Origin of the sequence: Halorubrum tropicale, from assembly GCF_001280455.1 — an archaeon.
GTDB classification, from domain to species: domain Archaea; phylum Halobacteriota; class Halobacteria; order Halobacteriales; family Haloferacaceae; genus Halorubrum; species Halorubrum tropicale.
In genome coordinates this window covers 55,970-166,791 of the sequence record NZ_LIST01000004.1, presented here as the reverse complement: position 1 = coordinate 166,791, position 110,822 = coordinate 55,970, and the positions used below count along the sequence as shown (strand labels likewise).

Below are 110,822 nucleotides of genomic sequence, written 5' to 3'. Positions count from 1 at the left end.
GTCCGCGTGCGCGAGGAGTCGGCGGACCCGCGCGAGGAGTACGAGGAGGCGGTTCGGACCGCCAAGCGCCACGTCCTCGACGGCGACATCTACCAGGGCGTGATCTCGCGGAGCCGCGAGCTTCGAGGCGAGGTCGACTCGCTCGGGCTGTACGCGGCGCTCCGGGACGTGAACCCCTCGCCGTACATGTACGTGCTCCGGCACGACGACCGGACCGTCGTCGGCGCGAGCCCCGAGACGCTCGTGTCGGTCCAGGGCGATCGCGTCGTCTCGAACCCCATCGCCGGCACCTGTCCACGCGGGACCAGCCCGGTCGAGGACCGCCGGCTCGCGGGCGAGATGCTCGCGGACGGGAAGGAGCGCGCCGAGCACACGATGCTCGTCGACCTCGCGCGCAACGACGTGCGGCGCGTTTCCGAGCCGGGCTCCGTCCGCGTCGAGGAGTTCATGAACGTGCTGAAGTACAGCCACGTCCAGCACATCGAGTCGACCGTGACGGGGACGCTCGCGGCCGACGCCGACGCGTTCGACGCGACGCGCGCGACGTTCCCGGCCGGGACGCTCACCGGCGCGCCGAAGGTGCGCGCGATGGAGATCATCGACGACCTGGAGACGACCCCGCGGGAGGCGTACGGCGGCGGCGTCGGCTACTACTCGTGGACCGGCGACGCCGACTTCGCGATCGTGATCCGGACCGCGACGCTCGACGAGTCGGGCGACGAGTCGGTCGTCGGCGTGCGCGCCGGCGCTGGCCTCGTCGCCGACTCCGACCCCGCGGCCGAGTACGAGGAGACCGAACAGAAGATGGACGGCGTGTTGACCGCGATCGACCGCATTCGCGAGGGCGAAGCGCGGGACGGCGACGCCGACTCGGCGACGCCCGCCGAGGACGACGACGGGGCGCTCGCCACCGGCACGGAGGCGGAGCGATGAAGGTCGCCGTCGTCGACAACTTCGACTCGTTCACCTACAACCTCGTCGAGTACGTCTCCGACCAGACGGTCGGCGGGGAGCCGGTCGCGGTCGACGTGTTCAAGAACACGGCGTCGCTCGACGAGATCGAATCCGCCGAGCCCGACGCCGTGATCATCAGCCCGGGGCCCGGCCACCCGAAGAACGACCGCGACGTGGGCGTGACGATGTCCGTGCTCCGCGACCTGTCGCCGTCGGTGCCGACGCTCGGCGTCTGTCTCGGCTTAGAGGCCGCGGTCTACGAGTACGGCGGGACCGTCGGGCACGCCCCCGAGCCCGTCCACGGCAAGGCGTTCCCCGTCGACCACGACGGGGAGGGCGTGTTCCGCGGGCTCGACCAGGGGTTCCGCGCCGGCCGCTACCACTCGCTGGCGGCGACCGAGGTCCCCGAGGCGTTCGACGTCACGGCCACCACGGACCACGGCGGCGAGTCGATCGTGATGGGGATCCGCCACCGCGAGCACCCGATCGAGGCGGTCCAGTTCCACCCGGAGAGCGTGTTGACCGGGTCGGGCCACGACCTCATCCGGAACTTCCTCACCGCCGTCTGAGCCCCCCCTGGGTCAGGCGTCCCCGCCTTCTTCGCCGCCTTCGCTGCCGTCGCCGTCGTCGCCCGGCCCTCCCTCTCCGTTCTCGTCCTCGGCCGGTTCGCCGTCGTCGTCGAGCCCGCGGCCGGCGAGCCCGACGAGGTGGCCGACCTCGGGGAGGACGACCTCGTCGACGCCGAGCCGGACCGCGTTCTCCGAGCCCGGGAGACAGAACACCGGCGTGGCGGAGACGACGCCGGCGACGGCGCGCGAGCCGATGGTCCGCGTGCCGACCTCCTCGTAGGAGAGCCGGCGGAACAGCTCGCCGAACCCGGGGAGCCGCTTCGCGAACAGGCCGCGGACCGCCTCCGGCGTCACGTCGTCGGGCGTGACGCCCGTCCCGCCGGTCGTCACCACCACGTCGGTGTCCCTCCGGCGAGCGAGCCGGTCGACGGTGCCCTGGACGCTGTCGTAGTCGTCCGGGATCAGTTCGCGGACCGACACCTCGTGGCCCGCATCCTCGAACGCCGCCGCGACGTAGTCGCCGGCCGGGTCCTCGTCCGCGCCCCGCGACGAGGAGACCGTGACGACCGCGGCCGCGACGGAGTCCGCGTCGTGGTGGTGATGGTCGTGGTCACCATGGTCGTGATCGTGGTCATCGTGGCCGTGGTCGTGACCGTGGCCATCATAGCCGTCTCCAGAACGGTCGCCGTCGTGGCTATCGTCGCCGTGGTCGGTCATACGTCCGCCTTCGGCGCCCGCGTCAAAACACCTCCCGGTCTCCTCAGGGCCAGTCGTCGCGCGCCCGTTCCTCGGGCGCGTCGTCGTCCGGCTCGCCCGTCGCGAGCGTCCACCCCGCGGCCTCGGCGGCGTCCTCGACCTGGAGGAACTCCCAGCCGGTCGCCTCTGCGACGGCCTCGTCCTCGTCGTCGACGCCGACGAAGACGTGCCGGTCCGTATCGAACTGCCCGCCGATGTTCTCTAAGCTCTCCTCGACGCCGCGCGGGCCGGAGAAGAAGTCCTGTCGCACGCGGTGTTTCCGCGTGAAGTTCGTGACGACGTAGGTGGGCTTCTCGCTGACGACCCCGACGTACTCCGTCCACTGCCGGGCGTTGTTGAACACCGCGTTGGGGTCCGCGAGCGCTTTCAGCGCCTCCAACTCGAACGCCAGCGTCATGTCTGTAGATCCGCCGCTGTCCATGCGCCCCGCTTACCGCCCGCCGGCGAAAACAACTTCGCTTCCGCGTAGCCCGCCGGTCGCCCGGGGTGGGCGGCCGCCGTCACCGCGACCGGACCAGGTAGTAATCGGTGAACTTCACCACGTCGCCGTCGTCGAGGTCGCCTGTCTCGGGCGCCGTCCACGGCTCGCCCGCCAGCTCCCGCACGACGCCCTGCTCGTCGTCGTCCAGTTCGTCGTAGTGGCGGACGCGCGCGTCCGACGGGACGCGGCCGGTGCGGCGAAGCCGCAGCCGTCGCCCGGTGTCTCTGAGCGGCATGTGTTATCATATAACACGATTAATCATAAGCGTTTCGCGGCGGACGTGACGCCGGTCGCCACGAGGGCGACACCCGCGGCTCGATTGCCGAGAAGCGAACGGACGAAGGGTGGCCGCTGTCCGGAGCTACTGCTCGGTCGTCGCCGCGAGGTCGTCGACGGAGAACCCGGGCTCCATGAGGCGGTCCGTCTGTCCGCTCACGTCGCGGCCCTCGCGCATCAGCTCTTTGAACGCAGACTGCGGCGAGAGGTCGCCGATGAGCACGCCGCCGACGACCTTCCCGTCCTTCAGCGCGACGCGGCGCCACTCGTTTTCGCCCGTGGTCGCCTCGACCGAGTCGTCGCCGAGCGTCGGGTGCCCGAACGAGAGGAACGGGAAGTCGAAGTGGGTGATCGAGTACGAGGAGACCCACCGGAACTCGTCGCTGCCGTAGTCGACCATGTTGCGGGCAGCGATGGTGCCCTGCTCCTTCGCGGAGCCCCACGAGCCGTTCTTCGCGTGCTCGCCGAGGATGAGGTCGTTGAACGTGGTGATGTCGCCCGCGGCGAACACGTTGTCGACGTTGGTGCGCATGAACTCGTCGACGACGATGCCGTCGTCGAGTTCCAGCGGCGTGTCCTCGACGAGTTCGGTGTTGAAGTTCAGGCCGATGGCGACGCCGGCGAAGTCGCACTCGTAGCGCTCGCCGTTCGGGTCGACCGCGGCCTCGACGTGGCCCTCGTCGTCGACCTCGAAGCGGTCGACGCCGGAGTCGAAGACCGGCTCGACGCCGCGCTCGCGCATCGCCTCGTGCATGATCTCCGCGCCCTCCTCGGAGAGCGCGTAGCGCCACCAGCAGTCGCCGCGCATGAGGTACTTCGCCTCGACGCCCTGCGCGCCGCAGATGGCCGCGAAGTCGATGCCGAGCAGCCCGGCGCCGACGATGACGCCCTTCTCGGCGCCCTCCACGCTCTCTTTGATGTTGCGGGCGTCCTGGAACGTCCAGAAGTGGTGGATACCGTCGGCGTCGGCGTTCTCGACCGGGAGCTGCTGGGGCGTGCCGCCGATGGCGAGCAGGAGGGAGTCGTACTCGAACGTCTCGCCCTCGTGGGTGCGGACCGCGTCCTCGTCCACGTCGATGTCGACGACGACCGTGTTCAGCCGGAGGTCGACGTCGTGCTCGTCGTACCAGTCCTCCTGGTGGATCGAGATCGGGGCCTCGGGGAGCTTCCCCTTCGCGTACTCCTTGATCAGAATCCGGTTGTAGAGGGACTCACCCTCGTCCGTGAGAACCGTGATCTCGGCGTCGGGCGCTTCCTCGCGGAGCGTCTCGGCCGCGGACGCGCCCGCGATACCGTCACCGATGATCACGTACGAATCGCTCATGTCCGGCCGTTCGGATTCATGGTTAATGTGGGTTGTCATCCGCGTCCGGGGGCGTGCGACGGACACGCACGGCCGGAGAAAACGGCCGAAGTGACGCGTTTCCGTCGGAAACTCTCACGCCGGCCGGCGCTCGGGGTCGTCGTCCTGCGCCCCGCCGTGCCGATCGGCGGCTCCGACCGACGACCACCGGCCCTCGCCCCCGGTCAGTGGTCGGCTCCGGCCGGCTCCGCGGGGAAGTCCTTTTCGCCGGCCTCGACGGCGACGTCGAGCCAGTTCTCCGTCGGGACGAGCGGACACTCGTAGGCGTGGTTGTACGCGCACGTGGGGTTGTACGCGAGGTTGAAGTCCACGACCCACTCGCCGTCGACGCGGTCGCGGTCGGGATCCAAGTCGAGGTACCGGCCCGCGCCGTACGTCTCGTCGCCGCTCGTCGCGTCGCGGAACGGTACCCAGAACCGGTCCGCGCCGTCTGCCGGCCGATACGCCTGGAGCGTCGCCGCCTCGCCGTCGACCTCGAAGCGGAACTCCCCCCACCGGCTGTACGTCTGTTCGCCCTCGGCGGTCGTCTCGACGGTCACCGTCTCCTTCTCGTCGTGCTCGTGAAGCGGCAGGACGAACCGGTACGCCGGGTCCGGATCGTAGTACGCCAGTCCGGGGAAGCCGTCGCCCCGCATCGAGACCGGCAGCGGCGACCGCGCCGACTCGCGGAACCGCTCGATTTTCGCCTCCCGCTGCGCCTCCACCTGCGCCGCCCAGTCGTCCGCGGTCTCGGCGTCCATGATTACCTTAGTATTGCGCCGCGCGCACAATAACAATTCCGACCGCGGAACTCTCGACCGCGCCGACGACAGAAGGCACTTATAGCGTTCTCGGGGACGTTGAGCCGTGAACAGACGAACTGCCCTCTCCACCTTGGCGGTCGGTGGATTCGTCGGAGTCGCTGGTTGCCTCGGCAACGTACGTATCGGCGGGGACGACGAACAGGCGGCCCGAGACCGACCGGATCCCGAACTGAACCGGGAGGTCGAGACGGAGGGCGTTGAGGACGGGTCCCGCTCGCAGTTCCAGTGGGGACCGACGCACGCGGGATGCCGTGAGGAGGCGGGACCGACAGACGATGTCGACGTGTTCTGGCGGCGGACGCCGTACCGGTACGATCATTCACAGCCGGTCGTCGTGGGCGATCGGGTGTACGTCTCTTTCTCGGGGGCCTTGTTTCGTCTTGACCTCGCGACCGGCGAGGTACGGTGGTCGACGGAGGTCGGTCACGACGGGTCGTCGACGCCGGCGGTTCGCGACGGCATCGCATACGTGACGGTCTGGAACGGTGGGGACGAGACCGACCGCGGACTGGCGGCCGTCGACGCCGAGAGCGGCGAGGTGCGGTGGCGGCGGCTGACCGACACGGAGATCACGACGGCGCCGACCGTGACCGACGACGGCGTGTTCGTGGGAGGCGGCTACGAGACGCAGACCGTCGCGGCGTTCGACTACGACGGAGCCGAACGATGGCGCAACGACCTCGGCGAGTACGCCTCCGCGCCCGCCGTCGCCGACGGAACCGTCGTCTACGGCGCGGGCGGACCCCGTGTCGTCGCCTACGACGCCGCCTCGGGCGAGGAACTGTGGACGGCCGACGTCGACGGCGACGCGACCGCGACGCCGACCGTCGCCGACGGCCGCGTCCTGATCGGCACGCGGGCCAGCACCCTGTACGCGCTCGACCTCGCAGACGGAACCGTCGAATGGACTGAGGACCTCGCGGGACCCGTCCGACGGTCGGTCGCCGTCGCGGGCGACACGGCGGTGGTTCCGACCGAGCTCGGGCTCGTCGCCGTCGGCGACGGCGGAGAGCGGCTGTGGAGCGACGATGAGGTCACCGGCGCGACCGCGCCGATGGTCGCGGACGGGGTCGCGTACCTCGGCGATGGTCGGACCGTCCGCGCGATCGCGGTCGAAGACGGGACGGAGCGGTGGTCCTTTCGGACTCGCGAGCGCACTTACACCGACGTCTTGCTTCAGGGCGTCCGCGCCGCTCCGACGGTCGTCGACGGCGTCGTCCTCGCGGCGACCCATGCGGGTGACGTGTACGCGCTCGGCGAGACCTGAAACGGTTGCCGGACCGCGTTTCGAACCGGTTCGACGCCACACATTCAAGAGCGTCCCGACCCAACGACGCGTATGAAAATCCGGCAGAACATCCGCCACTGGGCCGCCAAGAAGGCGTTGACCACGCCGGTCGTCGGCGACGTCGCCAACGACAAGCTCGTCGACCTCCACACGAGCATCTTCCTCAACAAGGCCGACGAGGACCGCCGGGAGGAGCGCCGCGACCACCTCGACAGCTTCTTCGACGCGACGATGGACACCTACGTCGCCGCGTTGGAGGCCGACTTCCCGGAGGCCGAGGCTCGGGAGATCACTCACGTCCAGGCGAACTTCGACTTCTTCAACCACGGCTGGACGGAGATGATGGAGATCCCCGGCGACGAGCTGGAGGCCCACTACCGCCGGTACGAGTCCTTCTTCACCGACTACGGGATCACGATCGACGACCCGCTCGGCGACTTCCGCCCCCCGGATGGAATCGTCGACGCGCCGGAGACCCCGGAGAAGCTCGCCTCGCCGGAGTACGAGAACGCCCTGGCCGGCTTCGCGGACGACGTGTACGTCGAGACCGACGACGGCGAGACGGTCGTCGGCGGCGACACGGAGGAGCCGGACGAGGTCGACGCCGCGGCCGCGCCCGGGCTCGACGAGGACGAGGCCAGCGCCTGAGCGCCGTCGGGTCGACCGCCCCTCGGCTCCGCCGCCGCGGTCGTTCGATCCCTTTCGACTCGCCGACCACGTTTATAGTTCGCCGGGCAGAGGGAGGGGTATGAACCGCGGGCAATCGTTCCTGCTTCTCCTCATGGGGTCGGTCGCGCTGCTGACCCTCTTCGTCATTCTCCCGTTCGTCGAGTACGTCATCGCCGCGGCGATCCTCGCGTTCGTCCTCTACCCGTTCCACCGCCGGCTCTCGCGGTGGCTCCGGGCCCGCGTCTCGAAGCGCTTCGGACAGATGCTCTCGGCGCTGACGCTCATCTTCTCCGCCATCGTCGCGGTGATCCTCCCGCTCGCGTACATCTCGTGGGTGTTCGTGCGCGACCTCACGGCCATCGCCGCGGGCGACACCGCGATCAACGTCGCGGCGATCGAAGCGGAGATCGCGGCGCTCACCGGGCAGGACCCCGAGGTCGCCGACCTGCTCCAGACCGCCGGCGAACTGCTCGTCGAGGTCCTGTTCGGCGGGTTCAGCGGCGTCGTCACCACGGGGCTTCGGGCCTCGGTCGGGCTGTCGCTCGCGCTGTTCCTGCTCTACTACACGCTCATCGACGGGCCGGCGTTCGTGCGGTGGATCCGGGACACGAGCCCGCTGCCGCCCGACGTCACGGCGGACCTCGTCGACCGGATCGACGCGATGACGCGCGGGGTGGTGATCGGCCACATCTCCGTCTCGCTGCTTCAGGCCGTCATCGCCGGGCTCGGGCTCTGGGTCGCCGGGATCCCCAACGTGGTGTTCTGGACGTTCGTGATGGCGGTGCTGGCGCTTTTACCGCTCATCGGCGCCTTCTTCGTGTGGGGGCCCGCCGCGGCCTACCTCGTGATCATCGACCAGGTCACGGCCGGGATCTTCCTCGCGGTGTACGGCGTCGCGGTGATCGCGATGGTCGACAACTACGCCCGGCCGCTCGTCATCGACCAGCGGGCGCACCTCAACCCCGGGATCATCCTCCTCGGCGTGTTCGGCGGCATCTACTCCGTGGGCTTCACCGGGCTGTTCGTCGGGCCGATCGTGATCGGCGTGCTCGCGGCGACGCTGGAGACGTTCCGCGAGGACTACGACGCGATCTGACGGATTTAACCGCTCAGCCCGCGAAGGTCGCCCATGGCGACGACCGCGACCTCTCGGCTCCCGGACCGCCGCGACGCCCTCCTCATCGCCGCCGCGGCGGTCGCGGTCAACCTGATCGGCGCGCTCGGCGTCCCCTTCACGGCGACGCAGAGCGCGTGGTTCACGTCGCTGGAGCTCCCCGCCTTCTACCCGCCGGGCTGGGCGTTCGGCGTCGTCTGGCCGGTCCTGTACGCGCTGTGCGGCGCCGCCGCGGCCCTCGTCTACCTGGCCGGGCGCGACGGCGCGGCGCCGGCGGGGCGCGTCCGGACCGCGCTCGCGCTGTTCGGCGTCCAGTTCGCCGTCAACGTCGCGTGGTCGCCGACCTTCTGGGGGCTCGAACGCGCCGACCTCGGCCTCGCCGTCCTCGCCGTCCTCCTCCCGCTCGTCGCCGCCACGATCCGGCTGTTCGACCGCGTCGACCGCCGGGCCGCGGCGCTGCTCGTCCCCTACCTCGCGTGGGTCTGCTTCGCGACCGCGCTCAACTACGCCATCTGGTCGCTCAACTAGGGATCTCCCCCGGCGTTCGTCGCGTCCGTCACCGGCGGCGGCCCGCGCTCCAGTCGCTCCGCGACGAACCGGCGCTCGGCCCGGCTCAGTTCGCCGTCCGTCTCACGGAACGCCGACAGCCCCCCGCGGTACCGCTCGGGGTCGACGTCGGCGGGCGCCCCGGCCGGGCGCTCGAGTTCCAGCTCGGCGATCCCGGTCCGCTCGCCCGTGTAGGCGAAGCCGCACTTGTGGCACGCCTCGTAGGCGAACGGGTTGTTCACGGCGATCTTCACGCGGTCGAAGCCGGCGACGGCAAGGTCGGCGACGGTCTCGCCGATCAGCTCCGGACCGATCCCCTCTCCGCGGCGCGCGGCGTGGACCGTGACGTACCGCAGCCGGCAGCAGTCGGGGTCGGTCCGGTCGGCCGAGAAGGAGACGGCCGCGATCACCTCGTCGTCGAACGCCTCGGGGTCGACCGTGTCCGGCAGCGGTTCGTCCGGCTCCCACCCCGGCGCCGCCGGGGACCCGTCCGGCGTCCGGATCACCGCCTTTCCCGGCCCGCCGACGACGAACTTGCCGGCGTACGCGAACACTCGGTAGTCGAGCCGGAGGGCCTCCCCATCGCCGGGCGGACACACGAGCGCGTACTCCATGGGGACCGTACGGCGGCGGACGGGTAAATAGGGTCGGTGGCTCTTTGTCCGTCGCGGCGGTCGGATCGCCCATGTACGGCCTCGGCGACGTGGACTTCTTCGACCGGATTGCCCCGCTGTACGACCTCGCGATGCCGCCGGCGGACGGCGAGGCGCTCGCGGCCGGCCTCGACCACGCGACGCGGCCGATCGAGCGCCTGCTCGACGTCGGCGGGGGGTCGGGCCGCGCGGCGGCCGCGCTGGCGGGCCCGGACATCGCGGTCGTCGACGCCTCCGTCGAGATGCTCTCGCGGGCGCGCCGCGGCCGCGGGCTCGCCGGCCTCGCCGCCGACGCCGGGCGCCTGCCGTTCCGCGACGCGAGCGTCGACGCCGTCACGGTCGTCGACGCCCTCCACCACCTTCCCGACCACGACGCCGCGCTCGCGGAGGCGGCCCGCGCGCTCGCGCCCGGCGGCGCGCTCGTGATCCGCGAGTTCGACCCGAGCCACCCGCTCGGGCGACTGCTCGTCGCCGGCGAGCACGCGATCGGCATGAACTCGCGGTTCAGGACCCCGGCCGACCTCGCGGCCGCGATGGACGGCGTCGGTCTCGACCCCCGGATCGTCGACCGCGGCTTCGGCTACACGGTGGTCGGCGTGCGGCGGTGAGTCGTCGCGCCCGAATTCACTACGCGGGGACACAGGCCACGAGCTCGCCGTCAACGGGGTCCTCGTCCGGGTCGCTCGTCCGTCTCACGACCCGTTCGTCGAGGTAATACCGCGCGGACTCCACCGCATCTTTCACACCCTCGCCGTTCTCCGTCTCGACCGTGACCGACCACACGGTCTCGACGCCGACCACGATCCGGTCGTCGCCGGCGTCGACCACTCGGACGGTCGTGGACGGCTCCGCGCCGACCGACGCTCGTTCGCCGTCGGCGTCAACGAGCCGATCGGAGACGTACTTCGGCTCATAGCCCGCGACGAACGACCGCGCTTCGGTCACGGACACCCCGTCCGGGAGCGGCACGCCGTAGTCCCGCGAAACGGGGCACTCCCCGGGACGTGAGCCGGTAAACTGCCGGCCCGGTTCACCGGTCGCGTCCGAATTACCCAGACAGCCGGCGAGGGGGACCCCGGCTCCGAGCAGCGCGACGAGCGCCCGACGCTTCACGCCGAGAGTTTAGAATTCGCTTGATAAGTGCTTTCCCCGGCGGTTCCGACGAAGAGCGGTTCCGTCGCCGCGAGTCAGTCGTGCGAGGCGCCGTGGGCGGCGTGGTCGTGGTCGTGCGACCCGTCGCCGTCGCCGGACTCGTCGTGGGTGTGATCCTGGTCGCCGGAACTCGTCTCGCCGAGCACCTCGGCGCCCTCGCCGTCGATCATGTCCATGTTCTTCAGGTTGTCGCGCTCCTCGAAGTCCTGGACCGCCTCCATCACGTCCGCCTGCGTGATCGTCATCCGGTCCTCGGTGAGCGCGCCGAGGACGGCCTCGCGGAGCACCATCCGGAGGTCGGAGCCCGTGAGCCCGCTGGTCCGGTCGGCCACCTCCTCGGGGTCGAAGTCGGCGATCTGCATCTCCTTCGTCACCACCCGGAGGATGTCCGCGCGCATGTCGCGGTCCGGCTTGGGGAAGTTGACGATCTCGTCGAAGCGGCGCCAGGCGGCGGCGTCGAGCTGGTCCGGGTGGTTGGTCGCGCCGATCAGCAGCACCTCGTCGCGCACGAGCGACACCTCGTCGATCGACTTGAGGAGGGTGTTGACCGCGCGCTTCAGGGCGGCGTGCTCGTCCGAGCGGCGGGTCTTCGCCACCGAGTCGAACTCGTCGATGAAGAGGATACACGGCGAGAGCCGCTTGGCGACCTCGAAGCTCTTCTCGACGTTCTTCGAGGTCTCGCCGAGGTACTGGCTCGTGATCATCGAGAGCTTCACCTCGACGAACGGGAGCCCGAGCTCGTGGGCGAGCGCCCGCGAGACGGTCGTCTTCCCGGTTCCCGGCGGGCCGACGAACAGCAGCTTGCCGATCTCGCGGAGGCCGATCTCCGCGAGGTACTCGCGGTGTTCGATCGCCTTGACGATCTTCTGGATCTCGCCCTCCTGGTCGCCGGTCAACACGAGGTCGGCCAGCGTCGTCTCGATCTCCTCGGGCGCCCGGACGTTGACGAGGTCGAGCATCTCGCCGTCCTCGTCCTCGTCGAAGTACTCCGCGAGCAGCGCGTCGATCCAGACGCGGTCGGCCTGGACCGGCCGCACGTCCGCTCGAGCCTCCTCGCGGGTCACCGGCGGTTCGAGGTCCTCGGCGGCCGCCATCGCGGCGACGACCGTCGGGTTCCCGGCGATCCGGTCGTCGTCCGCGCGGTCGCGGTACCACTCCAGCCCCATCGCGGGCTGGGTCAGCGAAATCTCGCCGGAGAACTCCGTGCGCTGGGTGAAGAGGAGGTCGGAGACCGCCTCCCACGGCCGCTCGACCCCGGTCGCGGTGCGCGTGGTCTCGTCGGTCGCCTTCAGCGGTCGCTCCACGCCGCCGGGGGCGTCGTCGACGGCGTCGGCCGACCAGAACACCTGCCGGAAGCGCGGGGGCAGGTCGTTCTCGTCGAGGTCGCGGTCCTGCGTGTAGAAGTGCGTCGTCAACACGAACTCGACGACGTCGAGCGCCGGGTCACTCATCCGCGCGAAGTAGCGCCGGGACGCGGTTAAGAGCGTCGAAGCACCGCCGGTCGCGGGCGGCCCCGCGGCGGACGCGACCGGACGCCGGAGCAGAGAGCGGGTAGCGCGGGTGCGGGCGTCCGGGGGCGCCGACGGCCGGGAGAGAGGCGACACTGGGGCGCGCGAGCGGCCGCGGTATCGAACCCTTATTAGCCCTGGTCCGCGACGTACCGCGCATGAGATCCGAAGACGCGGCCGCATCGGGGGACCCCGCCGGCGACGGCGCGAGCGAGCCCGAGGACACGAGCGACGCAGACCACGAGAACGCGCTTCAGGACGTCATCGCCGTCGACCCCGACGACGTCGCGCAGGGGACGGTGAACCGGCTCGACGCGCACACCGGCGACGGGATCCGCCACCGCGCGTTCACCTGCCTCGTCTTCGACGGGGACGGACACGTCCTGTTGGCCCAGCGCGCGCCGACCAAGCGCCTGTGGGACGGCCACTGGGACGGCACGGTCGCCTCCCACCCCGTCGAGGGGCAGTCGCAGGAGGAGGCCACCGAACAGCGGCTCGGAGAGGAGCTCGGCATCTCGCCCGACCAGTACGACGACCTGCGAGTGACGGACAAGTTCGAGTACAAGCGCTACTACCCCAACGAGGGCGTCGAGTGGGAGGTCTGTGCGGTGCTGAAGGTCACCCTCGACGACACGACCCTCGACCCGGACGAGGAGGAGATCGGCGGCATGCTGTGGGCCGACTACGGCCACCTCCACGAGCACCCCGAGCTGTACCGTCAGCTCCGCCTCTGCCCGTGGTTCGAGATCGCGATGCGGCGCGACTTCTCCTGAGCGGGCCGACCGGCGGGCGCCGGTCCCGCGGTTCCGCGCCGCGGTCGAACTCCCGCCGGATCGAAGCGGCGAGTTGAAGGCGCTCCCGCGCCGCGTTCCGATATGACCGTCGTCGCCCTGCTGGCGAACCCGCCCCGCGAGGGGCTCGTCGGAACCGCGATCGCCGAGTCGACGCCGCTGTCGCCCGCCGAGGCGGCCGACCTCTACGAGGCGCAGTTCCGCGACGCCGTCCTCGCGGTCGAGCGCTCGGGCGGCGAACTCCTCGTCAACTACCCCGACGAGGACGACCTCCCCGCCGAGTACCGGACCGAGACGAGCCCCGAGGCGGAGCTCCGGACGCTCGTCGCGGACACCCTCGGCGGCACCGACGAGGTCCGCTTCGAGCGGCAGGTGGGCTCCTCGTTCGGCGCGCGCGCCGGCAACACCGTCACGCACCTGCTGCGCGAGGAGGGCGCCGACTCCGTCGCGGTCGTCACTCCGACGGCGCCGCTGCTCTCGCGGACCGTCGTCGACTCGGCGGCGATGAAGCTGCGGACGACCGAGGTCGTCCTCGGCCCCTCGTCGAACGGCCGCGCGTACTACGCGGGGTTCACCGAACCGATCGACTTCGACGGCGCGTTCGAGGCGCCGGCGCTGCCGACGCTCGCGGAGCGCGGCCGCGACGCAGACCGCTCGGTGGACTTCGTCGAGCCGTCGCCCTCGCTGGAGACCGGCGACGACCTGCTCGACGTGGTGCCGATGCTCCGCGCGCGGTTCGCCGCGGAGCGCGTGGTGCCCGACTACACGGCCGCGTTCGTCCACGAGAAGGGGCTCGACGTGGTCGCCGAGGACGGCGAGGGGCGGTTGGTGCGAGACTGAGCGGTCGGGGCGGCGCGTCGATCGGTCCCTCGGATCCGACACCACTTAGTCGCCCGACGCCGAGCGGTCACGTGTGGTGGGATGGCAGAGTGGCCCATTGCGCCTGCCTTGAAAGCAGGTAGCCTCACGGCTTCCTGGGTTCGAATCCCAGTCCCACCGTAAGCGCGCAGCGCACACCGCGCGGCGCGCGCCACGTGCTGGACTCGAATCGGAGAGCGGTCGTCTTCCGGTGCGAAACTGAATATGGTTACGTCACCGTCCGGTCGGTCGATCGAGACTCGATGTCCGCTCGCGCGGTCCTAACTCCCGGAACCGCAACGACATCGTTGCTGACCCGGACCTCCCGATAACACTCGCGTCCGGTGTCGCGTGGTAGCGCGTGGCGCATTATCTTTAACAGGTTTCCGGTACATGTTCGTGATAGGTGATACAAGCATGAGCTACGAACTCGATCCGCTCCCGTACGAGTACGACGCGCTTGAGCCCCACATCTCCGAGCAGGTGCTCGAATGGCACCACGACACCCACCATCAGGGGTACGTCAACGGCTGGAACGCCGCCGAAGAGACGCTCGAAGAGAACCGTGAGTCCCACGACTTCTCTTCGTCTAGCGGAGCCATCCGCGACGTGACTCACAACTCCTCGGGTCACATCCTCCACGACCTGTTCTGGCAGAACATGTCGCCGGAGGGCGGCGACGAGCCCGAGGGTGAGCTGGCCGACCGCATCGAGGAGGACTTCGGCTCGTACGAGGCCTGGAAGGGCGAGTTCGAGGCGGCGGCCTCCGCGGCCAGCGGCTGGGCGCTTCTGGTGTACGACACGTTCTCGAACCAGCTCCGCAACGTCGTGGTCGACAAGCACGACCAAGGCGCGATCTGGGGCGGTCACCCGATCCTCGCGCTGGACGTGTGGGAGCACTCCTACTACCACGACTACGGCCCGGCCCGCGGCGAGTTCGTCGACAACTTCTTCGAGGTCGTCGACTGGGAGGAGCCGTCGGACCGCTACGAGCAGGCCGTCGAGCTGTTCGAGTAAGCGCGCCCGAGAGGACGCGTTACGCGCGTCGAGATCCGCATTTTTTCGCAGTACGTCGCCCGATCAGTGACCTCTCTCCGTACAGTGGTTGGTAGGTAGACGACCGGGAGAAACACCTCCGAAGCCCCAGCCGCTCGGCGATACGCGATCAACGAGTGTGCGGTGAACGCTTCCAAAGCCCCAGCCGCGAGGGCTCGGTGCGCTCGTTGTCGTTCGAAAGGCGCGAAGCGCCTTTCGTGATGACGAGACGCCGCAGGCGTCTCGAACCACGGTCCTCAGTCGCTCGCGCTGCTCGCTCCTTGCGGTCCTTACGTCGCGCGCCGTCGCCCTCGCGGCTGCCCCTTGGAGTTCCACCCGACCGCGACCGCACAGCACCTCACACCTCCCCAGCCTCGTCAGTCGCCGTCGCTTCGCTCCGGCGACTGACTCCCTCGCGCGTGCTCCTCGCGGCCGCCTTCGGCGGCCACTCGGAGGCACGCGCCACCGCACCGTCGAAATCGTATCGGCAGCGTTTACGGACGCGGTCGCGTATCGCTGCGCATGCCCGAACCGAAGTCGGCGTTCGACGCCACCTACCCGTGCGACTTCTACGAACCCGCGGAGCTGTTCGAGCCGGACCAGATGTACACCGTCCCCGAGATCGGTCGCCTGCTTCAGGGGTTAGAGCCGGACGCCGAGGTCGACCCGGACACCGAGGCCGTGCTGGTCGACTGGGCGGTCCCGTGGGTGATGGTCCACGCGGAGGAGATGGTCGTCGCCGAGCCGCTGACCGAGGACGGCCCGGGGTACTACGGGCTCGCGACCGACGCGGACCCCGAGCCCGATCCGGACGCCGACGCTGAGGCCGACGACGGCGACGGGTCGGCGTGACCGGGGACCGCTCCGACCCGCCGACCTACCTCGTCGCCGGGGGCTCGCGCGTCGACGCCGGGAAGACCACCTTCTCGGCGGGGCTGGTCGCCCACCTCGCCGAGCGCGCGGGCGACGCGGTCGGCGTCAAGCCCCGCGCCGGCAACGACTACTGGTTCGACCACGACGACTACCGGGTCGCGACCGACGCGGGCCGCCTGTACGGGAAGGACGCCCGCACGCTCGCGGCCGCGAACACTCGCCCGCTGGCGGCGCCCGACGACGCGTCGCCGTCGGCGTCGGCCGTCACGCCAGAGTCGATCAACCCGGTCCATCGGCTCTGGAAGCCGACTCCGGGCCGGACCGGGATGCTCGGCGACGCCGACCGCACCTTCCTCTGCGACCGCGTGACGACCGACGCCGGGACGCGGTTCGTCGTCAACGGCGCGGCCGCGGAGGCGGGGCTGCTCCCCGACGGACTGACCGACCGCCTGCCGCTGGCGGAGGCGACCCGCGTGCGCGACGTGCCCGAGTTCAACGAGGTGATGGCCGCGGCGCACCTACCGGCGATCGAGCGCCTCGCCGACCGCGTCGCCCGCACACCGGTCCCAGTCGTCGTCGAATCGTACGCCGACGTGGCCGGGACGCTGCCTCGCGACGGCCCGGTCGCGACCGACGCGGTCGCGGTCGTCGACCCCGGCCGCGCCCGGATCTACGCGGGCGACCGCTACGCGAAGGCCCGCGCGGTCGCCGCCGGCAGCCCGCGCGAGGGGACCCGCGAGGAGCACGTCGACGCGGTGACCGAGATGATCGAACCGCTCGCGACCGAGCCGCTCCCGGCGCTGTCCGGCGAGGTCCGCGGCGAGCCCGACCGCGTGGCGGCGGCGTACGAGCCGGCGTACGCGACGCTGGTCGATGCGGTCGAGAACTGAGAACCCGCCTGCGCGGTCCGCGCTCAGGCGTTCCGCTTCGTGTAGTGTTCCAGCGCGGACTCGATCGAGGAGAGTTCGTTCGTCACGCGGCTGTCCGCGACGCGCATGAAGCCGGGCGTGTACGACGACGAGTAGTCGAAGATGCGGTTGACGGCGCGCTTGGGGGCGGAGACGGCGCCGAAGTCGGTGACCGTGTACACGCGGGTGGTGGGGAAGGCGGTCCAGAACGTCCCGCTCGCCCAGCGGTCCTCGTCCGCGAACGCCTCGCCGACGCGGCCGGTCGCGACGTACTCGTCGTCCGCGTAGAACAGCAGGAGGTCGCCCGACTCCATCTTCTCGAACGTCGACCCGTTGCCGCTGTCGTCGTCGACGGCCCACAGGCGGGTCTCGTCGAGGTCGGCGAGGGGTTCGGGGCGATCCGGGTAGTCGGTGAGATCGACCGGCGTCCGGACCGTTCGGTCGAAGTTCTCCGGGTCGATCGGGACCAGGAAGACGTTCTCGCTCATTATTCGACGTTTCGCCGGCAGAGGTTTAAAGCCGTTCGTTGATGCGTCGGGTCACTCCCCGTAGTCGGCGTACAGGCGGTCCATCCGCGCCGCCATCACGAAGTCGGCGCGCGTCAGGCCGCCGACCTCGTGGCTCCACATCTCGATGCCGACCTCGCCCCACGACAGCGAGATGTCGGGGTGGTGCCACTCCGCCTCGGCGAGCTCGCCCACGTCGTTCGTGAACGCCAGCGCCGTCTCGAAGTCGGGAAACTCGTAGCTCGCCTCCAAGTGATGTTCGTCGATTACCTCCCAGGCGTCGCCGAGTTCGTCGGCGTAGTCGGCGTACTCGTCTTCGGCGAGCGGCTCTCCGTCGTCGCCGGCCGGCTCGACCGGCTCGTCCGCGAGCGGTGAGGACATACCCCACGTTGGGCGACGGGGGGTTTGTACCTTCCGCGGGCGGAGGGCCGGCGCCCCCGACCGCCGAACGGGCGCGTGTCACTCACCGGAACCGCGAGAGCGCGTTCCGGAGCGCGCGCCGGGCCCGCGCGAGCCGACCGGCGCGCCCCTCCTCGGCGGCGTCCGGCGCCCCCGGTTCGGAGAGTTCCCAGCCGGCCTTCTCGGCGGCCTCGTCGACCCGGAGGAACTCGTAGCCCGTCTCGGTCGCGACGCGCTCGTCCGCGCGGGTGGTGCCGACGAACACGTACCGCGGGGCGGCGCTCTCGTCCCGGACGTCGGCGAGCGTGCCCCACTTGTCCCAGCTCCGGAGCGCGTAGTCGTTCTCGACGCCGTGTTCGCGGGCGAACGCCGCCACCCGGTCCGCCTCGTTCGCGACGACGCCGACGTGGCGGCTCCACCGGCGCGCGTCGGCGAACGCAGCGGCCGGGTCGGCGAGCGAGCGCGCGGCCCCGAGCGAGAAGACGAGCGTCACGTCGCCGTCGCCGGGCTCCGTCGCGTCGATTCCCATCTCGGTCGGACTCAGGCGGGCGCCGGCCTAAACGCTGTGGGGAGGCTTTTGTCGGGGCGCCGCGTCGCTCCCGACGATGGAGTTCGAATCCACCTTCGGCACGGCCGCGCCGCTCCTCGGCATGGTGCATCTCCCGCCCCTCCCCGGAGCCCCCCGGGCGCCGGACGACGGGCGCGCGGCGATGCGCGCGGCGATCGATCGGGCCGCGAGCGACGCGCGGGCGCTCGACCGCGGCGGCGTCGACGGCGTCGTGATCGAGAACTTCGGCGACGCGCCGTTCTACCCCGACGAGGTCCCGCCGCACGTCGTCGCGGGCGTGACCCGCGCCGCGACCGCGGTCGCGGCCGAGACCGACCTCCCGCTCGGGGTCAACGTCCTCCGGAACGACGCCGAGGCCGCCCTCTCCGTCGCCGCCGCGGTCGACGCCGACTTCGTCCGCGCGAACGTCCACACCGGCGCCCGCGTGACCGACCAGGGGATCCTCCAGGGGCGCGCCCACGAGACGCTCCGGCTCAGGGAGCGCCTCGGCGTCGACGTCGGCGTCTTCGCCGACACCGACGTGAAACACTCCGCGCCGCTGACGCCCGAGGGGTACACCGCCGAGTCGTTCGCCGACACCGCCGAGCGCGGCCTCGCCGACGCCGTCATCGCCTCCGGCTCGGGGACCGGCGAAGCGGTCGACGCCGGCGCGCTGGAGTCGGTCGTCGCGGAGCGCGAGCGCCACGGCCTCGACACGCCCGTCCTCGTCGGTAGCGGGGTCACCCCGGAGACCGTCGCGGACCTGCTCTCGGTCGCCGACGGCGCGATCGTCGGCACCGCGCTCAAGGCGGGCGGCGAGACGACCGCCCCGGTCGACGCCGACCGCGTCGCGGACCTCGTCGCGGCCGCCGACGAGGCGCGGTAGCTCCCGCCGGCCGCCCCGCGCGCCCGCCCGGCCGCTACGGGTTCCCGTCGGGCCCGAACCCGCGCTCGGCGAGGAACGCCTCGACCTCGTCGCGGGTCGGGAGCCCGGGCTGCGCGAACCGGCTCGTGCAGTTGATCGCGGCGACGGCGGCCGCGAACCGGACGCCGGAAGCGACGGCCTCGCGGTCGGCCGAGGGCTCCCCCGGCTCGGCCGCTCCCCGCGGTTCCCCCGCGAGCCACCGGTCGATCAGCCCCGCGGTGAAGGCGTCGCCGGCGCCGGTCGCGTCGACCGTCTCGACGTCGAACGCGTCGAACCGGGACGCCTCGCCGCCGGCGACGGCCGTCATCCCGTCCGCCCCGCGCGTGAGGACGGCGCGGGGCCACGTCGGGCCGCGGCGCGACAGGGTCCCGGGCCCGGCCTCGGGGTCGGCCGCCCGACGCTGCGCGGCCGCGACCCGCTCGACCGCGGCCGCCGCCGAGCCGAAGAACGCCCGGGCGGCGACGCCGTCCGCGACGAACAGGTCGGCGCGGTGGAGGAACCGGTGGACCGTCGTCGGCTCGGTGCCGCGCCCGACCAGCTCTTCGACGGCCCCGGAGAGGCCGAAGACGAGCGCGGGCGGGGCGTCGCCCGCGTCGGGCGAGGGCGCGCCGTCGGCCCCCGAGGCAGAGCGCTCCCGGAGCGACTCCACCCGGTCGAGGATCCGCCGCGCCGCGCGGTCGGGCGCGTAGGCGGTGAGGAAGACGACGTCGGCGTCCGCCATCGCCGCGAGCGCGTCCGCGCCCGGACGGAGCCCGCGGAAGCTCTCGCCCGCGGTGACGATGGCGCGCTCGCCGTCGGGGTCCCGGAGGATGAGCGAGCGCGTGTGGGCGGCGTCGCCGACGGCGACGTGGGTCCCGTCGACATCGGTCTCGTCGAGGTACGCCAGCGCGCGGCGCCCGTACTCGTCGTCGCCGACGCGGCTGACGAGGCCGGCGTCGCGGCCGAGGCGGTCCAGCGCGACCGCGACGTTGGCGCCGACGCCCCCGAACGCGGAGGTGACCTCGTCGGCGAACGCGCCGCCGTCCGGCTCCGGGAGGTTGCTGACCGCGTACCACTCGTCGATGGCCGCGGCGCCGACGGAGAGGACGGCGGGGGTCTCGTCGGCCGCGCGGTCGTCGGCATCGCCCCCGCCGCCCGCGTGCGGTCCCGTCGTCACGACTCGCGGAAGAAGTCGTCGTGGACCGCCATCGCGGACTCGACGGCGACCGGTCCCTCGACGGTCGTGTCGCCGTCGGCGCGCCGGATCACCTCCTCGAGGGGGATCGGCACCACGTCGCCGGAGAGCTCGCCGAGGGTCTCGCCGTCGACGCCGAAGACGACCCGCCCGACGCCCGCGTAGTGGATCGCCGTCGCGCACATCGGGCACGGCTCCGTGCTGGCGTACATCGTATAGGCCGCCAGCTCGTCGGCGTCGAGCTCGCGAGCCGCCCAGCGCGCGAGGGTCAACTCGGGGTGGGCCGCCACGTCGCCCTCGGTCCGCGTCTCGTTGTGCGCCTCGCCGACGACCTCGCCGTCGACGACGAGCAGCGCGCCGAACGGCGTGTTGCCGGCCTCGACCGCCTCCTCGGAGAGCCTGATCGCTCGCTCGACGTACTCCCGGTCGGTCGGATCCTCGGGGAGGTCGTCAGGGGACCGGAACTCGCCGTCGCCGGACGCGTCTGTCATACGCCCCTGTTCGCCCCCGGGTACCTAACGGTTGGTACCGCCCCCGTCGGACGGCTTCGTGCGGTCGTCGTCCGGCGCGCGCCCGCCGCCGTCCGCGTCGTCCGGAGTCCCCGCGTCCTGTGACCGCCGCACGTCGCGGAGGGCGTCGACCGCGTCGTCGGTGGCGCTCGCGGTGCGCGTCTCGGTCGCTCCGGCGGGGTCGAGCCCGTCCGGCTCGTCGCCGTCGCTCGCGTCTCCGTCGTCGCCGTCGCTCGCGTCTCCGTCGTCGCCGCTCGCTCCCGCCTCGTCGTCCGATTCGCCCGCGTCGGTCGCGTCGTCGTCCGCGCCGAAGAGCCACGCGCGGAGCGCGTCGATGAATCCCATGTGTGGTCCTCGTCAGTAGTTCCGGAACAGCAGCGCGCGCACGTCGTCTTTCGTGCGCGCCGTCTCGACGCTCCCGTCCGGGAGGTCGACCTCGTACCGCGCGTCGCCGTCGGCCTCGCGCCACTTGTCCGCGTGGGTGTCGAGGAGGCTCATCATCGCGTCCAGCTGGCCGGCGCCGCCGTCGTCGCTCCCGCCCGCCGGGTCCTCGCTCGCGTCGCCGTCGCCGTCGTCGTCAGCCTCAGTCTCGTCGCCGCCGTCGTCGTCCGCATCAGCTCCGTCGTCGTCTTCGGTCGCTCCGCTTCCGTCGACGGCGTCGTCCGCGCCGTCCGCGGCGTCGTCGATGTCGACGTCCACGCGCGAGAACGGGTCCGCGGCGAGGGCGGCCGCCGCGTCGAGGATAGCGTCGATCAGCTCGTCTTTCGTCATCTCGCTGCGGCCGGTGACCTCGAAGGCGGCGGCGATGTCGGACAGGTCCATCGGGTCGTCCGGGTCCGGGTCGCCGCGGCGGCGGTTCCGCGCCGCCAGCAGCTCCCGGGCGCGGGCGCGGTCGAATGGCGCGGCGTCGCCCGCGGCCGCCGACTGCTCGCTGCCGTCGTCGTCGGTCGCCGGCGCCGCGACGCGGTCCGGGTCGTCGACGGCGTCCGCGAGGTCGAGCAGGTACGCGAGCGCGTCCTCGCGGTCGACGGAGGCGTACGGGCCGGCGTGGGCCGCGGCCAGCTCCGCGCGGAGCGCTTCGATCCGGTCGGCGTGGTCCTCGGAGATGTCGAGCGTGGGCATGGTGTGGGTGGGGTCCTGTCGACCGCTACTGGTCCTCCTCGAAGCGCGCGAGCGCGTCCGCCCAGCTCTCGGCGAACCGCGGCTCGCCGGAGTGGTCGGCCTCGACGTCGGCGTAGCCGCACTCCTCGCAGGCGACGGCGGTGGCGGCACCAAGCGACAGCGACGACAGCGCGGCGCCGCAGCGGGGGCACTCGGGCGTCACGGATTCTCGCGTGGAACCTCGTCGCCCGCGGTGAAAAACGCACGGGTCGGCGGGGTCGACCGCCGACCGCTCCGGTCGAGCGCCGCCGCCCGGCCGGGACCGCCGGGGTAACAGTCATTACACTCGGCGGAAACGTTCGCGTATGAGCGAAGCGGACGCAGAGAACGTCCTCATCGAGTACTACCGCCGATACGTCGGCGACCCAGACCGGACGATCGACGTGTACGCGGGGTTCGGGCTGTTCTCCGCCGGAATCGCCCTCGGGGTGATCGGGGTCGTCGTGTTCCTCTACAGCGCGACGCTGGACCCGACCGCGCTCTCGACGTACGCGGTCCGCGAGGTCGCGGCCGTCGCCGCCGCGGCCGGGCTCCCCGCCCTGCTGTTCGGCATCGTCGTCCTCCTCCCGGTCGACCGCCGAATGCTGTACCTGGCGGGCGTCGGCGTCGCGATCACCCTCGTCGGCACCGCCGCGTTCACCTGGGCGTACCCGCGCAACTGGAACGTCGTCGCAAACCCCGACTACAGCGCGCAGATCGTCGCGGGCTACACTCTCGGGCTGGTCGCGGTCATCGGCGCGACGGGCGGTGCCTTGGTCGCTCACCGCGTCGAGCGCGCCGCGGGCGGCGCGGTCGAGGGCGGCACGTCCGAGGCTGGGAGCGGCGCCGCGGAGGCGGGCGGCGGGTCCGGCTCGGACGCCGGCGGCGACGGCGAGGCGGTCACCGAGGAGTCGGTCCGCGCCGACATCGAGCGCGAGCTGTCGGACGCGGAGCTGACGTGGGGCGGCGTCGAGCGCTCCGAGACGCGCCGGCTCGAACTGAACACGAGCGCGGTCGACGACGCGGACGTCGACGCCGAGAAGCTGGCGGGTTCCGCGACCGAGACGCGGACGACCTCCGGCGCGGTCAACGACGCGGTCTCGGAGCTGAAGGGGCTCCAGGGCGGCGACGTGAAGACCGACAGCGGGCAGGGGACCGACGACCAGGCCGCGAAGCTCCGCGAGCTGCGCGAACAGCAGCGGAAGGAGGCCGAGGAGGCCGACGAGGACGAATCGGTCGTCGACAGGATCAAGGGGCTGTTCGGGTGAGCGCGTCGGCCCGCCGTCGTTCGTCCATTTTTATACCCCCCGCCGCGTAGGACGGGCGTGTCCAGCGTCACCGTCAGCATCGACCCGCACGTCCACTCGGAGGGGAGCTACGACGGCCACGAGCCCGTCGAGCTAATCTTAGAACACGCGGCCGAGATCGGCCTCGACGCGGTCGTCGTCACCGACCACGACGTGATCCGGGAGTCGAAGCGCGCGGCCGAGATCGCCCCCGAGTACGGGCTGATCGGGATCCCCGGCGTGGAGGTGTCGACCGCGCACGGCCACCTGCTCGCGGTCGGCGTCGACCGGATGCCACCCCGCGGGCGCCCCTACGCCGAGACGGTCCGCTGGGTCCGCGACCGCGGCGGCGTCGCGATCGTCCCCCACCCGTTCCAGCGCTCGCGCCACGGCGTCCGCCAGCGCAACATCCCGACGCCCGGCCCGGCCGACGAGGCGGCGGCGACCCCCGACCCGGCCGGCGAGGCGCCGGGCGAGGCGGCCGGGTCGGAGGCTCCCCAACCGAGGCCGAACGGCGGGGCGACCTCCGAACCGGGGGCGGCCACCGAGGTCGACGCCATCGAGGTGTTCAACGCGTGGCTGTTCACCGGGTACCGGAACCGCCGCGCGCGGCGGTTCGCGGCGGAGCACGGCTACCCCGGCGTTGCCGCGAGCGACGCGCACCACCTCCAGTACGTCGGGCGGGCGTACACCGACCTGACGATCGAGGGCGCCGAGTCGGTCCGCGAGGTCACCGCCGACGACGTGCTGACGGCGATCCGCCGCGGCACGACGACGGTCGAGGGGCGACGCGCGCCGATCCGGATGGCGGCGAAACACTACGTCGGCGCGGCCGGGCGCCGGTCGGCCTACTACGCGCGGACCGGCGCCGCGCGGGGCGCGCGCGCCACCAAGCGGACCGCGGTCGACGGCGCCGTCGCCGCGAAGGTGGCCGCGCTCCAGTCGGCCCACCGCACCCGGCGCCTCCTCTCCTGGTTCGCCTGACGGACGGCGCGGAGCGACGGAGCGGCACAGCGTCGGAGCGGCGCGAAGCGGTCGGCGGCCGGAGACCACGGCGCCCCCGCCCGCGGAGAACGGGGTTTTTGCCCGCGGCCGCGAATGTGATCCCATGAGCCACGACAGACGCGAGTCCGGGTTCAAGCGGCGGACCCGGGTCGCGGACGCGAGGGCGACGCTGCTCGACGCCGTCACGCCCCACGACCGGACGGAGTCGGTCCCGGTCGGAGCGGCGGACGGCCGCGTCGTCGCCGAACCGATCGACGCGCCCGCGCCGGTGCCGGGGTACGACCGGGCCGCGATGGACGGGTACGCGGTCCGCGCGAGCGACACCTTCGGCGCCGGCGACCGCTCGCCCGCGGTCCTCGCGGCCAAGCCCGCCGAGGCCGACGCCGTCGCGCCCGGCGAAGCCGCGCGCGTCCACACCGGTAGCGCGGTCCCTGAGGGCGCGGACGCGGTGGTGATGGTCGAACAGGTCGAGTCGGTCGGCGACGAGGTCGAGGTGTTCGACGCGGTCGCGACCGGCGAGAACGTCGGCGAGGCCGGCGAGGACGTCGCGGACGGGCAGCGCCTCTACGAGCCCGGCCACGTCCTGCGCCCCTCCGACCTCGGCCTGTTGCGCTCGGTCGGCCTCGACGAGGTGACGGTCCGGGAACCGCCCGAAGTCGCCGTCATTCCGACCGGCGAGGAGCTCGTCGAGTCCGACCCCGGCCCCGGCGAGGTGATCGAGACGAACGGCCTCACCGTCTCCCGGCTCGTCGAGCGCTGGGGCGGCGAGGCCCGGTACCGCGACGTGGTCACCGACGACCCGGACGCGCTCCGCGAGGCGGTCGCGGCCGACCTCGACGCCGACGTGGTCGTCACCACCGGCGGCTCCTCGGTCGGCGAACGGGACCTGATCCCCGAGGTCGTCGACGGCCTCGGCGAGGTGCTCGTCCACGGCGTCGCCCTGAAGCCGGGCCACCCGGTCTGCCTCGGGGCGGCCGAGGGGACGCCGATCGTCTCGCTGCCCGGCTACCCGGTCGCGTGCATCGTCAACGCGGCGCAGTTCCTCCGGCCCGCGCTGAAGCGGGCGGGCGGGACCGACGCCGACCCGTTCCCGACGCGCCGCGCGACGCTCGACCGGAAGGTCGCGAGCGAGCCCGGCGTGCGGACGTTCGCGCGGGTGTCGCTCTCCGAGCCCGACGAGGCCGAGGCGACTGACGGCGACGACGCTCTCCCGACCGCGACGCCGACGCGCGCGAGCGGCTCGGGGATCCTCTCCAGCGTCGCGCTCGCCGAGGGGTGGGTCGTCGTCCCCGAGCCGCGGGAGGGGCTCGACGCCGGCGAGCCCGTCGACGTCGAGCTCTGGGAGGTGACCGAATGAGCGACCGCAAGGAGTTCCGCGACCTCGCGACCCCCGAGGCCGCCCGCGAGGCGATCGCGTCGCTCGACCTCTCGCCCGCGCCGGAGACGGTCCCGCTGCGGGAGGCGCGCGGGCGCGTCCTCGCCGAGCGCGTCGACGCCGCCGTCGACGTGCCGGGGTTCGACCGCGCCTCGATGGACGGGTACGCGGTGCGGGCGCGCGACACCTTCGGCGCCGACGAGGCCGACCCGGCAGAGCTCGACCTGGTCGGCGCGGTCCACGCGGGCGCGGAGCCGGACGTGACCGTCGAACCGGGGACCTGCGCCGAGATATCCACGGGCGCGGTGATGCCCGACGGCGCCGACGCGGTCGTGATGGTCGAGCGGACGGACGAGGTCGGCGGGGACGATGCCGGCGACGGGGACGGCTCCGCCCGGATCGCGGTCCGCACGTCTGTCGCGCCGGGCGACCACGTGATGCCCGCGGGGACCGACATCGCCGCCGGCGCTAGGGCGCTCGGCCCCGGGACGCGGCTGACGCCCCGCGAGATCGGGCTGCTGTCGGCGCTCGGCGTCGACGAGGTCCCGGTCGAGGGGCGCCCGCGCGTCGGCATCGTCTCGACCGGCGACGAGCTCGTCCGCCCGGGCGAGGAGCTCGACCCCGAGCGCGGCGAGATATACGACGTGAACTCGACGACGATCGCGGCGGGCGTCGAGGAGGCCGGCGGCGAGCCCGTCCTCTACCCGCACGCCGGCGACGACTACGCGGAGATGGAACGGCTGCTCCGCCGCGCGGCCGACGAGTGCGACCTGGTGCTCTCCTCGGGGTCGACCTCCGCGAGCGCGGTCGACGTCATCTACCGCGTGATCGAGGCGCGCGGCGAGCTCCTCCTCCACGGCGTCGCGGTCAAGCCCGGCAAGCCGATGCTCGTCGGGCGGCTCGACCGCACCGACGGGGCGGACGACTCACGGGGCGCCGAGTCGGCGTACATCGGGCTCCCGGGGTACCCGGTCTCGGCGCTCACCATCTTCCGGACGTTCGTCGCGCCCGCGATCCGCGAGGCGGCCGGGCGGGACGAGCCCGCGACCGCGACCGTCGAGGGCCGGATGGGCGTCGGGGAGCGGTACGGCGAGGGGCGCCTGCGGCTGATGCCCGTCGGCCTGCTCGACCTGGACGACGGCAATCGCCCGCTCGTCTACCCGGTCGACAAGGGGTCGGGGGCGACGACGAGCCTCGTCGAGGCGGACGGCGTCGTCGCGGTCGACCCCGACACGGAGTACCTCGACGCCGGCGAGACGGTCTCGGTCGACCTGTTCTCGCCCGACGTGCGCCCGCCGACGCTGCTCGGCGTCGGCGAGGACGACCCCGCGCTCAACCGCCTGCTCGACCGGCTCGCGAACCCGCGGTACCTCGCCGTCGGCTCTCGCGAGGGGCTCCGCCGGCTCCGGGACGGCGTCCCCGACGTGGCCGTGACCGCGGGCCCGACCGACCGCGACGTCGACGCCGCGGTCCTCGGCGGCTGGACCCGTGAGTGGGGGCTCGTCGTCCCCGAGGGCAACCCGGACGACGTGAGCGGGCTCGCGGACCTCGTCGACCGCGACCTCCGCCTCCGCAACCGCCCGACCGTCTCGGGGCTCCGGCGCAGCCTCGACGCGGCGCTCGACGACCTCGCGAACGACCGCGACGCCGACCGCCGCGACCTCGCCGAGCGGATCGACGGCTACGAGCGGACCGCGAAGGCGTTCGAGAGCCCGGTCCGCGCCGTCGTCGCCGGCGACGCGGACGCCGGGCTGGGCCTGCGCGAGACGGCGGAGCGGCTCGGCTGTGACTTCGTCTCGCTCGGCGAGCAGTCGGTCGCCGTGCGGGCCGCCCCCGACCGCGCGGACCGCGAGCCGGTCGCGGCGCTGGCGGCGGCGCTCGGCACGGGCGCCGGAGACGGCGCGGACGCCGACGACGACGCGGCCGTCGACGAGGCCGGGCCGGCCCTCGACGCGATCCTGGCCGACCGCCCGGGCTACTCGCGGAACAGCCGGAACGAGCCCTGACCGACGACGACCTCCGACCGGTCCCCGTCGTTCGCGTCGTCGTCCGCGGCCGCCTCGCCCCCGTTTCCGGCGGTGGTGACCGTCATCTCGCTGACGCCGATCGAGCCGCCCGCCCGCACCACCTCGGCCTCCGCGCGGAGGTCGCCGTTCGCGGGGCGGAGGTAGTTCGCGTTGAGGTTCACCGTCGCCACGCCGCCGTCGAGCGGGTCATCGAACGTCGTGCGCTGAGCCACGCCGCCGGCCGTGTCGATCAGCGTCGCCGCCACGCCGCCGTGGATCGTCCGCCCGTCCGCGTTGGTGAGCTTGTCGTCGAAGGGGACCGAGAGGACGACGCGGCCGCGTTCGATCGTCTCGACCGCCGTGTTCAGCCACGAGAGGTAGCCGTGCTCGTCCTCCAACTTCCGCTCGACGAACTCGATCGCCGCGTCGGGCAGCGGGTCCATCTCGGCGATGTCCGTGCGGTCCATGTTCCCGGGCAGACGCCGGGCCGGCTTGTACCCCCCGGAAACGCGAGACAACCGGCCGGCGATTCCCGCCGCCGCTCACCCGACGCCGAGGCGGATCGGGTCGCCGCTCGGGACGACCTCGACCGTCACCGGCTCGCCGACGGCGAACTCGCGGTCCGGACAGACCACCTTGACGCCGAACCGGTCGGTCCGCGACGCGAACAGTGACAGTCCGACGACGCGCTCGCCGTTCGCGAGGACGTCGACGGCGTCCCACTCGACGCGCGGCGCGCCGCCCGCCGCCTCGTGGTCGGCCGCGGTACCGATCCGCGTGCCGAGCAGCGACACCGCGTCGCCCGGTCCGAGCGAGCCGCCGCCCGCGCCGTCCGCCGGCCTCGGGGCGTGCGCGAACGTTCCGCCGCCCGCGTAGTGCGTCAGCCCGCCGTCGAGCGGGACGCCCTCGTCGCTCGCGAGCGCGGCGAACGCCGGCCCGGCCCCGGAGCGGCGCGGCCCGTCGAGGACGACGTGGGTCGGCCCGCGCTCGACGACGGCGCCCGTCCCGTCCCAGGCGACCGGCTCGACCGGGGCGTCGACGGCGACCGGGAGGGATCCGCTGGCCCGGAGGGGGTCCGCGCCCGGGGCCCGGAAGCCGAGGTGGACGTGGTCGTCGACCCACTGGCCGAAGAAGCCGGAGCGCGTCGTCGGGCCGAGCGCGTCCCCGACGGCGACCCGGTCTCCGGGTTCCACCTCGGGGATCACGTGGAGGATCCGCGCGACGGTTCCCGGGGGCACGCCCGCCCGCGCGCACCACCCCTCGTCGAGGTCGACGACGATCAGGTGGTCCTCCGCGGCCGCGTACGGGCGGTCCGGACAGCCGACGGTACGGACGTGACTCACGACCCCGGCGACCGGCGAGCGGCCGACGCCGTCGCCCGGATAGAGGTCGACGGCGCGGCCGCGGTCGTGGGCCGGGTACGGGGAGTTGAACCGCGAGAACTTCTCGTACCGGCGGACGACCTCGCCGGGGAGCGCGACGGTCGTCCCGGGCGGGTCGGCTCCTTCGGTCTGCGGTCCGGTCACGCGTCCGCCGCCTCCATCCCCTCGACGAGGAACTCCGCCCCGCCGGCGTCGGACTCGGCGACCGAGAGCGACCACCCGTGCGCCTCGACGATGTCGCCGACGATGGCCAGCCCCAGGCCGGTCCCGCCGCCGAGCGACACGCCGCGCTCGGTGACGCGCTCGCGCTCGGCCGCGGGGACCCCGGGACCGTCGTCGCCGACCGCCAGCGCGACCCGGTCGCCGTCGGCCTCGATCGAGACGGTGACGGCGACGTCCTCGCCCGCGTGGTCGACGGCGTTGCGGAACAGGTTCGAGACCAGCTGTTCGAGGCGGTCGCGGTCCGCCAGCACCGTCGCGTCGCCGCCCTCGACGGTCAGGGTCGCCTCGGCGGTCTCCAACCGCGACCAGACGCGCCGCACCGTCCCGTCGAGCGAGACGCGGTCGAGCTCGTCGACCGTCTCGCCGGCGGTCGCCAGCGCGAGCAGCCCCTCGATCATGTCGTCCATCCGCTCGTGGGCGTTCGCCGCCCGCTCCAAGGCGCCGTCGGGATCGTCGCCGCGCTGGCGGGCCAGTTCGACGCCCGCCGACGCGGCGGCGAGCGGGTTGCGCAGGTCGTGGGAGACGACGCCGGCGAACTCCTCTAAGCGCTCGTTCTGCCGTTCGAGCTCGGCCTCTCGGCGCTCCAGCTCGGCCTGGCGCTCCTCGCGGGCGGTCACGTCGCGGAGCAGGAAGACGTGGCCGCGGTCGGTCCCCCGGGGGTCGGTGATCGGGTTCTCCTGGATGTCGAACTGCCGGCCGTCGATGGCGATCGGGTGTTCGACGCCGACCTCCAGGCGCGGGAACACCTCCGACAGCGAGGACCCGACCGCGTCCGGCGGGAGGATCGCCTCGGCGGCGGGGTTCAGGTCGCGGATGCGCCCGTCGGAGCCGGAGACGATCACGGGGTCCTGCATCACCTCGACGGCGGTGTCGCGCGCGACGACCGCCGCGTCGAGGGTGCCGAGCCAGAAGACGGTCCCGTAGAGGAACACGCCGTGGATCACGAACGCCGTCGGCAGCCACGAGAGGTTCGCGTAGCTCCCCACGTCGACGAACGTCGCGATGCCGGCCAGGAACGGGAACAGCGTGCCGAGCAGGACGACGAACGTCTGGAGCCGGTACCGGTTCCCCGTCCGTTCGTAGAGGTCGACGACGAGGAACGCGCCGGCGACGCACAGCCCGTACGCGAGGAGGACGAACAGGCCCCCGGCGGGACCGAGCCCGTAGCCGAGCAGCGTGAACGGACCCTCCGTCACCGGCGCCACGGAGCGGCGGGCGAGGCCGTGGGTGGCGCTCGACCACGCGAGCAGAACCCAGACGAACGCGGGGGTCGCGAGCGCGACGATCCGGTTCTCCGTCCGCCAGCGGTCGTGGCCGGTGAACGCCAGGGCGAAGAGAGTCCAGAGCACGGGGAGCGCGCCCATGAGCGGCGTCGACAGGTTGAGCGCGACCCTCATCGCGACCTCGCCGGGCGCGGCGACCCGGAGGGCGTACAGGAGCGAGGCGCCGCCGCCGCACAGGAGGTAGAGCGCGACCTCGATCCCGCCGGGCTCGTCGCGCTCCCGCCACGCGACCCGGCCGAGCCAGAGCCCGATGCCCCCCGCCAGCAGGCAGGCGGTCAGGTACGCTTGGACCGGAAGCGCGCCCAGATCGCTCATCGATACCTGTACCACTTCCAGGGCCGACAAAACTGTTGTGTCACGCGGTCGCCCCCGCGCCGCCCGAGACTTCGCCGTCGTCGCGCGGTCCCGCCCGGCGCAAGGGGCTTGTGCGCCGCCCCCGTTCAGTCCGTTATGCGCGTCTTCAGAGGGGAGTTCGCGACGCCGGCCGCGAACCGGGAGCCGACGGCCGCCCTGCTCGCGTCGGCCGCGGACGGCGTCCCCGCGGTCCGCGTCACCGCGCCGCCGCGACAGGTCGCGTTCGGCCGGCGCGACGCCCGCGAGCCCGGGTTCGAGGCCGCGAAACGGGCGGCCGAGGCGGCGGGGTTCCCGCCGGTCGAGCGCGATGTCGGCGGCCGCGCGGTCGCGTACACGGGGGCGACGCTGTCGTTCGGCGTCGCGGTGCCGACCGGGGACGGCCGCGGGTCGATCGACGCGCGGTACGAGACGGCGACCGAGGCGCTCCGCGACGCGCTCCGCGAACTCGGCGCCGACGTGGTCCGCGGGGAGCCGCCGAACGCGTTCTGCCCCGGCGACCACTCCCTTCGGGTCGCCGACGGCACCGGCGCCGCCAACGGGGGGAAGATCGCGGGGCTCGCCCAGCGCGTGCGCGCCGACGCGGCGCTCGTCGCGGGCGTCCTCGTCGTCTCCGCGGCGGACCCCGACCCGATCGCGCGAGCCACCGACCGCGTCTACGGCGCGCTCGACGTGCCGTTCGACCCCGCATCGGTCGGGAGCGTCGCGGACGCGGGCGGCCCGGACGACCCCGACGCCGTCGCTCGCGCCGTCGAGGCCGCGTTCGTCGAGGGCGCGTGGGGAGACGGCGCACGCGAGATCGTCCGCGTCGACGGGGCAGACGCCTGAGCGCGCCGCGGCCCGCGGTTCCGACGTTTCGACGTGCTTTTTATGCGCGGGCATCTGGGTTCGCGCATGGCCGAATTCAAAGTCGTCGTCGCCGACCCCGAGACCGGCGAGACGTTCCAGCGAGAGGTCGACGGACAGGACGCCAACCGATTCCTCGGTCGCGAACTCGGCGACGAGATCGGCGGCGACGCGGTCGGACTCCCCGAACACACCATCGAACTCACCGGCGGCTCCGACGAGACCGGACGCCCGATGCGCGAGGACGTCTCCGGCACCCGCCTGAAGGAGCTCCTCTTGGAGGGCGGCGTCGGCTTCGAGCCGTCCCGCGAGGGCGAGCGCAAGCGGATCACCGTCCGCGGCCGCGAGGTCGACGACGACATCGCGCAGATCAACGCCAGCGTCGTCGACGGCGACGGCGACGTGGCCGCCGCGCTCGGCGAGGGCGACGACGCCGACGAGTAAGGCGCCCCGATGCCTCGCGTTCCCTCCGACGGCGAGGACGTTTCCTCGATTCGCGTCTCGCTCGCCCGCAGCGGCGGCACTCGCCGCCCCTGCGTCAGGCTCCCGGACGACGACGCCCTCGACGGGCGCGTCGAGTCCGGCGCTTGCGACGCGCTCGGCGTGGGCGCGGGGGACGTGATCCGCGTCGTGATCGACCGCGAGGAGCGCCACGCGCGGGTCGCGGCCGACTCGAACGGGCGGCTGCTGCGCGGCGCGTACGACAACCGACGGCTCGCGCGCGAGGCCGGCGAGGGGACGAACCGCCTGGTCGAGTGGCTCGACGCGAACGGTCGGGAGCCCGGGGACAGCGTCGTCCTCGACGTGGTGGTGCCCGGCGAGCTGTACGGGCTGCGGATCCCGGGCGAGCGGACCCTGTACGACGCGAACCGGGGGCCGCGGTCGTCGCTCGCGGACATCGCCCGCGACCTCGACGGGTAGGACCACGGCGGCGTCGCGGCGACGGGTCGAATCGCTTATTCTCGCTCGGGTCCGAGATCGGTCCATGCAGGAGGTCGACGCGGATCTGACGGCGCTCGACCGCGCGATCATCAACGCGTTCCAGGGCGGCTTCCCGGTCGCGGAGCGCCCCTTCGACGCGGCGGCGGCCGCGCTCAGGGAGCGCGGCGTCGAGGTCACGGGGCCGGCGCTCTGCGAGCGCGTCCGCGAACTCGACGAGGAGGGGATCTTATCGCGGTTCGGCGCGCTCGTCAACGCCGAGGAGATCGGCGGGGCGGCGTCGCTCGTCGCCATGCACGCGCCCGAGGACCGCTACGACGAGATCGCGGAGACGGTGAACGAGTTCACCGCGGTCGCGCACAACTACGAGCGGGAGCACCCGCACCTCAACATGTGGTTCGTGGTGAGCGTCGCGGACCACCCCGACCCGGACAAGGACGGCCACGACCGCGTCGAGGAGGTGCTCGCGGAGATCGAGTCCGCGACGGGCCAGGAGACGTACAACCTCCCGAAGCTCCGGGAGTTCCACGTCGGCGCGAAGTTCCTCGTCGACGGGCCGGTGCCCGACGGCGACGTGGACCTCTCGCACCTGGGCCCCGAGGTCACGCCCAGCGACCGCGGGACGCTCACGCCCGACGAGCGCGACCTCGTGGTCGAGATCCAGGGCGGCCTCCCGATCACGGAGACGCCGTACGCCGACGTGGCGGCGGCGATTGGGGCCGACGTCGACTGGGTGATCGAGACGATCAAGCGGTTCGAGCGGGAGGGGAAGGTGCGCCGCGTCGGCGTCATCCCGAACCACTACGCGCTCGGCTACACGGAGAACGGGATGACGGTCTGGGACGTGCCCGAGGAGGTCTTAGACGAGGTCGGGCCCGCCGTCGCGTCGCTGGACTTCGTCACGCACTGCTACGAGCGCCCGCGCCACGCCGGCGTCTGGGAGTACAACTTCTTCGCGATGACGCACGGCCGCACGGAGGCGGAGAGCGAGCGCCGGATCGCGGAGGTCAGGGAGCTCATGGACGAGCACTGGGACGTGGGCGCCGACGACTGGGACACGCTGTTCTCGACGCGCATCTTGAAGAAGACCGGCATCCGCATCGCGGACCGGGCGGACAGCAACACGGCGTGACCCCGCTTTACCACGACCTCGCGGGCGAGACGGTCGCCGTCTTCGGCGGCGGTGCCGTCGGCGCGCGCAAGGCACGGGGGTTCGACGAGGCGGCCCGAGTCGTCGTCGTCAGCCCCGAGTTCGACGAGCGGTTGCGATCGCTCGCGGACGGGCGCGACTCGGAGTCCGCGGACGGGCCGGCCGTCGAACTGATACGCGCCGCCCCGGACCCGGAGGCGGTGCCCGACTGGATCGACCGGCTCGCCCCGGCGCTCGCGGTCGCCGCGACCGACGACGCCGCGGTCAACGCCGCCGTCGAGTCGGCCGCGCTGGACCGGGGGCTCCTCGTCAACCGGACGGACGTGTCGGGCGGCCGCGACCCCGGGAGCGTCGTCGTCCCCGCGACGGTGGAGGACGACCCCGTGACCGTGGCGCTCTCGACGGGGGGCACGAGCCCCGCGCTCGCGAAGGCGCTGCGCGAGCGGATCGAGGCCGAGATCGAGGGGGCGGGCGCGATGGCGGCGCTCTCGGGCGAGATCCGTGAGGAGCTGAAAGCGGCGGGCGTACCGCCCGCGAAACGCCGGGAAGCGGTCCGGCGCGTTGTCAGATCCCGGGGGGTTTGGAAGGGTTTACAAAAGGGGAGATCCAACGGACGGCAAGAGGCCGACACCGTGATCGAGGAGGTACTCGACCGATGAGAGAGACGGGTGCGATCGCCGGCGTGAGCGTCGCCCACGCCGACGCGACCGTCGACGAGATCGAGGCCGCCGGCGGCGACGGCGTCCGCGCGACCGTCTCCGACCTGCTCGCGCGCGAGGGAGTCGAAGAGGCGTTCGCGGTACAGACGTGTAACCGCTCGGAGGCGTACGTCGTCACCGACCGGACCGTCGACGGGGCGACGGCGCTGTCGACGTTCGCCCCCGACGTGCGCGCCGGGGCGGTCCGCCGCCTCGACCACGAGGAGAGCCTGGAACACCTGATGCGCGTCGCCTCCGGACTGGAGTCGCTCGTGCTCGGCGAGGACCAGATCATCGGCCAGCTGCGCGAGGCCTACGAGGAGTCGAAGTCGGCGGGCGGCATCGGACCGGTGCTCAAAGACGCCGTGACGAAGGCGCTCCACGTCGGCGAGCGCGCGCGGACGGAGACCGAGATCAACGAGGGCGTCGTCTCGCTCGGCTCCGCGGCCGTCAGGCTGGCGGCGGGCGAGATCGACCTCACCGACGGGACGGCCGTCGTCGTCGGCGCCGGCGAGATGGGGACGCTCGCGGCCCGGACCCTCGACGACACCGCCGTCTCCGAGATCGTCGTCGCGAACCGCACCGTGCCCCACGCGGAGTTCGTCGTCGAGGAGGTCGACACCCGGGCGGAGGCGGTGTCGCTCGCCGACCTCCCCGCGATCATCCCCGAGGCCGACCTCGTCGTCACCGCGACCGGGAGCCCCGACCTCGTCGTCCACCCGTCGTACGTCGACGGCGCCGGTCGCGTCGTCTGTATCGACATCGCGCAGCCCCGCGACGTCGACCCCGCGGCCGGCGCCCGCGAGGGCGTCACCGTCTACGATATCGACGACCTCGAGGACGTCACCCAGCGGACTCGGGAGAGCCGCGCCGAGGAGGCCCGGAAGGTCGAGTCGATCATCGACGACGAGCTCGACCGCATCCTGGAGGCGTACAAGCGCAAGCGCGCCGACGACGCCATCTCGGCGATGTACGCCGGCGCGGACCGGGTGAAGGCGCGCGAGCTCGACCGCGCGATGTCGAAGCTGGAGGCGCAGGGCGACCTGAGCGACGAGCAGCGCGAGACGGTCGAGGACCTGGCGGACGCGCTCGTCGGGCAGCTGCTCGCCGCCCCCACCCGGTCGCTCCGGGACGCCGCCGGCGAGGACGACTGGGAGACGATCCGGACCGCCCTCCAGCTGTTCGACCCCGAGTTCACCGCGCAGGCGGAGGGGCCGGACGGGGCGGACCTCACCGAGGCGGGGGCCGGCGGCCCGGACACGATCCCGGAGTCCGTCGCCGAGGAGCTGGACGACTAATCCTCGCGTCCGCTGCGGCGCCCCGGACCGCTCGCGATTTCGCCCGGACCGGTCCCCGCGGACCGCCGCGCTTTATTTCCCGGCCGGTCCACGGGTCGGTATGAAGCTCTCCGAGTACGTCGACCGACTCGACGACCGACTCGACACGGCCGCGTACGCCGACGTCGACGCGAGCGCGAACGGGCTCCAGGTGGGGCCGGAGGAGGCCGAGATCGAGCGCGTCGCGTTCGCGGTCGACGCCGCGCGGGCGACGATCGAGACCGCCGCCGACGCGGACGCCGACGCCCTCGTCGTCCACCACGGGCTCTCGTGGGGCGGGATCGAGCGCGTCACCGGACGGGTCCACGACCGGATCGCGGCCTTAGTCGAGCACGACATCGCACTGTACGTCTCGCACCTCCCGCTCGACGGCCACCGAGAACTGGGCAACGCCGCCGGCGTCGCGGACGCGGTGGGGCTCGCGGACCGCGACCCGTTCGGCGAGATGGGGCCGGTGACGGTCGGGACGATCGGCGAAGCGGCGGAACCGCGGTCGGCGGCGGCGATCCGGGAGACGCTCGACGGCTTCGAGGGGCAGCCGGAGGGCGAGTCGTCGCCCACGCGGGTGCTCGACTTCGGCCCCGACGAGATCGAACGGGTCGCGGTCGTCACCGGCTCCGGGGTCGACTGGCTCGACGAGGCGGTCGCCGCCGGCGCCGACGCGCTGATCACCGGCGAGGGGAAACAGCAGGTCTACCACGACGCGCGGGAGGCGGGCGTCACGGTGTTCCTCGCCGGCCACTACGCCACGGAGACGTTCGGCGTCCGCGCGCTCCAGTCGCTGACCGACGACTGGGGCGTCGAGACGACGTACCTCTCGCACCCGACCGGGCTGTAACGGGGGCGCGACCGCGCTCCCGGCGGCGCGCTCGCCGCCGAACGCAACCCTTACCGCTCGCGTCCGCGCAGTCGGGGTATGCGCGATCACTTCGAGATCCGGGACCACGACGCGGCCGGCCGGATCGGCCGACTGGAGGTCCCGCGCGCCGACGTCACGGTCGAGACGCCGGCGCTCCTGCCCGTGGTCAACCCCAACGTGCTCACGATCGAGCCCGAGCGGCTCCGCGAGGAGTTCGGCGCGGAGATGCTTATCACGAACTCCTACATCATCCGCAGCACGGACCGCATCCGCGACCGCGTGGTCGACGAGGGGCTCCACGAGTTCCTCGGGTTCGACGGCGCGATCATGACCGACTCCGGCTCCTTCCAGCTGGCCGAGTACGGCGACATCGACGTGACGACCGCGGAGATAATCGAGTTCCAGCGGCGGATCGGCAGCGACGTGGCGACCCCCGTCGACGTCCCGACGCCGCCCGACGCGGACCGCGAGCGGGCGGAGCGGGAGTTAGAGACGACGAAGCGGGCGCTCGCGGACGCCGAGGACGCCGACACGGGCGAGATGCTGGTCAACGCGCCGGTCCAGGGCGCGACGTACGCCGACCTCCGCGAGGCGGCGGGTCGGCACGCGGCCGCGACCGACCTCGACGTGTTCCCGGTCGGCGCGATGGTCCCCCTCCTGAACTCGTACCGCTACGCCGAGGTCGTCAAGGCGGTCCGCGCGGCGAAGCGCGGGCTCGGCCCGGGCGTCCCGGTCCACCTGTTCGGCGCCGGCCACCCCATGATGTTGGCCCTCGCGGTCGCGGCCGGCTGCGACCTGTTCGACTCGGCCGCCTACGCGCTGATGGCCCGCGACGGCCGCTACCTCACGGTGTCGGGGACGGAACACCTGGAGGACCTCGACTACTTCCCCTGCTCGTGTCCCGTCTGCGCGCACCACGCCCCGGCCGACCTCCGCGGCTTCGGCGACGGCGAGACGGAGCGCCTGCTCGCCGAGCACAACCTCCACGTCACCTTCGAGGAGCTGCGCCGGGTGAAGGAGGCGATCCGGTCCGGGAACCTGCTCGACCTGGTCGACCGCCGCGCCCGCGGCCACCCGGCGATGCTCGACGGCTACCGCGCGCTGCTCGACCACGCCGAGGAGCTGGAGCGCACCGACCCCGGCTCGAAGGACGCGTTCTTCTACACCTCCCACGAGGCGGCGCGCCGGCCCGAGGTGCGACGGCACCGGGACCGCCTCGGCCGGCTGACGGCGCCGGACGACCTGTTGCTCACCGAGTCGAAGGCGCCCTCCGACCACGCCTACGACGCGGTGTGGCGCGTGACGCCGCCGTTCGGCCCCTACCCGCCCGCGCTCTCGGAGACGTACCCGCTCACCGCCGAGGTGCCCGAGCGGACCGACGACGCGGCGCAGGTCGCGGCCGCGGCGGGCGTGGCCGCGCTCGCGGACGCCAACCCCGAGACGGCGCTCACGCTCGGCCACGACGCGTGGTGCGACGCGGCGCTGGAACGGCTCCCGGACCGCGTCGAAACGGAGAACCTGCGGACGCTCGGCTGACGGACCGGCGGCTCGCGAGGGAGCGTCGTCGCGGCGAAAAGCGCAGCCGTGACCGCGTCGTCCGCCCGTTCCGGACGCCGACCGCCTCAGTCGCGTCGGTGTCCGAGCGGCTTCTTCTGGTCGACCTCGACCTCGACGTGGATCGAGTCCGGGAAGTCGCGGCCGACCACGTCGCGTGCGATGTCGTCGGCGCCGTGGATCTCCATCGAGCGGCGGTACACGTCGTAGCGCCACGGCGAGAACTCGTCGCCCGGCGCGAGGTCCTTGTACAGCGGGACGGTGACCGTCTCGGAGGGGCTCGCGTGCGGGCCCTTACACTCGGCGCCCTTGCGTTCGAGGGTCTCCTTGAGCTCTTGGACGGTCTCGACGAGCACGTCGCGGTCGCCGGACGCGAAGTCGAGTTTCGTGACGAAGGTCATGGCTGGGGGTCGTCCGCCAATGGCCGCCCGAGCGGTAAAAACGCATCTACCCGCGATTCCGGGCCCCGACTTCGCCCCGGACGTGACGGTCGCTGGAGCCGAGCGCACCCGCGGTATCTACACCGCCGCGCGCCGCGGCCGCGTTCGGGCTCGAACCCCGTGTTACGGGTTCGCGTTTAGCCGGCCCGCGGAGTCGTCGCGCTCGCCGGACGGTCGGCGCTGCGTCGGACCAGTTCCCTGAAGGCGACCGGCCGGACCGTCCCCTCGGTCGACCCTGCGCAACCGGGTGATCCGCCAGCCGTCGCCCCGACAGCGGACGGGTTCGAGGACGACTTCGACCGCGTCCCCGAGGCGTAGGTCCGCCAAGCGGTCGCGGGCGTCCTCGGTCGCGTCGATGGCGTGATACGTCCGGCCGTCGACGCCGTGGAGCGTCACGCCCCTGTCGCGGTGCGGTTCCGTCGCGAGTCGACACCGCCGCCGAACCTCGGCAGTCGCTCCCATTATTCCGGGCCACGTGCGACGCAATGATAAAACGAACTATGAGACCGACCGAGTGCTATTGACCGGTACCGAGAGCGGTGTGGCGCCGTTTCGACCGTCCGGCGATGCTCGGAACCCCGCCGTGTCGTCTTCCAGTCCGCACTGACGCGACCGTTCGGAAGTCCGACACGCTCTTTAGGGGTGATCGCTTACCTGCGGCCAATGACGGTCGAAGCGACCAGTGCCGGAGCCATCCTCTTCCGCGATACCCGCGGCGAACGGGAGTACCTGCTCCTGAAGAGCCGACCGGGGGACTGGGAGTTCCCCAAAGGCGGGGTCGAGGGGGACGAGGAGCTCCAGCAGACGGCGATACGAGAAGTCGGCGAGGAGGCCGGAATCGAGGACTTCCGGCTGATCGACGGGTTCCGCAGGGAGTACGACTACGTGTTCGAGGCGAACGGGGAGACCATCCACAAGACGGTCCACCTCTTCATCGCCCGCTCGTTCGAGGCGAGCGCGGAGCTCTCGAAGGAGCACCGCGACCTCCAGTGGCGCGACTACGACCAGGCGATCAACACGATCACGCAGGACGGCCCGCGCGACATCCTAGAGGAGGCCCACGAGTACCTCGACGAGCGGAAGGACGAGGAAGACGGCAAGTACGTCTGATCGGGACGGGGCCGCACGCGGTCGACGGCGGCCGCACCCCCCGAGCGGTTCGCTTTTGTCCGCCCCGCTCGACGGGTCGATCAGTGACGCCCGACGCCGAGTTCGGCTACGAGCTGTTGGTCTGCCGGTTCGCCGAGCTGGCCTGGCACCCGAGCGAGGGGCCGCGTCCGGCGATCGTCGCCCGCCAGCTCGGTACCAAGGAGCGCCGCTGGGACACGGTCGTGATCGAGGTCGACCCGGCGGCGTTCGCGCGGCGGCGCGCGTTCGGCGACCGGACCATCGACTCTGACCTCCTCCACGTGGTCCGCGGCGCGCCCGCCGACTGGGCGTTCTATCGCGACGCGCTCCCGCACCCCGGCTACCCGTGGCGCTACGTGCGGCAGGCGGTCCACCGCGCCGCGGGCCGGGACCTGATCGAGAAGCGCCGCGACGGCAACCGGATCGAGATCCGCCGGGTGCGGCCGTATCCGGACTGGGTCGAGCGGATCGTCGCGGTCGAGAACAAGCCGGACCTCGACCGCTCGGCGGCCGACCGGCTCGCCGACCAGCTCGACCACGACGTCGAGACCGGGCTCGCCGACGAGGCGTGGCTCGCGACGGAGACGACCGGCGAGCGCGTCGAGCCCGCCCTCCTCCGCGAGCTGCCCGTCGAGGCCGGCATCCTCGCGACCGACTTCTCCGCGGGCGTCGACGCCGACGCGGCCGACGTGGCGTGGCACCCGAGCGACCTCGCGCCGGGCGAAGGCGAACGCCGCGACCCCGAGACGGAGACGCTCCGGCTTGAGATCGCGGAGCGCGCCTACGGGAAGGGGTGGCGGTCGTTCCACGAGACGATGCGTCCCGACTGTCGGCACTTCGAACTCAGGCGCGAGGGGCGCGCGCTTCTCCCGCACTGCGCCGCGAAGGGGAAGGTCCCGACCGCGCGGGAGTGCTCGGGGTCCTGTCCGAAGTTCTCGCCGGAGCCGCCGCAGTGGCGCACGCGCGGGTGGCCCATCGAGGGCGGCCCGGGGAAGGGGTACAAGCGAGTGTTGGACCGACGGCGGGAACGCGAGCGGGACCGGCCCGAAAGCGTTGAGTGAGTGGGAGAGCCAGCCCGCCGTATGCGGTCCCCGAACCAATCGCTCGCAGAGTACGCCGCGCGAACGGTGGTCGTGGTGCTCACGCTGGCGGTCCTCCAGTACACCGGGCTTCTCCTCGACGGTCCCGCGGGGATCGATCCCGGACACCTCGCCGCGGTCGCCGTGCTGTTCCCGGCGTTCTCGTACCTGATCGCCCTCGTCGGGACGAACGTGCGGTCGGGCGCCGAGTGAGACTCGCCGCGAGCGACCTCCGGAGCGGCGGTCAGGAGTCTTCCCGGACACGCCGGACGGCCTCCCTGTCCGGGAGCGCCGTCATCGCCCCCTCGGAGCGGGTCGACGCCGCGGCGACGGCGTTCGCGAACCCGAGGACCTCCTCGGGCGCGGCCTCGTCGACCAGTCCCGCGACGACGCCCGCGGTGAACGCGTCGCCCGCGCCCGTCGTGTCGACGACGTCGTCGACGCGGTAGCCGCCGTGGCGCCACTCGCCGCACTCCCACGGGGAGTCCTCGCCGGCGACCAGGCGCGCCCCCGCCTCGCCCTCGGTCAGGAAGACGGCGTCCGGTCCGGCGTCGAGTAGCTCGTCGGGGGCCGCCGGGAGCGCGTCGCCGCCGAGGTCCTCCCGCGAGGCCTTGAGAACGTCCGTCGCCGAGAGCATCCGCCGCAGCGTCGGTTCGGGGTCGACCTCCCAGAGCTCCGGCCGGACGTTCGGGTCGAAACAGACCAGCGAGTCCGCCGCCCGCGCGCGCTCGACGAGGTCGAACGTCGCCGAGCGGGCCGGTTCGACGGTCAGCGTCACTCCGCCGACGACCACGACGTCGACCGACTGGAGGACCTCGTCCGGGACGCCGCTCGCGTCGAACCGCCTGTCGGCCGTCCCCTCTCGGTAAAAGGTGAACTCTCGGTCGGCGTCCTCGCCGTGCGAGACGAACGCCAGCGCGGTCCGCGCGTCCGGAACGCGGCGCACGAACCGGTCCGAGATCCCCTCGCGGTCGAGGACGGACGCGAGGTGCTCGCCGAAGGCGTCGGTCGCGAGCGCCGTACAGAACCACGGCGTCCGGTCGAGCCTGGCGAGCCCGACCGCGACGTTGGCCGGCGCGCCGCCAGCGCGTCGGGAGAAGGACTCGACCGCCGCGAGCGGGCCGTGCCTGTCGGGGATGAAGTCGATCAGCGCCTCGCCGGCGACGAGCGCCTCACGCGTCATGCCGCGCTCGGACGGGTCCGCTGTGCTGGCCGCGCCGTTGCTCCGCGGTCGCCTCGCCTCGGTGCCGACGGGACATCTCTCGACCCGCACCTCGCGCGTGCCGGTATTAAATTCACGGGACCCCGGCGGCGTCCGCAGACGGCGCCGGCCGGACCTCAGCCGGACTCGGCGTACAGCCGAGCCTCGTACGGGCGCAGGTCGAACGGCTCGCCGGGCGCCTCGGGCACCGACTCGTAGTTCCCGAGGAGCAGCGCGGCGGACGGCCCGACCGGGGTAACGTCGGCCGTCCGGGGTTCGCCCGAGAGGTTGAGCACGACCACGACCCGCTCGCCGTCGAGGCGCCGCTCGTAGACGTACAGCTGCTCGTCGTCGGGGTAGCGGAGCTCGTAGGAGCCGTACCGGAGCGGCTCCGAGTCGCCCCGCACGCCGATCAGCGTCCGGTAGTACGACAGCACGGACGGCGTCCGTTCACGCTCGCGGGCGGCGTTGACGGCCTCGTAGTCGTCGTTGACCGGGAGCCACGGGTCGCCGTCGGTGAAGCCCGCGTGTCGGCCGTCGGTCCACTGCATCGGCGTCCGAGCGTTGTCGCGCGACCGGGCCTCGACGACGCCCCTGACCTCCCCGTACCCGCCGTACACGCCATCCGCGATCAGCTCGCGGACGTTCCGGACGGTGTCGACGTCGGCGACGTCGTCGAGGCTCTCGAAGGTGGTGTTCGTCATGCCGAGCTCCTGGCCCTGGTAGACGAACGGCGTTCCACGCAGCGTTAGGAGGGCCGTCGCGAGCGCCGTCGCGGACTCGTAGCGGTACCGCTCGTCGTCGCCGAACCGGGAGACGCTGCGCGGCTGGTCGTGGTTCTCGAAGAAGAGGGTCGTCCACCACTCGTCGTCGAGGCCGCGCTGCCACGTATCGAGGACCGACTTGAGCTCCGGCAGCGTCCACTCGCCGACGTCCCACCGGCCGTTCGGCCCGAAGTCGACTTGGACGTGTTCGAAGGGGAAGACTAAGTCGAGCGGGCCGTCCTCGCCGGTGTACTCGCGGGCGGAATCCAGGGTTAGCTCCGGCATCTCGCCGACGGTGACGATGTCCCGCCCGGCGAACACCGCGTCGTGCATCTCGGCCAAGTACTCGTGGATCCGGGGGCCGTCGACGAAGTGTTCGCTCCCGACGAGGTCTCGACTGGGGTCGCCGTCGGGCAGCCCCTCGGGCTTCGAGATGAGGTTGAGCACGTCGAGCCGGAACCCGTCGATGCCCTTGTCGAGCCACCAGTTCATCACCTCGTGCATCTCTGCTCGGACGTCCGGGTTGCGCCAGTTGAGGTCGGGCTGCGTCGTGTCGAAGAGGCTGAGGTACCACGCCTCGCGCTCCTCGTCGTACGTCCAGGCGGAGCCGCCGAAGAACGACTTCCAGTTGTTCGGCGGCTCGTCGGCGTCCCCCTCGCGCCAGACGTAGTAGTCGCCGTACTCCCCGTCCGGGTCCGCGCGGGACTGCCGGAACCACTCGTGTTCGGACGAGGTGTGGTTCGCGACCATGTCCATCACCAGGCGGATATCGCGGTCGTGGAGGCCGGCCAGCAGCGACTCCCAGTCGTCCATCGTCCCGTACTTCGAGTGGATCGAGCGGTAGTCGCTGACGTCGTACCCGTTGTCGTGCTGGGGCGACTCGTACACCGGGCTCAGCCAGACCGCGTCGACGCCGAGCTCGTCGACGTAGTCGAGCTTCTCGACGATGCCCGGGATGTCGCCGACCCCGTCGCCGTCGGAGTCGTTGAAGCTCCGCGGGTAGATCTGATACACCACCGCCTCCTTCCACCATGCGCGCTCTGTCATTTTTGGTGCGATCCGGCCGACGCGGCGCGCGGTCCGCCGCGGCTCTCCGCCGGTCCGACCGGTACTGCGTCGATAGTAGTCCCTCGTCTGTTAGCACTATCGAAACGGCCCAGTCCGCCCGCAATCGCCCGGTTCGATCGGCGGGCGGCGACGGCAGACGACCGCCGTCCCGCGCCGCGAGATGGATCGCGTTTTTATCCCGGGAGGCGATGACCGACGCATGACAGCCGGACCGGTTCGCGTCGGGCTCCTCGTCGAGGGGGACCCGAGCGACCGACAGGCGGCGGCGCGCGAGTGGGCGGAGGCCAGGTACGACGTCGACCTCGTCGACCCGGCGCGGGTCACGCCGACGACGGCGCACGACGTCCTCTGGTGGCACCGCGCGGAGGCGCCGGCGGTCGAGGACCGGACCGCGTCGGCGCTCGCGGCGTTCGTCCGCGACGGCGGCGGACTCCTCCTGAGCCTCCGCGCCGTGGGGGCGGCGACGTCGCTCGGCTTCGAGTCCGTCGCGCCCGACGCCGTCGGGACGCGGACCGTCACGGCCCCGACCGGGCCCCTCTGGCGGTCGGTGTACGACGACCACCCCGCGGTCGACGCGTTCGAGGGGCTCCGGACGCCCGTCGCGGACCGCGGGACGGTTCCCTACGCCCGCTACGAGGACCGGCTCCCCGCCGATGGCGAAGTCCTCGCGTCGACCGTCGAGGGCGAGCACGACCGGCCGACCCAGACCAGCGTGGTCTCATGGCACCCGGGCGAGGGGGCGGTGCTGGGCGTCGGCGAACTGGCGCTCGCGCCGGCGGTCTCGGAGCCGTACGGCACGAACCGAGACCGGCTCGTCGAGGGGCTTGTCGAGTCGCTGGCGGCCGGCCCGAACCCGAGGTTCGACCGCCCGGTCGACGGGGAGGGGTTCCGACGCCTCAGAGCGCGGCTCGACGGCGACGAGCAACGGCCCCGGTACCACCTCACGCCGCCGGCGAACTGGCTCAACGACCCGAACGGGCTGATCGAGCGCGACGGGACGTATCACGTGTTCTACCAGTACAACCCGGGCGGCCCGTACCACAACTCGATCCACTGGGGCCACGCCACGAGCGAGGACCTCGTAACCTGGCGCGACGAGCCGGTCGCGCTGTCACCGTCGCCCGACGGCCCGGACAGCGACGGCTGCTGGTCGGGCTGCGCGGTCGAGTTCGACGGCGAGCCGACGATACTGTACACCGGCGGGCGCGGCCGCCGACAGCTCCCCTGCCTGGCGACCGCCGCGGACCCGATGCTGCAGTCGTGGACCAAAGAGCGGTCGAACCCGGTGATCGAGGCGCCGCCGGACGACGTCGACGTGCTGGAGACGGAGCACTGGCAGGCGGAGTTCCGGGACCACTGCGTCTGGCGGGAGGACGGCCGGTGGCACCAGCTCATCGGCTCCGGCCTCACCGACGTCGGCGGGACGGTCTTCCGGTACAGCTCCGAGAACCTCCGCGACTGGCGCTACGAGGGGCGGTTCCTCACCGCAGAGCGGCCGGACGCCGGGGCGGTCTGGGAGTGTCCCGAGCTGCTCCGCTTCGGGGAGTGGGACCTCCTCCACGTCTCGGACTACGAGAGCGTCCCGTACTTCGTCGGCACGCGTCGCGACGGGGCGTTCGAGGTCGCCTCCCGGGGCGTCCTCGACCGCGGCGACTTCTACGCGCCGCAGTCGATGGCCGTCGACGACGGCTACCTGACGTGGGGGTGGCTCCCCGAGGCCCGCGACGCCGAGGCACAGTGGGACGCGGGCTGGTCCGGCTCGCTGTCGGTGCCGCGGCGGATCGAGGTGGACGAGTCGGGCGAGCTGACCCAGCGGCCGGCGCCGCAGCTGACCGCGCTCAGGGAGGCGAAGCAGGTCGACGGGGCGTCGGTCTCACTCGACGACGAGCGGTGGACCGCTCCCGCCGGCGGCCGCGCGCTCGAACTGGCGGCGACGGTCGCGCTCGACGACGCCGACGCCGTGACGCTCTCCGTCTTCGAGTCGCCGGACCGGCGAGAGCGCACCGAGATCCGCTACAACGCGACGAACGAGCTCGTCGTCGACCGCTCGGCCGCGAGCGAGGACCCGCGCGCGCGGAGCGACGAACAGCGGATGCCGGTGACGCCGTACGACGAGCCCCTCACCCTCCGGGCCTTCCTCGACGGCTCCACGGTCGAGCTGTTCGCCAACGAGCGCCACTGCCTGACGAGCCGCGTCTACCCGACGCGGACGGACAGCACCGGAATCTCGTTCGCGGCGTCCGGCGGCCGCGCAGAGGTCGAGGACCTCTTCATCTGGGAACTCGACGGCGGGTTCCCGGACACGCCGTCGGGCCGGACGGACTGAGCCGGCGGCGCCGAGGCGACAGCCGGTCGTCGCCCGCGAGGCCGCTCGTTCTCTCGCCGCTCAGACGGATTGCAACCGATCCGCGGAGACGCGTCGATCGGCCGCTACGCCCGCCGAGCGCGCGATCCGCCCAATTTCATGAATATTAACTCAACTCCGAATTAATATTCCGAAGATATAAGTGTCGGCGTCCCCAATCAGTAATCGAGATGAGCATGAACACAGTCCTCCTCGCCGTCGGATCGAAAGACGAGAGCCGCCTCGAAGAACTCGCGGAGACCGCGGCGTCCGTCGTCGACCCGGACGGCCGCGTCGTCTTACTCCACGTGTTCGACCGCGAGCGATACGACACGATCGAGACGCAGCTGAACATCGACGAAGACTCCGAGGTCACGCCCGACGACGTCTCGGAGCGGTCGCGGATCGTCAGCGACGTCGCCGAGCGACTCGAACGCGCGGGCGTCGACTACGAGATTCGCGGCGCGCTCGGCGAAACGGCCGAGAGCATCCTCGACAAGAGCGAGAGCCTCGACGCCGACCTCGTCGTCGTGGGCGGGCGCTCCCGCTCGGCGACCGGGAAGGCGCTGTTCGGCTCGACCGCGCAGCGCGTGCTGCTCGAAGCGGACTGCCCGGTGACGTTCGTCAAGGACCGGTCCGAGGAGCAGACGGAAGCGACCGTCCCCGCGTAACTCGGCGTTTTTTCTCCCGTCCGGCGCACCGGTCGCGGAGTCGCCGGCCTCTCACCTCCCGCCCGCACCCACTGCGGACGGCACGAGAACGGTCGCGTAGGCTACGGGACCGGCTCGTCGTACTCCGACCCGAACGGGCGGTCGGCGCCGTAATCGCCGCCGACGGCGCCTTCGCGGGTCACCCCGTCGAAGTCGTCGTCGGGGACTTCGGACTCGTCGACCGGCGGGAGCGGCTCGTCCGGCGCGGGGATCCGCCAGGCGTCGAGCGCCCCGAGCAGCCGCGTCTCGTCGCCGTCGACCGCGAGCCGGAGCGTCGGCGCGAGCGTGCCGCCGAACCGCGCGCGCTGCTCGGCCTCCGGGAGCTCCGCGACCGCGTCCAGCGAGTCGCCCGCGAAGTCGTGGTAGTTGAGGAAGCTCTGGAGCAGCACCTCCTCGCCGTGGGCGAACGCCATCCACGAGTACGCCTGGAACCGCGCGCCTGACGGGTTCGTCGCCACGAGCCCGCTCCCGTTCAGGGGGCGGTACGGGCCCTCGAACCGGTCCGCGACGAAGCCGTACAGCCCGTCCGGGCCGGCCACCCCCGGCGCGAACGTGTGGACGTGGCTGCAGACGAACAGGTAGTAGCAGCCGTCCGCGACGACGACGTGCGGGCGTTCGAGCTCCTGGTTCACCTCGACGGCGTCGAGGAGCGGCGGGCGGAGCTCCCACGAGAGCGGGTCGCCCGTGGGGGAGGCGGCGACGCCGACGCAGCCGTTGAACTCGCGCCGCTCGCTCGTCGCGGCGTCGTCCCCGTCGCGCTCGGGCGCCGGGACGTTGGCCTCGAAGAGGAGGTGGGTCTCGCCGGACGCGGGGTCTTCGAAGAACCACGGGTCGCGGAAGGTGTACGTCATCCCGCGCGACTGCGCCTCCGTCTCGTACCGGTCGCCGTCGGGCTCCAACAGCGTCTCGTGGGTCCACGGGCCCGCGATCTCGACCCCGTCCGCGTCGGCGGTCACGGAGCCGCCGTGCGCGACCGCGATCCGCTGGGTGTACGTCAGTTCGTCGGCGTCCTCGCGGCCGGCCGCGGTGTAGAAGAGGTAGACGTCGCCGTCGTCGTACAGCGCCGAGCCGGCCCACTGGCGCTGACCGAGCGCGCCGCCGTCGAAGACCGGGCCGGCGTCGCGCCACTCGCTCCCGTCGCGCGAGCAGAAGCAGCGGATCTCGGCCACGTCGTGGCGCGTCCCGGGGAGGAGGTCCGCCGACGCGGTCAGCGAGAACGCCAGCCGCCAGCCGTCCACCTCCGCGATCCCCCCGTGGCGGTCCCGCAGCAGCCACGTGTCCCAGATGTGGAGGTCCGGGAACGGGTCGACGGTCGGCGGACCCGCGACCGGGGCGACGTTCCCCCCGCGCCGCCCGATCCCCGCGGCCTGCTCGCGCGTCCACCGTGACCGGGGCCGACCGTCGGCTCCGGGGAGCGAATCGTCCATACAATCTCTCCACAACGGACCGAATAAAGCCTTTTCAGTTGGGACGACTCGCGAGCGACGGAACCCGCCGAGACGGAAATAAAACGTTTTATTACAGCCGTGGTAGTTCAACGCATGGAACCACGACGTCCCGGACGAGATCGAGCGGTCCGCGCCCGCTTCGAACGCGCGCATTCCGCCGATCCGACAGTCGGCCGTGCGGTGGCTTCTGTCGGGACGGAGCGACCGATCGGGGACGGTGGATGAGAGTGGACCGCGCAGAACTCACGGAGACGCTGGAGGACGCCGGCCTCTCGCCGTACCAGGCCGACGCGTACGTCACGGTGCTTGAGCTGGGCGCCGCCCCGGTCACGCGGGTCGCCGACGTCAGCGGGGTGCCCGACCCGCGGATCTACGACGTGTTGCGCGACCTGGAGAGCGCCGGCTACATCGAGACGTACGAGCAGGAGTCGCTGTACGCCCGCGCGAACGACCTCGACGAGATCACCGACGACTTGGAGTCGCGGGCGAAGCGGCTCACGGCCGCGACCGAAGAGATCGAGCGCCGCTGGAACGAGCCCTCCGTCGAGCGGTCGACGGTGAGCATCGTCACTCGGTTCGAGACGGTGATCAAGAACGCCGACGAGTTCATCCGCGAGGCCGAGACGCAAGTGAACCTATCGCTCGGTGTCGACCACTTCGAGCGGCTGCGCCCGGCGCTCCGGGCGGCCACCGACCGCGGCGTCCGCGTCAACCTCTCGATACACACCCCGGACGGTGACGGCGAGGTGCTCCCGGATGCCGAGGACCTCGCCGGGATCTGCTCCGAGGCCCGCCACCGCCGCGTCCCGTCTCCATTCGTTGTGATCGTCGATCGGACGAAGACCTGCTTCGCGCCCCACGCGGGGTCGACCAACGAGTACGGCGTGCTCGTCGACGACCGCACGCACACGTACGTGTTCTACTGGTACTTTCTGACGACCCAGTGGGACGCGTGGAAGTCGATCTACACGACTCGCGACGACGAGCCGCCGATCGACTACATCGACATTCGGTACTGCGTCCGCGACGTCGCGCCGCTCCTCCGCGACGGGGCGACCGTCCGGCTCCGGATCGAGGGAACCGACACCGAGAGCGGCGACGACCGTGTCGTCGAGGGCGTCCTCTCGGACGTCGTGGTCGCTGGCGACGATGACGCGGTCGACGCCGACACCGTCGCCAGCTACGGCGGCCGGGTCGGGCTCGTCGTCGAGACCGACGGCGGGCCCGTCGAGGTCGGCGGTTGGGGCGCGATGGTCGAGGCTGTCGAGGCCCACCGGATCACGCTCGTCAGCGTGGCATAGCGGTCGCGAACGGTTCTCTGCGTCAGTCGGAAGCGGGCCTCGAACGCCGCGAGCTCGCGCCGGGGCGCCGGCGGCAGGACAGCGAGGAGAGGCCGCGGAGCGGACCGCGGGTCGCCGACTACAGCGAGTGGCTGATCGCGTCGCCGCTCGCCCGGTCGAATAGGTGGACGTTGTCGCGGTCCAACACGACCTGAACGTCGTCGCTCTCGGAGATCGTCGTGTCGGGTTCGAGGTTGATCAGCAACTGCCCCTCGCCGCGGCCCTCGGCGCTCGCCTCCACGTCGCGGTCGAACAGGAGGTACGCGTTCACCTCCTTCCCGACCGGTTCGATCACGTCGACGACGGCGTCGAACGCCTTGGTCGGCGCGCCCGCCTCCCCGGCGTTTCGTTCGAGGTGAACGTCCTCCGGCCGGACGCCGACGGTGACGTTCTGGCCCGGCGAAACACCCTGTGCGTCGGGGTCGAACTCGATGTCGGTGTAAGTCGACTCGAACCCGTCTGCGACCGCCTCGCCCTCGATGAAGTTCATCGACGGCGATCCGATGAAGCCGGCGACGAAGCGGTTTGCGGGCTCGTTGTAGCACTCCAACGGCGGCGCCACCTGCTGGAGCACGCCGCTGTTGATCACCGCGATCCGGTCGGACATCGTCATCGCCTGTGCCTGGTCGTGTGTGACGTATATGATGGTCGTGTCCAGCTCGCGGTGGAGCCGCTGGAGCTGTGTGCGCATGTGGACGCGTAGCTCCGCGTCGAGGTTCGCCAGCGGCTCGTCCATCAGGAATGCGCCCGGGTTGCGGACGATAGCGCGAGCGATGGCGACGCGCTGGCGCTGCCCGCCGGACATCTCGCTCGGCATCCGTTCCATCATCCCCTCCAACTGGACGATGTCGGCCGCCTCCTCGACGCGCCGCTCGACTTCCTCCTGGTCGTACTTCCGGAGGCGGAGCCCGAAGGAGATGTTGTCGTACACGTCCATGTGCGGGAACAGCGCGATGTTCTGGAACACCATGGAGATCCCCCGGTCCTTCGGCGGCAGGTCCGTGACGTCGCGCCCACCGATCTCGATGCTCCCCTCCGTGGGGAGCGTGAGTCCGGCGATCGTCTCCATCGTGGTCGACTTGCCGCACCCGGAGGGGCCGACGAAGGTGACGAACTCGCCGTCCTCGATCTCCAGGTTCATGTCGTCGACTGCCGTTACGTCCTCGTATCGTTTCGTGATACCCGATAGTTTGACTGATGCCATGGTTACTCCTTGACCGCCCCCGAGGTGAGTCCGCTCACGATCTTCTCCTGTGCGACGACGACGAGGATGGCCACCGGCAGGACCGCGACGATGCTGGCGGCCGCCATGAGGTTGTACAGCACCTCGAACTCGCCCTGGAACCGGAGGATGCCCTCCAGCATCGGCGCCCAGCTACCGGGGCGCCCGTCGGTCATCAGCGAGCTGAAGAAGTACTCGTTGTACACCGAGATGAACGTCAGCACGCCCGCGGTCGCGACGCCCGGCGCCGAGAGCGGCACGATCACGCGGAACAGCGCGCCGAGCCGCGTCGTCCCCTCGACCCGCGCGGCGTCCTCTAGCCCGTCCGGGATCTGCGAGTAGAACGTCATGAGGATGAATATCGACAGCGGCAAGAAGATCGCCGACAGCGGGATGAAGATCGCGTACGGCGTGTTGTACAGCGACCCGGCCGAGAGCAACGGCCGCAACACGTCGACGTTGGTGTTGAACAGCCGGTTCAGCGGGATGAAGAAGGCTGCCGGCGGGAAGAAGGACGTCACCAGCACCAGAAGCAGCATCGGCCGCCGGCCGCGGAACCGCAGGCGGCCGAACACGTAGCCGGCGAGGCTCCCGACGAGCAGCACCGCCACGGTCGCGATAGTGGCGATGAGGAAGCTGTTGAACACGTATCGGTGGAACGGGAGCGTGGTGAAGATTTCGATGAACGCCCCCGGGTTGAACCCCGCCGGGAGGAACACGCCGACCTCTGAGAGGTTGTTCCGCGGCGTCAGCGCGACGACCAGCAGCCAGTAGAACGGGAACAGCGTCGTGACGAGGAAAAAGAACGTCGCCACGTAGAACGCCATCCGGTACGCCCGCTGCGGGTTCGAGATCATCTTCGCGGCCCAGGCCTCGATCGGGCCGCGGTCGAGGTCGGGCTCCTCGCGGTCGGCCTGGTTCGCCATCTCGACGGTCGGGTCGTCGTCGCCCGTCGCGGGATCGGTCGCGCTCATGCGACACCCCCGCTGCTCCGACGGAGCGCGACCAGGTACGCGACCACGAACGCGCTGATGACGATCGCGGTCAGGAACGCGACCGCGGACGCGGTGGCCCAGCGGCGGCTCTCTTGGAGCGCAATGATCACGAGACAGGTCAGCGACGGCACCGTCTCACAGCCCGCGGTCGCGTCGATGAGCCCGTAGATCCGCATCGCGTCTAGCGTCCGGAACAGCATCGCGACTAGGAGTGCGGGCGCTACGAGCGGCAGCGTGATGTACTTGAACCGCTGCCACGGCGACGCGCCCGAGACCTTCGCGACGTCGTAGAGCCCGCGGTCGATGCTCTGAAGCCCCGCGAGGATGAGCAGCGCCATGAACGCGGTCGTCTTCCAGATGTCCGCGACGAGCACGATGAAGAACGAGTCCGTGCTGCTTGACAGCGGGTTGTCGCCGAACACGCCGAGCCACCTCATGAACTCGGTTCCCCAGCCGATGGTCGGGTTGAAAATGAGGAAGAAAATCATCCCCTGAATGACGATTGGGATGGCCCACGGAATGATGATCGCCACCCGGACCCACCGCCGCCCGTAGAAGTCTTGATCGATCACGAGCGCCTGTCCGAACCCGATCACCGTCTCGAAGACCACGCTCGCGATCGCGAACGCCAGCGTCGCCAAGAGCGCCTGTTGTAGGAACGGGGCGCCGAACTCCACGAACGGGAATCCGTCGGCGAGCGTCACCGAGATGAACTGCTGGGTGAACGGCGTCTCGCCCGTGAGCAGGTCCACGTAGTTACCGAGACCGATGAATTCCCCGAACGGCTCCGCGCCGGAGAGGGAGTTCGCGAGGAGCGAGAACCGGAACGTCGCGATGAGCGGGTAGAACGCGACGACCGCGAGCAGCAGAAACGCGGGAGCTAACAGCACGTACGCGTACACCTCCTCGGACTGCGTCTCCAGCCAGTTGAGCGGCCGGGCGAACACCGAACCGCCGTCGTCCGCCCGCGCGTCGGTTGCCATCTCGATCCCCCGTTACTCGGCCAGGTCTTCCTCGAGCGATTCGAGGGAACTTTCGAGGTCGGACATGGCCTGTTCGGGCGACTTCTCGCCCGCGTACGCGTCCGAGACCTGCGAAGCCACCTGGCTCTCCTGGTCGGGCCACGCGACGGTCACCGGCCGCGGAACCGTGTTCTGGCCGGAGACGGCCAGCGTGTCGAGGAAGTCGCCGAGCGCGCCGACCTCTTCGGGGTCGACGTTCTCGGTCACGGACGGGTCCGGGGGGAGGTACCCGCCCTCCGAGAAGTTGTTCACCATCACGTCCTCGTTGGCGAACGCCTCCAACACCTGGACCGCCTCGTCGAGCCGCTGGGTGTTCGGGTTGATGGTGAGGTGCCAGCCGCCGAGCGCGGCGGCGGGACCGCCCGTGCCCTCGTACATCCCCTCGCCGGACTCGACGCCGTACGGCAGCGGCATCACGTCGTAGTCCTCGGCGTCGAACTCCTCGGAGTCGAGGTTGAGCGGGATCGCGTACGGCCAGTTGCGGTGGAAGATCGCGTTCCCGGACGTGAACGGCTCGCGGGACGGCTCCTCGGTGAACGCCCGTAGGTCGCTGTTGGAGATCTGCGGGAAGTCCGGGTGCGCGTACTCGGCGTCCGGGCCCTCCATGAACGACCGCATCATGCGGATCGTGTTCAGGACCGGCTCGTCGGTCACGGTGATCGGGCGGTCGCCGATCGGTCCGAAGAGGTTCTCGTGGTCGCCGAAGTAGGCGCCGCCGAACGACGTTATCGTCTCGCTGAACGTACAGCAGGCCAGCCCCACGTAGTTGTCGGCCTGCGTGGTGTACCCGTAGTCGATCTCGTCCCCGTCGGGGCCGCCGTTCTGCTCCCACACGTCGGCGGCCACCTCGGCGAACTCCTCCCAGCTCAGGGGCTCGGTCGCCCAGTTGTCGCCCTCCGGGTCGTAGCCCGCCTCCTCGACGAGGTCCTTCCGGTAGTGCATCACCGGGTAGTCGGGGAACAGCGGCAGTCCGTACAGGTCGCCCGTCTCGGGGTCGCTGGCCGTGCTCACCGCGCTCTCGAGGTAGTTACCGTCGACATAATCGAGGGTGTCCGACGAGAGCTCCTCGCTCAGGTTCACCAGCTGGTCGCGCGCGATGAACGGGATCGTCCACCCCGAATCCATCATGAAGATGTCGGGGCTCGCGCGCCCGGCGTCGAGCGCCGACGTGAACTCGGAGCGCCGAGCGCCCGACTCGAAGTCGCCGGGGAGGATCTCGACTTCGATCGACTCGTCGAGCCCCGCCTCGTACAGGCTCTCGGTCACCGAGTCGGAGATTCCCTCCCACTCGCCGTCCATGGTGATCTGGATCGGCCCGTCGCCGCCACCGCCGCCGCCGCAGCCGGCGAGACCGACCGTCGCGCCCGTCGCGCCGGCCGCCTGTATGAACCGCCGCCGCGATACCCCCACACGCCCGCCGTCCTGACCGGAACTATTGTCTACCATTACAGCTGTTGTTATAAAATACACCCGTATATAACTATTGATGGCAATAGTAAGAGAAATGATGTTTCGACGGTCGGTGGCGAGCCGCCGGAACGGCTTTGGGCCCCGAGCGTCGACTAGCGCGACGATGGGAACCACCGGGACGGTCGTGGGTCGACTCCGGGAGAGCGTGGCAAAGTGGCTCGAACAGGTGTTCTACGGCGGCGCGGAGCTGGCGGTGCTGTCGACGCCGGCGTTCGTCGTCGCGCTCGTCACGCAGAACCGGTACCCCGACGCGATCCCGATCGCCGGGCTCTTCGCGCTCGCCGCGGGGAGCCTCGGCCTCGCCGGGTTCCGGGCGGGCGTCGTCGACACCGGCGCCTGGCCCCGCCGGGGAGAACTGGTGACGCTACCGCTCCGGACGCTGTACTTCAGTCTCGTCTTCTTCCTCGCGTCGATCGCGACGGGCGTGCTCGCAGTCGAGGCCGTCGGGTCGCTGTGGGTGGCGCCCCTCGGCGGGGTCGTCCAACTGTCCGGACTCGCCGCGTTCCCGACGGTCTACCGCGCGATCCACGGCGAGCCGGTCACCCGACCGGTGGTGAAGCGATGACCGACGCCGACGGCGACGAACGGGCCGCCGCTCGCCGCGTCCGGGAGGCGGTCGACGCCGTCTCGCGCCCCGAACACACCGGTGAGAATCGGTGTCTCCCCTGTGCGGCGGTCAACGCGCTCGGCGTGGCGGTCGTCGCGCTGCTCCTCGGACGGCGCCGGCGCGCGCTGGGGCTGCTCGCCGCGGTGGTCGGCGGCGCGGCGATCTGGCTTCGGGGGTACGCCGTCCCCGGTACGCCGCGGTTCGCGCCGCGGCTCGTCGAGCCGCTCCCCGTCGAGTTCGGCCCCGACCACGACGCGGTCGTCGACTCCGGTTCGGTCGCCGGGGTGACGAGCGGGCCGGCCGCGGCCGACGATGCGGACGGCGCCGGCGCTGACGAGGCGGCTGCGAACGACGAGCGCCCGGACGATCCGGCGGTCGACCCGGCGGATCCAGACGGGATCGACGACGGCGACGGTCCGAGCCCGGAGGCGACGATGGAGGCGCTACTCGACTCCGGAGCCCTCGTCGAAGAGGGCGAGACCCTCCGGCTGACGGACGACTTCCGAACCGCTCTCCGCGAGCGGATCGAGACGCTTCGGGCGTGTGGAGACGGGGAACTGGCCGAGCGCGCGGCCGCCGTCGCGGGCGAGGACGTCGAGGGATCGGTCCACGACGACCGGATCCTCCTCGACGGTCGGCGCGACGCGTGGCTCAGCCGGCCGATCGCGCTCGCGGAGACGGCCGTGGGGGAACTGCTCCGCGAGCGCGGTGTCGACCCGGCGGTCGCGCGGAGCGCCGCCCGACCGCTCCGCGCGTTCCTGGAAACCTGTCCCGACTGCGGCGGCCCGATCCGCGACACGACCCTCCGGAACTGCTGTGGCGGGCCCGGCGGCGTCAGCGGGAACCCGGAGCGATCGGTCCGGGCCTGCGCGGACTGCGACGCCGTGGTGTTCACGGAGCGATGACCGGCTGACCGGCGCTCGGCCCGTCGCGCGGCGACACTGATACGGTTCCTCCGTGCGAACCCTACACATGGACACTATGGGGGCGGCTGCGCTCGGGTGGCGCCTCGCTGTGGCGGTGGTCGCGATCGCGGGCCCGACGGTGCTTTACCTCGGTCTCTGGCGGTTCTTGGAGCGGCTCCGCGACGACGCGCTGATCGAGCGACTCGTCGCGCGCGGGGCGGTCGACCGGCCGCGGCCCGCGGCCGCGGACGTCCTCGCGGCCGCGATGTCGGGGGTCGACGGCCGGCGCTGCCCGGCGTGCGGCACCGTCGCGGTCGCCGGTGAGGCCGAGTGCCGGGGGTGCCGGCGGCCGATCGAGGGCGGTGAGTGAGCCGCGAACGGTCGAACGGTTCGGCCGCCCCGACCCTCGCTCGGGGTCGCGGCCGAGCGGCCCGTCCCGCGGTCGCCTGGGCCACCGCTTACGCCAGCGCGGCCGCCAGTTTCTCGATCGGGTGCGTCGGCTCCGGCACCTCGCCGGGGCCCTCCTCTAACTGCGTCCGACAGGAGGTGCCGGGCGCGACGAGGGCGTCGCCGCCGCTGGCGTCCACCTGTTCGAACAGCGCTTCGCCGATGGCCTTGCTCATCGAGTAGTGCTCGGCCTCGTAGCCGAACGAGCCCGCCATCCCGCAACACGACGAGTCGAGCGGGTCGACGCCGTAGCCGGCGCGCCGGAGGACGCCGACCGCGTGGTGGTCCTTCTTCGTCGCCTTCTGGTGGCAGTGACCGTGGTAGGTGAGCGACTCGGTGGGGGCGTCGAGGGCGAGTTCCTCGTCGAGCCGGTGGGCGTCGACGTACTCCATGACGCCGTAGGCGCTCTCGGAGACGGCGGCCACGTCGGCGTCGGGCACGTCGCTGGCGTCGCCGTCGAGCAGGTCGTGGTAGTCGGACTGGAGCATCACGGCGTCGGAGGGCTCGACGACGACCACGTCCCAGCCGTCGCGCACGTCCGGCGCGAGCGTCTCGACGGCGTCCCTCGCGGTCGCCCGCGACACGTCGAGCAGCCCCTTCGAGTGGGGCGGCCGCCCGCTGCCGTCCACGTCGGGAATCCGCACGTGGCAGTCGGCGGCCTCCAGCACGCGCACCGCGGCCTTCCCGGCGCCGGGATTCGTGTAGGTGGTGTACACGTCGGGGAAGAGGAGGACCTCACGGGCGGCCTCGTCGCGGGGGACGCCCGCGCCGCCGCGCGCCTCGAACCAGTCGACGAGCGTCTCCGAGCGGAAGGTGGGCAGGTCGCGCTCCCTGGCGATGCCGAGCGCCTTCTCCGCGAGGAGGCCGCTCCCGGGAATCTTGTTCGGGAGGTTCGAGAGGGGGGCGAACCGCGAGGCGAGCGGCGCGAGCGACTCGAAGCGGCCGAGGAGTCGCGTGCGGAGGTCGACTCCGTGTTCCTGGTGGTGGGCGTGCTCGACCTCGGCCTTCAGCTTCGCCATGTCGACGCCGCTCGGGCAGTCCACCTTACAGCCCTTACAGCCGACGCAGAGGTCCATCACCTCGGTGACGAACTCGTCGTCCGTCGGGTCGTCGGGGAGCTCGCCGGAGATGGCCCCCCGGAGCATGTTCGCCCGCCCGCGGGTCGACTGGATCTCCTCGTCGGCGGCGCGGTAGGTGGGACACATCACGCCGCCGGTGGTGTCTTGGGGCCCGCGGCAGCCGCCGCAGCCGTGACAGAGCTCGACCATCCCCTGCATCCCGTTGTCCACCGCCCACTCCATCGCGGGGTCGAAGCCGGCGTCGTACTCGTAGTCGGCGTCGAACCGCAGGTTCTCGCGCATGTCGACCTCTCCGCAGACGTTCCCCGGATTGAGCAGCCAGTCGGGGTCGAACGCGGTCTTCAGGTCGCGGAACGCCTCCCAGAGGTCGTCGCCGTACAGCTTCCGGTTCCACTGGGTCCTGGCGCGGCCGTCGCCGTGCTCGCCGGACACCGAGCCGCCGAGCCGGACCACGGCGTCGGTGACGCGGTCGGCGATGTCGAGCATCGCCTCCACGTCGTCGACCTCCTTCGTGTTTATGAGCGGGCGGACGTGGAGGACGCCCGGGCCGGCGTGCGCGTAGAACGTCGCGAAGGTGTCGTTGTCCGCGAGGATCTCCTGGAACTCGCGAGTGTACTCGGGGAGGTGCTCCGGCGGGATGGCGCAGTCCTCGATGAAGGAGATGTGCTTCTCGTCGGTGGTCCGCGAGAGGAGGATCGGGAGGCCGGCCTTGCGCATCTTCCAGAAGCGGTCGCGCTTCTCCGGGTCGTGCGCCTCCATCGCGTGGGCCGCGCGGCGGGGGTGGCTCGTCGTCTCCGCGGCGCCCGCGCCCGGCTCGACCGCGGTGTCGACGCCCCCGTCCCCGTCGGCGGCGCCCACGCGGTCAGCGATGAGGTCCGCGACCTTCCGCTTCCCCTCGGCGTCGCTGTCGGCGTAGAACTCGACGAGGAGCGCGGAGTCGGTGCCGTCCGGGAGCATCGCGACCACGTCCTCGAACTCGGGCGTGTCGGCCGCGAGGCCGAGCAGCACGTCGTCCATCACCTCGACGGCGGCGGGGTCGTGTTCGAGACACGCCGCCACGTCCTCCATCGCGTCCAGCAGGTCGTCGTAGGTGAGCAGCGCCACCGCCTTCGTCTCGGGGACCTCGACGAGCGAGACGGTCGCCTCGGTGACCGTCGCGAGCGTCCCCTCGCTGCCGGCCATGAGCCGGGCGAGGTTGACGACGCCTTCCTCGCCGTACTCGCCGCGGTACTCGGCGAGCAGGCGGTCGAGGTTGTAGCCCGAGACGTTCCGCTTCAGCTCCGGGTAGCGCTCGTCGATCCGGTCGGCCTCCTCGTCGAGGACGCGGACGACCTCGGCGTGGATCCGGGGGAGCAGCTCGTCGGCGTCGGCGTCGGCGGACGCGCGGAGCTCCTCGACCGCGACCTCGCCGAACGTCGCCACGGTCCCGTCGGCGAGGACGACCTCGACTTCCTCGACGTAGTGGTCCGTCTTGCCGTACTTCAGCGAGTGCGAGCCGGTGGAGTTGTTGCCGATGGCGCCGCCGACCGCCGACTTGTCGCGCCACGCCGGGTCCGGCGCGAACTTCAGGCCGTCGTCCGCGACCGCGGCGTTGAGGTCGCCCACGTACGCGCCGGCCTGGACGCGGGCCGTCTCCGCGTCGGCGTCGGTCTCGATCACCGCGTCCATCTCGCCCGTGAGGTCGAGGACGACCGCCTCGTTGACGGTCTGGCCGGCGAGGGAGGTGCCGCCGCCGCGCGGGAGGACGGGGACCCCCTCCGCGAAGCAGTACTCGTGGACCGCCGCGACGTCCGCGGTCGACTCCGGGATCACGACGCCGATCGGGGTGACCTCGTACGCCGAGGCGTCGGTCGCGTACAGCCGCTTCGAGTAGTCGTCGAACCGCACGTCGCCGTCGACGCGGGCGTCGAGCGCGTCGACGAGCCTCGGTCGCGCCACGGAGCCGCCGGTGTAGTCGAAGTCGCCGCCGTCCGTCGGATCCGGCTCCGGCGTGTTTGTCGCCATGCGAGACTCTCACGGTCGAACCATGAAAAACCTCCTGCCGCCCGCACGCGGCCGGATGATCGATGCGCCCACGCGGCCGCGCCTGCTCACGCGGACCGGTTCGCGTCTCCGAGAAGCGCCGCAACACCCTTATGTCGACCGGCGAAGTGACCACCATGTCGCTCGCAGACACGTCGACGTTCACGGGTCGACTCGACGACCTCGGCGTCGCGGTCTCGGCGGGGCCGTCCGCGGAGTGCGCGGCCATGGTCGAGGCGGCCGCGGGCGAGCCCGCGGTCGGGGTCCCGCTCGACCGGTCCGGGCCGGCCGCGTTCGCCGACTCGCCCGCGACCCTCCCGGAGCGGATCGAGACGGAGCCGACCACCGCCGACCTGCGCGGGGCGCACACCGGCGTCACGGCGGCGTCGCTGGGCGTCGCCGAGTACGGGAGCGTCGCGCTGGAGGCGGACGCGACCGGCACGGAGCCGGTGAGCCTGTTCGTCGACCGCCACGTCGTCGTCCTCCGCGAGGCGGACCTGGTCCCCGACATGCCCGACGCCTTCGAGTGGCTCGGGCCGCGGGCGCGCGACGAGTCGGTCGACGTGGTGTTCGCGACCGGTCCGAGCGCGACGGCTGACATGGGCGGGCTCGTCCACGGCGCGCACGGGCCGAAGGAGGTCCACGTGGTGCTGCTCCGCGAGGACGACCCCGGGGAGGGGAAGCGATGAGCAGCGACGCCGACGCCGCGGGGACGGACGACGCGCGTCCCGCCGAGGCGCCGGGCGACCTCGACCGGGAGGCGAAGGCCGACCGGATCCGCGAGCTGCTGGCGACCGAGGGCGACGCGGTCGCGGCGAACACCCGCGGCTTCAACGAGGGACGCTACGAGTCGACCGCCCGCCTCGACGGCTACGAGGCGCTGAAAGACGAGGCGCGGGCGATCAAGGAGGACGCGATCGAGCGCCTCCCGGCCCTCATCGACGAGGTGACGGAGACGGTGGAGGCCAACGGCGGGACGGTCTACCTCGCCGACGACGCGGCCGACGCGAACCGGTACGTCCGGGAGGTGGCGGCCGAGCGCGGCGCCGAGCGCGCGGTGAAGTCGAAGTCGATGACCTCCGAGGAGATCGAGGTGAACGACGCGCTCGCGGAGGACGGCGTCGAGGTCGTCGAGACGGACCTCGGCGAGTGGGTGCTCCAGCTGGCCGAGGAGGAGCCGTCGCACATCGTGGCGCCGGCGATCCACAAGTCCCGTGAGGCCATCGCCGAGCTGTTCGCGGAGCGGTTCGACCCCGACGACCCGCCCGAGACCGCCGAGGAGCTGACGATGTTCGCCCGCGAGCGGTTGGGCGAACTGATCGAGGACGCCGACCTCGGGATGACCGGTGCGAACTTCATCGCGGCCGACTCGGGCACCATGCTCCTCGTGACGAGCGAGGGCAACGCCCGGAAGACGGTGACCGCGACCGACACGCACGTCGCGGTCGCGGGCGTCGAGAAGCTCGTCCCGACCGTCGAGGACTTCTCGCCGTTCGTCGAGCTGATCGGGCGCTCGGGGACCGGCCAGGACGTGACCTCCTACATCTCGACGCTGACGCCGCCGGTGGACTCGCCCGTGCCGGACTTCGCGGCCGACGAGGAACCCCTTGCCGACGGCTCGGAGTCCGACCGCGAGTTCCACCTCGTACTCATCGACAACGGGCGCCTGGCGATGCGCGACGACGAGACGCTGAAGGAGACGCTGTACTGCATCCGCTGTTCGGCCTGCTCGAACGCCTGCGGCAACTTCCAGAGCGTCGGCGGCCACGCGTTCGGCGGCGAGACCTACTCCGGCGGCATCGCGACGGGCTGGGAGGCGGGCATCGAGGGGCTCGACACCGCCGCCGAGTTCAACGACCTCTGTACCGGCTGCTCGCGCTGCGTCCCGGCCTGTCCGGTCGGCATCGACATCCCGTGGATCAACACCGCGGTCCGCGACCGGATCAACCGCGGCGAGGCCGACCCGAGCCAGCTCGACTGGGCGTTCGAGGAGCTCGTCCCCGACGAGGAGCCCGGCGGCCTCGACCTCGGCACGCGGCTCGTCGGCAACTACGCGACGCTCGCGAAGTGGGGGCACAAGACGGCGCCGGTCGCCAACCGGCTCGCGAACGTCAGCCCGCTGCGCGCGGTCGCCGAGCGGGTCGCCGGCATCGACCGCCGCCGCGACCTCCCCGCGTTCGCGCGCGAGTCGCTCGTGGAGTGGTTCGAGACCCGCGGCGGCCCCGCGGTCCCGGCCGACGAGGCGACCCGCGAAGCGGTCGTCTACCCCGACACCGCGACGAACTACGTCGACGTCGCGCGCGGCAAGGCGACCGTCAGGGCGCTGGAGGCGCTCGGCGTCCGCGTGCTGGTGCCCGACCTGCCCGGCAGCGGTCGCCCGCCGCTCTCGCAGGGGATGGTCGCGACCGCCGAGTCGGCCGCCGAGGACCTGTACGCCGGGCTCGCGCCCCACCTCGACGCCGGCCGCGACGTGGTCGTGATCGAGCCGAGCGACCTCGCGACGTTCCGCCGCGAGTACGAGCGCTTCCTCCCGGCCGACTCCCACGAGCGCCTCGCGGCCGCGAGCTACGACGCCATGGAGTACGTGTTCGGGCTGCTGGAGCACGGCGCCGACCCGGCGGCGCTGCGCGCGCCGAGCGAGGGGACCGGCCCGGTCGCGTCCGGGAAGCGGCTCGCCTACCACCCGCACTGTCAGGCGCGCACGGTCGAGGTGGGCGAGTACGCGACCGCGACCTTCGAGCGGCTCGGCTACGACGTGCGCGTCTCCGACACCGAGTGTTGCGGGATGGCGGGCTCGTTCGGTTACAAGACGGACTACTACGAGCTGAGCGTGGACGTGGGCGAACCCCTCGTCGAGCAGTTCGGCGGCACCGACCGCACCGTCGTCGCGGCCGGCACCTCCTGTACCGAACAGCTCGACGACCTCCTCGAGGCGTCGCCGCTTCACCCGATCGAAGTGATCGCGCCGCGGGAGTGACCTCCGCCACGGCCGCGCGGCTCCTCCCTCGCGTCCGACGCGCGTCGTTCGACAACGAACGCTTAATAGGCGCGCTCGTGACCGTATCGAGTATGAACGCAGCCCCCGAAGAGATCACGTCGCTCGTCGGCCGCGAGGTGTACTCCAGCAACGGCGTCTTCGTCGGCGAAATCGAAGACATCCAGCTCGACTTGGACGCCCGCGCCGTGACCGGCCTCGCGCTCGCCGAACTCAACCACGAGCTGTTCGCCGGGCAGGTGAGCGGCTCGACGGGCGTCATCGTCCCGTACCGCTGGGTCCGCGCGGTCGGCGACGTCGTCCTGATCAACGACGTCATCGAGCGCTACGACGCCGGCGAGTCCGACGAGGAAGCGAGCGAGATCGCCGAGTCGCGGTAACCGGGTCGCGTCCGGGGAGCCCCGCCCGCCCGGCTCAGAACGGTAACGCGTCGCGGAGGCTGGCGATTACGCCGCGCTCCTCGCGGCGCGCCTCGTCGAACACCGGGTAGAGCGCGTCGAGGAACGCCGTCTCGTTTTCGAACCGCTGTTTCGGCACGCGGTCCAGCGCGTCCGCGATCGCGATCGAGCGCCCCTGCGCGTCGTAGGGCACCTCCTGATCGCCGAGCGCGTCGCGGAGCTCCGCGGCCGTCGCGGGGAACGACACGTCCGCCTCGTCGAGCCGGGCGTCGAGCGCGGCGATGCCGAACTCGATCGCCTCCGGTTCCTTCGTATCGCCGCCACCGGGTGGCCGTGCTGCCATTGCGACGGGATACTCCCTCCGACGGCTTGAAACCCCTGCTCTCGGCTCACTCCGGCACGGACTCCGTCGGCGGGACGGCGTCGACGACGGCGAGTTCGACCCCGTCCCCGGCCCGGTCGAAGGCGGCGACCGAGTCCGCGTCGTACGGCGGGACCGCGACGATCACCACGCCCGCGAGGTCGTCGGTGCGGGAGACGCCGAGGAACCCGTCCGGGTGCGAGAGGAACCGCGCGCCGCCCTCGCCCGCCGGCGTGCCGAGGTCGACGCCGAACACGGAGCTGACCGAGCTGCCCACGGACGGGAGCGTGAAGTGCGTCACCACCGGCGTCGCCGGGTCGAGCCCGAGGTCCGCCTCGAACTCCCCGGCGGGCGTCGCCGAGAGCCGGACGTTCACCCCCTCGGGGTCCTCGCTCGCGGCGCGCTCGCGCAGCACGGTCAACAGGTCGCGGGTGACGTAGATCACTGGTCGCCCGTCGCTACGGGACGCATTGGCAAAAGGTCACGCACCGCTCGGCCGACGCCGCAGGCCCGGGAAGCCGCCGCGCCGCCGCGGGGGCCCTGAAAACCGCACCGGCGCCGCGGCACCGCCGTCCCCGCTCAGAACGGTAGCGCCGACGCGAGCGTCTTCGCGTACAGGCCGGGCGCCTTCGACCGGGAGTCCGAGAGGGCGTCCTCGACGGCGACGGCCGCGCGCTCGTGGACGCCGACGCCGTGCCCGGTCAGGACGCGTTCGGGGTCGAGCCCCGAGAGGGCGGTCGTCGGCGGCGTGAGCCGCAGCATCGGGTGGACGCCGAGTCGCTCGCGGTCGCCCCGGAAGTACGACGCGGTGCCGAGCGACTCGGGGACGATGAGCGTCTCGCCGTCGAAGAGCCCGACCTCCTGCCACGGCGGCAGCGAGGAGTCGCGGATCCGGAACGCCTCGAAGCCCGTGTCGGCGAGCCGCGAGCCGAACCGCTCGACCTCGACGTCGGGGCCCAGCTCCTCGGCGACGCCCGTCATCCACTCGGGGACGTACACGGGAACGCCGTGGCGCGCGGCGACCTCGCCGCTGTCGCGCACGTGGCGGTCGAGCCCGACCACGACGCCGGCCACCTCGCCGAGGTCGTCGAGCAGCTCGTCGACGCCGGGCGCGTCGACCGGGTCGACCACCCACACGTCGGCCGCGCCCGTCTCCTCGTTGTCGACCGCGAACGCGTGGCTCGCGCGCTCCATCGTCTCGTCGGGGTACGCGATCCAGCCGACGCCGCCGTCGTAGCGATCGATCTCGTGGAGGTCCGGCTCGCCGCCTTTCATGCCCATACCGTGCGTTTGGGCCGAACGCTTGTTAATCGTTTGTAGTTCCTAAGCTCCCTTCCTCAAGGAATAAGCCAAAGGAATCTGTAGGGGAAGGGTTAGATCATCGCCATCTCTCTATTCATCAGACATGACCGGTCGGTAGAGTCAATTGATCGAAACACCTACCTATATAGATTGCATATAGATTGTTGTGGCTTCATTCACAATCGAGGGTGAGGAAGCTCTTGACCGAGAAGTGAAACCCTTCGGGAGTGGCGGTGCTCACATCACGATCCCGAAGCGGTGGCTTGGGGCAGACGTGAAAGTAGTCCGTACTTCTGACCCTACTGACCCTGAAGAGTAACGAATCATGAACTTCGCCTACAGGTTCCGGCTCAATCCAACGCCCAGCCAGCAGGAGCAACTAGCGTGGACGCTGGATACCTGTCGGCAAGTCCGTAATCACTTTCTCCACCGCATGAACCGTGTGGAGAACCCGACATACACGTCTGAACAGAATCGGCTTCCCGACCTCAAGGAGCGGTGGACCGAGTTTCAGGATATCAACTCGAAAGTCCTGCAGATGGTCGTCCGACGACTCTACACCGATCGCTCTAATCTCAGGAAAAAGAAAGAGAAGGGACACACGGTCGGGCAACTGAAATGGAAGGGCAAAGGGGATTACTACTCTTTTGAGTATAATCAATCTGGCTTCGAGCTCAAGAAAACGAGTGGCCAAGATCGGTTGTACCTCAACAAGATCGGCGACGTACCCGTTGTTGCCCACCGTGAGTTCCCGGACAACGCTCAGGTCAAAGGTGTTGTGGTCAAGCGCGAGCCGACCGGCAACTGGTACGCCTCACTCCAACTCGAAACTCCTGACGACCCACCTAAGAAACCTGATGAGTTGACAGAGACGGTCGGGATCGATGTCGGCATACTCAATTACGCAACCGACACCGACGGCACAGCTGTCGAGTCGCTTGACCTTTCAGATGAACGCGAACGGTTGGAACGTGCCCAGCGTGACCTCTCCCGAAAAGAACACGGGTCGAACAACTGGGAAGAGTAGCGCAAGACCGTCTCTCGGCGTCACGCCGACCTGAAACGGAAGCGCCGTGATTTTCTCCACAAGCTGTCGAACCACTACGCGAGTGAGTACGACCTCGTGGCTGTGGAAGACCTCGACACGAAGGTGTTGATCGAGCTCCCGGCGAACTCACGCAACCGTGCGGGTGCGGCATGGAGTATGTTCTTGCGTATGCTGGAATACAAATGCGAACGCGAAGGCACGTACTTCGTGGCTGTAGACCCGGCAGGAACGACCAAGGAGTGCGCTGCCTGCGGTGCCGAGACGGACAAGCCTTTGTGGGTCCGCGAACACTCCTGTCCCTCCTGTGGATTTACCGCCGATAGAGACTGGAACGCGGCATGGAACATTCTATCTCGCGGAATCAAGCAGTTAGGAGTGGGATGCTCCGAAACAACGCCTGCGGAGACTGCGCTCCCTACGGAGACCGATTCGGTCTCTGCAAAGTGCGTCGTGGAAACAGGAAGCCCCGAGCCACCGGAACGAGCCGTACCAGCGGCGAGTAAGTAGATTGGGGCAGTTCACGGCGTCTTCGTCGGCACGGCGTTCCGACGCCGGCTTGATCGTCGGTCGCTTACTTGTCGGACCGCTACTCCTCCGGCCACTTGATCGAACAGCCGCGCGAGGGCCGGTCCGGAACTTCGACCTCCTCGCCCGCGAGCACGGCGTCGACCGCGTCGCGGACGTAGAACTCGGTCGGCTCGTCGTCGGGGTTGAGCGCGTCGTCGAGGCGCCCGTGATACCGGAGCCGCCACGTCCCGTCCTCGCGGCCGAAGAGGAACGGGTCGGGCGTGCAGACCGCGTCGTAGGCGGCCGCGACGTCGCCGGTCTCGTCGCGGAGGTACGCGTCGTACGCGACCGTGCCGTCCGCGACCGCCTCGCGCATCGCCTCGAAGGAGTCCTCGGGGTACTCGTCGGCGTCGTTCGGGTTGATCCCGACGACGGCGAGGTCGTCGTACTCGGCCGCGAGCTCGTTCAAGAGATCGATCTTCGCCTTCGCGTACGGGCAGTGGTTGCAGGTAAAGATGACGAGCAGCGCGTCCGTCTCGAAGTCGTCGAGCGCGTAGGTTTCCCCGTCCGCGCCGGGCAGTTCGAAGTCGGGCGCGGCGTCGCCGCGATCGAGTTCCGAGTCGGATTCCATCTGGACCATATTTGGGCGTACGAGCGGGAGCCGAAAAGGCGTTGCGAGCCACTTCAGGTGTCGGGTCAGCGATCCACGACGAGCCGTACACTCGAGACCGGCGAATCAATGACTGATCTGATCTGTTAACCACCTAATTCAACGCTGATGTTTTACGTGACTGAACAAAAGTAATACTAAAGAATAGTATGAGCAAAATAGAGTCTGAAAAAGTGGTGTCCGTATCGTCGCGCGGGCAAGCCACAATCCCGAAGGAGTTCCGTGAGGAGTTAGATATTGACACGCCCGGCCGTGTGAAGTTCATTCGGACTGAAGCGGGCGACATCGTTGTTCGCCCCATCCACTCGGTTACAGACCTGCGTGGGGTTTTGGAAGGGAAAACCGACGAGCAGGGACGCTCAGCAACCGAGCGCCTCCAAGCGGAACGTACAGCGGACAAAGCCAGTGAAGAAGCGTTGCGGCAGCGCTACGCCGGTGACGATGAGGCTGACGCATGACCGACGGGGCTGGGATTCCCGAAACAATCGTCTTCGACGCCGAACCACTCCCTCGCGTTAAGTTTGACGTGAATTGTGGTAGACGGCGAAGGCTTCGAGCCAGTTTTGAGCTGTCTCTAACGCGACATTGCTGAAACTATTCGCAAACGATGATGCTTTTGCGCTCGGGACAGCAGCGCACGTCGACGGGGTGCTCTTGGTCGGTGCCAACGACGACTACGACGACGTCACCGATGTCCCGATCACTCGGTTCCGGACCGAACCGGCTTGACTTCCTCCCACGACCGTCGTGGACTCTCTCTTCTGTTCACTGTGGGGTTGGCCAGAACCGGGTCCACCGACAATGCCACGCATTTGGCGGTGGGTGGTGACGACGGACAGACTGTGACCTGCTTTCCCTTCTTAACCGCGACCGGACCCGCTGCTCAGTACTCGATAGTCGCGGAGTAGCGGTTCAGTACAGCCACGAGCCCAGCGCCGACGAGCGCCGCGAGCGCGAACCGCGGCGCGGCCGCCCGCCACGACTCGCCGCTCTCGGCTAACCGCGCGGACACCTCCACGAGCGGCGCGCGCAGCGCGCCCACGACCAAGCTCACGAGAAACACGATCGTGGCGGCCCGCGCCCGCGACAGCGCGTAGCGGACGGCGTGCGCGATGGTGAAGAGGCCGCCGACGCCGCCGAGGAGAAACGCCGCCACCGGCGGCAGCGTCTCGACGAGCGCGTCCGCGCCGTTCCCGAGCGCGGCCGTGCCGACGCCGTCGACGAACCGCGCGACGACGCCGGACATGTACTCGTACTGGCCGAGGACGATGAGCAGCAGCGAGCCCGAGATGCCCGGCAGCACCATCGCGCTGACGGCGACGCCCCCGGCGAGGAAGACGACCGGGAGCGGGCTGCCGAGCGCGGTCGCGGCGACGCCGGACGCGAGGAAAGCAAGCGCGAAGCCGGCGACCGCGGCGGCCTTCCGGCGCGCCGTCGAGAGGTCGACGTCGCCGAGCAGCACGGCCGCGCTCGCCGCGATCAGCCCGAAGAAGAACCCGTACGTCGCGACCGGCTGCGTCGCGAGCAGCCGGTTCACCGCGCTCAACACCGTCACCACCGCGGTCCCGATCCCGGCGCCCAACACGAGGAGGAAGCCGCCGTCGACTTCGCGGAACGCGGCGCGCGCGTCGGCGCGGCCGCCCGGTTGCACCCCGCCGAGCACGCGGCGCGCCCGGTCGGGGTCGACGGCGGTGACCGCCGCGATCAGCCGCTCGTAGATCCCGACGATGAGCGCGATGGTGCCACCGGAGACGCCCGGGACGGCGTCGGCGCTCCCCATCGCGACGCCCTTCAGGTACAGCGTCGCCCATTCGCGGAGGTCGGCCATCTGCTCGCCACAAGCGGGGCCGCGGTAAAGAAGCGTGTGATCGGACGGCCGCGTCGTCCGCGGGCGCCGAGGCCGCGGTCGGGTCCCGCGGTCAGTTCGGTGCGGTCGCCGCCGTCGCGGTCGTCGCCGCTACCGGTTCGACGCCGATCAGCGATCCGGCGTCGGTCGAGTTCGTCGAGTCGCCGCCGTCGCTCCCGCCGCCGCCGTCGACCGGACACTCGGGGTCGCCGCTGGGACAGTCGATGATCCGCTCTTCGAGCTCGACGGTCGCGGCCGCGTCGTCCGCGCCGACGACCTGCCCTTCGGTCACCTCGACCTGCCCGAACCGCTCGGTGGTGTACAGATCGTCGTCGGTCGTCTGTTCTGTGGTGATGTTGTACGGCCCGGTCGCGCGGACGCTCGTGTTCGTGTACCCGTTCTCGGGGCCGAACTCCGCGTACCCGGTCGTCGAGTACGGGAGCGTGAACGCGAAGTTCCCGTCGTCGTCCGCGGTCGCGTACTGCGTGTACTCGAACGTCTGCCCGTTCGGCTTCCGGAGTTCGACGGTCGCCTGGACCTCTTGGCCGGGCGCCGCGCCCGACCCCTCGACGGTCGCGCCCGGCACGCGCTCGAACGTCTTGACGAAGTCGTCGCGCAGCGCGCCGAGGAACGACTCGCCGAACGTCGCCCGGAGGTCGACGCCGAACTGCTGGGCGAGGATGCTCGCCTGCTGGGCGTACGGCGACCGCCCCGGCGCCTCCGTGGCGTGGACCAGCCGGTAGTGTTCCAGGGCGTCGAGCCGCTCGGAGGGCACGCCCATCACGCCGCCGACCTGCGCGGAGCCGTCCTCCTCGACGTACGACCGCGCGGCGGAGAGGTTGTCGAACCGACGGATCGCCTGCCCCTCGCTCGGGAGGACCTTGATGTCGACCTGCTCGCCCGAGGCGGTCTGTGCGGTCTGCGGCTCCCAGTCGACGACGACCGGCTGCGGCTCGACCGCGCTGCCGTAGTGCTGGTAGAGCCGGATCATCTGGCTCTCGTGGTAGCGCTGGGTGCGCGTCTGGAGCGCGGGGCGGAGGCCGCCCTGCTGGCCCTGCGGACCCTGAACGCGCTGGTAGAGCAGTTCGTTGAAGTCGCGCACCGTCTCGTTGCCGCTGTAGAAGGTGACCGGCGCGTTGAACTTGGAGTTCGGCGACGCCATCTGCCAGTCGACCATCACGTAGCGGGTCCGGTTCCCCTCGGTGCTCTGGCTCGCGAGGACGTCGGCCGCCTCTTCTTCGCTCGGCGCAAGGAGGTAGTCGGCCGCCTCGCCCGCGTTCTGCTGGAACGGGTTGGCGTTCGGGATGCGCTCGGCGCGCGTGGTGATCCAGTGGCCGTAGTCCCACCACGACTGGACGCCGTAAGCGCCCTCGGGGTACTCGAAGTCGCCGTCCGCGGGGCGCTCGTAGGTGCCGTACATCTCCATGGCGTTGTCCGCGCCTTCGAGTTCGCCCGGCGTCGGCGTCTCGTCGTTCATCCACTGGAGGCTCTCGTCCCACTGGACGACGCTGCCCGGCTGGCTGGAGTTGCCCGCCTGCCAGACCGGCGTGGCGACGCCGACCAGCGGGACGATGAGGATCGCGATGACGGCGGCGACGGTGAGCACCTGCCACCCCTCGATCTCGCGGACGGCATCGAGCGAGGTGAGATCGAGGGCGTCGAGCGCAACTTGGAGGAAGTACGCCGTGCCGACCGCGACGACGACGGCGAGGTAGTAGTTGAACCGAACCTGCGTGAACGCGGCGCTGCCGATGAACGCCGCCCACACGACGAAGTACAGTTCCTCGGCGTCGTACTCGACGAACAGCGTCGCGCCGACGAGGAACGCGGCGGCGATGAGCAGGCCGATCACCTGCCAGTCGATGCCGACGAGGCCGCCGATCGCCGAGTAGACCTGGGGGACGGCGTAGACCGATCCGACCACGGCGAGCGCGACCGGGATGTACAGCGTGTGGTTGGTGTTATCCGAGCGGTAGAGGGGACGGGCGGCGATGTAGAGGACGGCCGCCAGCGCGAGGAAGAAGGCGAGCCCGTACTGCGAGAGGACGAAGTTTGAGAACGAGGCGCCCTGAAGGGGCGGTTGCGCCTCGCCGATGGTGCGGGCGCCGGCGCTCGCGGAGAAAGCGACGGTGTTGAGCAGGTTGTTGATGATCGTCGACCACAGCGACGGAATCGCGAGCCAGACGAATCCTGCGGACGCGAGGATGAGCCCGCCGACGGCCGCAGGGTAGGTGTCCGTGCCGAGGTCACGCGCCTCCCACTGACGGGCGAGCCACGCGAGGAAGACGGCACCGAGCGCGACAACAAGTGGGGCGACGATCTGGAGCAGCGAGTACTCGGTCGGGTTGAAGCCAAACGTATCGAGCGGGATCACCTGCATCAAGCCCGCGACACTCAGTGCGACCGCGCCGGCGAACGCGACCGGCTCAGGGCTCTTCCCGTGGTAGGTGTCGCTCGTAAGTTTGACAGCGAGGAAGATTCCAGTGAAGCCGACCATCAGGATCCCCGGTTGCCACGTCCACATGTAGAGGCCGAGCGCGACGCCCGCGGCGGCGGCGTACGCGACGGGTCGGCGGAGTGCGTCCCAGTCCTGATCGACGACGAGCTCCCACACCGGCTTCTCGCGCTCCGCGACGCCAAGCGCGACGAGGAACGCGAGGATCGCGGTGCTCTGGAAGAGGACCTCCGCCGCGCTGTGGTCGGGGAAGCCGACGAGCGTGTACCGGAGGAACGTCCCGGAGAACAGCGCCAGTGTCGCCGCGCCGACAAGTGCCGGGATGCGGTCGACGAACCGACGTGCGATGAAGTACGTCGGGACCGCGACGAGCGCGCCGGTGATGGGAGCCATCACCAGCATGACTTCCTCGGTACTGCCCATAATCGGCCGGGCGATCCAGATGCCGACGGCCATGATGTGGTCCCAGAGGGTGCCGAACTGTCCGGCGTTCGTCCCGACCGGGAACCCGGTCCAGACGTCGTACGGAAGCGTGCTCGGATAGTTTTCGAGAAGGTAGTTCGTCGTGCGGAGGTGGTACCACGCGTCGTTGCCGCGGAAGTACACCTCACCGTTCTGGATGAAGTTCCCGTACGAGCGCAGCCGCGTCCACAGCATGAACGCGAATATCCCGAGGAGGACGGGAACATGGTACCACCGCGCGAGGAGATCGGACGGGGACGAATCCGATTTGTCCGGCGGATCGTTCGAATCGCTCATTACCGCAAGGGACTGTCAAAACGCGCATAAGGCTTGTCATATACCCGCGCCCGCTGCGCGGGGTCCGGAAGTATTCGATTGGTAATATGTCCCGATATCGGGCCCGAGGCGGACATCGGTGCCGAGGCAGATGTCGGTCCCGAGGCGGAAACCCTAAGCGCGCGTGCCGAGGTACGTGTCGGTGTGAGGGTCTCCGTCGTCGTCTGTACGTACACGCTCGACATGTACGAGCACTTCCGCGAGGCTGCCGACAGCGTCCTCGATCAGACGTACGACGACGTCGAGCTCGTCGTGGTCGTCGACGGGACCCCCGACGTGTACGACCGAGTCGTCGAGGACTATGACGACCGCGAGGACGCGATCGTCTCGTGTAACGACGAGAACTTGGGACTGCTGGCGAGTCGCAACCGCGGGGCTGAGCTGGCGACCGGCGACGTCGTCGCGTTCATCGACGACGACGCCGTCGCTGACGAGGTGTGGGCCGAGCGACTCGTGCGGGCTTACGATGAGGAGAACGCGATCGCGGCCGGCGGGAAGATGACGCCCGAGTGGATCGCCGGGAAACCGTCGTTTCTCCCCAAGGAGTTCTACTGGCTCGTCGGGGTGACGCACAAGGGGTTCGCGGACGGACCGGGCGAGGTGCGGAACACGTTCGGATCGAACATCTCGTTCCGCGCGGATGTGTTCGAGGAGGTAGGAGGGTTCGACGTCGATATCGGCGGGCGGAAGGGCGACAAGAACCTCCAGGGCGGCGAGACAGAACTGTGCGCGCGGATGCGCGAGAAATACGAGCGGGGTGTCTGGTACGATCCTGAAGCGGTGGTGGCACACAAGGTGTTCGACTACCGGACCGAGTTCTGGTGGTTGGTGGATCGCGCATTCTGGCAGGGGTACTCGAAGCGGGCGATGGAGACGTTAGTTCCGGAGAGTAGCGGGAAGGAGGGGGAGTTCCTGGGTGATCTGGTGACGGAGTTCGTTCCGGAACGGGTGAAAGGGTTGGTTCGGTCGCCGTCGATTGCGGCGGTGGTGCAGTTGGTGATATTGGTGGTGTTTACGGGATGTGTCGGTGGGGGATACCTCTACGGATTGGCTAAATACCGATGACTGACGAATTGAGAGTGCTCTGGCTGACACCGAGCAAAGCAGAGAATATTAGCGTCGGGCGATCCCGAATTGCCAAACACCTGCTAGAGCGCGGGATGAGTGTCGAGATACAGGAAGCAAGTCTGAGAAATCTCAAGCAGCTTCTGACCGAAAAAGTGAGCTACGATGTCGTTATCGGCACTACCCGGGCTGGTGCGATCTTTGGCTCTGCCTTGCGAGTGCTAAAGCGAATTCCGTTTATCGTGGATCACGTGGATCCGATCTCTCAGTTCGAGTCAACGAACTCAAAGCCCCTTGCCCTCCTCGTTCGACTGCTCGAGAATGTCTCTTTTGGCCTCTCCGAGCACACAATGTATGTGTATCCCGAGGAGGGCAGGCGCGTGAAGCGATATGCCTCCGATTTCACCGAGACCAATCTCGGCGTTGAGTACGAGGCGTTCTCTTGCCCCGGCGAGAAGACGCTTCAGGAAGTTCGAGAGCGGTTATCGGAGCTCTCGCTTGAAGACCGGACGGCGATATATGTCGGTGGTCTGGAACCCATGTATCACATTATGAAGATGATTGACGCGTTCGAACACCTCCCCGACTGGTCGCTCCTCGTCTTGGGTTCCGGCTCGCTGGAGTCAGTCGTCCGTTCACGCTCCTCCCGGATGGAGAACGTCCACTTCCTCGGGACCGTAGACCACGAACTCGTCCCGGGCTTCCTACACGAGGCTGATGTTGGTATCTCGCTCGTCAACGATCCTCGGACGCTGAAAGTGCTCGAATACGGTGCGAGTGAGCTACCGACGGTTCAGTTAGACGGAGCCGCGCGCGAGCGATTTGACGGACTCGTCGCCTTCACAGATTCTTCACCAGAGCGGATAGCTCAGACAATCACTCGCGCCGACGAAGAGCTGGATCCGGAACCCCTTCGGGAGTATGCATCGTCACTCAGTTGGGGGAGGATCGCTGAGGATTACGAGACAACGATCAGAGAAATCGTGTGACCTCCCAATGAACGGGCGACCCTCAGAATGGTAAGTTGTTTCTGACCGTTCCACGGAAGCGTGAAGACGTGGTAGCGAGTGTAAGGAAATACACTACTGCTCCTACTGCGACGAGCAGGATGGCGGTGAAGGTTTCTGACCTGAGCCCCGTGAACCAAGAGGTTTCGAGCCAAGCGACCACACCAGCCATAGTGATAGCCGAAATGAATTGTGTGGTCAGCTCCGTGGTTGGTAGAGCGAAGTCTACGACTTCGGATAGGGATTTATACGCGAGAACGAGCCCGATCATCGCGGCTACTGCCGTGCCGACTGCTGCACCTATCCATCCAAACTGGTTTACGAGAATTAGGTTGAGTGAAAGGATTGAAGCAACAAATATCGCGTTTATACGGAACGCAATTTCGGGCCTCCCAATCGCATTGAGAGCCGAGATAAGCTGAGACTCGTAGGCGTAGACGAGGCGAGCGAATATTAGTATAAGAAGCACGAGGCTCGCTTGCTCAAACTCGGGTCCATAGATTCCGAGGATCTGATCCCCGATCACTATCCCACCAGCCAAACCGGGGATAACGAATAGCCCGGAGAACGCCAAGCTCTGTGAAATTATCTCTCCCACCTGATCCTGTTTCCCTTCGCTTTCGAGCTTACTTAGGGTCGGGAAGACTGTAGTACTGATCGACGTACCGAACACTGCTAAAATCGATGCGACATTCCATGCCACTTCGTAGTAGCCGATGAGGTTCGAAGCCACGAACAACCCTAACACGACTGTATCCATGGATGAGATGGAGCGCTCTTCGATGCCGCTGAGCCAAGCATACTGGAGGTAGCTCCATAGACTACGGAAATCTTCACGGGATGGTACGGCTGGTCGTATCCGGATCCACACGAAGCCCAACAATGATGCCGTAGCTGCACCCGCAATATAGCCGTACGTTATCCCGAGAACACCCCCTCCGAAAGCTCCGAGAAAGACGACAGATAGCTGTACACCGGTTCGAACCACCCGGTCAAGCGGTCTGAGTAGTGAGGACAGGTGAACTCGGTCCTCGCCGTCAAGTACCGAACGAACGAAGGCAAATGCTATGAGCGCTACGAATGCTCCAATTAGGGTATCTGCTCCGTCAAATCGTAGGTAATGATTCACCTGAGAGTGAAATAGGAGGATTACGATACCGACGACGATCAACAGACCGACCTGAATAGCGAGCGCAGCACCGAGGATTCCTCGTCGTTCTCCCCGCTCGCTGAGCCGCTTTCGCACTCCCTCGTGAAGGCCCGATCCGAAAAACGTCTTCATCCAGATCACGACGGCAATAAAGAGGGCGTACTTTCCCAGTGCCGCACTACCCAGTTCTCGAGCGACGTATAGTGTAGCAACGAATCCGGAGAGAGAAGCGAGTATCTGTGATCCGAAGTTTATCGCTGAAACGTGCCCAAGACGCATATATTGAGTAAGGAGTGTTCGCTACAGGCGGTTAAGCAGCCTTCGGCCAATACTCCGAACTATCTCCCCGTAGTCGGTCGTTTCGAGGTACAGGCTACTCGCCTGTCGGTTCCCATCCAATCGCGGAATCCTGAAGCGGTTCGGGGATGCTGTAAGTAGACCTCGCCGGGAACAAACTGCTATAGAGTGATGCTGTGAAACGATATCGACGACCTCCTCAGTCATACTCCCGTAGGGGTAGCTAAACCGTTCGATTTCCGTATCGAAATCAGATTCGAGCTGTTGCTTACCTCCGACGATCTCCTGTATCAGTCTTTCGGCATCTACGTCTGCGAGGTCGGCGTGCGTTGCAGTATGGTTCCCAACGGTGAACAGTTCGGACTCAACAGTCTGCTGAACTTGCTCCTCGGTCATCATCACGTCTGTCGCACTCTCTCTCAAACCGTGGCGACTCCGTAGCAGTTCGCAGTTTTGATCTCCGATAAACTCGGGGCAGATGTACACAGTCGCGGGAACCTCGTAGGCACGCAATATTCGAAAAGCGCTCGTATAGACGCTTCTGAACCCATCGTCAAAAGTCACCGCGAATCGAGTGTCCTGACTTGGCACCAGCAGTTCCGGGAGATCAACAGCCTGATATCGTTCACTAAGCGTACCGACGATCTCGTCAAACTGCTCAACTGTAACGTTTGGCTTATAATTGGCGCCTCGGATCCCACCTATCGAGTGAAAAAGGAGAACGAAGTCTCTCCGACCAGCGAACCGGCGAGTCAGACCAGCCAACTCGGTAGTAGAGCCAAGCCAGCGCCAAGCATCTGACGGGTGCAGCCGATTCATATTGTACACCCAAAACGACTCCGACACCGGTCAAAAACCCTTCCCATTCCCGGCAACCGTTCCGAACGGTTAACAGGCGAGCAGCCGAACGGATTGACCATGAACGTCGTCATCGTTGTTGTAGACGCTCTAAGACAGTCTGACGTTGGCTGTTATGGGAGAGAGGAGGGAACGACCCCCAACATTGACCGCTTAGCACAGGATTCGATGGTCTTTGAAAATGCATACTCTCTCTCAAACTACACAGATATCTGTATGTCCTCGATCCTGTCCGGCTTAGCTCCCCGTGAACACGGAGTCACCCACCATGGAACAGCGCACACTGAAGCAAATCTCGAACGCATCCAAGAGCGCTCTCCGACGTTTCTCCCGGAGATCCTTTCTGAAAGTGGATACTCCACCCTCGGTGTCGACTGGATGGGACGGTGGCACGCTTGGGGATACGACGACTACGGTGTCGATCTCCGACAACACGACTCCGGAATTGTCCCTTCGAAGTTCTTGGAGCGGGTCAAGTGGACGCTTTCAGATCTCCCTGAGCCTATCGTCAGAAAGCTATTGAGTGGTTACTATCGACTGTTCGGTTACGACGATGTTAGAGTCAACTGCGAGGATCTAACTGATATCGCCATCAAACGCATCGACGAGGCGTCTTCTCCCTCTTTCACGCTTCTCCACTATTGGGACGTTCACCCACCGTATCTCCCTCCCGAAGAGTACGAACAGAAGTTCGATGCCGACTGGTCCGACGAGCCTCTATCGAACTACTTCGGAGGTGATCGAAAAGGGCCTATGGCGGCAGAGTTCCCGCCGTACGCCGCGGGTGAACGTGAGACTGTCGGTGGTAGCAAGCGAGCGTACGACGGGACAATATCTTGGGTCGACGAACAGATCGGGCGTCTCATCGACTACTTCGAAAGTGAAGGGATGATGGACGAAACCATGATCGTCGTCACAGCGGACCACGGTCACAACTTCGGCGAACACGGAATATTCTCCGATAACTGTGGTATGTTTGATACTTCAATCAAAGTTCCTCTCGTTGTGTACGATCCTCGAGAAGAGGGACAGCGGATTTCGGGACTCGTCCAGCACACGGACATCGTGCCAACTGTCCTTGACTACGCGGGTGTTTCCTCACCGGATCTGTACCGAGGGAACGTCTTGCCTGATACGAGGGAGTTCGCTTTCGCCGAGGCTGCGGAGCAGCATATGAGGATGATTCGTACGGATGACTGGAAGCTCGTCGTCCCCGAGGACGTAGCCTACCTCAAAGACCAGTACTGGTACGACGGGGACGGAACCCCGGAGTTATACGACATACACAACGATTCCACCGAAGAGAACGATGTCTCGGAAGAACACCCGGATATCGTCAGACGGCTACGACGCCGCATGGACAAGGAAGTCCGGAAGCAACAAGAATTTGAGGGGGGAGAGCGGTCCGTCGAGATTGAGGAAGAAGAACTCGATGACATTCGCTCACAGCTGGGAGCGCTCGGATATGCAGACGACGATAACGTCTAAACAACTGGCACTAACATCCAAGTCTGGGTTGAAATAAAAGTACACGAAAAAAAGACGGTCGCCTATTTGCCCCGAAAAATCGGGAATTCAGAGAGGCGAGCCTCGCGTTAAGTTTGACGTGAATTGTGGTAGACGGCGAAGGCTTCGAGCCAGTTTTGGCGGAACGACGACAACCGGCACGGATGAGTTGAACAGAACCGTCTGAAGACCGCTACCGAAAATCGCTTTCCCGGCAGGACTACGCTTCCGGCTGTACATATAGATCCGATCCGCGTCCTCCGCCTTGACAAGGTTCAACAGTTCCTCACCTTTCTCTTCCGCCGTCTCGATCCCTCGGACAGAGCATGACATCCCGCGTTCATCTAGCGTTTCTACCATCTCAGCCACACCAGACTTCCGCGCAGCCAACTCATCCACGTCCGCTGCCTGCCGATCGACGTCCAAGTGCTCGATCGTCGATTCCAAGTCATCTGTAAATTGGTACACGACTAACGCACGCGTATCGGACACATCCTCGAGTTCAGCCGCAATATTCGCAACTTGCCTATTCCATCGGTTGTGATGCGCCACGGGAACCACGATAGTGTCCATGATTATCTTGTTCGACCAATATCCAGATAATAGCCACGTCAAACATTTCCAATATTTATATCATACGAGATCAAGGACAATACCTGCGGCTAAAGCCGCAAGATAAAATCGACACCGTGGGATCACTCCACGTTCGACGGCCTAGTTCGAGGCTCTATTGAAATCCTCAACAAGTGATATTTTCTGACCTCGTTTCGATCAATACAGTTGACCCGACCGCTCAATCCTAATCGAGAAATGGCAGTCCAATATCCAAACTGATTGACGATAAACACATCCTCTGAAAGAGGGTGTTTCTCATCGAGTCGATGCAGAAACACAGCTGGTGGATCGGTACCATTCGATCCGAACAATGCGACATCAAGAATCATCTTTGTCTCGGAGTCTATTACAGCATACAGCCAAGAGCACTCACCACTAATCTTGACACCGGTCTTGTTAACCGCGACCCGCGTGGGCTACACCTCAGGCAGATCGCAGCTGCTGTTAGCCAACCGAGGCATCCAATCCAGACTGTGCCATACGAGCCCTGAAGGCCTGATTCGCTCAAGATCGTTATCGTCTCTCTCTGAGAGAACAGTCGGTCTGGTGGAGGCGGACCGCGAACGCGTTATGCCGTTCGCCGTCCGCTCGTTCTTCCGAGAGCCTCCTAAATCCGTGTTTTAGCTCTCGCTGAGCAGGTTTGCGAGAATCTTAGTCGATTAACTCGACGACATGCTCACTTCTTAAACTGACTCAACTAGACTACCGTCTTCAGTATAACTTTACTCGCTCGTCAGAAGTCGGTCCAAGGCATCGGTATACACGGCATTGCTTCGCTCACGGGTCAGTTCGTCACCCTTCACAGGGTCGTACCGATAATCCCCGTTCCGGATCCGCTCTATCGCGTCCCGAACGTCCTCCGGGCTCTCAGGAGGAACGACGATACCGATGTCCTGTTCCCGAATAAGATCAGCCACTCGGAAATCCAGATCGACGATAGCGATTATCGGCCGTCCAGCACCGATATAGTCGTAGAGTTTCGACGGCAGATTACGTCGGTTCTCTGGATCAGCACCGCCGATATACAGCAACGCATCGGCTCCCTTCATTACTTTCACAATCTCTTCGTGAGGTACGAATGGGTGATGGTGAATTGACTCCTCAACCCCGGCTTGTTCGACCGCAGTATCATACTCGGAATTCCAGTCCCCATAGAAGAACACATCTAAGTCCGCTTCCGGGTTCGAAGAGATGTACTCTCCGACGCCCTCAATGAACGTGTATGGCTCAATCCACCCCTCGTAGAAGGAGCCAGCGTATACAATACTGAACGACTCGTATTCAGCAGGGGATATCTGTGAGAATTTTTCTTTCTCGTATCCGATGGGGGGAAGCTGACAAACCTTTTCGTTTGTAGCATCAGGATACTGGTTCAGAAAGTAGTTCTCGGGGAGTTGAATACCGTCGTACCAAACTACAGAATTTGCTTCTCGAAGAATGTACGACTCCAAATACTTGCGTAATCTTTCACTAACGGAGCCCGTTTCAACGTCGGGGTTCGTCACGAGCGGATCGCGGAACTCTGCGAGCCACGGTTTACGGCCGAGTTTTGAAACCACTCCACCGACGATGTGGAGATGTGGTGGATTACAAACCGAGTTCACCACGTCGGCGCTCCGTACCAGCCAGAGCCCTCTGAGAACCCCTATCAAAACCCCCCAAACCGTGGGATTCACGTAACACAATTTAAGCTCCCACCCACGCTCCCGGAGTAACCGTTCTCTCGTAGAGAATTTTTCCGCACGCCCGTTTTCGTCGTTGAAATCGACGTTAGATATCAGTAAGACCGTCTGCGTTTCTTCTCCGCTCTGTCCAGACATCACTCATCTACCTCTTTCGGGGCAAACGTAGTTTAGCTGTTGGTTGAGATTTACGGGTTTTCATCCCACTCCACCGTCACACTCTTCGTCAAATTACGAGGCTTATCGATCGACCGGCCCTTCGAATCGGCCACGTAGTAGCTGAACAGCTAGAAGTAGACTTCGCTACCAGCGGCTCCATCTCCCGACTCCGGAACTTCGAACACCTCGTCAACGAACTTCTCGGCGTCCGCAACAGCCCCCGATACGACACCCAGCACGGGAGTCCCACGCGACTCGGCCTCCTTCACGTTGTTCAGCGTCTCCTCGGGGGTCGACCCCTCGTCAGCACCACCAACACGGGCGTCTCGGGTGTCACCAGTGCCAGCGGCCCGTGCTTCAGCTCGCCCGCCGGGAATCCCTCGGCGTGGTCGTAGCTGATCTCCTTCAGCTTCAGCGCGCCATCGGCGCGCCCAGCCGTCGACTGACGAAGAAGAACGCGTCGCCGTCGGCGTACGCCTCGGCAGCTTCACGAACGTCCGCCTCGGCGTCCAGCGCCTGCTGAACCGCACCGGGGAGCCCCCGCACGTCCTTCAGCAGACCCCGGACCTCCGACGACGAGATGGCGTCGCGCTGGCGGCCGATGTGGATCGCGACCAGTGCCATCGTCGCCACCTGCGAGCAGAACGTTTTGGTAGCGGCGACGCTGATCTCCGGCCCGGCGTGGATGAACACCGTGTCGTCGGCCTCGCGCGTAATCGTGTCCCCGAACGTGTTCGTGACCGTGAGCGTCCGCGCGCCGACCCGGTGGGCTGACGAAGCGCTGAGAGCGTTTGCCGGTCTCGCCACTCTGAGTCACCGCGACGACACGCTGCGCAACGGGGTACACCCAGCGCCGAACTTGTACTTGGAAGCAACTTCAGGCACGTCTCGGATATCGCAAGACCTTCCTCCAGATCTACGCCTCTCGCCGCAACAGCCGCCGAACTGCGCCGCCAACGGACTCCCTGGTATTCCACCCGAGCGTCTCGTGGGCAGCTGAGATATCCACCCCGAACTCCTCTACCATCGTCTCCGCACTCCGCGGATTCTCCACCAACTCCACGTCAACCTCGATCCCGCGCTCCTCGCGCGCGACCTCCCGAACGATCTCCGCCACTTCCATCACGCTCATGTCTTCCCCACTAGCAACTTCGAACGTCTCGGTCCCGGTCTCCCTACGCTCTAACTGCTCCAACAACCGCTCCGCACTCCGCACGTACACGCGCGCCACGTCTTTCACGTGGACGAAGTTCCGCGCCTGCGTGCCAGGCTCGTAGACGGTCAGCGTCTCGCCCGCGAGCGCCCGGTTCACGAAGAAGTTGATCACTGTCGGCTTCCCGACCGTCGTCCCGTCGACCTCGTGTTCGCCGTACAGGTTCGACTTCAGGAACAGATGCGCCGGAAACGCGCGGCCGGCGAACGTCTCGATAGCGCGCTCGCCGAGCAGCTTCGTCCGCCCGTACCAGTTCAACGGATCGCGCGGCTGGTCGGCCGTGATTGGGAACTCTTCGGGATCACCCAATACGGCCATACTGAATGGGAACGCAAGCGCAGCACCCGTCTTCCGACAGAACCACGCCACGTTGTTTGTTCCGGTGACGTTCACCTCATATGCGAGATCCTGATTCTCCTCGCAGTCGTCAACGCCGCTTATCGCCGCGAGGTGACACACCACGTTCGCGCCCGCGAGGGCGTCCTCAAGCCGGTCGCGGTTTCGGATGTCGACGTGCTCGATGTCGATGTCGCCGATCGAGTCCACCTGCCCGCGGTACTGGTTGTCGATCGCGATGATCTCCCAGTCAGGGTACGCCTCCTGAAACTCAACGACGACGCGACTGCCGATGTAGCCGGCCGCGCCCGTCACCGCGATCGTTGGCGTCTCAATCGTCCTGCCGCTGCTCTCTGCGTCCATCTCGGTGTCTGTCGTCTCGGTCATACTTGGGTCGCCTCCGTGCCGGTCAACTCGCTCGCGATATCGCGAATCCCCTCGCGCAGCGTCCACTCCGTCTCGAAGCCCGTCTCGGCCAAGCGGTCGAAGTTCACGTGATAGGAGGGACCGGGCTGTTCGTCCTCCAGATACGTCACGTCCAGATCCCGATCTAACTCCTCGCGGACGATCTCCGCGATCTCCGCGATCCGGTAGTTCCCGTTGTTCGAGCCGACGTTGTACACGCGCTGAGGCCACGCGTCGGGATCCAACGCGGCGTCGAGATACGCCCGCGCCGCGTCGCGCACGTGGATAAACGGCCGCCAGTTCGACCCGTCACCGTACACCGTCAGCGGGCGGTCCGTCAGCCCGCGGAAGACGAAGTGGTTCACCACGAGGTTGAATCGGACGCCGGGCGACCAGCCGTAGTTCGTGCTCATCCGGAGCGCGGTCGCGTCGAAGTCGTAGGCGTCGACCGCCTCGTCGAGCAGCCGCTCGCAGGCTACCTTCGACTCGGCGTACGGGTTCAGCGGGTTCTGCTCTGTCGTCTCGTCGATGTCGCGGCTCGCCGCGCGGCCGTAGTTGTTACACGAGGAGGCGACGACGACGCTGTCGACGTCGAACTTCCCCGCGGCCGTGAGCACGTTTTCGGTGCCGTCGCGGTTCACCGCGAACGTCTCCTCGCGCCGGTCGTGCGTCGACGCGGCGCCGGTGATCGCCGCGAGGTGGATCACGGCGTCGACGCCGCGGGTCGCGCTCTCGACGGCGCCGTAGTCGCGCACGTCGCCCCGGCGGAAGTCGAGCCGGTCGCCGACGCAGGCGGCTAGGTGCGCCGGCGAGCCCGACGCCAGCGAGTCGAGGACGACGACCTCACCCACCCGCTCGTCGGCGAGCAGCCGCGGGACGAGCGCGCTGCCGATGTAGCCGCAGCCGCCGGTGACGAGGACGCGCTGTCCACCGTCCGCGTCGTCGTCGCCGGCGTCACTCATCGGTCAGCACGCCGGGCAGGAACCGGTCCTCGTGGGCCGCGATCCGCTCGCGCTCCTCGACGAGCGTCCCGAGCACGTCGCGAATCCCCGACTCGAGCTCCTGGCGCTGGCCGCCGACCAGATCGAGGAACCGCTCGTTCTCCATCTCCATCTTGTGTTCCTCGTCCTCCTCGCGGGGGTTCTCGTAGTGTTTCACCTCGGCGTCGAGGTCGAACTCCGCGCCGACCTCGGCGATCGTCTCCGCGAGCTCGACGATGGCGATCGGCCGGGTGACCTGGTTGTACACGTCGATCCCGTCGTCGCCGGAGTGGCCCTGCTCGACCAAGCGCACGAGGCTCTCAACGGCGTCTTCGAGGCTCACCATCGGCTTGCGCTGTTCGCCTTTGCCGTACACCGTGATCGGGTACCCGGCGACGGCCTGCGCGCAGAACCTGTTGACGACGGTGCCGAAGTAGTAGTCGAAGTCGAACCGCGTCGGGCTCTCGTGGGCACGCGTCTCGTCGGTCTCGGTGCCGTAGACGATGGCGGTCCGCACCTCGCTCATCGGGAAGTCGAACTGCGACTCGGCGAGGCGCATGTTCGCCGCGTCGAACGACTTGGTCTGGTGGTACCAGCTACCGCCCATCGCGGGGAACGGCACCTCGTCTTTGCCGCCCTTCCGTTCGACTTCGAGGCCGCCCTCCGGGATGGGGAAGTGCGGCGCGCCGTAGATCCCGGTCGTCGTCGTCTCGATGAAGTGAGTGTCCGACAGGCCCGTCTCGTGGAGCCCGTGGAGCAGGTTCAGCGTCATCGAGACGTTGTTGCGCTGGGTGTACAGCGCGCGCTCGCCGTTGATCGACGAGTAGGGCGCGCTGGGCTGGGCGGCCGCGTGAAGCACGGTGTCCGGCTCGTGGGTCTCCAACAGTTGGAGCACGAAGTCGCGGTCGGCGAGGTCGCCTTCCACGAGGCTGAGGTTCTCGACGCGAGCGAATCGCTCCTCGGGATCTTCGATCCGCGTCGCGGAGACGCTGCCGGACTCGGCGACCCAGTCGCGACGCGAGAAGTCGTCGACGCAGACGATCCGCTCGTCGAGTCGGTCGGCCAGTCGCAGCGCGGTCGGCCATCCGAGGTAGCCGTCGGCACCGGTGAGTAGGACGCTCATCGTTACTCGGTAGTCGAGTAACTACGAGTAAAGGCTTTCCGGTTGATCCTGTCCGCTGATAACGCCCCGTCCGGAATCGGGGTGTCCGCCTTACTTCGCGGTGGTATCGTCGGCTAACGGGTCCGGGTCGGCGGAAACGCTCTCGTGGCGCCAGAGCAGGTCGAAGTACTGCCACATCCCCGCCACGAACGACGGGTTCTCCGTGACCGCGGCCTGTCGGTGGTGGTTCGGTACCTCCTCCTGTTCGACCATGAGCAGCCCCTGGCCGGACTCGTACGAGAGGCTCGGGTCGGCGAAGGTGCCGCGCCACGGCAGCACGCGGTCGCTGACGCGCACAGAGACGGACGGGAACTCCGCGGCGAGCGTCTCGCGGATCGCGGCCTGTCGCTCGCGGTTCTCCGCGGACAGCGAGTCGGGATGGAGGAGGAGTACGTCGACGTCGACGCCGCGGTCGACCGCGTCCCGCATCGCCGGGCGCACGGCGTCGACGTAGCCGAAGCTCTTCGAGAGGACGTACACCGCCTCCTCGGCCTCGCGGAACAGCCGCCGCGTCTCGCGCTCGCTCGGCTCGCCCACGTCGACAACGTGGAACAGGTCCTCCGTCGGGCTCAGCTCGTCGACGCCGCGGTCGCGCACCGGCGCGTACTCGTCGACGAACGCCTCCTCGACGGCCTCGACGTCCTCGCGGAACCGCTCGTAGGCGTGCCGGCGGTTCTCGACCGCCCGCTCGGCGATCGCCGCCGGCTCGTGGGGCTCGTACCGCTTCGGCCGGCCCGGGATCATCTTCACGTACCCCGCCTCCGAGAGCGCGTCGAGGACGCCGTAGATCCGGGCCTTCGGGATCCCGGTCGCCTCCGCGAGGTCGGGCGCCGTCGTCCGGCCTAACAGCAGCAGCTCCTCTAAGGCGTCGGCTTCGTACTCCGTCAGATCGAGCAGCGAGAAGAGGTCCGCTCCGGAATCCGTCATGCCCGTTCGTCCTCATTCGCCGCGTAAGTACGTACTGGTGCCGCCGGAACAGTTATTAGGTGGGCGCCAATACAGTTACTCAGAACATGAGTAACTCAGACGCTGCTGACGACGCCCACCTCGCTGACGTCCCCGACGGCGCGGGCTGTACGGAGATCTGGGAGCGGCTCTCCGAAGGCCGCGACGAGGAGACGGACGAGGCGTAACCCTTAGATTTTACCGGCCGTCCGGGCGAGCCGGCGAGAGCGCGACGCTGGGCGAGGTCCCCGATCCCGCGACCGCTGTCGAACGAGAACGCTCCTGACGAAGTCCGACGATCCAACACTTCTTGAGGTCACCCATCCAACGGAAACCTCACATGAACCTCTCTATCGTCGGGAGCGGCTACGTGGGAACGACGGTCGCCGCCTGCTTCGCCGATTTGGGCCACGACGTGGTGAACATCGACATCGACGAGTCGGTCGTCGAGGCGATCAACGACGGCGACGCCCCGATCCACGAGGAGGGCCTCTCAGAGCTCATCGCCGACCACGCCGGGCCGGACGGCACCGGTCGGCTCCGCGCGACGACCGACTACGCCGCGGTCTGCGACACCGACGTAACCTTCCTCTGTCTGCCGACGCCGCAGAACGACGACGGCAGCATCGACCTGTCGATCATGGAAGCGGGCGCGAGCCAACTCGGCGAGGCGCTCGGGGACAAAGCCGACTGGCACACCGTCGTTGTCAAGAGCACGGTCGTCCCCGGCTCGACGGCGGACGCGATCACCCCGATCTTGGAACGAGAGAGCGGGAAGACCGCCGGCGAAGGATTCGGCGTCGGCATGAACCCCGAGTTCCTCCGCGAGGGGACCGCGGTCTACGACTTCCGCAATCCGGACAAGGTCGTCCTCGGCGCGGACGACGACCACGCGCTCGAGGACATGCGCGCGGTGTTCGCCCCGCTCGTCGATGCGGCCGACGCTCCGATCGTCGAGACCGATACGCGCACCGCCGAGATGATAAAGTACGCCAACAACGGCTTCCTCGCGGCGAAGATCAGCCTCATCAACGACCTCGGGAACATCTGTAAGGAGCTCGGCGTCGACGCCTACGAAGTTGCCGACGCGATCGGCCTCGACGAACGGATCAGCGAGCAGTTTCTCCAAAGCGGCGTGGGGTGGGGGGGGGATCTTGTTTTCCGAAAGATACGCGCGCAATTATCTCGACTGCGGAGGATGCCGGGTACGAGCCCTCCCTCCTCAACGCCGCGGTCGAGGTTAACGACCGCCAGCCGGAGCGGTTGGTCGACCTCCTCGCTGAACACCTCACCGAGCGCCGCGATCGCGGGTTCGACGGCGCCGAGATCGGCGTCCTCGGCCTCGCGTTCAAGCCCGGCACCGACGACATGCGGAACTCCCGCGCGATTCGGGTGATCGACGACCTCCAAGCGCGCGGTGCGAGCGTGACCGCCTACGACCCGGTCGCGACCGACAACGCGCCGAACTACGTCGACGACGTAACGTACGCCGACTCGGCCGCGGCCGCGCTCGACGGCGCCGACGGCGCGGTCGTCGTAACCGACTGGGACGAGTTCGCAGCCCTCAATGAGGAGTTCGACGCGATGGCCTCGCCGATCGTCGTCGACGGGCGGCGGATCGTCGAGCGCCGCGACGGGATCATGTACGAGGGGCTCACCTGGTAGTCTCGCCGGGACTCGTCGAACCACTCCCGTTCGCTAGCCGGCCTGTCGACGGGCCACCGTAGGGACTACGAGCCGTTTCCACCAGTGATCGGAATTCACCCGCCAAAATTAGATCTCTCCCGCGAGATCGCCGCTCTCCAGAGAAATGTCCGGATTTACACTCCCTGATCCCGGCCGCAGTACTCCCCGTGAGAACGAGTGTAACAGACGCGTTCGGGACCGACCGAGCCGACACGCCACTGACAACGGCCACTGCTCGCACGCGATTACAGGGTAACGTATGCGAAACCGCCGGCAGACAGCGGGGTGTCACGTACTGCCACCGAAAACACGCCGTGGGGCTATTGTCAAAAAGGCGGCCGACCTCTCAGGCGCTTGATCTCACAGATCGGCCGGAACACTCCCGGTGATCCCGGGGTGTTTTACTGATACGCGTTCGGTATGTTTGGCTTCTGAGAATCTACGAGGCCCGACCGCGTGCGACGGGCGACGCCGTCGGAGAGAGTAACTCCGGCACTGCGACGCGATCCGTGGGCCGCCCCGGCGTTCACTCGCTTGGCCGCTGTTCAATTCCGGTCGCGATTGGGGCTTCCTGTCGGTGTTTCACCCGTTTACACGCGTGGTACTGCGGCGGGACGAACCAGTGTAGCTCGGTCCGAGAATCGCACTGAACTCCCAGTCGTCCGTGGCAGCAGCTGAACGCGCGGTGAGACTTCCCTGTAATCGCGGACTCGTTCGAGGATGTTCGCTCACGCGGCTCGCGGTTTCCAGCGGGGTCTGTTAACCAACACGGCCCGGTTGCTCACGCCGCCTTGTTGGTTAACCATTTCCCCACCGCATACGGAGCGGCCGCGGGCGCCACCGCGTCACTCGACGGTGACGCTTTTCGCGAGGTTCCGCGGCTTGTCGATGGACCGCCCCTTGTCGTTCGCCACGTGGTACGCGAACAGCTGGAGGTAGACGTTCGCGACCAGCGGCTCGACGACGCCAACGTCCGGCACCGGGAGCGACACGTCCAACGTCGCGTACTCGTCGCCGGCGGAGACACACCCGATCGCGGGCGCACCGCGCGTCTGCGCCTCGGTGACGTTGTTCATTGTCCCGTCGGCGCGCGCGCCGTCGGTCAGCACCGCCAGCACGGGCGTGTCCGGCGTCACTAACGCGAGCGGCCCGTGTTTGAGCTCGCCCGCGGCGAACCCCTCGGCGTGGTCGTAGGAGATCTCCTTGAGCTTCAGCGCCCCCTCCAGCGCGACCGGGACGCCCAGCTGCCGGCCGACGAAGAAGAACGCCCCGCTGTCGCCGTACTCGGTCGCGGCCTCGCGCACGCGGCCCTCGTTGTCGAGCACCTGCTGGACCGCGCCGGGGAGGTCGCGGAGCCCCTCCAGCACGGGCCGCGCGTCGGCGGCGGCCAGCGCGCCGCGCTCGCGGCCGATCGCCACCGCGAGCATCGTCAGCGTCGCCACCTGCGAGGCGAACGTCTTTGTCGCCGCCACGCCGATCTCGGGGCCGGCGCGGATGAACGCGGTGTCGTCCACCTCGCGCGTGACGGTGCTGCCGAGGGTGTTCGTCACGGCGAACGTCCGCGCGCCGGCCGCGTTCGCGCGCCGGACCGCGCCGAGCGTGTCGGCGGTCTCGCCGCTCTGCGTTACCGCGACGACGAGCGTCCGGTCCGGGCTGCGCCCGGCGCCGAACTCGTACTCGCTGGCGATCTCGACGGTCGCGCGCACCCCCGACAGCTCCTCGAACAGCCGCGCCGCGTACCGGCCCGCGTAGTTCGAGGTGCCGCAGGCGACGATCTGGATCTCCTCTAAGTCGGCGAGAAAGCCCGGCGGGAACGAGACGTCGAGGTCCGCGTCGCCCCCATCCACGTCGAGCCGGCCCGCGATGGTCTGTCGGAGCGACTCGGGCTGCTCGTGGATCTCCTTGCGCATGTAATGCTCGTAGCCGCCCTTCTCGGCGGCGTCGGCCTCCCACGTCACCGTCTCGACGCCGCGGTCGACGGGCTCGCCGTCGGCGTATATTTCGACGCCCGCGTCGGAGAGGGCGGCCACGTCGCCGTCTTCGAGGTAAGTCACGTCGCGGGTGTGCTCCAAGAAGGCCGTCACGTCGCTGGCGACGAACGTCGCGTCGGCGTCACGGCCCAACACCAGCGGGCTCCCGCGGCGCGCGACGACGATCCGGTCGTCGCCCTCGCGGACCGCGCAGATCGCGTAGCTCCCCTCCAAGCGGTCCTCGACGGCCCGGACCGCGTCGAGGAGGTCGTCCGCGCCGCTCTCGGCGGCGAGCTCCGCTTCGATCAGGTGCGGAATGACCTCGGTGTCGGTGTCGCTCGTGAACTCGTGGTCGGCGAGCTCCGCCTTCAGCGTCTCGTGGTTCTCGACGATCCCGTTGTGGACGACCGCGACGTCGCCGACGCAGTCGGTGTGCGGGTGGGCGTTCGCGTCCGTCGGCGGGCCGTGCGTGCTCCAGCGCGTGTGGCCGATCCCGAGGGCCGCGTCGGCCACGTCCGGAACCGTGAGGTTGTCGACCTCGCCCGACCGCTTCGCGACCGTGAGGCCGCTCGCGTCGCCGACGAGGGCGATCCCCGCCGAGTCGTAGCCGCGGTACTCCAGGTTGCGGAGCCCCTCGTGGACGACGTCACCCACGCCGGCGACGCCGCCGTCGCGAACGGTTCCGGCGTCGCTGCCGTCGTCGCCCCCGCCGAGCGCGATCCCGTCGCCGACGTATCCGGTAATTCCGCACATGGTTACCCCCTCCGCACGACCGCGCCCGACTCGACGCGTCCGTCGATCACGACCCCCGCGTCGGCCCGGACGTCGTCGCCGACCACCGCGCCGTCGGTGAGCGTCGCGCCGGCGCCGACGGCCGCGTTGTCGCCGACCACGCCGCCGAGCTCCACGTCGCGGTGGACCGCGTCGCCGACGACGACCGTCGCCGGCCCGCCCGCGATCGTCGCGTTCGGACCGACTCGGGCGTTGCCGGCGACGATCGCGTCACGAACCACCGCTCCGGCGCCGACCACGGCGTCGGGGAACACCACGGCGTTCTCGACGACCGCGCCCGCCTCGACGGTCGCGTTGCTCCCGATCGCGGTGCTGCCGCCGACGGTGACGTTCGGGCCGACGCGGACGTTGCCCGCCAGCGCCACGTCGTCGGCGACCGTCACCGATTCGCCGAGGCTCGCGCCCGCGGTCTCGGCCGCCGACGCCTCGTCGATCAGCCCCGCGTTGACCGCCAGCAGGTCCCAGAGGTTCGACACGTCGAGCCAGCGCCCGTCGTACCGGACCGCCGACAGCCGCTCGCGCCCGGCAAGGTCGTTGAGCGTCGCTGTGATCGCTAACTCGCCGGTCGCGTGCGTCTCGCGGATCGCGTCGAAGACGGCCGGCGAGAACGCGTAGACGCCGGCGTTGATCCGGTTGGTCGCGACCGGCCCCTCCGGCTTCTCGTCGATGTCGGTCACGCGGTCGCCGTCGAGGGTGACGACGCCGTACTGGCGGGGACTCACCGCGGTCGTGACCGCCATGGCGGGGAGGTCGCCGCCTCGCGCCCGGTCGCGCATCTCCGAGACGACCGAGGGGTCGACGATCCGGTCGCCGTTGAGCACGACGAAGGGCCCGTCGACGACCGGCTCGGCCTGAAGGACGGCGTGGCCGGTGCCGAGCTGGGTGGCCTGTTCGACGTACTCAATCGTCACGTCCCAGTCGTCGCCGTCGCCGAAGTGGTTCCGGATGCGCTCCTGCTCGTAGCCGACGACGAGGACGATGCGGTCGATCGCCGTCGCGGTGACGGCCTCGACGACGTGTTCCAACAGCGGCCGGTTCGCCACGGGGACCATCGGCTTCGGCCGCCGGTTCGTCAGCGGCGCCAGCCGTCGTCCTTCGCCCGCGGCGAGGATCACCGCGGTCACGGAGTCGGTGCTCATATGCGATCCCTCGCCCGCCCGGGTGTTAAATCGCTCGCGGTCGCCACCGGCGCCTCGGTGGGTGCCGATGGCTATTACTCCGAAAGACGGTCGCGCGTCAGCGCTTCTCCGGGACCCGTCGTCTCGCCGGCGCCCAACACGACGCCGGCGTTCAGCGCGGTGTTGATCCCCGTCTTCGCCCCGTCGCCGACGATAGCGCCCAACTTCCGGCGACCGGTGTCCACGCGGTCGCCTTTCACCGTCTGTCGGACGTTCTCGTCGTCGTGGCGGAGGTTGGCGACGTTCGTGCCCGCGCCGAAGTTCACGCCGCGGCCCAGCACCGAGTCGCCGACGTACGAGAGGTGACCGACCGACGCGTCCGCCATCAGCACCGAGTTCTTCACCTCGACCGAGTGGCCGACGTGCGCGTCCGGCCCCACGACGGTCGCCCCGCGGACGTACGCGTTCGGCCCCACGTCGGCCCCCTCGCGGATCAGCGCCGGCCCCTCGACGTAGGCGCCGGACCGGACCCGCGCGCCCTCCTCGACGACGACCGGCCCGTGGAGGTGGACGCCCTCCTCGACCGTGCCGGCGACCGCGCGCTCGTCGCCGAGGTCCGAGAGCGCCAGCTCGTTGGCTTCCAACAGCTCCCACGGGCGCCCCACGTCGAGCCACGTGCCGTCGTACGGGGCCACGTCGATCCGCCGACCGTCGCCGAGCAGGAGGTCGATCGTCGTCGTGATCTCGTACTCGCCGCGCTCGCTCTCGGGCGTGCGGTCGATGTACTCGAACACCTCCGGCTCGAACGCGTAGCAGCCGACGTTCGCGAGGCTCGTCGGCGGGTCGGCCGGCTTCTCGACGATGTCCGCGAGCGAGCCGTCCTCGGCGGTCGAGAGCACGCCGTACGCCCGCGGGTCCGGGACCTCGGTGGCCGCGATCGCGGGGGCACCGGCCTCGGCGAGCGCTCGGGGGAGGGACGCGTCCACGACCACGTCGCCGTTGAGCACGAGGAAGTCGTCGTCGACGACCGGCTCGGCCTGGGCCACGGCGTGCGCGGTCCCCAGCGCCTCGGCCTGTTCCACGTAGTGAACCGGGCGGCCGCGGTACGAGTCGCCGACGCCATCGCGGATCGCGTCGCCGCGGTACCCCGTCACGACGACGAACTCGTCGACCACGTCGCGGGCGGCGTCGAACACCTGCTCCAGCAGCGAGCGGTCTCCGACCGGGAGGAGGGGTTTGGGGCGGCGGTCCGTCAGCGGTCGCATCCGAGTCCCGCGGCCGGCCGCGAGCACGACTCCGTACATGTCCGGGGCGACGGCGGGAGAGGGCTTATCGGCTGCGGTCGTCGGAGGGGATGAGGTGGTCACCGTCGCGGTCGTCGGGAGCGCCACTCTCTCGGCCGTCGAACGCGTCGTAGTCCCGATCGGCGACCGACGTCGTCGCCGTCGGACGACGGTCGCGCGCCGGCGGTCACTCGACGACGACCGCTCCCCGCATCCCGATCGATTTGTGCGGGAGGCTGGCGTACCGGTACGTGCCGGGCTCGCGGAACGTGTGTTCGAACGCCGTCTCGCGTTCGAACGTCGGGTCGCCGGAGCTGACGTCGACATCCTCGAACACGACGTTCGCCGGGCCGCTCGGATCCGCCCACTCCCACCTGACCGTCGTGTCGGGCGACACCGCGAGAACCGGGGGTGCGAACGCGAAACGGTCGCCGTTGCCCGGAGCGCCGACCGTCACCGAGGCGGCGTCGCTGTCGGTCCTGTCGGCGACGGTCCCGTCGAAGTTGTCGCTGTGGACGACCCACTCGTCGACCGCCTCGTAGCCGGTTGACGGCGGCTCCTTCACCACGACCGCGCCCTTCATCCCGTCTGATCGCCCCGGCTCGGAGACGAACGGATATGTTCCCGGTTCCTCGAAGACGTAGTGGTAACTCGTTCCGGACTGCGCGTTCGAACGGCCGCTGTCGAACGTGCCGTCGAGTGCGACCACGTTGTGCGCCCCGCCGTGACCGGTCCAGTTCCACCGGACGTTCGTCATCGGCGGCACTTCGACGACGACCGGAGCGAAGCCGAGTCCGTCGTCGTACTCGTTGCCGACCTGGATCTCCGCGCGCCCGTCTATCCCGGTCCGCGTCCGCTCGCCGCGGTAGCCGTTCGCGTCGGCGAGCCACTCCTCGACGGAGTCCGGTGGCGACAGTTGGTCTGCCGGTTTGTACGCCGGCTCGTCGCAGTCGTCGTTCCGCTCGTCGTCCGACCCTTCAGCGCCCGTGTTGTCGTCTCCGGTGACGGACCCACAGCCGGCGAGTCCGGAGACACCGGCGACGGTCGCTGCGTGGAGGACCTCTCGTCGCGCGGGGGTGTATCCCATACGCGGAGTTCCGGCGACACGCAAATAACGACGGTGTCGATACCATTCTCGCAAAAACTGCCGGAATATTTATGATCCGGCGAAGTGAACATCGTCGGGTTCGCTCCAGTGACGAGGTACAGAGACGAAGTGCCGTGTCGACGCCCGCGGGGCCGTCAGGCTGCGTCGCGCGCCCGCTCGATCAGGTCCCGCGCCGTTTCGAACAGCGCGTCGGCGTCGGCCTCGTCGCGCGCCTCGGCCGTGATCCGCACCAGCGGCTCGGTGCCGCTCGCGCGCACGAGGAACCAGCCCGCGTCCGTCTCGACGCGAATGCCGTCGAGCGTCGAGGCGTCGTCGTACTCGGCGGCCGCGATCTCGCCGACGCGCTCGACGACCGCCCGCTTCGCGTCCGTCCGAACCGAGTCCCGACGGATCGGGTACTCGGGGAGGTCGTCGACGAGCGCGGCCAGCGACCCCTCCGCGCCGACGAGCGCGGTCAGGACGCAGGCGGCGAGCGGACCGTCGGGACAGGGCGTTCGGTCCGGCCAGATCCACGCGCCGCTGGGCTCACCGCCGAACGCGACGCCCGGCTTCGCGGCCTCCGCGGCGACGTACGCGTCGCCGACGGGGGTGTAGGTCACATCGGCCCCCACCTCGGCGAGCGCGTCCGCGACGAGCAGGCTCGTGTCCACCGGGACCGCCACCCGGTCGCCCGCGCCCGCCTCTCGGCGCGCGAACAGCGCGAGCAGCGCGTCGCCGGCGACGAACCGCCCGCGCTCGTCGATCGCCATCAGCCGGTCGGCGTCGCCGTCGTGGACGACCCCGAGGTCGGCGTCGGTCGCCGCGACCACCTCGCAGGCGGTCTCGCAGTTCGCCGCGGTCGGCTCGCTGGGCCGCCCCGGGAACCGGCCGTCGCGCTGGCCGTTGAGCGTCTCCACGTCGCAGCCGGCCGCGTGGAGCGCGTCGGCGGTGACGCGGCCGACGCCGTTGCCGAGGTCGACGACGACCGAGAGGTCGTCGGGCAGCGGGACGGTCTCGCGGAGGGCGCGCTCGTGAAGCCGTCGGGCGTCGCCGCCCGCGACCGCGCCGCGCTCTTCCACGGCGCCGATCGCGTCGTGGGCCGCGAACTCGAACGCCGCCGACTCCACGAGATCGGCGATCCGGTCGTTGCGCTCCTCGCCGAACGCGCGCCCGAATTCGGTCCAGAGCTTGATCCCGTTGTCGGGCGCCGGGTTGTGCGAGGCCGTGACGACGGCGCCGGCGTCAGCGACCTCGCGGACGACCGCGCGGGCCACCGTGGGCGTCGCCTCGACGCCGACGTCGATCACGTCGCTCCCGCACTCGGTGAGTCCCGCGACGAGCGCCCGCGAGAGCATCCGGCCGCTGTCGCGGGCGTCGCGCCCGACCACGACCGTCGCCGCGCCGTCCGTCGCGAGCGCGCGCCCCACGTCGAGCGCGAGGTCCGCGGTCACCGCCTCGCCGACCGGGCCGCGAACGCCGCTGGTTCCGAACATACCACGGTCATCACCGGGCTCCGCAAAGACGGTTCGGGATGGCGAGTCGGAGCGCCCGGACCCTCCGCCGCGGGGCGCGGATCGACACAGGTGGGGAGCGGTCGCCGTCAGTCGGTCACCGACCCCGCGAGCGCCACGAGGCCGACCAAGTGCGCCACCGTGACCCCGAACACCGTCGCGGCGTCGGAGAGCCCGAGGAGCGGCGTCACGCCGTACGCGATCACGTACGGGAGGACCGCGATACACGCGACGCCGACGGCCAACAGGAGCATCGTCCGGCTCCCGTTCCGGCGGCCGCCGTCGTACGCCAGGTACGCGACGTACGTGCCGAGGCAGGCGGTCGCGACCCCGCCGGCGGTCGCGACGACGGAGAGCGTCACCGGTGGACCACCCCCAAGACGAGGAGCAGGCCGCAGAGCTTGCTCGTGGTCACGATCACCGTGCGCTCGGTGGCGGTCACCCACGCGACGTTGCCGAAGGCGAGCCGGAGGAACATCGGGAGCGGAGCCAGGAGCAGGAGCCCGAGCGTGAGGAACAGCAGCGGCCGCCGCCGCGTGCGGAGGTAGCCGCGGGCGAAGCGGTAGGTGACGAACACCGCAAGCAGCACCGAGAGGAGGAACGCGGCGATCGTGATCGCGGCGAGCCCCGCGCCGCCGCCGACCACGTCGACCTGCGCCGGGATGCTCGCCCGGCCGACGAGCGGGGCGCTCCGCTGGCCGACCGCCGCGAGCGCCGTCGTCACAGCGCGCGTTCCGATCATCCCGAGAGCTCCTCGTAGAGCCGCGTCAGTCGGTCCGCGGCCGTCTCGTCGACGTAGTCCACGCTCACTTCGAATCCGCTGGCGGTCAGGTCCACCGAAACGCGGTTGAGCCGTGCGGCGTACACCTGCTGGGGGCCGCGGTCCGGGTCGACCTCCTGTACCGTCTCGACGAGGTCCTGTTCGCGGAGGCGTTCCAGGCGGCGGTAGACGGTCGCCTCGGAGGCGTCGCAGGCCTCGCGGAGCGCGCGCGCCGAGCGCGTCTCCTCGTAGGTCTCGATGAGGATCTGCCTGGCGTACTCGTCGTCGAGCAGCGAGTACACCTCCCGTTGGTCGACGGACGCCTCCGAGGCCATCCGGCTGAACGTCGCCGGCGGGAAACTTAATTTCCCCGGCGGCGTCACGCCCGCACCGAACCGATCCCCCGTTCGCGCTCCGCGGACGAACCGCTCGGGACGGTGACAGGACCGAAATTTAATACGACCGGTGGCAGACGGTCCAGACGGCAGATGGCCCTCTCAGACGCGCTCTCGGTTCCCTCCGCAGACAGCGGCGTCGTTCGCGCGGTGCTGTTAACGCCGTTCCGGCCGCGAACCTATGCCGCCGCCGCGTACCTGGCCCTCGCGTTCCCGCTCGGCATCGCCTACTTCGTCGGCACGGTGGTCGGGATCTCGCTCGGGCTCGGCCTCTCCGTCCTCGTGGTCGGCGTGCCGATACTCGCCGCGACGCTCGGCGGCGTGGTGGCGGTGTCGATCGGCGAGCGCGCGCTCGCTGAGGCCCTCCTCGGCGCCGACATCACTCCGCCGTCGTGGAAGGTCCGCGAGGCGTCCGGCGTGACCGACGGCGCCGTGGCGGTCGTGACCGACCTGGCGGTGTGGGGCGCCGTCGCGTTCGTCCTCTCGAAGCTGGTCGTCGGCGTCGCCGGCTTCACGCTCCTCACGGTCCTCCTCAGCGTCGGCGGGTCGCTGCTGGCGACGCCGCTGTACTACGACGCCCCGGGCGCGTCGGTCGGGCTCATTCTCCCGGAGCCGATCCGGCGGGAGCTGTCGCTCGTCGTCCCGTGGGAGCAGTTCGAGGTCGGCGTCTCGTTCATCGTGCGGCTCACGTCGTGGGAGGTGTCGACGCTGCCGGGCGCGCTGGCGATGTCGCTCCTGGGCGTCCTGGCGCTCCTCGTCGGGCTCAACGTGCTCCACGCCGCCGGTTGGCTGTGTGCCCGGTGGGCCGAGCTCACCCTGGGGCAGGGCGCGCCGTCGATCGGAACGGACTGAGTTCGGGGCCGGCGTTCAGGACGGTCGGCACGAAACTCATACTTATACTTTGGGTGGCGTTGCCGGATCAGCAGCGCTCGATTCTTTATATCTCGACGGGGCGGCAAGCCGTAAGCGCAGTATGAGCGACCACAGTTGGTCTCCGCGCTCGCCAGGCGAGGCGCTCGCGCGCTTCGTCGGTGTGCCCTTCGACGGACAGACGTATCGCAACCTCGCGTACCTCCTGTTGGCGTTCCCGCTCGGGATCGCCTACTTCACGGTCGTCACCACCGGCCTCTCGACCGGCCTCGGCCTGCTCGTCACGTTCGCGGGCGTTCCGGTCGTCCTCCTGACGCTGCTCGTGACGCTCGGAATCGGGTCGTTCGAGCGCCGGCTCGCGGACTGGCTCCTCGACGTCGACGTCGCGGCCGCGCCCGCCGACGTCGACCTCGAGTTCGGGTCGGTCGAGGAGGCGCTCGGGACGACGAAGCGGATCCTCACGGCCCCGACCACTTGGACCGGCCTCGTGCTCGTCGGCCTCAAGTTCGTCTACGGCGTCGTGGCGTTCACCGCGCTCGTCACCGCGGTCGCGCTCTCGGCCACGCTGATCAGCATGCCCGTCTTCTACGACGCCCCCGGGGTGACGTACACGCTCGGCCCCTACGTGGTCGACACGCTGCGCGAGGCGGCCGCGGGCGCCGGCCTCGGCGTCCTCCTCGCGCTGGTGTCGCTCCACGTGCTCAACGGGGTCGCCAGGTTCGGCGGATTCCTCACCGACGCGCTGCTCGGCGGCGCGGCGCGGACCGCGGAGGACGCCGATGCCTGACGGGTCGCCCGACGGCGCGTCGGCCACGCGCCGGGGCCTGCTCGGCGCCGTCGGGGTCGGCCTCGGAACCGCCCTGGCCGGCTGCGCCGGCGTCGTCGATGTCGATCGGCGGACGGAGACGGAGCGACGGACCGTCGACCCCGCGGCGGTCTCGACGCTGGCCGTGACCGACGTTGCCGGCGACGTCTCGTTCAGCGCCGAGCCCCGCGACGACATCGAGGTCGTCGCCCGCAAGCGCGCCGTCGGCGGCGTCTCGCTCGACGAGTTCGAGGTGACGGCCCGGGTGACCGGTGACCGACTTGAGGTGACCACCGACGAACCGCGCATCGTCGGGCTCGGCGGCGGGGGCGTCGACGTCGAGGTCACCGCGCCGCCGGACGTCGACGTCGATAGGCTCCGGTCCGCCGACGGCGACGTCCACGCGGCGTCCGTTCCCGACGGTGCGGCGCTGGTCGCGGTCGACGGCGACGTGTCGGTGACCGACGCCCGGGGCGCCGTGCGCCTCGAGTCCCGTGACGGCGACGTCCGCGTCGACGGGGCCGCCGGGGCCGTCACGGCGACGACCGCGGACGGCGCGGTCCGCGTCCGCGACCCCGAGCGCGTCGAGACCCTCCGGACCCGCGACGGCGACGTCGTCGCCGACGTCCCCGCGGTCGCGGCGGACGCGACGGTCGAATCGTCGGACGGCGACCTGCTGCTCCGGCTCGGTGACGACCTCGAGGCGGCGCTCACCGCTCGCACGTACGACGGTGACTTCGCACTCTCGGGAGGCGGCCCCGGGTTCCGCGTCCGCGAGCGCACCGAGACCCGACTGCGAGCGTCCGTCAACGGCGGCGACGGCGCGCTGACGGCGCGGACCAACGACGGCGACATCACGATCCGAGCGTGAGCGCCCCGGACCGTCCCCGCTGACGCCGCGTTTCCGCCCGGACCCGCCTCGCTTTTCGGCCCGCCTCGCTTTTCGGCCCGCCTCGCTTTTCGGCCCGCCTCGCTTTTCGGCCCGCCTCGCTTTTCGGCCCTCCTCGCTCGACCCGGACCGCTGAAACCACGCCCGTCACCGCCCCCAGGGGCCTCCGCGCCTCGTCCTCCCGTCGAGCGCCCATCGGCGCGAAACGAGGCGTCGATCGGCACAGGTTCGGAGACGGACCAGTCGAGTGCGCCGCCCCCGACCGGTCGGTATCGGTCGCGGGCCACTACGAGCCGGTGGCGCCGGTGCGCTGGCCCCGCGAGGCCCGCCTACAGCCGGTCGAGCGCCTCGTCGAGGTCGAACTGCTTCGTCGTCTCCTCGAACGACTCCCCGTCGCCGCGCGCCTCGGTCTCGTCGTCGGTCTCGCCTTCCGCGGGCGCGGGGCGGACGCTGACGAGGGCGTCGTCGACCGCGTCCGTCGTCACCGTCGCCGCGAACCGCTCGCGCTCGCTCGCGGGGCCCTCGAACGGTTCGATCCGATCGACGCCGTCGACAGCGCACTCGACCGCGAGGCAGACCGCCGCGCGGAGGCGGTCGACGGTTCCCCACCCGGCCGGCGGGACCCGCGGGAGGTCTCGCTCGCGGAGGCGCCACGTCTCGATCACCAGTTCCGCCTCGCGGGTCGACATCTCTGATCCTCCTTCCGGCGCCGCGAGCAAGTCGCTTTCGCCACGTGCGGAGCCGCGAGTCCGCCCGCCCGTCGCCTCGGTCATCCTCGCGAAACCGAAGCGCTGAACCGTCGGCTCTGAGGACACTCGTTCATGAAGGACAAACGAGTCCTCGTCACGGGCGGCGCGGGATTCATCGGCTCGAACCTCGCGAACCGCCTCGCCGCCGACAACGACGTGATCGCGGTCGACGACACCTACCTCGGCACGCCCGAGAACCTCGACGACGACGTCGAGTTCGTCGAGGCCTCCGTCGTCGACGGCGAGTTCCCGGTCGACGTCGACGCCGTCTTCCACCTCGCCGCGCTCTCCTCGCGGAACATGCACGAGAGCGACCCCCAGCGCGGCTGCCGCGTCAACGTCGAGGGGTTCGTCAACACGGTCGAACGCGCTCGAAAGGAGGGCTGTGACACCGTCGTCTACGCCTCGACCTCCTCGATCTACGGCAGCCGCACCGAGCCCTCGCCGGTCGACATGGACGTGGAGGCGCGCACCGCCTACGAGGCCTCGAAGCTCGCGCGCGAGCGCTACGCCGAGTACTACGCCAACCACCACGACATGGCGATGGCCGGCCTCCGGTTCTTCTCGGTGTATCAGGGGTTCGGCGGCAACGAGGAGCACAAAGGCGAGTACGCGAACACGGTCGCGCAGTTCGCGGACGCGATCGCCGCAGGCGAGTCCCCCGAGCTGTTCGGCGACGGCTCTCAGACCCGCGACTTCACGCACGTCTCGGACGTGGCCCGCGCGTGCGAGCTGGCGGCCGACAACGAGCTGACGGGCGTGTACAACGTCGGCACGCAGGAGGCGTACTCGTTCAACGAGATGGTCGCGATGATCAACGACGCGCTCGGCACCGACGTCGACCCCGAGTACATCGAGTGTCCGTTCGACGGCTACGTCCACGACACGATGGCGGACTACTCGCAGTTCCACGAAGCGACCGGCTGGGAGCCCGAAATTAGCTTCGAAGAGGGCGTCGAACTCGTCTGCGAACCGTACCAGTAAATTCGAACGGGGACGAAGACGGCGGCGGTCAGGACGCGTCGACCGCGCTGCCGGCGGCGACGAGGAAGCCGATGATGGCGGTGATCAGCCCCACCATCCCGATGGCGACGGCGCCGATCTGGAACGCGTCACCGGACAGTCGCTGCGCTGTGAGGAACAGGAAGACGGTCGTGACGAAGCCGACGAGCGCCAGGATCCGCCCGAAGCGGGCGGTGTCGATCCCGGGTTCGCTAGACACGGTTTAGGATCTCCTTGAGGACGCCTTGGTACTCGTCGTCGGTCGCGGCGTTGCCGAGCGAGTGGATCGACTGCGAGATCCACAGCCCCGCCGTGAAGTTGATGAACGCCGCCATCGAGACGGTACCGACCTGTCCCTCGACGAACAGCCCCGTGTACACCGCCCCGATGAACCCCAACACCATGAGGCTGTGCGTGACGAGCGAGCGGGTACCGAAGTCGGCGAGCTGTAGTGACAACCGAGTGCCAACGGCCATATCACTGTGTACGGCCCCGGCGTTAAAGAGGTAGCGCGTGTCGGGGCCTCGTGACGCCACGATCGCCGGCGGTCGCCACGCGGTACCGCACCAGTTTACCGACGCGGCCCCCTAGCCCCTCCCGAATGACTGACGCCGAGCCGACGCACGACGTCGTGGTGTGGGGCGCGACCGGGGTCGCCGGGCGGTTCACGGCCGAGTACCTCGCCGAGCGGTACGGTCCCGACGAACTCTCGCTGGCCGTCGGCGGCCGGGACCGAGCGAGGCTCGACGCGGTCGCCGACGACCTCGCCCGTCGCAGCGACGCGCGGGACGACGTGGCCGTCGTCGTGGGCGACGCCACCGACCCCGAGAGCCTGCGCGCGGTCGCCCGAGACGCGGAGGTGGTGTGTACGACGGTCGGCCCGTACACCCGGCTGGGGACGCCGTTGGTCGAGGCCTGCGTCGAGACCGGCACGGACTACTGCGACCTCACCGGCGAGGTGAACTGGGTGCGCGAGACCGTGGACCGCTTCCACGAGGCGGCGGTCGACGCCGACACCAGGATCGTCCACAGCTGCGGGTTCGACTCGGTCCCGGCGGACCTCGGTACCCTGCTCGCGCAGTCGTGCGCGCGAGAGGCGCACGGCGCGCCCTGCGAGACGGTCCGGATCTACCTCGACGGCGGCAGCGGGAGCGTCAGCGGCGGCACGCTCGCGAGCGCGGGCGAGCTGTTCGAGGCGGCCGCGACCGACCCGCTCGCGCGGGAGACGCTCCGGAACCCCTACTCGCTCGCGCCGCGCGGCGAGCGGAGCGGCGTCGACCCGGGCGCACAGCGGTGGCCGCGGCGGGACGCGCTTCGCGGCGAGTGGACGGCGCCGTCGCCGATGGCCGCGGTGAACGAGCGGGTGGTGCGCCGGAGCAACGCGCTCCTCGGGTACCCGTGGGGGCGCGAGTTCCGGTGTTCGGAGGTGGTCCCGACCGGCGAAGGGGTGCGGGGCGCGGCGACCGCGGGCGCCGTCGCCGGCGGGCTCGGCCTGTTCACGGCCGCGATGTCGGTCGGGCCGCTGCGCTCAGCGCTCCGGCGGTACGTCTTCCCAGACCCGGGCGAGGGGCCAACGCGGGAGGAGGCCGAGGCGGGCCACTTCCGGATCCGCGTCCTCGGACGCGGGACGGCGTCGGACGGTCCCTTCACTGTGGAGGCCGAGTTCGGCGCCGACCGCGACCCGGGGTACGGCGCCACAGCGCGGATGCTCGGCGAGTCGGCCGTCTGTCTGGCGCGCGGCGACGTCGACTCGCCCTTCGACGGCGGCGTGTTGACCCCGGCGTCGGGGATCGGTCGCCCGCTCGCGGACCGGCTGCGCGAGGGCGATTTCACGGTCTCGGTCGACCCGGCCGGACCGACCGTCGGCGAGTGAGCCGCTCAGGCCGACCGCGAGTCCCGCTTCTTGTAGTCGGTGGAGTCGGCGCCGCGGAGCTCTTCGAGTAAGTGGTGGCCGCGCGAGCGCCCTCGCCCACGGAGGTCGCGATCCGCCGGCGGCCGCCGGTGACGTCGCTCGCGGCGTACACCCGGTCGACCGGCGTGGACTGGTCGAGGTCGGTGACGAGGTCCTCGCCCTCGACGGGCACGCCGAGCGTCCCCGCGAGGTCGGTGTAGATGACCGCGGCGGGGTTGTCGCGGTGGCAGTAGGCGTAACACTACGCAGGTGCGTTGTGTATTTCGGACACGTGACGGCCCGAGAGACGAGGGCTCGCGGTCGGCTACTCCTCGTCGAGTGACAGCGCGTCCGTCGGGCACTCCTCGACGCAGGCGGCACACTGGAGGCAGTCGGCGTGGTCCACGACGCCGTCGACCTCGCGGGTCGACCCCTCGAGACCGCCCGGCGAGAACACGTTCCCGTGGTCCGTGACCTCGCCGTCGGCGTACTGCCCCGGACGGATCTCCTGTCGGCAGACCGTCCCGCAGCGGCCGCAGCTCACGCAGGCGTCCGCGTCGACCTCGACGCGCGGTGCCGGATCGCGACCGAGCCCCTCCGCGACGCGGTGGACGGCGTGCGAGAGCGTCCCGGCCGGGCAGATCTGACACCAGGCCCGCTGGTGGTACACGACGCCGAGAACCACCGCGACGAGCGTGCTGACGCCGAGCATCGTGAGGAAGGGCACGCCGAGCGACCCGTCCTGCCGCCACGCGGCGTACAGTCCCGTCCCCAAGAGTCCGGCCGCGGTCAGGCCCACGGCCGCGCGGGTCAGCGGATGCTTGAACCAGTCCGGCGTCCGCTTTCCACGGCTGAACAGGCGGACGTAGCCGTCGAGCAGGCCGCCGCGCGGACAGAGGTGATTACAGTAGAACCGGCCGCGAACGGCGCCGACTCCGACCGCCGCGGCGGCGCAGCCGACGACGCCGACCCCTGCGACGAGCGGGTACCAGAGCGCCGCCGCCAGCAGCCCGACGAAGGCGACGCCGAGGTAGCGCTGCGCGCGTCGCCGTCGTTCGATCGAGCCGTCGTCGACCGGCCGGCGACGGATCGCGTCCAGCCCCCGCTTGTCGAACCACGGGTCCCCGTCGCGTACCCGACGGAACGCCTCGACGAGTCGCTTCGTCCGGTCGCCGGTCGCCGCCGACCGCGCTCGATCCACGAGTTCGCTCGCTCGGGTTCGCAGGCTCATCTTCGACGCGGACGATCCTGTCCGGCGCGTCGAACTTAGTAATTTGGAAAGCACACAATACTACACAATCAATATCCCGTACCGCCCGTTCGTCGCGACTCCGGCCCGTCGCGAGGCTCGGCGGTCACCTCGTCCGAGGTGGGATCGAGCCCGGCCGGCGGACCGGCTGGTGGCGTTCGGCGAGGCGCCGGAAGTTCCCGAATATCTGCTTGCTCGTCCGCGCCGCCTCGACGGACTCGTCGGTGATCCCCTCCAGCACGGAACGCTTCCGTTCGTCCGGGAGGTCTTTCCCCTCAGTCACCCAGACCGCGGTCTCGCGGTCGTACTCCGGGTGGAACTGTACTCCGTAGGTGTTCCCAAGGCGGAAGGCCTGAACGCCGAAGCCGTTGCGTGCGAGCGTCGCCGCGCCCGGGGGAAGCTCGGCGACGCGGTCGGAGTGCGTCTCGAAGCTGGTGAACCGCTCCGGGAGCCCCCTGAACAGCGGGTCCTCGCCGAGCCGCACGACCCGCTCGTATCCGAGCTCGTACTCCCCCATGTCGACGACGCGGCCGCCCAGCGCCTGCGCGAGGAACTGGTGGCCCCAACAGATGCCGAGCGTCGGGACGTCCGCCAGGTGGACCCGACGGATCCACTCCGTCAGCTCGTGGATCCAGTCGCGATCGTCATACGCTGAGGTCTGCGACCCGCTGATGACGACGCCGTCGAACCGCCAGCCGGACGCCGACACCGAGGGCGGGAACTCCCCTTCGCTCGGCTTGTAGACGGCGACGTCCGCGTCGAGCTCTCGTCGGAGGTTCGACTCCGCAGGGGTGTCGCCGACCGACGCGTCGATCACTGCGAAGGTTGCGCTCATGCGTCTACCGAGGCGCGCTGCGGCCAAATCACTTTGCAGGTAATGTGCTATACACACACTACCGATATCCGCCTGACGAGAGCCGGCAGCGCCCGTTCGGTGCCGAACCGAGGCAGCGAGGCGTCCACCCGGTCAGACGATCTCCGAGATCGCTTCGCGGAGGGACAGCCCTTCGCCGACGACGTCGCGTCGGTAATGCATGTAGACCGCGCCGAGCGGCGGCTGGATGACGTACGCCAGCGCGATCGGTAGCACCGCCCCGGATGGCACCGCGTCCGCGGCGACGACGATCGCCAGCGCGATCGACAGGTTTCGCATGCTGGTCGCGTACACGAGCGCGACGCCGCGCCGCGGGTCGAGCAGCGTCCGTCCGACGGCCGCGGCGACGCCGAGGACCGCCGCGTAAAACACCACCAGCGGGACGACCGTCACTACTGACGCGGCCGGATCCGCGAGGATCTGACCGGACCGCATCGTCATCGCGACGAACACGATCAGCATCACGCCCAACGACGACAGTCCGCCGAACAACGGCTTCAGGCGCTTGAAAACCGCCTTTGAATACCGCCGAAGCAACAGCCACCGAGTGGCCGTCCCGGCGGCCATCGGGACGACCACCACCTGCGCGAGCTGTCGGTACAGCGCCGAGGGGTCGAACCCGACGTCAGCGGGCACGAGCACCGACAGGTACGCCGGGAGGATCACGATCGCCGCCAACAGGTTGACCGCCATCGCGACCAGGGCCGCCTCGAGGTCGCCGTCGGCGAGGCCCGTCCACGCGGCGGTCATTCCCGAGGTCGGTATGAGCGCGATGAAGTACAGTCCGACGGCGTACTCGACGCCGCCGCCGAAGAAGCCCCGCGAGAGGGCGACCGCGAACAGCGGCGCCGCGCCGAAGTTGATCAGCAGGCTTAATCCCACGGGACCGGCGTGGTCGCGGACGTTGAGCACCTCCCGGAGATCGATGTTGATCATCATCGGGTAGATCATCAGGAACAGGATCGGGACGACCGCTGCTCGGAGGACCGACGTCGTCTCCGAGCCCGCGACCTGGCCGACGGCCAGCCCGGCGACCAGCGAGGCGACGACGACGTAGATGAGGTTCTCCTTGAGTCCGGTGAGGAACGGGCGTATCATCTGCTGGACGTGGACGAGTTGTGATGCGCGCGCTTGCCGTGCCGATGCGTTCTCTTCCGTGGGGCGGGCGTTCGATCTGTCATCTCTCGACTGTCCGATCGGCCGGCCGTCGACGTCGCCGACCGGCTTCGGGACGCTATACGCGATATCGTGCGACGCAACCAAAAATGTATGGTCTATACAACCGTGTGACTCACCGTGAGGCCCTCGGTCGCGGTTCCGGCCGCACACTTCGCCGACGAGGGGCACTGAGACTTGTTCATGACGTGTTCGCGACGCCGATATCCGAGATTACGGACGGCGAGAGCAGTGCCTAGTGTACACAATCACACGTCGGTGACCGCTCGGCGGAACCGTATACGGGTCAGTCCGGCTTCAGGATGGGATCGACCCCGAAGTCGTGGCCGAGGAAGGAGTCGTGCGTCGGTCTCCCGCGCGTCGCCCGCTCGCCCTACATGTAACCGAGGTCGCGCAGGCGCTCCATCAGGTCCTCCTTGTCCTGGGCGCGGCCGGCGCGCTCGGTCGTGTCCTCGAGGTTCTGGAGCCACGCGGGCTCCTCGGTCGTCTTCTCGGTCGAGACTTCGCTGCCCAGCGAGCGGAACCCGGCGAAGTACTTCGGCGAGATCGGGATGTCCTCCTGGGTGACGCCCTCGGGGAGGTCGTCGTCGGCCTGCGGGATGTACCCCTCGTCGGGGAACGCCTCGACCGTGTCCGGCACGACGAAGTTCCAGAAGGCGTCCCACACGTCGGCCTCGGCGAACTGGAGGATGGGCTGGATGCGGTCGTGCGGCGGGAAGAGATCAGGATCGTGGCGCGGCGAGAAGAACGTCTCGTCGGCGCGGGCCTCCTGTTCGTCCCAGCGGACGCCGGAGATGACGCCGTCGATGTCGTGCTCCTCTAAGGCGTCGTTGAGCGCGACCGTCTTCAGGAGGTGGTTGCCGACGTAGGTGTCGAGCAGGAAGGGGAACGAGTCCTCCTCGAACTCCAGGATCTCCCGGATGTGGTGCTGGTTGTGATCCGAGAGCGCGTCGACGGGGATGTCGTCGCCCGGCTCCAACCCGTGCTCGTCGACGTAGGCGCCCACGTCCTCGTTGCGGGCGTACACGAGGTCGATATCCCACTGGTCGGCCCAGTGTTCGACGAAGTCGGTGATGTCGTCGAAGTGCTGGAAGTGGTCGATGAACACCGCGGTCGGCTTCTCGTAGCCGTACTCCTCGGCGACCTGGTTGATGAAGTACAGCGTCAGCGTGGAGTCCTTCCCGCCCGTCCACATCACCGCGGGGTTGTCGTACTGTTCGAGCCCGCGGCGGGTGACCTCGACCGCCTTCTCGATTTTGTGCTGGATCGACGGGTAGTCGTCCGGGCTCTCGCCCTCGCCGTCGGTGTAGTCGACGTCGACGCTCGCCGGGAAGTCGTCGCTCATACGCCGTAGCAGTCGCCGCCGAGACCAATATGCTTTCTGAATCGGGGTCGCCCGCGAGTCGGTCCCGCGGTCGGCGGCCGCCGCCGCGGTCCCGCGGAACACAAGGGATATGCCGGCCGCCCCGGAACCGTCGCCCATGGGTCTGTTCGACCGGCTCCGCGGCGACGACGACGAGCGCGTCGTCTTCCTCGGGATCGACGGCGTACCGCTCGACCTCGTCGAGGACCACCCCGACGTCTTCGAGAACCTGACCGACATCGCCGAGACCGGTTCCGGGGGGCGCTTGGAGAGCATCGTCCCGCCGGAGTCGAGCGCGTGCTGGCCGAGCCTCACGACCGGGAAGAACCCCGGCGCGACGGGGGTCTACGGCTTTCAGGACCGCGAGGTCGACTCCTACGAGACGTACGTCCCGCTCGGGCGCCACGTGAAGGCGACCCGGCTGTGGGACCGCGTCACGGACGCCGGGCGCGACGCGACCGTCCTCAACGTCCCGGTCACGTTCCCGCCGTCGACGCGGGTCCAGCGGATGGTCTCCGGGTTCCTCTCGCCCGACCTGGAGTCGGCCGCGAGCGACGACGAGGTGCGCGAGACGCTCGACGGGTTCGACTACCGGATCGACGTGAACGCCAAGCTCGGCCACGACGACGACAAGACCGAGTTCATCGAGAACGCGCACGCGACGCTCGACGCCCGCTACGACGCCTTCTCCCACTACCTCGACCGGGACGACTGGGACCTCTTCTTCGGCGTGTTCATGAGCACCGACCGCGTGAACCACTTCCTCTTCGGTGACTACGCGACCGACGGCGAGTACAAGGAGGAGTTCCTGGCGTTCTACCGCGAGCTCGACGGTTACATCGGCGAGATCCGCGACTCGCTCGACGACGACACCACCCTGATCGTCGCCTCCGACCACGGGTTCACCCGACTGGAGTGGGAGGTGAACTGTAACCAGTTCCTCGCCGACGAGGGGTGGCTCTCGTACGCCGCCGACGACCACGACGCGCTCACCGACATCGACGACGAGACGCGAGCGTACTCGCTCATCCCCGGGCGCTTCTACCTCAACCTGGAGGGCCGCGAGCCCAACGGCGTCGTCCCCGAGTCCGAGTACGAGGCGACCCGCGAGGAGCTCATCGACGACCTCGAATCGCTCACCGGCCCCGACGGCCGACAGGTGTGCCGCCGGATCGTGAAAGGCGAGACCGTCTTCGACGGCGACCACGACGGTATCGCGCCCGACCTCGTCGTCATCCCCGCGGACGGGTTCGACCTCAAGTCCGGCTTCTCCGGCAAGGAGGCCGTCTTCACCGAAGGCCCGCGCAACGGGATGCACAAGTTCGAGAACTCGCTGCTGTACTCGACCGACCCCGACCTCGACCTGTCCGACGCGAACCTCTTCGACGTGACGCCGACCGTCCTCGACCTGCTGGACGTCGAGGCCGACGACGAGTTCGACGGCGAGAGCCTGCTGAGCTGACGGCGCTCGCTGCCGCGCGTTACTTCTCCGCCGTCGGCCGCGAACAGCGCAGACAGAGGATCCCGGTCCCCGCCCAGTTCACGTGGGTCGACCCGCAGTGCGGGCACTGGTGAGTCTCGTTGTTGTACTCGGTCGTCCCCCGGGGCGCGGCGAGGTGACCGTCGTCGACCGCGCGCTCGACCAGTCCGGGAAACCGCTGCTTCTTGAACCGGGCGCGATGCGCGAGGAACTCGCCCGGTCGGCTCGGGTCGCTCCCGTGGAGGTCCTCCCACTTGATCGCTATCTCGCCGTCCGCCTGCCCCCGCGCGACCTGTTTGACCGTCGCGGCCGCGGCCTCGAAGAGCGGGGTCGTCGCGAGCGCCTGCGGGGAGTCGACCGCGTCGCCCGCGGCCGCGTACCGCTCGGCCGCGTCGTCGTAGGCCGCTTCGGCGCCGTCGAGGCCGCCCGCGACCCGGAAGTCGGCCACGAACTCCGCGAGGCAGGCCGTCTGTCCCGGCTCGTCGAGGACCGTCTCGAAGTCGCGGGCCGCGGCGAGCCCCTCGACCGCGCGCTGGGTCGCGCGCCCGTCGCGGCCCGCGGCGCGGTACGCGACCGTCGCCGCGAGCAGCTGCTGGAGCCCCTGCCCGATCCATCCCTTCTCGTCCGGTTCGAACGGGTCGCGATCGGGGCGCGGGTCCGCGAGCACGCGCCGTCCCCCTCGCGTGTAGCGGTTCCCGGCGCGCTCGTACTCGCGGCTCGCCAGCGCGTCGACCGCCGCGTCGTGGTGTCCGCCGTCGTTCGTGTTCACACGCGCGATACGGGCGGGGACGGGTTACGCCTGACGCCCCGGCGCGGGCGTCCGCTCCGCGAGGGCCCGGTAGAACGCCACGGAGTAGGTCGTCCACAGCGCGCCGAGGAGGCCGGTGACCGCGACCACGCCGACTCCGACGCCGACGGTCCCCAGCGTGCCGAGTTCGACGCTCGGCAGCCACGCCGGGGCCGTGTCTATCGCGGGCGGCGCGAGCGTCAGCGCCGCGGCGGCGACGAGGAGGCCGAACGGCGCGCCGACGGCGGCGAGGATGACCGTGTACGGGATCGCGGCCCCGAGGTTCGACCGCACGAGCCGGACGCTACGGCGGAACGCGGCGACGAGTTCGGCGTCCTCGACGACGACTGCGTGCGCGTAGAACTGGAGGAAGAACGTGACGAGCAGGTACGCGCCGAACAGGCCGACGACGATTATTCCGAGCACCGCGACGAGCGTGACGTCCTCGGCGGGGATCCGAACGAACCCGGCGGGCCCGCCCACGACGCTCCCTGCGACGCCGAGGACGATCCCGACGACGAATAGGAACCCGAACGCGAGGCTCACGCCCACCAGCGCGAGGTACGCGACGAGCAGCGGCAGGTAGTGGTCGCGGCCCGCGGCGACGAGCGTCGCGACGCCCGTCCGACCGTCGAGCGCCTCGTCCGCCATGGCGAGCAGGCCGCCCTGGAAGAAGGGGACGACGAGGATCAGCACGCCGAACGTCAGCGCGGAGACCGCGGCCGCGAGCCCGGGGCTCGCGGTCGGCCGCACGATGAGGTCGGGGAACTGCGCGAGCGCGAACAGCGCCGAGACGGCGACGAGGACGGGATTCCTCGCGACGCCGCCGACGGCCGGTCGGATCGCGCGGAGGGCTGGCATTGACGCTCTTTGTCGCGGAGGACGCTAAAAGCCTCTCGGCGCCCGCGAGGTCCCGACCATACTTACTCCCGGGCGCCGAACCCGTCGTATGGAGAGCCCGGACGGCGCTACCCGCTCGGCGTCGGACTCGATGTCGGGGACCGCCTCGCGACCGGAGCCAGAGTCATCGTCGCCGCAGACCAGCGGTCTGGTCGAGTGGCTCCTCGTCGCCGCGCTGCTCGCGGTCCCGATGGCGGTCGTCCCCGGCGACGGCGCGCCGACACTGGTGAGCCTCTGGGGGTTCGTCACGCTCGGCGGCGACGGCGGCGGGATCGGCGGCTACCCGGTGTGGGCGTACTTCCTCGACCAGCCGCGCCCGTTCGCGACGCTCCCCCCGTCGATCCGGGCGTGGCCGCTCGCGCTCGGCTTCCACCTGCTCGCGGCCGGGAGCGCCACGAGCGGGGTCGCGCTCGGCCGCGAGGACCGCCGGGTCACGGGGGGCCTCCTCGTGCTCGCGGCGGCCGCGACGCTGTGGGTCGCGGCGGGGCTGGGCGTGCGCTTCGGCGTCGGGACGACCGCCGGCTGGCTGGCCGTCCTCCCGATGGGAACGGTCGCGACGCTCGCGGTCGGCGCCGTGCGCTACGGAGGCGATCTCCGGCGGATCGTCGCTCGGTGACGACCCGGATCGACCGGACCCCGGCCGGCCCATCTATCGCTCTCCTTCCCGGACCCGGGACGCATGACTCCGTTCGTGACGGTGCTCGGCGCGACGAGCGCCGCGAGGCTCCCCAGTCCACTCGGCGCGGTCCCCGTGTTCTTCAGCGCGGGTGCCCCACCAGACGTACGACGCCGCCCTCAGGTTCGCGCCCGGGGCGATGACCGCGGCCAGCGTGTTCGGTCTCGCGGCCCCGGGACTGGAACGGGGGACGCTCCCGGGGGTGACGACGGGCGCGCCCGTCGGCGGCGTCGGCCCTCTCGACCGGGCCGTGCTCCGTCGCATCCGGGTTCGCACCGGGCGGGATGCGCGCGGTCGCGTTCCGGGAGCTGGTCCCCTCGCCGTCGTCGACGCGGTTATCGTCGTCTGAGCAGGGCCGATTTTCGCGA

General features: G+C 69.7%; 110 protein-coding genes, 1 tRNA gene and 5 pseudogenes (1 of these 116 cut by a window edge). 54 read left to right on the top strand and 62 right to left on the bottom strand.

Going from position 1 to position 110,822, the window contains the following annotated elements; genetic code table 11:
- Positions 1-933, top strand: partial view of an anthranilate synthase component I gene (gene trpE / locus AMR74_RS11060; RefSeq protein ID WP_053772119.1) — the 3' portion only. It extends 744 nt beyond the left edge of the window; 933 of the gene's 1,677 nt are visible here — the last part of the coding sequence; the start codon falls outside the window, past its left edge; the stop codon is at positions 931-933.
- Entirely contained in the window at positions 930-1,523 is a 594-nt protein-coding gene (gene trpG, locus AMR74_RS11055; protein WP_053772118.1) for an anthranilate synthase component II, read from the top strand. Before trpE ends, trpG begins: the two co-directional genes overlap by 4 nt.
- 12 nt (positions 1,524-1,535) lie before the next feature.
- Here trpG and AMR74_RS11050 read toward each other — a convergent pair whose 3' ends face one another.
- The 5 genes from AMR74_RS11050 to AMR74_RS11030 form a co-directional block, all read right to left on the bottom strand.
- A complete protein-coding gene (locus AMR74_RS11050; RefSeq protein ID WP_053772117.1) occupies positions 1,536-2,240 on the bottom strand; it encodes a MogA/MoaB family molybdenum cofactor biosynthesis protein in 705 nt (234 codons plus the stop codon).
- 43 nt (positions 2,241-2,283) lie between these two features.
- Positions 2,284-2,700, bottom strand: coding sequence for a DUF7124 domain-containing protein (locus AMR74_RS11045; protein WP_053772116.1), 417 nt, complete (start codon positions 2,698-2,700; stop codon positions 2,284-2,286).
- Between the two features lie 79 nt (positions 2,701-2,779).
- Complete coding sequence (locus AMR74_RS11040; protein WP_233561585.1) at positions 2,780-2,995, bottom strand: hypothetical protein; 216 nt, start codon at positions 2,993-2,995, stop codon at positions 2,780-2,782.
- 126 nt (positions 2,996-3,121) lie between these two features.
- Positions 3,122-4,360, bottom strand: coding sequence for an NAD(P)/FAD-dependent oxidoreductase (locus tag AMR74_RS11035; RefSeq protein WP_053772115.1), 1,239 nt, complete (start codon positions 4,358-4,360; stop codon positions 3,122-3,124).
- Between the two features lie 203 nt (positions 4,361-4,563).
- On the bottom strand, positions 4,564-5,139 hold the full coding sequence (locus AMR74_RS11030) for a DUF1684 domain-containing protein (RefSeq protein WP_053772114.1): 576 nt from the start codon (positions 5,137-5,139) through the stop codon (positions 4,564-4,566).
- Positions 5,140-5,245: 106 nt separating this feature from the next.
- Here AMR74_RS11030 and AMR74_RS11025 point away from each other — a divergent pair, with 106 nt between their 5' ends.
- The 4 genes from AMR74_RS11025 (at position 5,246) to AMR74_RS11010 (ending at position 8,801) form a co-directional block, all read left to right on the top strand.
- Complete coding sequence (locus tag AMR74_RS11025; RefSeq protein ID WP_077152305.1) at positions 5,246-6,469, top strand: outer membrane protein assembly factor BamB family protein; 1,224 nt, start codon at positions 5,246-5,248, stop codon at positions 6,467-6,469.
- Positions 6,470-6,541: 72 nt separating this feature from the next.
- Positions 6,542-7,138, top strand: a complete 597-nt coding sequence (locus AMR74_RS11020; RefSeq protein WP_053772112.1) for a DUF6149 family protein — start codon at positions 6,542-6,544, stop codon at positions 7,136-7,138.
- A 100-nt stretch (positions 7,139-7,238) separates the two neighbouring features.
- Complete coding sequence (locus AMR74_RS11015; protein WP_053772111.1) at positions 7,239-8,255, top strand: AI-2E family transporter; 1,017 nt, start codon at positions 7,239-7,241, stop codon at positions 8,253-8,255.
- Positions 8,256-8,288: 33 nt separating this feature from the next.
- Complete coding sequence (locus AMR74_RS11010) at positions 8,289-8,801, top strand: TspO/MBR family protein (RefSeq protein WP_053772110.1); 513 nt, start codon at positions 8,289-8,291, stop codon at positions 8,799-8,801.
- Here the strand turns inward: AMR74_RS11010 and AMR74_RS11005 are convergent.
- Entirely contained in the window at positions 8,798-9,433 is a 636-nt protein-coding gene (locus AMR74_RS11005) for a GNAT family N-acetyltransferase (RefSeq protein WP_053772109.1), read from the bottom strand. The genes AMR74_RS11010 and AMR74_RS11005 overlap by 4 nt on opposite strands.
- Positions 9,434-9,504: 71 nt before the next feature.
- On the opposite strand from AMR74_RS11005, the gene AMR74_RS11000 reads away from it, so the two are divergent.
- The gene (locus AMR74_RS11000) at positions 9,505-10,080 is read left to right on the top strand and encodes a class I SAM-dependent methyltransferase (protein WP_053772108.1); all 576 of its coding nucleotides are present in this window, start codon (positions 9,505-9,507) and stop codon (positions 10,078-10,080) included.
- 19 nt (positions 10,081-10,099) lie between these two features.
- Here AMR74_RS11000 and AMR74_RS10995 read toward each other — a convergent pair whose 3' ends face one another.
- Positions 10,100-10,585 carry a hypothetical protein gene (locus tag AMR74_RS10995; RefSeq protein WP_053772107.1) on the bottom strand — a complete coding sequence of 162 codons (486 nt, stop codon included), beginning with the start codon at positions 10,583-10,585 and terminating at the stop codon, positions 10,100-10,102.
- A 74-nt stretch (positions 10,586-10,659) separates the two neighbouring features.
- On the bottom strand, positions 10,660-12,075 hold the full coding sequence (locus tag AMR74_RS10990; protein WP_053772106.1) for an ATP-binding protein: 1,416 nt from the start codon (positions 12,073-12,075) through the stop codon (positions 10,660-10,662).
- Positions 12,076-12,290: 215 nt separating this feature from the next.
- Here AMR74_RS10990 and AMR74_RS10985 point away from each other — a divergent pair, with 215 nt between their 5' ends.
- The 6 genes from AMR74_RS10985 (at position 12,291) to AMR74_RS10960 (ending at position 16,579) form a co-directional block, all read left to right on the top strand.
- On the top strand, positions 12,291-12,905 hold the full coding sequence (locus AMR74_RS10985; RefSeq protein WP_053772105.1) for an NUDIX hydrolase: 615 nt from the start codon (positions 12,291-12,293) through the stop codon (positions 12,903-12,905).
- A gap of 102 nt (positions 12,906-13,007) precedes the next feature.
- A complete protein-coding gene (locus tag AMR74_RS10980; RefSeq protein WP_053772104.1) occupies positions 13,008-13,763 on the top strand; it encodes a DUF2064 domain-containing protein in 756 nt (251 codons plus the stop codon).
- 75 nt (positions 13,764-13,838) lie between these two features.
- Positions 13,839-13,922: transfer RNA gene (locus AMR74_RS10975), tRNA-Ser, on the top strand.
- A 276-nt stretch (positions 13,923-14,198) separates the two neighbouring features.
- Complete coding sequence (gene sod, locus AMR74_RS10970; protein WP_053772103.1) at positions 14,199-14,798, top strand: superoxide dismutase; 600 nt, start codon at positions 14,199-14,201, stop codon at positions 14,796-14,798.
- Between the two features lie 540 nt (positions 14,799-15,338).
- A complete protein-coding gene (locus tag AMR74_RS10965; RefSeq protein ID WP_053772102.1) occupies positions 15,339-15,668 on the top strand; it encodes a DUF5827 family protein in 330 nt (109 codons plus the stop codon).
- Positions 15,665-16,579, top strand: a complete 915-nt coding sequence (locus AMR74_RS10960) for an ATPase (RefSeq protein WP_053772101.1) — start codon at positions 15,665-15,667, stop codon at positions 16,577-16,579. The genes AMR74_RS10965 and AMR74_RS10960 overlap by 4 nt, the downstream gene beginning before the upstream one ends.
- Positions 16,580-16,602: 23 nt before the next feature.
- Here the strand turns inward: AMR74_RS10960 and AMR74_RS10955 are convergent, their stop codons facing one another.
- From AMR74_RS10955 to AMR74_RS10945, 3 genes are all read right to left on the bottom strand, one after another.
- Positions 16,603-17,085, bottom strand: a complete 483-nt coding sequence (locus AMR74_RS10955; protein WP_053772100.1) for a hypothetical protein — start codon at positions 17,083-17,085, stop codon at positions 16,603-16,605.
- 51 nt (positions 17,086-17,136) lie between these two features.
- Positions 17,137-17,484: a 4a-hydroxytetrahydrobiopterin dehydratase gene (locus tag AMR74_RS10950; RefSeq protein WP_053772099.1), complete on the bottom strand. Its 348-nt coding sequence runs from the start codon at positions 17,482-17,484 to the stop codon at positions 17,137-17,139.
- Positions 17,485-17,566: 82 nt separating this feature from the next.
- Positions 17,567-18,031, bottom strand: coding sequence for a DUF7124 domain-containing protein (locus AMR74_RS10945; protein WP_053772098.1), 465 nt, complete (start codon positions 18,029-18,031; stop codon positions 17,567-17,569).
- Between the two features lie 76 nt (positions 18,032-18,107).
- Between AMR74_RS10945 and AMR74_RS10940 the strand changes: the two genes are divergently transcribed.
- Positions 18,108-18,935 (top strand): BtpA/SgcQ family protein, encoded by an 828-nt coding sequence (locus tag AMR74_RS10940; protein WP_053772097.1) that lies wholly within the window; start codon positions 18,108-18,110, stop codon positions 18,933-18,935.
- A 34-nt stretch (positions 18,936-18,969) separates the two neighbouring features.
- On the opposite strand, the gene AMR74_RS10935 is transcribed toward AMR74_RS10940, so the two are convergent.
- Genes AMR74_RS10935 through AMR74_RS19125 form a run of 5 tightly spaced genes read right to left on the bottom strand, consistent with a single transcriptional unit; the run spans position 18,970 to position 21,981 of the window.
- Positions 18,970-20,130, bottom strand: a complete 1,161-nt coding sequence (locus AMR74_RS10935) for a carbohydrate kinase family protein (RefSeq protein WP_053772096.1) — start codon at positions 20,128-20,130, stop codon at positions 18,970-18,972.
- Positions 20,127-20,639: a nucleoside deaminase gene (locus tag AMR74_RS10930; RefSeq protein ID WP_053772095.1), complete on the bottom strand. Its 513-nt coding sequence runs from the start codon at positions 20,637-20,639 to the stop codon at positions 20,127-20,129. The genes AMR74_RS10935 and AMR74_RS10930 overlap by 4 nt, the downstream gene beginning before the upstream one ends.
- Before the next feature lie 24 nt (positions 20,640-20,663).
- Complete coding sequence (locus AMR74_RS10925) at positions 20,664-21,002, bottom strand: hypothetical protein (RefSeq protein WP_053772094.1); 339 nt, start codon at positions 21,000-21,002, stop codon at positions 20,664-20,666.
- Between the two features lie 12 nt (positions 21,003-21,014).
- Entirely contained in the window at positions 21,015-21,779 is a 765-nt protein-coding gene (locus AMR74_RS10920) for a Rho termination factor N-terminal domain-containing protein (RefSeq protein WP_053772093.1), read from the bottom strand.
- 25 nt (positions 21,780-21,804) lie between these two features.
- Complete coding sequence (locus tag AMR74_RS19125; protein ID WP_167551909.1) at positions 21,805-21,981, bottom strand: hypothetical protein; 177 nt, start codon at positions 21,979-21,981, stop codon at positions 21,805-21,807.
- 142 nt (positions 21,982-22,123) lie between these two features.
- Between AMR74_RS19125 and AMR74_RS10915 the strand changes: the two genes are divergently transcribed.
- From AMR74_RS10915 to AMR74_RS10900, 4 genes are all read left to right on the top strand, one after another.
- Positions 22,124-23,065, top strand: a complete 942-nt coding sequence (locus AMR74_RS10915) for a DUF7139 domain-containing protein (RefSeq protein ID WP_053772092.1) — start codon at positions 22,124-22,126, stop codon at positions 23,063-23,065.
- Positions 23,066-23,122: 57 nt separating this feature from the next.
- The gene (locus tag AMR74_RS10910) at positions 23,123-24,067 is read left to right on the top strand and encodes a CehA/McbA family metallohydrolase (protein WP_053772091.1); all 945 of its coding nucleotides are present in this window, start codon (positions 23,123-23,125) and stop codon (positions 24,065-24,067) included.
- 124 nt (positions 24,068-24,191) lie between these two features.
- Entirely contained in the window at positions 24,192-25,445 is a 1,254-nt protein-coding gene (locus tag AMR74_RS10905; RefSeq protein ID WP_053772090.1) for a molybdopterin molybdotransferase MoeA, read from the top strand.
- Complete coding sequence (locus AMR74_RS10900; RefSeq protein ID WP_053772089.1) at positions 25,442-27,469, top strand: molybdopterin biosynthesis protein; 2,028 nt, start codon at positions 25,442-25,444, stop codon at positions 27,467-27,469. The genes AMR74_RS10905 and AMR74_RS10900 overlap by 4 nt, the downstream gene beginning before the upstream one ends.
- Here AMR74_RS10900 and AMR74_RS10895 read toward each other — a convergent pair.
- The 3 genes from AMR74_RS10895 to AMR74_RS10885 all read right to left on the bottom strand — a co-directional run bounded on the left by AMR74_RS10895 (position 27,439) and on the right by AMR74_RS10885 (position 30,671).
- Positions 27,439-27,936 carry a PaaI family thioesterase gene (locus AMR74_RS10895; protein WP_053772088.1) on the bottom strand — a complete coding sequence of 166 codons (498 nt, stop codon included), beginning with the start codon at positions 27,934-27,936 and terminating at the stop codon, positions 27,439-27,441. The two genes, AMR74_RS10900 and AMR74_RS10895, sit on opposite strands and share 31 nt — an antisense overlap.
- A gap of 75 nt (positions 27,937-28,011) precedes the next feature.
- Positions 28,012-28,995 carry a hypothetical protein gene (locus tag AMR74_RS10890; protein WP_053772087.1) on the bottom strand — a complete coding sequence of 328 codons (984 nt, stop codon included), beginning with the start codon at positions 28,993-28,995 and terminating at the stop codon, positions 28,012-28,014.
- Positions 28,992-30,671, bottom strand: a complete 1,680-nt coding sequence (locus AMR74_RS10885; RefSeq protein ID WP_053772086.1) for a sensor histidine kinase — start codon at positions 30,669-30,671, stop codon at positions 28,992-28,994. Before AMR74_RS10885 ends, AMR74_RS10890 begins: the two co-directional genes overlap by 4 nt.
- A gap of 135 nt (positions 30,672-30,806) precedes the next feature.
- On the opposite strand from AMR74_RS10885, the gene AMR74_RS10880 reads away from it, so the two are divergent.
- The 8 genes from AMR74_RS10880 to tgtA all read left to right on the top strand — a co-directional run bounded on the left by AMR74_RS10880 (position 30,807) and on the right by tgtA (position 38,072).
- Positions 30,807-31,535, top strand: coding sequence for a lipoate--protein ligase family protein (locus AMR74_RS10880; RefSeq protein WP_053772085.1), 729 nt, complete (start codon positions 30,807-30,809; stop codon positions 31,533-31,535).
- Between the two features lie 66 nt (positions 31,536-31,601).
- A complete protein-coding gene (locus AMR74_RS10875) occupies positions 31,602-31,997 on the top strand; it encodes a 30S ribosomal protein S6e (RefSeq protein WP_053772084.1) in 396 nt (131 codons plus the stop codon).
- Between the two features lie 9 nt (positions 31,998-32,006).
- Positions 32,007-32,474 carry a DUF7112 family protein gene (locus tag AMR74_RS10870; RefSeq protein ID WP_053772083.1) on the top strand — a complete coding sequence of 156 codons (468 nt, stop codon included), beginning with the start codon at positions 32,007-32,009 and terminating at the stop codon, positions 32,472-32,474.
- A gap of 64 nt (positions 32,475-32,538) precedes the next feature.
- Positions 32,539-33,624 (top strand): siroheme decarboxylase subunit beta, encoded by a 1,086-nt coding sequence (gene ahbB, locus AMR74_RS10865; RefSeq protein ID WP_053772082.1) that lies wholly within the window; start codon positions 32,539-32,541, stop codon positions 33,622-33,624.
- Entirely contained in the window at positions 33,621-34,301 is a 681-nt protein-coding gene (locus tag AMR74_RS10860; RefSeq protein ID WP_053772081.1) for a precorrin-2 dehydrogenase/sirohydrochlorin ferrochelatase family protein, read from the top strand. The genes ahbB and AMR74_RS10860 overlap by 4 nt, the downstream gene beginning before the upstream one ends.
- Positions 34,298-35,638, top strand: a complete 1,341-nt coding sequence (gene hemA, locus AMR74_RS10855; protein ID WP_053772080.1) for a glutamyl-tRNA reductase — start codon at positions 34,298-34,300, stop codon at positions 35,636-35,638. The genes AMR74_RS10860 and hemA overlap by 4 nt, the downstream gene beginning before the upstream one ends.
- Positions 35,639-35,738: 100 nt before the next feature.
- Complete coding sequence (locus tag AMR74_RS10850) at positions 35,739-36,515, top strand: Nif3-like dinuclear metal center hexameric protein (RefSeq protein WP_053772079.1); 777 nt, start codon at positions 35,739-35,741, stop codon at positions 36,513-36,515.
- 78 nt (positions 36,516-36,593) lie between these two features.
- Positions 36,594-38,072, top strand: coding sequence for a tRNA guanosine(15) transglycosylase TgtA (gene tgtA, locus AMR74_RS10845; RefSeq protein ID WP_053772078.1), 1,479 nt, complete (start codon positions 36,594-36,596; stop codon positions 38,070-38,072).
- An 86-nt stretch (positions 38,073-38,158) separates the two neighbouring features.
- On the opposite strand, the gene AMR74_RS10840 is transcribed toward tgtA, so the two are convergent.
- Together AMR74_RS10840 and AMR74_RS10835 are read right to left on the bottom strand one after the other, a co-directional pair.
- Positions 38,159-38,491, bottom strand: a complete 333-nt coding sequence (locus tag AMR74_RS10840) for an uS10/mL48 family ribosomal protein (RefSeq protein WP_053772077.1) — start codon at positions 38,489-38,491, stop codon at positions 38,159-38,161.
- A gap of 162 nt (positions 38,492-38,653) precedes the next feature.
- The gene (locus tag AMR74_RS10835; protein WP_053772076.1) at positions 38,654-38,992 is read right to left on the bottom strand and encodes a hypothetical protein; all 339 of its coding nucleotides are present in this window, start codon (positions 38,990-38,992) and stop codon (positions 38,654-38,656) included.
- Positions 38,993-39,193: 201 nt separating this feature from the next.
- Between AMR74_RS10835 and AMR74_RS10830 the strand changes: the two genes are divergently transcribed.
- The 3 genes from AMR74_RS10830 (at position 39,194) to AMR74_RS10820 (ending at position 40,950) form a co-directional block, all read left to right on the top strand.
- On the top strand, positions 39,194-39,640 hold the full coding sequence (locus tag AMR74_RS10830) for a bis(5'-nucleosyl)-tetraphosphatase (RefSeq protein ID WP_053772075.1): 447 nt from the start codon (positions 39,194-39,196) through the stop codon (positions 39,638-39,640).
- A gap of 83 nt (positions 39,641-39,723) precedes the next feature.
- Entirely contained in the window at positions 39,724-40,719 is a 996-nt protein-coding gene (locus AMR74_RS10825; RefSeq protein WP_053772074.1) for a DUF5787 family protein, read from the top strand.
- A 21-nt stretch (positions 40,720-40,740) separates the two neighbouring features.
- Positions 40,741-40,950 (top strand): hypothetical protein, encoded by a 210-nt coding sequence (locus AMR74_RS10820; RefSeq protein WP_053772073.1) that lies wholly within the window; start codon positions 40,741-40,743, stop codon positions 40,948-40,950.
- A 31-nt stretch (positions 40,951-40,981) separates the two neighbouring features.
- On the opposite strand, the gene AMR74_RS10815 is transcribed toward AMR74_RS10820, so the two are convergent.
- Together AMR74_RS10815 and AMR74_RS10810 are read right to left on the bottom strand one after the other, a co-directional pair.
- Entirely contained in the window at positions 40,982-41,920 is a 939-nt protein-coding gene (locus tag AMR74_RS10815) for a carbohydrate kinase family protein (RefSeq protein WP_053772367.1), read from the bottom strand.
- A 155-nt stretch (positions 41,921-42,075) separates the two neighbouring features.
- The gene (locus tag AMR74_RS10810; RefSeq protein ID WP_053772072.1) at positions 42,076-43,749 is read right to left on the bottom strand and encodes a glycoside hydrolase family 13 protein; all 1,674 of its coding nucleotides are present in this window, start codon (positions 43,747-43,749) and stop codon (positions 42,076-42,078) included.
- Positions 43,750-43,969: 220 nt separating this feature from the next.
- Here AMR74_RS10810 and AMR74_RS10805 point away from each other — a divergent pair, with 220 nt between their 5' ends.
- Positions 43,970-46,096, top strand: coding sequence for a glycoside hydrolase family 32 protein (locus AMR74_RS10805; RefSeq protein WP_053772071.1), 2,127 nt, complete (start codon positions 43,970-43,972; stop codon positions 46,094-46,096).
- A 209-nt stretch (positions 46,097-46,305) separates the two neighbouring features.
- Positions 46,306-46,785: a universal stress protein gene (locus AMR74_RS10800; protein ID WP_053772070.1), complete on the top strand. Its 480-nt coding sequence runs from the start codon at positions 46,306-46,308 to the stop codon at positions 46,783-46,785.
- Positions 46,786-46,886: 101 nt separating this feature from the next.
- Here AMR74_RS10800 and AMR74_RS10795 read toward each other — a convergent pair whose 3' ends face one another.
- Entirely contained in the window at positions 46,887-48,251 is a 1,365-nt protein-coding gene (locus tag AMR74_RS10795) for a glycoside hydrolase family 68 protein (RefSeq protein ID WP_053772069.1), read from the bottom strand.
- Positions 48,252-48,493: 242 nt separating this feature from the next.
- Here AMR74_RS10795 and AMR74_RS10790 point away from each other — a divergent pair, with 242 nt between their 5' ends.
- A complete protein-coding gene (locus AMR74_RS10790; protein ID WP_082356872.1) occupies positions 48,494-49,573 on the top strand; it encodes a TrmB family transcriptional regulator in 1,080 nt (359 codons plus the stop codon).
- A gap of 118 nt (positions 49,574-49,691) precedes the next feature.
- On the opposite strand, the gene AMR74_RS10785 is transcribed toward AMR74_RS10790, so the two are convergent.
- From AMR74_RS10785 to AMR74_RS10770, 4 genes are read right to left on the bottom strand one after another with little or no spacing between them, the layout of a single operon-like run.
- On the bottom strand, positions 49,692-50,816 hold the full coding sequence (locus tag AMR74_RS10785) for an ABC transporter ATP-binding protein (RefSeq protein ID WP_053772067.1): 1,125 nt from the start codon (positions 50,814-50,816) through the stop codon (positions 49,692-49,694).
- A gap of 2 nt (positions 50,817-50,818) precedes the next feature.
- The gene (locus AMR74_RS10780) at positions 50,819-51,760 is read right to left on the bottom strand and encodes a carbohydrate ABC transporter permease (protein WP_053772366.1); all 942 of its coding nucleotides are present in this window, start codon (positions 51,758-51,760) and stop codon (positions 50,819-50,821) included.
- A 44-nt stretch (positions 51,761-51,804) separates the two neighbouring features.
- Complete coding sequence (locus AMR74_RS10775; protein WP_053772066.1) at positions 51,805-52,812, bottom strand: carbohydrate ABC transporter permease; 1,008 nt, start codon at positions 52,810-52,812, stop codon at positions 51,805-51,807.
- Positions 52,813-52,824: 12 nt separating this feature from the next.
- Positions 52,825-54,297 carry an extracellular solute-binding protein gene (locus AMR74_RS10770; protein WP_082356871.1) on the bottom strand — a complete coding sequence of 491 codons (1,473 nt, stop codon included), beginning with the start codon at positions 54,295-54,297 and terminating at the stop codon, positions 52,825-52,827.
- 127 nt (positions 54,298-54,424) lie between these two features.
- Between AMR74_RS10770 and AMR74_RS10765 the strand changes: the two genes are divergently transcribed.
- From AMR74_RS10765 to AMR74_RS10755, 3 genes are all read left to right on the top strand, one after another.
- On the top strand, positions 54,425-54,886 hold the full coding sequence (locus tag AMR74_RS10765) for a hypothetical protein (RefSeq protein WP_053772065.1): 462 nt from the start codon (positions 54,425-54,427) through the stop codon (positions 54,884-54,886).
- Positions 54,883-55,833, top strand: a complete 951-nt coding sequence (locus AMR74_RS10760) for a hypothetical protein (protein WP_053772064.1) — start codon at positions 54,883-54,885, stop codon at positions 55,831-55,833. The genes AMR74_RS10765 and AMR74_RS10760 overlap by 4 nt, the downstream gene beginning before the upstream one ends.
- Positions 55,834-55,900: 67 nt before the next feature.
- Complete coding sequence (locus AMR74_RS10755; RefSeq protein WP_053772063.1) at positions 55,901-56,203, top strand: hypothetical protein; 303 nt, start codon at positions 55,901-55,903, stop codon at positions 56,201-56,203.
- Between the two features lie 88 nt (positions 56,204-56,291).
- Here AMR74_RS10755 and AMR74_RS10750 read toward each other — a convergent pair whose 3' ends face one another.
- Entirely contained in the window at positions 56,292-59,363 is a 3,072-nt protein-coding gene (locus AMR74_RS10750; RefSeq protein ID WP_053772062.1) for an FAD-binding and (Fe-S)-binding domain-containing protein, read from the bottom strand.
- A 155-nt stretch (positions 59,364-59,518) separates the two neighbouring features.
- Here AMR74_RS10750 and AMR74_RS10745 point away from each other — a divergent pair, with 155 nt between their 5' ends.
- The 3 genes from AMR74_RS10745 (at position 59,519) to AMR74_RS10735 (ending at position 62,756) form a co-directional block, all read left to right on the top strand.
- Positions 59,519-60,070, top strand: a complete 552-nt coding sequence (locus AMR74_RS10745) for an LUD domain-containing protein (protein WP_053772061.1) — start codon at positions 59,519-59,521, stop codon at positions 60,068-60,070.
- A complete protein-coding gene (locus AMR74_RS10740) occupies positions 60,067-62,358 on the top strand; it encodes an LUD domain-containing protein (protein ID WP_053772060.1) in 2,292 nt (763 codons plus the stop codon). The genes AMR74_RS10745 and AMR74_RS10740 overlap by 4 nt, the downstream gene beginning before the upstream one ends.
- Positions 62,359-62,450: 92 nt before the next feature.
- Positions 62,451-62,756 carry a PRC-barrel domain-containing protein gene (locus AMR74_RS10735; protein ID WP_053772364.1) on the top strand — a complete coding sequence of 102 codons (306 nt, stop codon included), beginning with the start codon at positions 62,451-62,453 and terminating at the stop codon, positions 62,754-62,756.
- Positions 62,757-62,790: 34 nt separating this feature from the next.
- On the opposite strand, the gene AMR74_RS10730 is transcribed toward AMR74_RS10735, so the two are convergent.
- The 3 genes from AMR74_RS10730 to AMR74_RS10720 all read right to left on the bottom strand — a co-directional run bounded on the left by AMR74_RS10730 (position 62,791) and on the right by AMR74_RS10720 (position 64,410).
- Positions 62,791-63,117, bottom strand: coding sequence for a DUF5789 family protein (locus AMR74_RS10730; protein ID WP_053772059.1), 327 nt, complete (start codon positions 63,115-63,117; stop codon positions 62,791-62,793).
- Positions 63,118-63,163: 46 nt separating this feature from the next.
- On the bottom strand, positions 63,164-63,580 hold the full coding sequence (locus AMR74_RS10725) for a hypothetical protein (RefSeq protein ID WP_053772058.1): 417 nt from the start codon (positions 63,578-63,580) through the stop codon (positions 63,164-63,166).
- A 134-nt stretch (positions 63,581-63,714) separates the two neighbouring features.
- Positions 63,715-64,410, bottom strand: coding sequence for a hypothetical protein (locus AMR74_RS10720; RefSeq protein ID WP_053772363.1), 696 nt, complete (start codon positions 64,408-64,410; stop codon positions 63,715-63,717).
- A 193-nt stretch (positions 64,411-64,603) separates the two neighbouring features.
- Between AMR74_RS10720 and AMR74_RS18535 the strand changes: the two genes are divergently transcribed.
- Positions 64,604-64,756, top strand: a complete 153-nt coding sequence (locus tag AMR74_RS18535; RefSeq protein ID WP_137711146.1) for a DUF2080 family transposase-associated protein — start codon at positions 64,604-64,606, stop codon at positions 64,754-64,756.
- Positions 64,757-64,762: 6 nt separating this feature from the next.
- A pseudogene (locus tag AMR74_RS10715) lies at positions 64,763-65,992 on the top strand (RNA-guided endonuclease InsQ/TnpB family protein).
- Between the two features lie 79 nt (positions 65,993-66,071).
- Here the strand turns inward: AMR74_RS10715 and AMR74_RS10710 are convergent.
- Positions 66,072-66,632: a thioredoxin family protein gene (locus tag AMR74_RS10710; RefSeq protein ID WP_053772057.1), complete on the bottom strand. Its 561-nt coding sequence runs from the start codon at positions 66,630-66,632 to the stop codon at positions 66,072-66,074.
- Positions 66,633-66,811: 179 nt separating this feature from the next.
- Here AMR74_RS10710 and AMR74_RS10705 point away from each other — a divergent pair, with 179 nt between their 5' ends.
- Positions 66,812-67,120, top strand: a complete 309-nt coding sequence (locus AMR74_RS10705) for an AbrB/MazE/SpoVT family DNA-binding domain-containing protein (RefSeq protein WP_053772056.1) — start codon at positions 66,812-66,814, stop codon at positions 67,118-67,120.
- 57 nt (positions 67,121-67,177) lie between these two features.
- Here the strand turns inward: AMR74_RS10705 and AMR74_RS19880 are convergent.
- Positions 67,178-67,279, bottom strand: a pseudogene (locus AMR74_RS19880) (IS6 family transposase); the annotation flags it as partial.
- Here AMR74_RS19880 and AMR74_RS19940 point away from each other — a divergent pair.
- Positions 67,272-67,391: pseudogene (locus AMR74_RS19940) on the top strand (PIN domain-containing protein); the annotation flags it as partial. The pseudogenes AMR74_RS19880 and AMR74_RS19940 sit on opposite strands and share 8 nt — an antisense overlap.
- Before the next feature lie 154 nt (positions 67,392-67,545).
- On the opposite strand, the gene AMR74_RS10700 reads toward AMR74_RS19940, so the two are convergent.
- A complete protein-coding gene (locus AMR74_RS10700; protein WP_053772055.1) occupies positions 67,546-68,490 on the bottom strand; it encodes a DUF368 domain-containing protein in 945 nt (314 codons plus the stop codon).
- Between the two features lie 91 nt (positions 68,491-68,581).
- A complete protein-coding gene (locus AMR74_RS10695; protein WP_053772054.1) occupies positions 68,582-71,722 on the bottom strand; it encodes an oligosaccharyl transferase, archaeosortase A system-associated in 3,141 nt (1,046 codons plus the stop codon).
- Between the two features lie 183 nt (positions 71,723-71,905).
- On the opposite strand from AMR74_RS10695, the gene aglG reads away from it, so the two are divergent.
- Both aglG and AMR74_RS10685 read left to right on the top strand, forming a co-directional pair.
- Positions 71,906-72,826: a glucosyl-dolichyl phosphate glucuronosyltransferase gene (gene aglG / locus AMR74_RS10690; protein ID WP_053772053.1), complete on the top strand. Its 921-nt coding sequence runs from the start codon at positions 71,906-71,908 to the stop codon at positions 72,824-72,826.
- On the top strand, positions 72,823-73,815 hold the full coding sequence (locus AMR74_RS10685; protein ID WP_077152304.1) for a glycosyltransferase: 993 nt from the start codon (positions 72,823-72,825) through the stop codon (positions 73,813-73,815). Before aglG ends, AMR74_RS10685 begins: the two co-directional genes overlap by 4 nt.
- Before the next feature lie 22 nt (positions 73,816-73,837).
- Here AMR74_RS10685 and AMR74_RS10680 read toward each other — a convergent pair whose 3' ends face one another.
- Both AMR74_RS10680 and AMR74_RS10675 read right to left on the bottom strand, forming a co-directional pair.
- Positions 73,838-75,262: an oligosaccharide flippase family protein gene (locus tag AMR74_RS10680; protein ID WP_053772051.1), complete on the bottom strand. Its 1,425-nt coding sequence runs from the start codon at positions 75,260-75,262 to the stop codon at positions 73,838-73,840.
- Between the two features lie 21 nt (positions 75,263-75,283).
- Positions 75,284-76,099 carry a polysaccharide deacetylase family protein gene (locus AMR74_RS10675; protein ID WP_139042998.1) on the bottom strand — a complete coding sequence of 272 codons (816 nt, stop codon included), beginning with the start codon at positions 76,097-76,099 and terminating at the stop codon, positions 75,284-75,286.
- A 99-nt stretch (positions 76,100-76,198) separates the two neighbouring features.
- On the opposite strand from AMR74_RS10675, the gene AMR74_RS17290 reads away from it, so the two are divergent.
- Positions 76,199-77,626, top strand: coding sequence for a sulfatase family protein (locus AMR74_RS17290; RefSeq protein WP_077152302.1), 1,428 nt, complete (start codon positions 76,199-76,201; stop codon positions 77,624-77,626).
- Between the two features lie 87 nt (positions 77,627-77,713).
- Here AMR74_RS17290 and AMR74_RS17285 read toward each other — a convergent pair whose 3' ends face one another.
- The 7 genes and pseudogenes from AMR74_RS17285 to AMR74_RS10640 form a co-directional block, all read right to left on the bottom strand.
- Positions 77,714-78,217, bottom strand: a complete 504-nt coding sequence (locus AMR74_RS17285; protein WP_077152301.1) for a universal stress protein — start codon at positions 78,215-78,217, stop codon at positions 77,714-77,716.
- Positions 78,218-78,981: 764 nt separating this feature from the next.
- The gene (locus AMR74_RS17275) at positions 78,982-80,079 is read right to left on the bottom strand and encodes a glycosyltransferase (protein WP_082356868.1); all 1,098 of its coding nucleotides are present in this window, start codon (positions 80,077-80,079) and stop codon (positions 78,982-78,984) included.
- Positions 80,080-80,129: 50 nt separating this feature from the next.
- Positions 80,130-80,994, bottom strand: a pseudogene (locus AMR74_RS19935) (SIS domain-containing protein); the annotation flags it as partial.
- 22 nt (positions 80,995-81,016) lie between these two features.
- Positions 81,017-82,036 (bottom strand): NAD-dependent epimerase/dehydratase family protein, encoded by a 1,020-nt coding sequence (locus tag AMR74_RS10655; protein WP_053772046.1) that lies wholly within the window; start codon positions 82,034-82,036, stop codon positions 81,017-81,019.
- Complete coding sequence (locus tag AMR74_RS10650; protein WP_053772045.1) at positions 82,033-83,016, bottom strand: NAD-dependent epimerase/dehydratase family protein; 984 nt, start codon at positions 83,014-83,016, stop codon at positions 82,033-82,035. Before AMR74_RS10650 ends, AMR74_RS10655 begins: the two co-directional genes overlap by 4 nt.
- A complete protein-coding gene (locus AMR74_RS10645; RefSeq protein ID WP_053772044.1) occupies positions 83,009-84,157 on the bottom strand; it encodes an NAD-dependent epimerase/dehydratase family protein in 1,149 nt (382 codons plus the stop codon). Before AMR74_RS10645 ends, AMR74_RS10650 begins: the two co-directional genes overlap by 8 nt.
- Before the next feature lie 90 nt (positions 84,158-84,247).
- Positions 84,248-85,123, bottom strand: coding sequence for a TrmB family transcriptional regulator (locus AMR74_RS10640; RefSeq protein ID WP_053772043.1), 876 nt, complete (start codon positions 85,121-85,123; stop codon positions 84,248-84,250).
- A 358-nt stretch (positions 85,124-85,481) separates the two neighbouring features.
- Between AMR74_RS10640 and aglM the strand changes: the two are divergent.
- Positions 85,482-86,806: pseudogene (aglM, locus tag AMR74_RS10635) on the top strand (UDP-glucose 6-dehydrogenase AglM).
- A gap of 866 nt (positions 86,807-87,672) precedes the next feature.
- Here the strand turns inward: aglM and glmS are convergent.
- From glmS to AMR74_RS10595, 8 genes are all read right to left on the bottom strand, one after another.
- Positions 87,673-89,550: a glutamine--fructose-6-phosphate transaminase (isomerizing) gene (gene glmS, locus AMR74_RS10630; protein WP_053772042.1), complete on the bottom strand. Its 1,878-nt coding sequence runs from the start codon at positions 89,548-89,550 to the stop codon at positions 87,673-87,675.
- A 2-nt stretch (positions 89,551-89,552) separates the two neighbouring features.
- Positions 89,553-90,728 (bottom strand): sugar phosphate nucleotidyltransferase, encoded by a 1,176-nt coding sequence (locus tag AMR74_RS10625; RefSeq protein WP_077152299.1) that lies wholly within the window; start codon positions 90,726-90,728, stop codon positions 89,553-89,555.
- A gap of 74 nt (positions 90,729-90,802) precedes the next feature.
- Positions 90,803-92,011, bottom strand: a complete 1,209-nt coding sequence (gene glmU, locus AMR74_RS10620; RefSeq protein ID WP_053772041.1) for a bifunctional sugar-1-phosphate nucleotidylyltransferase/acetyltransferase — start codon at positions 92,009-92,011, stop codon at positions 90,803-90,805.
- 166 nt (positions 92,012-92,177) lie between these two features.
- A complete protein-coding gene (locus tag AMR74_RS10615) occupies positions 92,178-93,077 on the bottom strand; it encodes a halocyanin domain-containing protein (protein WP_053772040.1) in 900 nt (299 codons plus the stop codon).
- A gap of 155 nt (positions 93,078-93,232) precedes the next feature.
- Entirely contained in the window at positions 93,233-94,570 is a 1,338-nt protein-coding gene (glmM, locus tag AMR74_RS10610; RefSeq protein ID WP_053772039.1) for a phosphoglucosamine mutase, read from the bottom strand.
- 107 nt (positions 94,571-94,677) lie between these two features.
- A complete protein-coding gene (locus AMR74_RS10605; protein WP_053772038.1) occupies positions 94,678-94,950 on the bottom strand; it encodes a DUF7521 family protein in 273 nt (90 codons plus the stop codon).
- Entirely contained in the window at positions 94,947-95,330 is a 384-nt protein-coding gene (locus AMR74_RS10600; protein WP_053772037.1) for a hypothetical protein, read from the bottom strand. Before AMR74_RS10600 ends, AMR74_RS10605 begins: the two co-directional genes overlap by 4 nt.
- Positions 95,327-95,683: an ArsR/SmtB family transcription factor gene (locus AMR74_RS10595; RefSeq protein ID WP_053772036.1), complete on the bottom strand. Its 357-nt coding sequence runs from the start codon at positions 95,681-95,683 to the stop codon at positions 95,327-95,329. Before AMR74_RS10595 ends, AMR74_RS10600 begins: the two co-directional genes overlap by 4 nt.
- A gap of 153 nt (positions 95,684-95,836) precedes the next feature.
- On the opposite strand from AMR74_RS10595, the gene AMR74_RS10590 reads away from it, so the two are divergent.
- The 3 genes from AMR74_RS10590 (at position 95,837) to AMR74_RS10580 (ending at position 98,289) form a co-directional block, all read left to right on the top strand.
- Positions 95,837-96,595: a sensor domain-containing protein gene (locus AMR74_RS10590; RefSeq protein ID WP_053772035.1), complete on the top strand. Its 759-nt coding sequence runs from the start codon at positions 95,837-95,839 to the stop codon at positions 96,593-96,595.
- A 121-nt stretch (positions 96,596-96,716) separates the two neighbouring features.
- Complete coding sequence (locus AMR74_RS10585) at positions 96,717-97,400, top strand: sensor domain-containing protein (protein WP_077152298.1); 684 nt, start codon at positions 96,717-96,719, stop codon at positions 97,398-97,400.
- A complete protein-coding gene (locus AMR74_RS10580) occupies positions 97,393-98,289 on the top strand; it encodes a DUF4097 family beta strand repeat-containing protein (protein ID WP_053772034.1) in 897 nt (298 codons plus the stop codon). The genes AMR74_RS10585 and AMR74_RS10580 overlap by 8 nt, the downstream gene beginning before the upstream one ends.
- Positions 98,290-98,636: 347 nt before the next feature.
- Here AMR74_RS10580 and AMR74_RS10575 read toward each other — a convergent pair whose 3' ends face one another.
- A complete protein-coding gene (locus AMR74_RS10575) occupies positions 98,637-98,996 on the bottom strand; it encodes a hypothetical protein (RefSeq protein WP_053772033.1) in 360 nt (119 codons plus the stop codon).
- Positions 98,997-99,128: 132 nt separating this feature from the next.
- Between AMR74_RS10575 and AMR74_RS10570 the strand changes: the two genes are divergently transcribed.
- Positions 99,129-100,040, top strand: a complete 912-nt coding sequence (locus tag AMR74_RS10570; RefSeq protein WP_053772032.1) for an NAD-dependent epimerase/dehydratase family protein — start codon at positions 99,129-99,131, stop codon at positions 100,038-100,040.
- A 28-nt stretch (positions 100,041-100,068) separates the two neighbouring features.
- Here AMR74_RS10570 and AMR74_RS10565 read toward each other — a convergent pair whose 3' ends face one another.
- Positions 100,069-100,278, bottom strand: coding sequence for a hypothetical protein (locus tag AMR74_RS10565; RefSeq protein ID WP_053772031.1), 210 nt, complete (start codon positions 100,276-100,278; stop codon positions 100,069-100,071).
- Positions 100,271-100,534 (bottom strand): hypothetical protein, encoded by a 264-nt coding sequence (locus AMR74_RS10560; protein ID WP_053772030.1) that lies wholly within the window; start codon positions 100,532-100,534, stop codon positions 100,271-100,273. Before AMR74_RS10560 ends, AMR74_RS10565 begins: the two co-directional genes overlap by 8 nt.
- 125 nt (positions 100,535-100,659) lie before the next feature.
- On the opposite strand from AMR74_RS10560, the gene AMR74_RS10555 reads away from it, so the two are divergent.
- Positions 100,660-101,931, top strand: coding sequence for a saccharopine dehydrogenase family protein (locus AMR74_RS10555; protein WP_053772029.1), 1,272 nt, complete (start codon positions 100,660-100,662; stop codon positions 101,929-101,931).
- A gap of 343 nt (positions 101,932-102,274) precedes the next feature.
- Here the strand turns inward: AMR74_RS10555 and AMR74_RS10550 are convergent, their stop codons facing one another.
- The 4 genes from AMR74_RS10550 to AMR74_RS10535 all read right to left on the bottom strand — a co-directional run bounded on the left by AMR74_RS10550 (position 102,275) and on the right by AMR74_RS10535 (position 106,593).
- The gene (locus AMR74_RS10550; protein WP_053772028.1) at positions 102,275-103,180 is read right to left on the bottom strand and encodes a 4Fe-4S binding protein; all 906 of its coding nucleotides are present in this window, start codon (positions 103,178-103,180) and stop codon (positions 102,275-102,277) included.
- Positions 103,181-103,304: 124 nt separating this feature from the next.
- The gene (locus AMR74_RS10545) at positions 103,305-104,033 is read right to left on the bottom strand and encodes a type 1 glutamine amidotransferase (RefSeq protein WP_053772027.1); all 729 of its coding nucleotides are present in this window, start codon (positions 104,031-104,033) and stop codon (positions 103,305-103,307) included.
- Positions 104,034-104,165: 132 nt separating this feature from the next.
- On the bottom strand, positions 104,166-105,170 hold the full coding sequence (locus AMR74_RS10540; RefSeq protein ID WP_053772026.1) for an arsenic resistance protein: 1,005 nt from the start codon (positions 105,168-105,170) through the stop codon (positions 104,166-104,168).
- A 451-nt stretch (positions 105,171-105,621) separates the two neighbouring features.
- A complete protein-coding gene (locus AMR74_RS10535; RefSeq protein WP_053772025.1) occupies positions 105,622-106,593 on the bottom strand; it encodes a phosphoadenosine phosphosulfate reductase family protein in 972 nt (323 codons plus the stop codon).
- A gap of 136 nt (positions 106,594-106,729) precedes the next feature.
- Here AMR74_RS10535 and AMR74_RS10530 point away from each other — a divergent pair, with 136 nt between their 5' ends.
- Positions 106,730-108,073, top strand: a complete 1,344-nt coding sequence (locus AMR74_RS10530) for an alkaline phosphatase family protein (RefSeq protein ID WP_053772024.1) — start codon at positions 106,730-106,732, stop codon at positions 108,071-108,073.
- Between the two features lie 19 nt (positions 108,074-108,092).
- Here the strand turns inward: AMR74_RS10530 and AMR74_RS10525 are convergent, their stop codons facing one another.
- A complete protein-coding gene (locus tag AMR74_RS10525) occupies positions 108,093-108,860 on the bottom strand; it encodes a hypothetical protein (protein ID WP_053772023.1) in 768 nt (255 codons plus the stop codon).
- 24 nt (positions 108,861-108,884) lie between these two features.
- On the bottom strand, positions 108,885-109,739 hold the full coding sequence (locus AMR74_RS10520; RefSeq protein WP_053772022.1) for a DUF7847 domain-containing protein: 855 nt from the start codon (positions 109,737-109,739) through the stop codon (positions 108,885-108,887).
- 88 nt (positions 109,740-109,827) lie between these two features.
- Between AMR74_RS10520 and AMR74_RS10515 the strand changes: the two genes are divergently transcribed.
- Together AMR74_RS10515 and AMR74_RS10510 are read left to right on the top strand one after the other, a co-directional pair.
- Complete coding sequence (locus AMR74_RS10515; RefSeq protein ID WP_053772021.1) at positions 109,828-110,394, top strand: TIGR04206 family protein; 567 nt, start codon at positions 109,828-109,830, stop codon at positions 110,392-110,394.
- A gap of 151 nt (positions 110,395-110,545) precedes the next feature.
- Positions 110,546-110,803, top strand: a complete 258-nt coding sequence (locus tag AMR74_RS10510; RefSeq protein WP_053772020.1) for a hypothetical protein — start codon at positions 110,546-110,548, stop codon at positions 110,801-110,803.
- Positions 110,804-110,822: the final 19 nt, after the last annotated feature.

Excerpts from the sequence above, each read along its gene's own strand:
- AMR74_RS10750 (WP_053772062.1), bottom strand. The coding sequence starts at position 59,363 with ATGGCGACAAACACGCCGGAGCCGGATCCGACGGACGGCGGCGACTTC.
- AMR74_RS10730 (WP_053772059.1), bottom strand. The coding sequence starts at position 63,117 with ATGGCAGCACGGCCACCCGGTGGCGGCGATACGAAGGAACCGGAGGCG.
- AMR74_RS10785 (WP_053772067.1), bottom strand. The coding sequence starts at position 50,816 with ATGGCATCAGTCAAACTATCGGGTATCACGAAACGATACGAGGACGTA.
- AMR74_RS10800 (WP_053772070.1), top strand. The coding sequence starts at position 46,306 with ATGAGCATGAACACAGTCCTCCTCGCCGTCGGATCGAAAGACGAGAGC.
- AMR74_RS10540 (WP_053772026.1), bottom strand. The coding sequence starts at position 105,170 with ATGATACGCCCGTTCCTCACCGGACTCAAGGAGAACCTCATCTACGTC.
- AMR74_RS10550 (WP_053772028.1), bottom strand. The coding sequence starts at position 103,180 with ATGAGCCTGCGAACCCGAGCGAGCGAACTCGTGGATCGAGCGCGGTCG.
- AMR74_RS10760 (WP_053772064.1), top strand. The coding sequence starts at position 54,883 with ATGACCGACGCCGACGGCGACGAACGGGCCGCCGCTCGCCGCGTCCGG.
- AMR74_RS10880 (WP_053772085.1), top strand. The coding sequence starts at position 30,807 with ATGCGCGTCTTCAGAGGGGAGTTCGCGACGCCGGCCGCGAACCGGGAG.
- AMR74_RS10575 (WP_053772033.1), bottom strand. The coding sequence starts at position 98,996 with ATGTCGACCCGCGAGGCGGAACTGGTGATCGAGACGTGGCGCCTCCGC.
- hemA (WP_053772080.1), top strand. The coding sequence starts at position 34,298 with ATGAGAGAGACGGGTGCGATCGCCGGCGTGAGCGTCGCCCACGCCGAC.
- glmS (WP_053772042.1), bottom strand. The coding sequence starts at position 89,550 with ATGTGCGGAATTACCGGATACGTCGGCGACGGGATCGCGCTCGGCGGG.
- AMR74_RS17275 (WP_082356868.1), bottom strand. The coding sequence starts at position 80,079 with ATGTCTGGACAGAGCGGAGAAGAAACGCAGACGGTCTTACTGATATCT.
- AMR74_RS10585 (WP_077152298.1), top strand. The coding sequence starts at position 96,717 with ATGAGCGACCACAGTTGGTCTCCGCGCTCGCCAGGCGAGGCGCTCGCG.
- AMR74_RS10515 (WP_053772021.1), top strand. The coding sequence starts at position 109,828 with ATGGAGAGCCCGGACGGCGCTACCCGCTCGGCGTCGGACTCGATGTCG.
- AMR74_RS10710 (WP_053772057.1), bottom strand. The coding sequence starts at position 66,632 with ATGGTCCAGATGGAATCCGACTCGGAACTCGATCGCGGCGACGCCGCG.
- AMR74_RS10955 (WP_053772100.1), bottom strand. The coding sequence starts at position 17,085 with ATGAGCGAGAACGTCTTCCTGGTCCCGATCGACCCGGAGAACTTCGAC.
- AMR74_RS10560 (WP_053772030.1), bottom strand. The coding sequence starts at position 100,534 with ATGGCCGTTGGCACTCGGTTGTCACTACAGCTCGCCGACTTCGGTACC.
- AMR74_RS11005 (WP_053772109.1), bottom strand. The coding sequence starts at position 9,433 with ATGGAGTACGCGCTCGTGTGTCCGCCCGGCGATGGGGAGGCCCTCCGG.
- AMR74_RS10980 (WP_053772104.1), top strand. The coding sequence starts at position 13,008 with ATGACCGTCGTCGCCCTGCTGGCGAACCCGCCCCGCGAGGGGCTCGTC.
- AMR74_RS11030 (WP_053772114.1), bottom strand. The coding sequence starts at position 5,139 with ATGGACGCCGAGACCGCGGACGACTGGGCGGCGCAGGTGGAGGCGCAG.
- AMR74_RS10885 (WP_053772086.1), bottom strand. The coding sequence starts at position 30,671 with ATGAGCGATCTGGGCGCGCTTCCGGTCCAAGCGTACCTGACCGCCTGC.
- AMR74_RS11050 (WP_053772117.1), bottom strand. The coding sequence starts at position 2,240 with ATGACCGACCACGGCGACGATAGCCACGACGGCGACCGTTCTGGAGAC.
- AMR74_RS10985 (WP_053772105.1), top strand. The coding sequence starts at position 12,291 with ATGAGATCCGAAGACGCGGCCGCATCGGGGGACCCCGCCGGCGACGGC.
- AMR74_RS10965 (WP_053772102.1), top strand. The coding sequence starts at position 15,339 with ATGCCCGAACCGAAGTCGGCGTTCGACGCCACCTACCCGTGCGACTTC.
- AMR74_RS10555 (WP_053772029.1), top strand. The coding sequence starts at position 100,660 with ATGACTGACGCCGAGCCGACGCACGACGTCGTGGTGTGGGGCGCGACC.
- AMR74_RS10545 (WP_053772027.1), bottom strand. The coding sequence starts at position 104,033 with ATGAGCGCAACCTTCGCAGTGATCGACGCGTCGGTCGGCGACACCCCT.
- AMR74_RS11010 (WP_053772110.1), top strand. The coding sequence starts at position 8,289 with ATGGCGACGACCGCGACCTCTCGGCTCCCGGACCGCCGCGACGCCCTC.
- AMR74_RS10815 (WP_053772367.1), bottom strand. The coding sequence starts at position 41,920 with ATGACGCGTGAGGCGCTCGTCGCCGGCGAGGCGCTGATCGACTTCATC.
- AMR74_RS11015 (WP_053772111.1), top strand. The coding sequence starts at position 7,239 with ATGAACCGCGGGCAATCGTTCCTGCTTCTCCTCATGGGGTCGGTCGCG.
- AMR74_RS10570 (WP_053772032.1), top strand. The coding sequence starts at position 99,129 with ATGAAGGACAAACGAGTCCTCGTCACGGGCGGCGCGGGATTCATCGGC.
- AMR74_RS10790 (WP_082356872.1), top strand. The coding sequence starts at position 48,494 with ATGAGAGTGGACCGCGCAGAACTCACGGAGACGCTGGAGGACGCCGGC.
- AMR74_RS10990 (WP_053772106.1), bottom strand. The coding sequence starts at position 12,075 with ATGAGTGACCCGGCGCTCGACGTCGTCGAGTTCGTGTTGACGACGCAC.
- AMR74_RS10740 (WP_053772060.1), top strand. The coding sequence starts at position 60,067 with ATGAGCAGCGACGCCGACGCCGCGGGGACGGACGACGCGCGTCCCGCC.
- AMR74_RS10770 (WP_082356871.1), bottom strand. The coding sequence starts at position 54,297 with ATGGTAGACAATAGTTCCGGTCAGGACGGCGGGCGTGTGGGGGTATCG.
- AMR74_RS10685 (WP_077152304.1), top strand. The coding sequence starts at position 72,823 with ATGACTGACGAATTGAGAGTGCTCTGGCTGACACCGAGCAAAGCAGAG.
- AMR74_RS10870 (WP_053772083.1), top strand. The coding sequence starts at position 32,007 with ATGCCTCGCGTTCCCTCCGACGGCGAGGACGTTTCCTCGATTCGCGTC.
- AMR74_RS10895 (WP_053772088.1), bottom strand. The coding sequence starts at position 27,936 with ATGGACCGCACGGACATCGCCGAGATGGACCCGCTGCCCGACGCGGCG.
- glmM (WP_053772039.1), bottom strand. The coding sequence starts at position 94,570 with ATGTTCGGAACCAGCGGCGTTCGCGGCCCGGTCGGCGAGGCGGTGACC.
- AMR74_RS10905 (WP_053772090.1), top strand. The coding sequence starts at position 24,192 with ATGAGCCACGACAGACGCGAGTCCGGGTTCAAGCGGCGGACCCGGGTC.
- AMR74_RS11020 (WP_053772112.1), top strand. The coding sequence starts at position 6,542 with ATGAAAATCCGGCAGAACATCCGCCACTGGGCCGCCAAGAAGGCGTTG.
- AMR74_RS10755 (WP_053772063.1), top strand. The coding sequence starts at position 55,901 with ATGGACACTATGGGGGCGGCTGCGCTCGGGTGGCGCCTCGCTGTGGCG.
- AMR74_RS10705 (WP_053772056.1), top strand. The coding sequence starts at position 66,812 with ATGAGCAAAATAGAGTCTGAAAAAGTGGTGTCCGTATCGTCGCGCGGG.
- AMR74_RS10675 (WP_139042998.1), bottom strand. The coding sequence starts at position 76,099 with ATGAATCGGCTGCACCCGTCAGATGCTTGGCGCTGGCTTGGCTCTACT.
- AMR74_RS10655 (WP_053772046.1), bottom strand. The coding sequence starts at position 82,036 with ATGACCGAGACGACAGACACCGAGATGGACGCAGAGAGCAGCGGCAGG.
- AMR74_RS10765 (WP_053772065.1), top strand. The coding sequence starts at position 54,425 with ATGGGAACCACCGGGACGGTCGTGGGTCGACTCCGGGAGAGCGTGGCA.
- AMR74_RS10920 (WP_053772093.1), bottom strand. The coding sequence starts at position 21,779 with ATGCCCACGCTCGACATCTCCGAGGACCACGCCGACCGGATCGAAGCG.
- AMR74_RS10830 (WP_053772075.1), top strand. The coding sequence starts at position 39,194 with ATGACGGTCGAAGCGACCAGTGCCGGAGCCATCCTCTTCCGCGATACC.
- AMR74_RS11035 (WP_053772115.1), bottom strand. The coding sequence starts at position 4,360 with ATGAGCGATTCGTACGTGATCATCGGTGACGGTATCGCGGGCGCGTCC.
- AMR74_RS10925 (WP_053772094.1), bottom strand. The coding sequence starts at position 21,002 with ATGGGATTCATCGACGCGCTCCGCGCGTGGCTCTTCGGCGCGGACGAC.
- AMR74_RS10850 (WP_053772079.1), top strand. The coding sequence starts at position 35,739 with ATGAAGCTCTCCGAGTACGTCGACCGACTCGACGACCGACTCGACACG.
- AMR74_RS11000 (WP_053772108.1), top strand. The coding sequence starts at position 9,505 with ATGTACGGCCTCGGCGACGTGGACTTCTTCGACCGGATTGCCCCGCTG.
- AMR74_RS11040 (WP_233561585.1), bottom strand. The coding sequence starts at position 2,995 with ATGCCGCTCAGAGACACCGGGCGACGGCTGCGGCTTCGCCGCACCGGC.
- AMR74_RS10875 (WP_053772084.1), top strand. The coding sequence starts at position 31,602 with ATGGCCGAATTCAAAGTCGTCGTCGCCGACCCCGAGACCGGCGAGACG.
- AMR74_RS10645 (WP_053772044.1), bottom strand. The coding sequence starts at position 84,157 with ATGAGCGTCCTACTCACCGGTGCCGACGGCTACCTCGGATGGCCGACC.
- AMR74_RS10595 (WP_053772036.1), bottom strand. The coding sequence starts at position 95,683 with ATGGCCTCGGAGGCGTCCGTCGACCAACGGGAGGTGTACTCGCTGCTC.
- AMR74_RS10950 (WP_053772099.1), bottom strand. The coding sequence starts at position 17,484 with ATGTCCTCACCGCTCGCGGACGAGCCGGTCGAGCCGGCCGGCGACGAC.
- glmU (WP_053772041.1), bottom strand. The coding sequence starts at position 92,011 with ATGTACGGAGTCGTGCTCGCGGCCGGCCGCGGGACTCGGATGCGACCG.
- AMR74_RS11045 (WP_053772116.1), bottom strand. The coding sequence starts at position 2,700 with ATGGACAGCGGCGGATCTACAGACATGACGCTGGCGTTCGAGTTGGAG.
- AMR74_RS10590 (WP_053772035.1), top strand. The coding sequence starts at position 95,837 with ATGGCCCTCTCAGACGCGCTCTCGGTTCCCTCCGCAGACAGCGGCGTC.
- AMR74_RS10680 (WP_053772051.1), bottom strand. The coding sequence starts at position 75,262 with ATGCGTCTTGGGCACGTTTCAGCGATAAACTTCGGATCACAGATACTC.
- AMR74_RS17285 (WP_077152301.1), bottom strand. The coding sequence starts at position 78,217 with ATGGACACTATCGTGGTTCCCGTGGCGCATCACAACCGATGGAATAGG.
- AMR74_RS10820 (WP_053772073.1), top strand. The coding sequence starts at position 40,741 with ATGCGGTCCCCGAACCAATCGCTCGCAGAGTACGCCGCGCGAACGGTG.
- AMR74_RS10615 (WP_053772040.1), bottom strand. The coding sequence starts at position 93,077 with ATGGGATACACCCCCGCGCGACGAGAGGTCCTCCACGCAGCGACCGTC.
- tgtA (WP_053772078.1), top strand. The coding sequence starts at position 36,594 with ATGCGCGATCACTTCGAGATCCGGGACCACGACGCGGCCGGCCGGATC.
- AMR74_RS10900 (WP_053772089.1), top strand. The coding sequence starts at position 25,442 with ATGAGCGACCGCAAGGAGTTCCGCGACCTCGCGACCCCCGAGGCCGCC.
- AMR74_RS10930 (WP_053772095.1), bottom strand. The coding sequence starts at position 20,639 with ATGACAGACGCGTCCGGCGACGGCGAGTTCCGGTCCCCTGACGACCTC.
- AMR74_RS10600 (WP_053772037.1), bottom strand. The coding sequence starts at position 95,330 with ATGATCGGAACGCGCGCTGTGACGACGGCGCTCGCGGCGGTCGGCCAG.
- AMR74_RS10795 (WP_053772069.1), bottom strand. The coding sequence starts at position 48,251 with ATGGACGATTCGCTCCCCGGAGCCGACGGTCGGCCCCGGTCACGGTGG.
- AMR74_RS10835 (WP_053772076.1), bottom strand. The coding sequence starts at position 38,992 with ATGGGAGCGACTGCCGAGGTTCGGCGGCGGTGTCGACTCGCGACGGAA.
- AMR74_RS10945 (WP_053772098.1), bottom strand. The coding sequence starts at position 18,031 with ATGGGAATCGACGCGACGGAGCCCGGCGACGGCGACGTGACGCTCGTC.
- AMR74_RS10530 (WP_053772024.1), top strand. The coding sequence starts at position 106,730 with ATGGGTCTGTTCGACCGGCTCCGCGGCGACGACGACGAGCGCGTCGTC.
- AMR74_RS10940 (WP_053772097.1), top strand. The coding sequence starts at position 18,108 with ATGGAGTTCGAATCCACCTTCGGCACGGCCGCGCCGCTCCTCGGCATG.
- AMR74_RS10640 (WP_053772043.1), bottom strand. The coding sequence starts at position 85,123 with ATGACGGATTCCGGAGCGGACCTCTTCTCGCTGCTCGATCTGACGGAG.
- AMR74_RS10720 (WP_053772363.1), bottom strand. The coding sequence starts at position 64,410 with ATGAAAGGCGGCGAGCCGGACCTCCACGAGATCGATCGCTACGACGGC.
- AMR74_RS10810 (WP_053772072.1), bottom strand. The coding sequence starts at position 43,749 with ATGACAGAGCGCGCATGGTGGAAGGAGGCGGTGGTGTATCAGATCTAC.
- AMR74_RS10840 (WP_053772077.1), bottom strand. The coding sequence starts at position 38,491 with ATGACCTTCGTCACGAAACTCGACTTCGCGTCCGGCGACCGCGACGTG.
- AMR74_RS10735 (WP_053772364.1), top strand. The coding sequence starts at position 62,451 with ATGAACGCAGCCCCCGAAGAGATCACGTCGCTCGTCGGCCGCGAGGTG.
- ahbB (WP_053772082.1), top strand. The coding sequence starts at position 32,539 with ATGCAGGAGGTCGACGCGGATCTGACGGCGCTCGACCGCGCGATCATC.
- AMR74_RS10700 (WP_053772055.1), bottom strand. The coding sequence starts at position 68,490 with ATGGCCGACCTCCGCGAATGGGCGACGCTGTACCTGAAGGGCGTCGCG.
- AMR74_RS10745 (WP_053772061.1), top strand. The coding sequence starts at position 59,519 with ATGTCGCTCGCAGACACGTCGACGTTCACGGGTCGACTCGACGACCTC.
- AMR74_RS10580 (WP_053772034.1), top strand. The coding sequence starts at position 97,393 with ATGCCTGACGGGTCGCCCGACGGCGCGTCGGCCACGCGCCGGGGCCTG.
- AMR74_RS10915 (WP_053772092.1), top strand. The coding sequence starts at position 22,124 with ATGAGCGAAGCGGACGCAGAGAACGTCCTCATCGAGTACTACCGCCGA.
- AMR74_RS10535 (WP_053772025.1), bottom strand. The coding sequence starts at position 106,593 with ATGAGCGACGACTTCCCGGCGAGCGTCGACGTCGACTACACCGACGGC.
- AMR74_RS10625 (WP_077152299.1), bottom strand. The coding sequence starts at position 90,728 with ATGAGCACCGACTCCGTGACCGCGGTGATCCTCGCCGCGGGCGAAGGA.
- AMR74_RS10805 (WP_053772071.1), top strand. The coding sequence starts at position 43,970 with ATGACAGCCGGACCGGTTCGCGTCGGGCTCCTCGTCGAGGGGGACCCG.
- AMR74_RS10650 (WP_053772045.1), bottom strand. The coding sequence starts at position 83,016 with ATGAGTGACGCCGGCGACGACGACGCGGACGGTGGACAGCGCGTCCTC.
- sod (WP_053772103.1), top strand. The coding sequence starts at position 14,199 with ATGAGCTACGAACTCGATCCGCTCCCGTACGAGTACGACGCGCTTGAG.
- AMR74_RS10520 (WP_053772022.1), bottom strand. The coding sequence starts at position 109,739 with ATGCCAGCCCTCCGCGCGATCCGACCGGCCGTCGGCGGCGTCGCGAGG.
- AMR74_RS10780 (WP_053772366.1), bottom strand. The coding sequence starts at position 51,760 with ATGGCGAACCAGGCCGACCGCGAGGAGCCCGACCTCGACCGCGGCCCG.
- trpG (WP_053772118.1), top strand. The coding sequence starts at position 930 with ATGAAGGTCGCCGTCGTCGACAACTTCGACTCGTTCACCTACAACCTC.
- AMR74_RS17290 (WP_077152302.1), top strand. The coding sequence starts at position 76,199 with ATGAACGTCGTCATCGTTGTTGTAGACGCTCTAAGACAGTCTGACGTT.
- AMR74_RS10775 (WP_053772066.1), bottom strand. The coding sequence starts at position 52,812 with ATGGCAACCGACGCGCGGGCGGACGACGGCGGTTCGGTGTTCGCCCGG.
- AMR74_RS10695 (WP_053772054.1), bottom strand. The coding sequence starts at position 71,722 with ATGAGCGATTCGAACGATCCGCCGGACAAATCGGATTCGTCCCCGTCC.